The organism is Methylobacterium sp. R2-1 (assembly GCF_014191355.1).
In the GTDB taxonomy this organism is placed as follows: Bacteria; Pseudomonadota; Alphaproteobacteria; order Rhizobiales; family Beijerinckiaceae; genus Methylobacterium.
On the sequence record NZ_JACHWM010000002.1, the window covers coordinates 393,282 to 481,698 of the forward strand.

The window sequence follows — 88,417 nt, forward strand, 5'->3', positions numbered from 1 at the left end:
AATGGCGCGCGTATGAGGCGGCAGATGGCGACGACAGTTCGGCGACTCGCGCTCCCGCTCGCGCTGGGTACGAGCCTTTCCGTCTCGGGCTGTACCGGCTTCGGCTACATCTCGCAGACCTACGTCTCCCAGGTGCCGCAGGTCGTCACGATCGGCTGCAACGAGCCCTACGAGATCTACGACAACCGCCAGCGCCGCCGGGTTCTGGTGGTCTCGAACGCCCTGCGCGAGGTGACCGGCTGCGATGTCGGTGGGCTCGGCGCAGGCCGCCCTCCCGCCGAGACACGGGCCGCGCGCTTCCGCACCGCGGCGCGCACCTATCTCGACGAAACCGTCCGCGAGGATTGCAGGATTACCGGCGAGACGGTGTTCAGCGACCTGCAGACCGAGTTCGCCTACGCCTGCGACGCGCCGGTGGAGCCGCGCGGCACGGTGGTGCCCCGCCTGCCGGGACGGCGCACGCAGCGCTGATCGGGATCGGCGGCCAGGGCACTTGTTCAGGATTCCTGCGGACTGACGAAGGTCCGCTCCGTCGCGTCGCCCGCGGCGGCGAGCAGCGCCCGGGCGAAGGCCCGCGCCTCGACGCGGTCGAGGGTGATGACCGCGGTGACGGGGCGGCCGCCGAGATCGGGCAGGCCCAGCTCCAGGCGCACGCCCTCGCCCTCCGGCGTGGCGGACAGGCTCCATCCGCGCTCGCTGCCCGCACCGCTGCCCATTCCACCGCCCATTCCGCTGCCCTTGCCGGGCTCGCTCATCGATCGATCCTTTCCGTCCGTGGCGGAGCTGACATGGAGGGTTTTGCTCCCGCAGACCAGGGGCGCTCCGGTCGGAGCTTTCGTCGGCCTGCGCGCGTGACGAGCGATCGTCCTGCCCGGCGACGATGCCCGGCGAAGACGATTGACGCGGGCGGCCGGGGATGATGTCTGCGCGCCGACCGCCCGCCGGGCGCGACGTCACACGATACGCAAGGGATGACCCACATGTCCGAGATCTGGTTCCGCACCGGCGAGGCGACCGTGCTCGCGGCCGAAGGGCAGTTCACCGACGCGATGCCGGAGGTGCTGATCGGCTCCACCCGCGGCCCCGTGGGCCATGCCTTCGCCGGCATGCTCGGGCAGGTCCAGGGCCATACCCGCATGTTCGTGGTGCGCGACCTCAACCAGCTCGTGCGCCCCTCCACGATCATGACCACCAAGGTCACGATCCATACGGCCGAGTACGCCGAGCTTCTCGGCGGCGTGGTTCAGGCGGCCACGGGTGATGCGATCGTCGATTGCGTGATCGAGGGCATTCTGCCCAAGGACGGGCTCGACGAGCTGTGCATGATCATCACGATCTGGCTCGATGAGCGCTGCGCCAAGGACGAGAACCTCGACCGCAAGGATCTCTACCGCACCAACTACGAGGCGACGAAGCTCGCCATCGCCCGCGCGATGAAGGGCGAGCCGACGATCGACGAGCTGATCGCCAACCGCAAGACGGTCAAGCACTACGCGCTCGAAGACATCATCGAGTACTGAATATTCTCGGAGGATGGGGCGCGGCCCAGGCCGCGTCCCGTTCGAGGAGATGCTGGACCCGGATAATGTGGAAGCTTCATCCGGCTCCGGCTCTGCTTCTGGATCGCTTCGGCTTCGCCCCGCAATGACGGAGTGGATCTAGCGCCGCCGTCGCGAGCGTCCGCGAAGCGATCCTGCGGCGCGACGCCGACGGGATTGACCGAGCGAATGCAAGCTCAGAACTCGATCCCCTCCTGCGCCTTCACCCCCGCCGAGAAGTGGTGCTTCACGCTGCCCATCTCGGTGACGAGGTCGGCGGCCTCGATCAGCGCCGGCTTGGCGTTGCGGCCGGTCACGACGACGTGGAGGTCGGGACGCCGCGCGGCGAGGTCGGCGAGCACCGCGTCGAGATCGAGGTAGTCGTAGCGCAGGGCAATGTTCAGCTCGTCGAGAACGAGCAGGCGGATGCTGGCGTCCGCCATCAGCGCCCGCGCCGTCTCCCAGGCGTTGCGGCAGGCGGCGATGTCGCGGGCCTTGTCCTGCGTCTCCCAGGTGAAGCCTTCGCCGAGCGCGTGCCACGCGATCTGGTCGCCGAAGCTTTTGAGCGCGCGCGCCTCGCCGGTGTCCCAGGCGCCCTTGATGAACTGCACCACGCCGACCCGGTGCCCGCGCCCGAGCATGCGCAGCACCAGGCCGAGCGCGGCCGTCGTCTTGCCCTTGCCCGGGCCGGTATGGACGATGAGCAGGCCCTTCTCGATTTTTTTCGAGGCGACCTCGGCGTCCTGCACCGCCTTGCGCTTGGCCATCTTTTCGCGGTGACGCGCATCGTCTTCGGTCATCAAGGATTCTCGCGTGAGGGTTTGACCGTCAGCGGCAGGCCAGCAACCGTGAGCACGACGCGGTCGGCCTCACGCGCGAGCCGCTGGTGCAGCCGCCCGGCCGCATCGCGGAAGCGGCGGGCCAGCGCGTTGTCCGGCACGATGCCGAGGCCGACCTCGTTGGCGACGAGCACCAGCGGGCCCGGCGCCGCGGCGCAGGCTCGCGCCAGCGCCTCGGTGGCCGCGTCGAGATCGGCCTCGGCCAGCAGCAGGTTGGTGAGCCAGAGCGTGAGGCAATCGACCAGCACCGGCCCCGTCGCGGCGGCCACCGCCTCCGGCAGCGCCGTCGGCACGTCGAGGGTCCGCCAAGACTCCGAGCGCCGCGCCCTGTGCTCGTGGATGCGGGAGCGCATCTCTTCGTCCCAGGCCTGTGCGGTGGCGATGTAGAGCCAGGGGGCGGGACAGGCCTCGATCAGCCGCTCGGCATAGGCGCTCTTGCCCGAGCGCGCACCGCCGAGCACCAGGGTCATCCGAGGGGCGGCCTGAAGCATCTGCACCCTTTGCCTCACGCGCCGCCAGCGCGTCAAAGCGAGCCTGTTGACAATATGCTGTCAAATCGGCAGCATATTGTCATGAAACGGTCGGAACACGAGGCTGCGGACGCTGCGACGGCTCTGGTGCTGGAGATCTTCCGGTCCAGCGGCTTGCTGCTGGCCGCCGGCGATCGGCTAGTGGGCGATCTCGGCCTCACCAGCGCCCGCTGGCAGGTTCTAGGCGCCGTCGCGCTCGCCGCCCAGCCGCTGCCGGTCGCCCGCATCGCCCGCGACATGGGCATGACGCGCCAGGGCGTGCAGCGGACGGTCAATGAGTTGGCGAAAGCGGGCCTCGTGAGCTTCGCGGACAATCCCCACCACCTGCGCGCCCGCCTCGTTCTCCTCACGCCCGCCGGCCGGGATGCCTACGCGGCGGCGGCGGCGCGGCAGGCGCCCTGGGCGGCCGCACTCGCCCGCGATCTCGACCCTGCGGCGCTCGAGGCGGCCCGCGCCCTCGTGCGGACCATCGGCGAGCGGGCCGGCGAACGCCGGAGCGGCGAACAACCGGGAGACCACGATGCTGATCGGTGAACTCGCCCTCGTCGCGGCGGCGGCCTTTGCCGGCGCCGCGCTCTATGTCGGCTTCGTGGAGCATCCGGCCCGGCTCGTCCTCGACCCGGCTTCCCAATTGCAGCAATGGCGCCCGAGCTATCGCCGCGCGACCCGGATGCAGGGCGGCTTGGCGCTGGCCGCCACCGCCCTCGGTCTGCTCGCCTGGGCGCGTACCGGCGATCTAAGATGGGGGCTCGGGTCGGCGCTCGCGCTCGCCAACTGGCCCTACACTTTGCTTGCGATCATGCCGACCAACCGCGCCCTGCTCGCTGCATCGAGTACCGATCCGGTCGTGGCGCCGCTGATGCAACGCTGGATCCGGCTGCACGCGGTCCGCAGCGGGCTCGGTCTGGCGGCGGTGGCGGCCTTCCTCTGGGCGCTGCGGTGATTGCGGCCGGTGCGGGACACGTTGTGCGTCCGTCCGCATCAGGCTATGACCGCTCCGTGACGGTGCCCCGGCGACGGGGTGAAAAGGGAATGCGGTGAGAGGTTTTTTGAAAGCCTCGATTCCGCGGCTGCCCCCGCAACTGTAAGCGGTGAGTTCCTGCCACGAGCCACCGGGTGATCCGGGAAGGCGGCAGGCACGATACCAGCCGCGAGCCAGGAGACCTGCCGTCCGGCGATTTTTATGTCCTCGAACGCCGCCGGTGGGGCGGCCGGAGCCCGTGACCCGATGACGACTGCGACCCTTCAGACCCAGGCCACCACCCGTTCGGCCGACGGCGCCCGCGCCCTGCTCGTCGCCGCCTTCCTCGGCCTTGGTCTCGTCTTCGTGGCGGGCTTCGCTCCGGCCACCGTGCTGCACAACGCGGCGCACGATTTCCGCCACGCGCAGAACTTCCCCTGCCACTGATCCGCGCGGCTTCTAGCGGTTCCATGATCGCCCGGTTGCTGTCGGCGGCGCTCGTCGCCGGCTTCCTCGCGTCCGTCGTCGCGACGGGCCTTCAGCTCGCGCTGACCTCCCCGCTGATTCTCCAGGCGGAGACCTACGAGGGCGAGGGCGCGCATGCCGCCCTCGCACCTTTCCTTGATGCTGCCCCCGATGCCCCGTTCGCCGCCCTGATCGTCCCGGCCCACGCGCATGCGCACGGCGAGGGGGGGCACGACCACGGCAAGGCGGAGGAATGGCAGCCCGCGCCGGGCCTGCAGCGCATGGCCTTCACCGGCCTTGCCACCCTGGTCGGCGGCGTCGGCTACGCGCTGCTGCTCGCGGCGGTGATGCTGGCCCTGCGCCGCGAGCCGACGCCGCAGAGCGGGCTCGTCGTCGGCATCGCCGGCTTCCTCGCGGTGGCGCTCGCCCCCGCCATCGGCCTGCCGCCGGAACTGCCCGGCATGGGCGCCGCGCCGCTCGTGCTGCGCCAGTCCTGGTGGCTGATGACGGTGATCGCCACCGGGCTCGGCCTCTACCTGATCGCCGTGCGACGGGTGCCGCTGACGATCCTGGGGGGGCTCGTCCTGATCGTCGCGCCGCATCTTGCCGGGGCGCCGCAATCGGTCGACACCGTCTCCTCGCAGGTGCCCCCGGCCGCGGCCGCGCAGTTCGCCGCGCGCTCGCTCGCCATCGGCTTCGTGTTCTGGGCGGTGATCGGGCTGGCCTATGGCTGGGCCTGGGGGCTGTTCGGCCGCGAGGCGGGCACCCGTGCCAATGCCTGATCCCGACACCGCGATCCTGTCGGTCTGTACCACCTGCCGCGCGGCAGGCGATGCCTCCGAGCCGCGCGCCGGGGCCAAGCTCCTCGCCGCGCTGCATGCGGAAGCCGGGCGCGCGCCGGTGCCGGGCCTGACGATCGAGGGCGCCGAGTGCCTCTCGGTCTGCAAGCGGCCCTGCACCGTCGCAGTCGCCTCACCGAACCGCTGGACCTACGTCTACGGCGACTTCGACGCTCTGGAAGACGCCGAGACCTCCGCCCGCACCCTCCTGGCGGGCCTGCGCCGCTACCTCGAGACCCCCGACGGCGTCGTGCCCTGGCGCGAGCGGCCCGAGGCATTTCGCAAGGGCGTCGTCGCCCGCATCCCGCCGCTCAAGGCGGCCCCGAACCGGACGCCTTAGAGCCATGAGCCTCATCGAAAAAATTCCCTGCACCATCGTCACCGGCTTCCTCGGAGCCGGCAAGACGACGCTTGTGCGCCACACCGTCGAGAAGGCCCGCGGGCGTCGGCTCGCCATCATCGTCAACGAATTCGGTGATCTCGGCTTCGACGGCTCGTTCCTCGCCGCCTGCGGCATCGAGGGGTGCGACGAGGATTCGGTGGTGGAACTGCCGAACGGCTGCATCTGCTGCACGGTCGCCGACGACTTCGTGCCGGCGCTGACCAAGCTTCTCGACCGACCCGAGCCGCCGGAACACATCCTGATCGAGACCTCCGGCCTCGCCCTGCCCAAGCCCCTGGTCCAGGCTTTCCAGTGGCCGGCGATCCGCTCTCGGGTCACCGTGGACGGCGTGGTCGCGGTGGTGGACGGCCCGGCGGTCGCCGCCGGAATGTTCGCCGAGGACCCGGATGCGCTCGCCAACCAGCGCGCCGCGGACCAATCGGTCGATCACGACAATCCGCTGGAGGAGGTGTTCGAGGACCAGATCCTCTGCGCCGACCTCGTGGTGCTCAACAAATCCGACCTGCTCGACGAGGCGGGCCGAGACAAGGTCCGCGCCGAGATCGAGGCGCACCTGCCGCGCGCGGTCGAGATCGTCGCGACCGAGCACGGCCGCCTCGACCCGCTTGTGCTGCTCGGCATCGCGGCGGCGGCCGAGGACGATCTCGACGCCCGCCCCTCGCATCACGGTGAGGGCGAGGATCACGACCATGACGACTTCGAATCGGTCGCGATCCCGGTCGGCGTCGCCGGCAGTCCGGAAGACCTTGCCGCCCGCGTGGAGCGGGCTGCCGAGACCGAGGGCGTGCTGCGCATCAAGGGCTTTGCCGAGGTGAAGGGCAAGCCGATGCGCCTCGTGGTGCAGGGCGTGGGCCGGCGCGTCGCCTCCCACTACGACCGCCCGTGGAAGGGCTCGGAGTCCCGCGAGGGGCGCCTCGTCGTCATCGGCCTCAAGGGGTTCGATCAGGACGCGGTCGCCGCCGCTCTGCGCGGATGAGCCGAGGCGAGGCCGGAGGGTGGCTGCCGCGCGGGCTTCTGCTCGCGGCCATTCCCGTGCTCGCCCTCCTCGCCGGCTGTTCCGACACCCGGCGCGAGCTGCGGCAGGACGGAGAGGCGGCCGAGGCGGCAGCCCCCGCGCCGTTCGTGTCCGCGGCGCGTCAGGGAGGCGCGGCCAAGCTCGCCTATCGGCACGACCTTACCATCGGGCTCGCGCCCGACCGGGTTGCGCCGCACTTCACCGCCGTGCGCGACCGCTGCCTCAACGAGTCCGCGGGCTGCACGCTGCTCAACGCCTCGATCCGGGACGGCGGCGGCACGCGCCAGCCACAGGCGCGGATCGAGGTGCGGCTTCCGCACGCGTCGGTCGCCGGCTACGTCGCCTTCGTCACCGCGCCCCTGCCGGGCGAGGCGGCGGAGGACGTCGCGCTGATCGAGCAGGCGACCCGTGCCGAGGATCTCACCGCCGCCATCGCTGATACCGGCCGGCGTCTCGCACAGCTCAACGACTATCGCACCCGCCTGACCGCGCTCGCCGAGAAGCCGGACAACCGCGCCGAGGATCTGATCAAGATCGCGGGCGAGTTGGCCCAGGTCCAGAACCAGATCGAGGAGGCGGAAGGGGCGCGCCGCACCCTCGGCGAGCGGGTCGACACCGAGGTCGTCACCGTGGCCTTCCGCACCAGCCGGGCGCGGGCGGGTGCCTTCGCTCCGGTGCAGGAGGTGTGGTCCCGCAGCGGACCGATCCTCGGCGAGAGCGCGGCCTCCGCGCTGCGGTTCACTGTCGCGAGCCTGCCCTGGCTGCCGATCGTTCTTTTGGCCCTCTTGCTCCTGCGGCTGGTCTGGCGCATCCGGCGCAAGCGGGCGCAGCCGGCCCGCGTCCGCCTGGAGTCGTGAGGGCGCCCGCGCGATGCACCTGATCCGCCTCGATACGATCTCCCTCGACGAGGGCGAGGCGGCGGTCGATCTCGGCCAGACGCCGGGCGAGATCGTTTTCTTGTCATTTACGGACACCGACCTCGCGACCGTCGCGCGGGCACATGCGGACGAGCCCGGCCTGCCCTCCCTGCGGCTCGCCAAGCTGGCGCAACTGCGCCATCCGATGTCGGTCGATCTCTACGTCGAGGCGGTGATCGCCCGCGCCAAGGTCTGCGTGATCCGCTGCCTCGGCGGGCTCGATTACTGGCGCTACGGCATCGAGCGCGCGGCGGTGGCGGCACGGGCGCAGGGCGTCAAGCTCGCGGTTTTGCCCGGCGATGACCGTCCGGACCCGCGCCTCGACACCTTCTCGACCCTGCCGCCGGAGACCTGCACCCGCCTCGACGCCTATTTTCGCGCGGGGGGGCCGGAGAACCTCAAGAACCTGTTGCGCTGTCTCGCGATGGAGGCGGGCGCTGCCTTCGAACCGGAGCCCCCGAAGGCGCTGCCGCGCGGCTTCGCGTGGTGCCCCGGCTGCGGACCGCTCCCGATCGAGGCGGCGATGCAGGCCGCCGGGCCGGGGCCGCTGACGCTTCTGCTGGTCTATCGCTCCGCGGTGCTCTCAGGTGAGACAGCACCGGCCGTGCACCTCGCCGCCGCTCTCGCCGCGCGCGGCATCGGCTGCGTCACGCTCGCGGTGTCGAGCCTGAAGGACCCGGAGGCGGTCACCGTCTTGCGCGCGGCGCTCAGGCAGCGCCGGCCCGACATCGTGCTCGCGGCCACCGCCTTCTCCGCTCGTGACGATGCCGGCTTCGTGCTCGACGCCGCCGACTGCCCCGTGCTCCAGGCTTACACGATCGGCGCCCCGCGCGCCGCTTGGGCCGCTTCGGGCCGCGGCATGAACGCATCCGACCTCGCCATGCAGGTGGCGCTGCCGGAATTCGATGGACGGCTCTCGGGCTTCCCGATCTCCTTCAAGGAGGAGGCCGAGGCGGTCGAGGGTTTCTCGGAGCGTCGCGCTGTACCCGATCCCGTCGGCATCGCCGCGCTCGCTGAGCGTGCCGCCGCCTGGATCCGTCTGCGAGGAACGCCGCGCGGAAAACGCCGGCTGGCGATGGTGCTGTCCGATTATCCCGCCCGCGGTGGTCGCGCGGGCTACGCGGTCGGCCTCGACACGCCTTCGAGCGCCCGCGCCATCGCTGCCGATCTCGCTGCAGCGGGGTTTGCCGCGGGCGCACTGCCGGAGGCGGGCGCGCTGATGGCGGCGCTGACGGACGGCGAGCCGGGCTTTTCGGTATCGCTGGCCGACTACATGGCTTGGTTCGAGCGGCTGCCGGACGAGCGCCGGGCGGACCTGACGGAGCGCTGGGGCGCGCCGGAGGACGATCCGCTCTGCCGCAATGGGGGGTTCCGGTTCCGGATGGTGCACACCGGCGCCGCGCACGAGTCTGATGGCTGCGAAAATCTCACCCTCTTCCTGCAGCCCGACCGCGGCCGCACCGCCGACCGCAAGGCCGGCTACCACGACCCCGACGAGCCGCCGACCCACGCCTACCTCGCCTTCTACCTGGGCGTTCGAAAAAAATTCGACGCGCTGATCCATCTCGGCACCCACGGCACCACCGAGTGGCTGCCGGGCAAGGCGGTGGCGCTCTCAGCCCATTGCTGGCCGGCGCTGGCCGTCGGGGCGCTGCCGGTGGTCTATCCCTTCATCGTCGATGATCCCGGCGAGGCCGCACCGCTGAAGCGCCGGCTCGGCGGGATCGCGCTGGGCCATCTCACGCCCACTGTCGAGGCCGCCGGGCTGACGCCCGAGGCGGCGGCGCTCCGCGAACTCGTCGAGGAATACGCCGCCGCGAGCGTGCTCGATCCGCGCCGGGCCGGGCTGATCGCCACGGCGATCCTCGACGAGGCCGCTTCGGCCGGCCTGCTCGAAGGGGCGGGCGTCGATGGCGACACGCCGATGGCCGACGCGCTGACGGCACTCGACGCGCATCTGTGCGACCTCGGCGAGACCCCCTTTCGCGATGGCCTGCACGTGTTCGGCCGCGCCCCCGCCGATGCCCCTGAGCCGGTCCGCGCGAGTGCCGAGGCCGAGCGCGCCGCGCTGGTCGCCGCCCTCGACGGCCGCTTCATCGCTCCGGGCCCCGCCGGTTCGCCCTCGCGCGGGCGCCTGGACGTGATGCCGACCGGCCGCAACCTGACGACCCTCGACCCGCGCGCCCTGCCCACCCGCGCCGCGACGATGCTCGGAGCCAAGGCGGCGGAGGCGGTGGTGCGCCGCTACCTTCAGGACGAGGGCGAGTACCCGGCCCGCATCGTCATGGATCTCTGGGCTTCGCCGACGCTCCGCACCGGGGGCGAGGACGTAGCACACGCCCTTGCACTGATGGGCGTTCGCCCGGTCTGGGACCACGCCTCGACCCGCGTCACCGGCTTCGAGGTGCTGCCGCTGGCCCTCCTCGACCGGCCGCGTATCGATGTGACCTGCCGCGTCTCCGGCGCATTTCGCGATACGTTTCCCGAGACGCTGGCGCTGCTCGACCGCGCCGCCCGCGCCGTCGCCGCCCGCGAGGAGGAGGACGAGGAGAATCCGCTCGCCGCCGCCCGGCGCCGAGGCGAATCCGCCGCCCGCATCTACGGCGCGGCGCCCGGCCGCTACGGCGCGGGCGCGGCCGAGACCGCGCTCGACGGCGCCTGGGAGGGCCGGACCGACCTCGGCACCGCCTATCTCGCCGCTACGACCCATGCCTACGGCGACACGGAAGCGCCGGACGCGGATTTCGCTGCCCGCGTCGCCGCAGCGGACGCCTATGTCCACGCCTTCGATGTCGCCGAGCGCGACCTGCTGGACGGCGACGCGGCCGCCGACGCCATGGGCGGTTTCTTTGCCGCCGCATCCGGGAATGGAAGGACGCCTGCCCTCTACAGCCTCGACGTCTCGAACCCGGAGGCGCCGCGCACCCGCACCGCCCGCGAGGATGTCGCCCGGCTGATCCGTGGCCGGCTCGGCCATCCGCGCTGGATCGCGGCGCAACTGCGCCACGGCTACCGCGGCGCGCAGGAATTCGCGCAAGGGATCGACGCGGTGTTCGTGCTCGCCGCCGCGACGGACGCCGTGACGAGCGCCGATCTCGACCGGCTCTACGGCGCCTGGATTGCCGACCCCGAGACCTTCGAGGCCTTGAAGGCGGCCAATCCGGAGGTGACCCGCGCCATCCTCGAGCGCTTCGACGCGTTGCGTGCCCGCGGCCTGTGGCAGAGCCGGCGCAACGCCGCTCCTGCCGACGCCCTGCTGGCCGCCGAATGAGCCCCCGCCGCCTCCTGCCCGAGGGCGCCCGCCGCGGCTGGTGCCCCTCGCTCGCCCGGCCGATGCCGACCGGCGACGGGCTGCTCGCCCGCATCCACCCGCCGCTCGGGCGCCTGACGCCTTCGCAGTTGCGCGCGGTGGCGGACGGCGCGCGGGCTCACGGCAACGGCCATATCGACGTGACCGCCCGCGGCAACCTCCAGATTCGCGGCGTCAGCGAGGCGAGCGCGCCGCGTCTCGCCTGCGCCCTGGCGGAAGCGGGACTCGGCGATACCCGCGACGATGGCGGCCCGCAGCGCCTGACGCTGACGGCGCCGCTCGCCGGCCTCGATCCGGCGGAGCAGATCGACGTGCCGGCGCTCGCCCGTGCCGTGGAGATCGCCGGCCGCGCCGTGCCGCGCCTGCCGGCCAAGACGCTGGTGGCGATCGACGGTCGCGGAGCCCATGGCCTCGGCGCGGTCGAGGCCGACTTTTTTCTGTTTGCCGAGGGGCCCGGGCAGGTGGCCTTCGGGCTCACCGGTGAAAGCGGCCCGCTGCGCTGCGGCCTGCTGCCGGAGCGTCAGGCGGCCGGAGCGCTCGGCCTTGCGCTGATGGCCTTCGCCGAGATCGGCGGACGCCGGATGCGCGATCTCGATCCGCACCAGCGGGCCGTGATCGCGGCGGTGGCGGGCTTCTTTCCGTTCGAGCCGACGCCGCTCGCACCCGCTCCGGCCCCTGCCACCCCGGGGCTCACCGCCTTGAGCGGAGAGACCTCGGCGCTCCTCGTGCAGGCGCCATTCGGCCGCTGCACCGCGAGCCGGCTGGAGCAGATGGCCCACCTCGCCGAGGGTGCGGAAGTACGGTTGAGTGCGGAGCGCGGCTTCGCACTCGTCGCCTCCTCCCGTCGGGCCGCCGCACTTCAGGCGGAACTGGCGCGGGCCGGCTTCATCGTGGCGCCGGGCGATCCGCGCCGCAGGGTTGCCGCCTGCCCCGGCGCACCGGCCTGCCGCTCCGGCACCACGCCGGTGCCCGACCACGCCGCACAACTGGCGCAGGCGCTGGCCCCGTTGGCCGGGCTCGACGTCTCCGCTCGGATCACCGTGCACGTCTCGGGTTGCGCCAAGGGCTGCGCCCATCCGGGCCCCGCCGACCTCACCCTGGTCGGGCGCGAGGGCGCCTACGACGTGGTGCTCGCGGGCTCCCCCTCTGCCGAGCCGGCAACGCGTCTCGCTTTCGAGGCGGCGCTGGACCGGATAAGGAAGGCCGCAGCCGCCGGGCTTCCGGCGCTGGACCCCGTGTTTCAGGACGACGTGCCAGGATAACGTGCGATGAGTGCCCGCCACGACTACATCCGCGACGGCGGCGCGATCTACGCGCGCTCCTTCGCGATGATCCGCGCCGAATCCGATCTCGCCCGCTGGTCCGGCGCGGCCGAGCGCGTGGTCGTTCGGATGATCCATGCCTGCGGCATGACCGATCTGCCGAAGGACGTGGAGATGTCGCAAGACTTCGCCGTAGCCGGCGAAGCGGCGCTGAAGGCCGGCGCACCGATTTTGTGCGATGTGCGCATGGTCGCCGACGGCGTCACCCGCGCCCGGCTGCCGGCCAGGAACGAAGTGGTCTGCACCCTCGGCGACCCCCGCGTGCCGGCCCTCGCTGCCGAGATGGGCACCACCCGCTCTGCCGCCGCGATGGAATTGTGGCGGGAAAAGCTGCCCGGCAGCGTCGTCGCCGTCGGCAACGCGCCCACCGCCCTGTTCCGCCTGCTCGAACTGCTGGACGAGGGCGTTGCGCCCCCGGCGGCGGTGATCGGCATCCCCGTGGGCTTCGTCGGCGCGGCAGAATCCAAGGAGGCTCTGGCGCGGGATGGGCGTGTGCCCTTCGTCGTGGTCCATGGCCGCCGTGGCGGTAGCGCCATGACGGCGGCTGCCGTCAACGCGCTGGCAAACGAGATCGAGTGATGGAGGGGAGCGTGCGCATCGACGCCCCGGTCGAGACCACGGACGGCGCGGGCGAGACCCCCGTCGCGGCCAGAACCGGTACGCTCTACGGCGTCGGCATGGGGCCGGGCGATCCGGACTTCCTCACCGTGAAGGCGATGCGGGTGCTGGAGCACGCCCCCGTGCTCGTCCACTTCTGCAAGCGGGGCAAGCGCGGCAACGCCCGCACCATCGCCGACGCGGTGCTATGCGATCCGACCCGCGAGTTTCCGCTGGCCTATCCCTACACCACCGAGCTTCACCCCGATCATCCGGAATACGTCGCGGCGCTGGCCGGCTTCTACGACGAGGCGGCGGGACGGCTCGCCGACCATCTCGATGCGGGTCGCGACGTGGCGATCCTGTCGGAGGGCGACCCCTTCTTCTACGGCTCGTTCATGCATCTGTGGCGGCGCCTGAAGGATCGGTTCCCCGTCGAGGTGATTCCCGGCGTCACCGGCATGTCCGGCTGCTGGACGCGGGCCGGCACACCGATCACCTGGGGCGACGACGTGCTCACCATCCTGCCGGCGACGCTGCCGCGCGAAGCTCTGGTGGAGCGGCTGAAGGGCACGGATGCCGCCGTCATCATGAAGCTTGGGCGCCACCTGCCGAAGGTGCGCAGCGTGCTCGCCGAGACCGGCTTTCTCGCCCGCGCGGTCTATGTCGAGCGCGGCACCATGGCCGGCGAGCGGGTCGTGCCGCTGGCCGAGAAGGAGGACGATGGCGCGCCCTACTTCTCCATGGTGCTGGTGCCGGGCGAGGGCCGCCGCCCGTGAGCGAGTCAGGGAGCGTCACGATCATCGGCCTCGGGCCGGGTGATCCGCGCCTGCTCACCGAATCGGCCCGCGCCGCCCTCGACCGGGCGCAGGACCTGATCGGCTACATCCCCTACGTCGCCCGCGTGCCGGAGCGCGAGGGACTGATCCGCCACGCCAGCGACAACCGCGTCGAGGTCGACCGCGCCCGCCACGCGCTCGAACTCGCGATGTCCGGCCGGCACGTCGCCGTCGTGTCCGGCGGCGATCCCGGCGTGTTCGCCATGGCCGCGGCCTTGTTCGAGGCGGTGGAGCAGGGCCCGACGGCGTGGCGCGACCTCGACATCCGGGTCGAGCCCGGCATCACCGCGATGCTGGCCGCAGCGGCCCGCCTCGGCGCGCCGCTGGGGGGCGATTTCTGCGCGATCTCGCTCTCGGACAACCTCAAGCCCTGGGAGGTCGTGACTGCCCGGCTGGAGGCGGTGTTGCGGGCGGGCTTGAGCGTTGCCCTCTACAATCCGATCTCGTCCATGCGGCCGTGGCAGCTCGGCCGGGCGCTGGCGCTCGCCGCCGAGATCCTGCCCGCGACGACCCCCGTCATTTTCGCCCGCGCCGTGACCCGGCCGGATGAATCGCTGCGGGTGCTGACCCTGGACGAAGCCCGCACCGCGCCGGCCGATATGGCGACCATGATCATCATCGGCGCACCGACGACCCGGGTGATCGAGCGGGATGGAAGGCCGCCCTTCGTCTACACGCCGCGGAGTGTGCCGCTCTGAGGCGGATGCCTCCGCAGCGCGTTCCTTCAATCGAAGCGTGGGCCGATCCGAGGTTCAAGCCCCCCGCGACCGGCACGTCCCAAGCTTTAGAACACGTTGAAGAACCACAGCAGAAGAATGATCGGCAGAGGAATGCCGATCAGCCAGAGAAGTCCACCTTTGAGCATCGTTCTGTCTCCCGTGTGATGGAGGCGGTGACGTGCACTCCTTGGGTGATCTACCGATGAGGCCCGGTGAGCGTTCCTGTTCTGTGTAAAAATTCATAATTGGGCTCTCTGGGATGCGGATGTGTGCATCGCACGGGCTTGCATCGGGAGACCAAATTCCTGATAGACGGCTCTAATAGGAATTTATAGGTTGACATCGCGACGCTCCTCGTGTAGGTAAAGGGCACGCTCGAGAAGTGTGGATGGAGACATTGCGATGCCGGACCCCTCCGAGCCAAGCGGTGAACCGGCGCCGAGCGTCCCTTCGAGACCAAGCCCCAAGACAATCCGTAAGCGTGCGCCGGATGCCAAGCGGCTGCGGGCGCAGTTGCGCGCCCATATCGAGCGGCAGATCGCGCGCTTCGATGCCGCTCTCGATATCGAGGCGCCGCCCGCCGGGTTCGATTCCGGAAAGGTGCTGCGTGATCTCGGCGGCCTGAAGAATTTGCTCGACGACATGAAGGCGGCTGACCGGGCCGCGCGGGACGGAGGGACGGATGCCGCGGCTGGCCGAGCCTCCCTGTCCGCCGCCGATCTCGTGGCGATGCGCGCGGATATCGCGCGCCGCTATGCTGCATTCGCGGCGACGGAGCCAGACGACAGCGTTCTTGACCCGGCTCTCGCAGAACCATCTGCGCCTGCTTGAGGCCGACTGGCTTCACCGCGCGCGGCACGACCAGCTTCCGCCACCGGGAGATTGGACGACTTGGGCCGTAATCGGCGGGCGCGGCTCCGGAAAAATCCGGACCGGTGCCGAGTGGGTGCGCGGCCTCGCCCACGGCGATCCGGTCTTTTCGCAGGCGCCCGTCGAACGGATCGCGCACGTCGGCGAGACCTTCGCCGACGTGCGCGACGTGATGATCGAGGGCCCGTCCGGCCTCCTCGCCCTGCCGCGGCTCGGCGGCGCGCCGCCGGTCTGGCAACCGTCGCGGCGGCGGGTGGTGTTCGGCAACGGCGCGGTGGCGCTCGCCTTCTCGGCTGAGGAACCTGATTCTCTGCGCGGCCCGCAATTCGGCGCCGTGTGGTCCGACGAGGTCGCCAAGTGGCGCGAGGCCGAGGCCACCTACGACATGATCCAGTTCGGCCTGCGGCTCGGGCACCATCCGCGCGGCCTCGTTACAACGACGCCGCGCCCGGTGCCGTTGATCCGCCGACTGCTCGCCGATCCGCGCACGGTCGTGACGCGCTCGCGCACCGCCGACAACGCGGAAAACCTCGCGCCGAGTTTTTTGGAGGACGTGGTCGGCCGCTATGCCGGAACCCGCCTCGGGCGACAGGAACTCGACGGCGAATTGATCGAGGACCGGCCGGACGCGCTCTGGACCCGTAACGCCATCGAGCAAGCGCGCGTCCGCGAGGCGCCGCCGCTGCAGCGCATCGCCGTCGCGGTCGATCCGCCGGCCTCATCCCGTGTCGGAGCCGACGCCTGCGGCATCGTCGCGGCCGGGCTCGCGGCCGACGGAACCGCCTACGTGCTGGCCGATGCGACCCTGGAACAGGCCGTACCCGCGGTCTGGGCGCGGGCGGCGCTGGCTTTGTACCACCGCCTTGAGGCCGATGTACTGGTGGCCGAGGTCAACCAGGGTGGCGAGATGGTCATCGCGGTGTTGGCCGAGAGCGATCCGAGCGTGCCTGTCGCGACGGTGCGGGCAACGCGGGGCAAGCTGCTGCGGGCCGAGCCGGTTTCGCTGCTCTACGCCCAGAGACGCGTCCGCCATGTCGGTCCGTTGCCGGCGCTGGAGGACGAGATGTGCGTCTTCGGTCCCGGCGGTTTGCCAGGAGGAGGCTCGCCGGATCGTCTCGATGCGCTGGTCTGGGCGCTCACGCATCTGATGCTCGCGCCATCGTCGGAGCCGCGTATCCGCCGGCTCTGACGGCGCGCGCGGTTAATTTCACGTGAAACATTGCTGGCGAGGAGCGTGCCATGCCTGGATTCATCGCGCGGCTCGCAAAGGCTGCGGGGTTCGTGCCTGCCACGAAGGCGAGCGCGGCCTTCGCCCTCTACGGCGAGGGGCGAGCAGTCTGGACGTTACGGGACTACGCGGCGCTGGCACGCGAGGGTTTTCAGCGCAACGCCGTGGTCCACCGCTCGGTCCGGCTCGTCGCCGAAGCCGCGGCCTCACTGCCGCTGACGCTGGCCGGCGCCGAAGATGCACATCCGTTGCTGGCGTTGCTCACTCGGCCGAATCCGCGCGAAGGCGGGATGCGCTTCCTCGACAGCGTCTACGGACACCTTCTCGTCTCGGGCAACGCTTATCTCGAAGCCGTTGAAATCGATGGAATACCCCGAGAACTGTTCTCGCTGCGCCCCGACCGGATGCAGGTCGTGGCCGGTGCCGACGGCTGGCCGGCGGCTTACGAGTACGCCGTCGGTGGCAGGCGCATCCGCTACGAACAGGCCGGCCCCGTGCCGCCGATCCTGCACCTGACGCTGTTCAATCCGCTCGACGACCATTACGGCCTCTCGCCGATGGAGGCGGCCGCGGTGCCGCTCGACATCCACAACGCGGCCGGCGCCTGGAACAAGGCGCTCCTCGACAATGCAGCGCGCCCGTCCGGTGCCCTGGTCTTCGCGCCCTCGACCGGCGCCGCCTTGAGCGACACGCAGTTCACCCGTCTGAAGGCCGAGCTGGAGACGAGCTACCAGGGCAGCGCCAATGCCGGCCGTCCGCTTCTGCTCGACGGCGGACTCGACTGGCGCCCGCTCTCGCTCTCACCGAAGGAGATGGACTTCGTCGAAGCGAAGGCAGCGGCCGCCCGCGAGATCGCGCTGGCCTTCGGCGTGCCGCCGCTGCTGCTCGGCCTGCCCGGCGACAACACCCACGCGAACTACGCCGAGGCAAACCGGGCCTTCTACCGCCAGACGGTGATCCCGCTGGTGCGCCGCACCGCCGATTCCCTCGCCCGCTGGCTGGAGCCCGCCTTCGGCCCGGCCCGGCTGGAGCCGGATCTCGACGCTATCGAGGCCCTGGCGACCGAGCGCGAGTCGCTCTGGCGCCGGGTTCAGGGGGCGGACTTCTTGTCCGTGGCGGAGAAGCGCGAGGCCGTCGGCTACTCCCCCCAAGATCCGGGGTCCGGGGCCTGAGGCCCCGGCGGGATTCGGGCAGAGCCCGCTCTTCACTCCTCTCTTCGAGGTCTATCGATGGATGGCCATTTCACCGGCTACGCCAGCCTGTTCGGCGTGCCCGATCTCGGCCGCGACATTGTCGCGCCGGGCGCCTTCGCCGCGAGCCTCGCCCGGCGGGGCGCGCGGGGGGGGCGGATGCTGTGGCAGCACGACCCGGCCGAGCCGGTCGGCTCCTGGCTCTCGCTCAAGGAGGATGGCCGGGGCTTGCGCGTCGCCGGCCGGCTCAACCTCGCGGTCCAGCGCGCCCGCGAGATCGACGCGCTGATGCGGGAGGGCGCTCTCGACGGACTCTCCATCGGCTTTCGCGTGGTGCGGGCCTCGCCCGAGCGCGGCGGGCGTCGCCTGCTCGCCGTCGATCTCTGGGAGGTCTCGCTGGTGACCTTCCCGCTTCAGCCCGATGCGCGGGTGATCCGCGCCGCGGCCCGGCATCCCTTCGTCCCGCCGCACCTGCGCCTCGCTGTCCCGCCGCTCGCGGCGCGTGCCTGACCCCGTCTTCCTTCACCAACGAGGATGCCATGACCGACATGCGTTTCGAGACCAAGGCCCCTACCGGCCTTTCCGAGAACAAGGCGGCGATGTTCGGCACCGAGGCGGTGCTCGACGAGTTCGCCCGTGCCTTCGAGGCGTTCAAGGAGGCCAACGATCTGCGCCTCTCCGAGATCGAGACCCGGCTCACCGCGGACGTGGTGACCGAGAAGAAGCTCGCCCGCATCGATGCCGCCCTCGACCAGGCGAAGAACCGCCTCGACCGAATCAGCCTCGACCGGGCCCGGCCTCCGCTCGGCGGAGCGGACATCCCGCGCGACAGCTCCGCCACCGAGCACAAGGCCGCCTTCGATCTCTATGTCCGCGCCGGCGAGAGCGCCGGCCTCAAGCGGCTGGAGGAGAAGGCACTCTCCGCTGGCTCCGGGCCGGATGGCGGCTATCTCGTGCCGTCGACGATCGAGCGTGAGGTGTTGCGGCGCTTGGCCGAGATCTCGCCGATCCGCGCCATCGCCACCGTGCGAATCGTCTCTGGCGGGCAGTACAAGCGGGCGGTGTCGGTCAACGGTCCCGCCGCGGGCTGGGTCGCCGAGACGGCGCCCCGGCCGCAGACGGACGCGCCGAACCTGTCCGAACTCAGCTTCCCGGCGATGGAACTCTACGCCATGCCGGCGGCGACGCAGACACTGCTCGACGACGCGGTGCTCGACGTCGATGCGTGGCTCGCGGAGGAAGTCGAGACGGCCTTCGCCGAGCAGGAGAGCGTCGCCTTCGTCACCGGCAACGGCGTCGACCGACCGAAGGGCTTTCTCAGCTACGATACGGTGGCCAATGCGAGCTGGGGCTCGGGCAAGCTCGGCTTCGTCGCGACCGGTGCGGAGGGTGCCTTCCCTGCAAGCAACCCGACCGACGTTCTGTTCGATCTGATCTACGCGCTGCGTGCCGGCTATCGCCAGGGCGCGAGCTTCGTGATGAACCGGCGGGTGCAGAGCGCGATCCACAAGTTCAAAGATGCGGACGGCAACTACCTCTGGCAGCCGCCGCTGGCCGCCGATCGCGCCGCGACCCTGATGGGCTTCCCGCTCGTCGAGGCCGAGGCAATGCCCGACCTGTCGGCGGGCAGCCACTCCATCGCCTTCGGCGATTTCAAGCGCGGCTACCTCGTCGTGGATCGCGTCGGCTTAAGAACCCTGCGCGACCCGTACTCCGCCAAGCCCTACGTGCTGTTCTACACCACCAAGCGCGTCGGCGGCGGGGTGCAGGACTTCGACGCGATCAAGCTGCTTCGGTTCGCCTGAGCTGCTCTCAATACATCCGCCGCCGGGCAGGCCGGGCCATCCACTCGGTGCGCCCGGTCTGCGCCGCTGCCATGTCGGGGCTCATCGCCTCCATCTCGGCGGCGCGCGAGGAAATCCAGCTCGCGTGCTCGCCGGTGGGCGTCACGGCGGTGAAGCCACCGCAGGCGGTGCGTGCGCGCCGGTCCTGGCGCATGGCGCCGCTCGACCAACTCACCACGCCGACCATCTGGCCGCCGCGCAGGATCGGGCCGCCGGAATCGCCGAGGCACGCGCCGGCACCCGCGGTCTCGGCCATGCGCCGCGCATCCGTGACGACAGTGACGCGGTTGGCGACCTGCAGCGAGCCGATCGAGACGAGATGTGCGGTGCGCAGCGTCCGCGCGGTGTTGCGGCGGTTCTCGGCGAGCACGCCGAAGCCAGCGATGTCCACATTGTCGCCGGTGGTGATCGAACCGCCGCGGGGGTCGAGCGGGCGGAAGCCGAGTCCGACCGGCTGTTCCAGCTTGATCAGGGCGAGGTCGATGCCCGGCTGCTCCTCAGGCGTCGTGCCGGGGACGAATTCGGGATGCATCGAGACCGCGACGGCCCGCAGGCGGCGCTGGCGGAAATTCGGATCGACCACGACCACGTTGTAGCCGGCCTTGTGCATCACGCAGTGAGCCGCGGTGAGCACGATGTCCTGCGTGATCAGGGTGCCCGAGCAGATCTCGCCCTGCGTGCTCTCGATCCGAACCACCGAGGCGCGTAGGCCCCCCGGATCGCGGGAGGTGCGACCCTCGACCACGGCCTGGGCCGAGAGCGGGACGAGCCCCAGCAGGGCACCGAACAGGTACGCGCGAAGGGGGCTCGCAACCATCTCTTCCGTTCTCCAGGGCCTGGGCGCGTTCCGCGAGGGGCTGCGGTTGAGTCCCGGACCGGTTGAAGCGTATCCGAAGGCAATTCGGCGGCCAAGCTCCGGTTCCGCATCGGCGGCGCCGCGAGGATCACGATCGGTCAAGGACGTCACCAGCGCGCCGTACTCCCCCAGCCGGAGAGGGTCCGGTCGACCCACTCCCGTTGCGGTCCGAGCAGGATGCCCTGGGTCAGGCCACCGCACGCGTCCTTCACCCACGCGGCCACGGCCATCACCGCCGTGCCATCGAGGATCGGCCCGCCGGAATCGCCCTGGCAGCCCCCGGCCCCCGGTGCCTGCATCCAGACCAGGATGCGGCTCGGACCGTAGGGTTCGATCACGGTGAGGATCGCGCCGCGGTAGCGGCCGATCGAGCGCCGGTCGTTGCCCCGCGCCGCGCCGTAGCCGGCCAGCGTCAGGCTCTGGCCCGCCCGCGGCATCGCGGCGCTCAAACCGGCCGGCACGAACCGGGCGGGGAGGGGCTCGCGGGTGCGCAGCAGGGCGAGGTCGATGGAGCGGGTGCGGCCGCGGATGGCGTCGCCGTCATAGGCCGGATGCAGGCTGCGGGCGGCGACCTCGGCCAGCACCGGGCGGCCCTCCGCGTCGCGGTAATGGACACGGTTCTCGCCCACGCCCGCCACGCAATGGCCGGCGGTGAGCACCGCGTCCGGCGCGACGACGATCCCGGAACAGACCCCGCCGCCCGAGGTCAGAACCATCACCGCCGAAGCCGCGCCCGGTACCCCCGCGCCTTCGCGGCCGCCGACGATGGCCCCGGCCGGGGCGGCGGCGAGCAGGAGCGCGAGCGTCGCGGCCCGGAGGGCGGGGCGCGCCGCGCGGGCGGCGGACGGGTTCGGCACGCGCATCGGTTGCGGAAAAACGCTTTCAGGAGAGGCTGGCATGATTCCGATACGCGTCGAGGAGACCGGCGTCGAGCCGGTGAGCGTGGTCGAGATGCGCGGCTATCTCCGGCTCTCCTCCGACGAGACCGCCGAGGATGCCCTGATCGGCCGCCTGATCCCCGCGGCGCGGGCGGCGGTCGAGGCAGCCGCGCGCCGGCTGCTGCGGCCCGCCCGCTTCCGGGTGGTGCTGGCGGCCTGGCCCGGACTCGGTCTGCTGCCGCTGCCGCTGAGCCCGCTCGTCGCCGTGCTCCGCGCCGGGCGGGTCGATGCGGGCGGGACCGTCACCGAGATCGAGCCGGGGCTGGTCGAAGTCGGCGCCGGCTGCGGCGGGGAGGGGCCGCCGGTTCCCGAGCCGCTGGTTCAGACCCTGCGCCTGACGATCGCGGACTTGTTCGAGAACCGCGGCGATGCGGGCGCCGCAGGTCCGGCCTGGCCGCTGCCGCACGAGGCGGCGGGGCTCGCCGCTGCCTGCCGCCGGATGCGGCTCTGATCCCGATTCCTGGAGATCGACCATGACAAACAGGCCGCTCGGCGCGCGCCGCCGCCGCCTCGTGCTCGAAGTACCGGTGGACGAGCCCGACGGGTTCGGCGGTCGGCTCCGCCGCTACGTCGCCGGACCCGTGCTGTGGGGCTCGCTGGAATCGCTCGGCAGTGCCGCCGCGCCCCGCGGCGGGCGGAACGACCGGCCCGGCCTCTACCGCGTCGGCCTGCGCTACCGCCCCGGCGTCACCCCGGCCATGCGCCTTGCCGACGGGACGCGACGCTTCGCGATCCGCGCGGCCGACGACCCCGACGGGCGCCGCCGCGACCTCGTCTGCGAGGTGGAAGAGGTAATCGAGGAGTCTTCCCCGTGACGCGATCGAGCCCCCTGCTGGCCCTGCGCGCCGGCCTTCTCGCCCGCCTCGCCGGGGACGCGCCGCTCGCCGCGCTGATGGGCGGCCGGCTGCGGCTCTACGACGAGCCGCCGCGGGGCGCTGCGCCCGTCTACGCGCTGTTCGGACCGAGCGAGGTGAGCGACGATTCCGTCGACGGCGCCCGGCGCCACCGCCACGCCTTCGCCCTCACGGTCTTCGCCAAGCCGGGCTCGGCTCGCTCGGCCCTGGAGGTGGCCGAGCACATCGCTGCCCGCCTCGACGAGGCCGACCTCGCCTTGATCGGCCACGCCCTCATCCTTCTGCGCCTCAGGAGCCTCGCCGGCCTGCGCGACGAGCGCACCGGCGAGGCGCGCGCGACCCTCTCCTTCGAGGCGGTGACCGAGGTCGCCGCCTGACCTTTTTCGAGAACGCCGGAGCCGCGAGCATGAGCGCACAGAAGGGCAAGGACCTCCTGGTCCGGGTGAGCAGCGGAGCTGGCGGCTTCGCCGCGGTGGCGGGCCTGCGCGCCCGACAACTCGCCTTCAACGCCGAGACGGTGGACGTCACCAACGCCGATTCCGCCGGGCACTGGCGCGAGCTGCTGGCCGGCGCAGGCGTGCGCCGCGCCGCGGTGGCCGGATCGGGCGTCTTCCGCGACGAGGCGTCCGACGCGCGCCTGCGCCAGATGTTCTTCGACGGGGTGATCGACGCGTTTCAGATCGTGGTGCCGGATTTCGGCACGATCGAGGGGCTGTTCCAGATCAGCAGCCTCGAATATCGCGGCGAGCATGCGGGCGAGGTCACCTTCGACATCGCCCTCGATTCTGCCGGCGCCCTCAGCTTCGCGGAGGCATGACCATGGCCAACCGCCGACGCGGCGAGGTGCCGCTGACCTTAGGACAGGAGCGCTACACGCTCTGCCTCACCCTTGGAGCGCTGGCCGAACTGGAGGACGCGCTCGGCGCGGGCGACCTCGCCGGCCTCGCCGAGCGCTTCGCCGGCGGGCGGCTCGCCGCCCGCGACGTGATCGCACTGCTCGGCGCCACACTCCGCGGCGGCGGCCATGCCCTCGACGACGAGGCGGTCGCCCGCCTGCCGCTCTCCGGTGGCCTCGCGGCCGTGACCGCGGCACTCGGCGAGGCGCTGGTCGCGGCCTTCGGCGAGGCTTCGCCCGCGGACCCTTGAGACCTGCGGGGAGCGACGCGCCGGGGACGCCCGTCTCCGCCTTCCCGTGGGATGCGGTGCTGACGCTCGGTCTCGCGACCCTGCGCTGGCGCCCGCGCGACCTCTGGGCTGCCACACCCCGCGAACTCGCGGCTGCCGCGGGTCTGATCCGGCCGGCGCCCGACGCCCCGAGCCGGGCCGATCTCGACCGGCTGCTCGCCGCCTATCCCGATCCGGGGACTCCGCGATGACCGACAGCGACCGCAGCACGGCCGAACGGGCCAAGCAACTCGAAACCCTCGACCGGCTGGCCCAGCGCTTCGGCCAGAGCCTGTCCTCGGCCTTCGACCGCAACCTCAATGCCGGCCGCCAGCTCGACGGGGTGCTGGCCTCGCTGGCGAGCAAGCTCTCCAACGTCGCGTTCAAGGCGGCGCTCGCTCCCGTGAAGGCGGGCGTGACGAGCCTCGTCAACAGCCTGCTGAGCGCGGCATCCGAGGCCGGCAGCACGACGGCGCTCGCGAAGGGCGGCCTCGCCTCGGACGGGCGGATCGTGCCGTTCCGCCTTGGAGGGGTTCTTGGTGGCGGGCGCGTCCGCCCCTTCGCGGCCGGCGGGGTCGTCGCGGCGCCGACCTATTTTCCCCTTGCCGGTCCTGACGGCGGCACCGGCCTGATGGGCGAGGCCGGGCCGGAAGCGATCCTGCCGCTGAGGCGCGGCAGCGATGGTCGCCTCGGCGTCGCCGCGGGCGGAGCCGAGCGGCCGGTCGCGGTCACCGTCAACATCGCCACCCCGGACATCGAGGGGTTCCGCCGCTCCGAGGCCCAGGTCGCCGCCCGCCTTGCCCGCGCGGTCGCCCGTGGCCGACGCGCGTTGTGATCACTCGTAGAGTGATCACAACGCTTCCATTCCAGCCTCAAGCGCCGGCGGCCGCCTCCGCGGCCTTGGCTCTCGCTTCGCTCAATGCCTCGGCAGAGCCGAGGCCGCTCTGCGGGGCGCTCTTCGCGCCCGGACTTCGGAGTTTTCGCCATGGCATCCGACTTCCACGAGGTGCGCTTTCCCCTCGATGTGGCCTTGCGCGGCAGCGGCGGTCCGGTGCGGCGCACCGAGATCGTCACGCTGGCCTCGGGGCGCGAGCACCGCAACAGCCGCTGGGCGGATTCGCGCCGCCGCTACGATGCCGGATTCGGCATCCGCACCCTCGACGCGCTGCACGCGGCGCTCGGCTTCTTCGAGGAGCGGCGCGGGCGGCTCTACGGTTTCCGCTACCGCGACCGGGTCGATCATCGCTCCGGCCCGCCCTCGCGGCAGCCCGCGCCGACCGACCAGCGGATCGGCACCGGCGACGGCACGACCCGCGACTTCCCTCTCGTCAAAACCTACGGAGGCGGACCGGAGGCCTACCGCCGGAGCATCGCCAAGCCGGTGGCCGGCAGCGTGCGCGTGGCGGTGAACGGCGCCGAGGTGCCGGCCCAGAACGTCACCTGCGATCCCGCGACGGGGCAGGTCAGCTTCGCCGCCGACGCGGTGCCGCCGCCGGGCGCCGCCGTCACCGCCGGCTTCGAGTTCGACGTGCCGGTCCGCTTCGACACCGACGAACTCACCGTCGATCTCGCCGCCTTCACCGCCGGCGAGGTGCCGCGGATCCCGCTGATCGAAATTCTGCCTTGAGGGAAAGCCGATGCGCGCCGTCCCGCCCCGTCTCGCCGCCCGCCTGGAGGGCGGTGCGACGACGCTCTGCCGCTGCTGGGCTCTGGTCCGCCGCGACGGCCTCGTCCTCGGCTTCACCGACCACGACCGCGATCTCGTCCTCGGTGGTGTGACCTACGCCGCCCGCAGCAGGCTGGAGGCGGCCGAGGCGAGCGCGGAACTCGGCTTCGCCGTCGGCGGCGGCGAGGTGGCCGGCGCGCTGACCTCGGCCGGGATCACCGAGGCCGACGTGGCGGCGGGGCTCTACGACGGGGCCGGGGTCGAGATCTGGCTGGTCGATTGGGCCGAGCCCGAGGCCCGCCTGCTTCTCGACGTGGCGACGTTGGGCGAGATCCGCCGGGCGGGCGCCGCCTTCGTCGCCGAACTGCGCGGGCTGATGCACCGCCTCGACGCCGCCGTCGGGCGCAGCTTCCGCGCCGCCTGTGACGCGGAACTCGGCGATGCACGCTGCCGCGTCGATCTCGCGGACCCGCACTTCCGCGCCGCCGGCACGGTGCAGACCGTATCCGAGCCCGGCCGGCTCACCGTCGCACTGGCGGGGAGCTTCGCCGCGGACTGGTTCTCCGGCGGGCGCCTCACCTGGGATAGGGGCGCCAATGCCGGGCACGCCGCCGACCTGCGCTGCCATCGCCGCGACGGCGAGACGGTGGGCCTCGACCTGTGGGACCCGCCGCCGCGCCCGGTCGCGCCCGGCGACGCCTTCACCCTGACGGCTGGCTGCGACAAGAGCCTCGCCGCCTGCCGCGACAAGTTTGCCAACACCCTCAACTTCCAGGGTTTTCCGCACATGCCTGGCAACGATTTCGTGCTGCGTGCCGGCCCCGAGGCCGGAGCACGCCTCGACGGCTCCAGCCTGTTCCGGTGAGGCTGCCATGGATGATGCGTCGCCGCTGGCCGGGCGGATCGTGGCGGAGGCCCGCGCCTGGGCCGGGACGCCCTACCGGCACCAAGCCTCGCTGAAGGGCGTGGGCTGCGACTGCCTCGGCCTGCTGCGCGGGGTCTGGCGCGCGGTGCTCGGCCCCGAGCCGGAGGAGGCACCGCCCTACGCTGCCTCCTGGGCCGAATCCGCCCTTGACGGTGCCGACCCGTTGCTGGCGGCCGCGCGCCGGCACCTCGTGCCGATCGCCGAGCCACTGCCCGCCTACCGGCCCTGCGCGGGCGATGTCCTGCTCTTCGCTTTCCGTGCAAATTTGCCGGCAAAGCACTGCGCCATCGTCACCGGACCGGCGGCGATGATCCACGCCCATGACGGCGCGGCGGTGACCGAGGTCGCGCTCACGCCCTGGTGGCGGCGTCACCTCGCCCACGCGTTCCGTTTCCCCGATCCGCCCTGATCTCGCACCCGCCGGAGGCCCTGCCATGACGACGCTGGTCCTGCAAACCGCCGGCGAGGCGGTCGGCAACACGCTCGGCGGCCCCATCGGCGGGATGGTCGGGCGCGTGGCCGGCGCGGCCGGGGGCGCGGCGCTCGACGACGCCCTGTTCGGCGCCGGCACCAGCCCGCGCTTCGTCGAGGGGCCGCGGCTGAGCGAACTCGGCGGCCTCAACTCGACCGAGGGCGCACCGGTGCCGCGGGTCTACGGTCGCGCCCGCATCGGCGGCACCCTGATCTGGGCGACGCGCCCGCTCGAGGTCGCCAACACCACGGTGGAGCGGTCCGCCTCAGGCTCGAAGGGGGGATCCGGCGGGCAGAAGACCGTGCGCACCGCCTACAGCACCTTCATCGATCTCGCCGTCGGACTCTGCGCGGGCGAGATCGCCCTGGTGCGCCGGATCTGGACCGATGGCAGCGAACTCGACCTGACGACGCTCAATTGGCGCGTCCATACCGGCTCGGCGACGCAGGCGCCCGACCCGCTCATCGTCGCCAAGGAGGGCGCGGACAACGCGCCCGCCTATCGCGGTCTCGCCTACATCGTGTTCGAGCGGCTGCCGCTCGCCGCCTTCGGCAACCGCATCCCGCAATTCGCCTTCGAGGTGATCCGCCCCGTCGCGGGGCTGGCGGGCAAGGTTCGCGCGGTCTGCCTGATTCCCGGCTCGACCGAGTTCGGCCTCGACCCGCTCGCGGTCAGCGAGGATGCCGGGCTCGGCGCTACGAAGCCGGCAAACCGTTTCCAGTTCCAGGGCATGAGCGACGTCGTCGCCTCCCTCGACGCGCTCCAGGCCCTGTGCCCGCGGCTCAAGCGGGTCTCCGTAGTGACGAGCTGGTTCGGCGACGACCTGCGCGCCGGGCACTGCACCGTGACGCCGCGGGTCGATTCCGCGGCGAAGGCGACGACGGGTGAGCCCTGGAGTGTCGCCGGGCTGAACCGTGCCGCGGCGCGTACGGTCTCTCGCTCCGGCGACATCGCCGCCTATGGCGGCACGCCATCCGATGCCGGGCTCGGGCGGCTGGTGGCGGAGCTGAACCGCCGCGGCCTGGTGGTGGTGCTCTATCCCTTCGTGATGATGGACGTGCCGGCGGGCAACGCCCTGCCGGACCCGTACCGGCCCGGTGAGACGCCGGCAGCTTCTCAGCCGGCCTATCCCTGGCGCGGGCGCATCACCTGCGATCCCGCCTCTGACCGGCCCGGCAGCCCGGACGGCACCGGCGGGGCGGCCGATCAGGTCGCGGCCTTCTTCGAGGGCCCGCAGGGCTACCGGGCGATGATCCTGCACTATGCCGGCCTCGCCGCCGGCTGGGCGGCGGCGGGAGTGCCGCTCGCCGGCTTCATTCTCGGCAGTGAGTTCGTGGGCCTCACGCGGGTGCGCGGACCAGACGGTTCCTATCCGGCGGTCGAGGGGCTCCGGCGCCTCGCCGCCGAGGTTCGTGCCCGGCTTGGCAGCAATGTGAGCCTCGTCTACGCCGCCGACTGGACCGAGTACGGCGCCGATGTCCGCGAGGGCGGCGCCTCCCTACGCTTCCCCCTTGATCCGCTCTTCGCCGATCCGACCATCGATGCCGTCGGCATCGACTACTACCCGCCGATCTCGGACTGGCGCGACGGACCGGATCACCGCGACGCCGCGGATGCCGCGAGCCTCTACGACCGCGCCTATCTCAAAAACCGTCTCGGCGCGGGCGAGGCCTTCGACTGGTATTATGCCAGCCCCGAGGATCGGATCGCGCAACGCCGCACGCCGATCACCGACGGCGTCCACGGTAAGCCGTGGATCTACCGGGCCAAGGATCTCGTCGCGTGGTGGTCGAATCCGCATGTCGAGCGTAGCGGTGGCGTCGAGACCGGGCCGACCGCCTGGGTGCCGATGGGAAAGCCGATCTGGCTCACCGAGATCGGCATTCCGGCAGTCGATCGCGGCACCAACGGACCCAACGTCTTCCCCGATCCGAAATCGTCGGAGAACGCGCGCCCGCCCTTCGCCCGCGGCACCCGCGACGACCTCATCCAGGCTCGCGGCCTCGAGGCGATCCTGTCGCGCTTCGATGTTGAGGCGGATGGTTTCGAGCCGGCTCACAATCCGGTCTCGCCGCTCTACGGCGGCCGGATGATCCCGGCCGAAGACATCTGTCTCTGGGCATGGGACGCGCGACCCTTCCCGGCCTTCCCCGACTTCACCACCGTGTGGTCGGACGCCGCCAACTGGGCGCTCGGCCACTGGATCACCGGCCGGATCGAGGGGCTGGAACTCGACCGGCTGATCGCGGCGATCCTGGCCGATCTCGGCATCGACGCGCCCCTCGACATCGATGCCGCCGGCTTTCTCGACGGGGCCGTGCTCGACCGGCCGCTCTCCGCCCGCGAGGCGCTGGAGCCGTTGGCTCGCCTGTTCAACTTCGACGTCTCGGTCTCCGCGGGGACGCTGCGGGTTCGCGACGGGCGCAGGAGCGCGCCGGCCCGGCTCGAAGCGGGCGACCTCGTCCTCGGCGAGGGCGAGGCGGCGCCCCTGCGCCGGGTTCGGGCGCAGGAGAGCGAGCTGCCGCGCGCCGTCGCGATCGGCTTTTCCGACGGCGAGAGCCCGGATTACCGCCGCGCCACCGCGTCCGCCGCGCGCCCGGCCGGGGCGCGGCGGCAGGAGGTGCGCGTCGAGGCGGCGATCATCACCCGGCGCGACGCCGCGCAGGCGCTGGCGGAAGCCATCCTCGACGCGGCGCTCGCGGGCCGCGACACCGCGATCTTCGGAGTGAGCCCGCGCCGGATCGATCTGGAGCCCGGCGATCCCGTCGCCCTGCCGGGCGAGACCCGCGGAGCGCTCCACCGGATCATCCGCATCGACGACGCCCCGTCGGGGCGGCGGGTCGAGACCCGGGCCGTTCCGCTCCCCGGTCGCGATCCGGTGCCCGCCGCGCCGGTTGCGCGGGTCGGCCGGACGCCGCCGGCGGTCCCGGGGCCGGTCTTCGCCGTGCCGCTGGTCCTGCCGGTGGAGCGAGGCGATCCGGTGCCGCTCTCCTATCTCGCGGTTTCGGCCGATCCCTGGCCCGGCGCCGTCGCGGTCTGGCGCTCGGCCGGGGAGGGAGCGCCGTTCGGGACCCACCGCACCCTCGACCATCCGGCCTGCCTCGGCCGCACGCTGACCGCACTGCCGCCGGGCCCGCTCTGGCGCTTCGATCGCAATGCCAGTCTCGACGTCTCCCTGCGTCACGCGGAGGGCTTGAGCGCGGTCGGCGAAGCCGCGGCACTGGCGGGCGGCAACCTGTTCACCCTGATCGGTGGGGACGGGGCGGTCGAGATCCTGTCCGCGGCGAGAGCCGAACTGGTCGGGGGCGAGACGTGGCGGCTCTCGGGCCTGCTGCGGGGGCTGGCCGGCAGCGAGGCGGCCGCGGGCCGGCCGGCGGGCGCGGGCAGCCTGATCGTGCGCCTCGATGACGGCGCCGTCCGGCCGCTGATCGACCGGCTCGACGAGGCCGGCCGCCGCTTCCTCTACCGGGTCGGCCCGGCGGAACGCGATCCGGCCGACCCCGCCTTCGTCGGCTTCGCGGCGACGGCGGACCTGACCGCCTTCGTGCCCTTGAGCCCGGTCCACCTGCGCGGTCGGCGCGAGGCCGAGGGCATCCGCTTCCGTTGGACCCGGCGGGCGCGGCGCGATGCCGATGCCTGGGAGCCGACCGACGTGCCGCTCGACGAGGGAATGGAAGCCTATCGCCTCGACATCCTCGCCGAGGACGGGCGGATCCTGCGCAGCCTGAGCGCCGACACGACGAGCGCGCTCTACGCGAATGCCGACGAGATCGCCGATTTCGGCACCCGCCGCACCGAGATCGATGCCGCGGTGGCGCAGGTCGGCACGCTCGCCGGCCTCGGCCCGCCCGCCGGGCGCGGGTGACCCTGCGGACCGTCTGACATCCGACCCCTGACGGAGTGGCCCATGGCCGACACGACCCCGAGCCTCGCCCTGCCGCTGATCGCGGGGGGGCAGGCGCAGAAGCACGTCACCCATAACGAGGCGCTGGCGCTGCTCGACGCGCTGGTGCAACTCGCCGTCCTCGACAAGGACCGCACCGCGCCGCCCGCGAGCCCCGCGGAGGGAGACCGCTACCTGATCGCCTCGGGCAACCCGAGCGGCGCCTGGGCCGGATGGGCCGGCCGCATCGCCCGCTTTCAGGACGGCGCGTGGCTGTCCCTCATGCCGCGGGCGGGCTGGACTGCTTTTGTCGCCGACGAGGCCGAGCTCTATACCTTCACCGGTTCGGCCTGGAGGCCGTTCCGCGCGACGCTCACCGCCCTCGACGGGCTGACCCGCCTCGGGATCGGCACGGGAGCGGATGCGGACAATCCCTTCGCGGCCAAGCTCAACAAGGCGCTCTGGACCGCGCTGACGAGTGCGGAGGGCGGCAGCGGCGATCTGCGCTACACCCTCAACAAGCAGGGGGCCGGCAACGTTCTCTCCCTGCTGATGCAGACCGGGTTTTCGGCCCGCGCCGAGATCGGCCTCACCGGCGACGACGACCTTCGCGTGAAGGTTTCTCCGAACGGTGGCGACTGGTTCGAGGCGCTGCGGATCGACCGTGCGACGGGGAGGGTCGCCTTTCCCGATCGCGTCAGCGTCGCGGATGTGCCGGTGCTGACCGCGCAGGTGATCGCGGGCAACACTGGGTCAGGACCGGTGGCGGCCGGGGCGACGCGGTACTTCACCAACGCTCTTGTCGGCGGTCATCAGAGCGAGGTTTACGCCGCTGCCGGCCGGCGGGGACGGTTCCGGCATCTGCGCGTCGTGACGCAGGGCGCGCCGGGCAATGGCCAGAGCTGGACCTTCACGCTCCAGAAGCTGTTCACCGACACGGCCCTGACCTGCACCATCTCCGGAGCCGGCGCCAACCAAGCGGATGACCTCGTCAACAGCGCGGTCTTCGAGGGATCGGACCGCTGGTGCCTCAAGATCGTGTCGAGCAGCGGGGCCGCGGTCACGACAAACATCCTGTTCTCGCTGCTGTTCGAGGGCCTCGATTAGGCCGCCCGCCACGTCGTCACACCCCTGCGCCACCGGAGACTTGCGATGGACCTCAGCGCCGTCGGCCGCGCCGTGCTGATCGCCCGGGAGGCGCGGCGGCTGGAAGCCTATCGCGACAGCGTGGGCGTCTGGACCATCGGCGTCGGCCACACCGCCGCGGCCGGACCACCCGTGCCGCGGGCGGGCCTGCGCATCGGCGCGGAAGAGGCGGATGCGATCTTCGCCCGCGACGTGGGGGCATTCATCCGCACCGTCGCCGAGGCGATCCCCGAGCCGCTGCCGCAGCACGCCTTCGACGCGCTGGTCTCGCTCTGCTTCAACATCGGCCCGGCGGCCTTCAGGCGCTCCACGGTGCTGCGACGCCTGCGGGCCGGTGACCGGGCGGGGGCAGGCGAAGCGATCCTGATGTGGAACCGCCCGGCCGCGATCATCCCGCGCCGGCAGGGCGAGTTCGACCAGTTCCGCACGCCCTACGAGACCAGCTTGCCGCGGGCCCGGCGCGGCGATGCGCAGCCCGTCTCCACTTCCGCCGCCGCCCCGCCCTCACCGCCCATGGCCCGGTCGGGCTGGGGTGCCCGCCTGCGGGACTGGCTGCGCGCCGCCCTCTGAACGCTTCCCCCTCGCACTCGGATAAGGATCGCCGCCATGACGCCGACCGCCGTCTTCGCCCGAACCATCGCCAGGGTCTTCCTCGTCAGGCCCGTCCTGCCGCCCCTGCTCCTCCTCGGCTGCTGCGCGCCGGCGTACGCTACGCCGCTCCCCCCTGATGCCGCCGCGCTCGTCCTGCCCTGGGGCGATGCCGTGCTGGCGCTCTTCCAGGGCGTGACCGCCCTGCTGACGCCGGCGCTCGTCGCGGCCCTCGCGGCGGCGCTCGCCCGCCTCAGTGGCCCCTTGCGCCTCCTCGTCACCGACGCCCTGGTCGAGCGCCTCGTGCGCAACGCCACCGACTACGCCGTGAACGCGGTGGCCGGCGCCGTCCGCGGGCGCAGGCTGACCGTCTCCGTCGGCTCGGCAGTGATCGCGCGCGCCGTGCAGCGGGCCCTCGATCAGGCGCCGGCCTGGCTGCTCCGGGCGGCGGGCGGTGGCGAGGGGGTCGCGGAGAAGGTGTTCCGGTCCCTGCCGCTGGAGGCGGCGGCGACCACCGGCAACACCCTCGAACCGGCGCTGGAGCGCGCTCTGGGGCTCCGGCCCGCGGGAGGGGCCCGTGAGACGGCCTGAACCCTCCGGTATCGCGCAACACCGGAGACAGTGGTCCGGGCGTTGGTGCCGGGAGGTGAGTCATGGACAAGATCGCCGCGGAAGCCGCGCGCCTCCTCTTCGCCGACGGAGGCGCCGGCTGGATCGTCGCGGTGCTGCTGGGGCTGGCCTGCCTCCACCTCTACCGGGACGGCCTGCGCGCGTTGGAGGCGCGCATCGCCGAGACGGGCACCACCGCCGCGGCCTTTGAGCGCGCGTCGCAAACGAACGCGGCGGTGGCCGCCGCCCTGGAGAGCCGCACCCGCGTGTTGGAGGATCTGGTCCGGCTCACGGGCGAGACAGCCCGGGCGGTCGCGCGCAGCGACGAGCGCGCGCGGGAGCGGTTCGAGGATCTCCTGCGGCGCATCGGCGAGTTGCAGCACCGGCCGATCCTCTGACGAATGAGAGGGAATCTTCCATGCCTGATCCTGCTTGCGCCGCCGGCCCGGATCGGACCGCGCGGTGGGCCTCGCGCCGAACTCGGTCCCGCGCCGCCGTCGGCCGCCTGGAGGCGGCGCGCCGCGGCTTCGAGCGCTCGCTGATCACCCTGCGCCGGGCCGCCCTCGACGCCGTCGACAGCGGCGATCTGGCAAGCCTCACCTTACGTGTGTGCGGCGAGCGTCGCCTTCGCGCCAACGGAGAGGGAGCGGGGTGAGGCGGGGCCCGGCGCGATCCTGACGGGGGAACCGCGGGGCCGATCCCGCCTTGTCCCCGGCAACAGCACCGACCCGGACATGGCCCTCGACCGCAAGCCCGCTTCCACGACAGCGTTCACACCGAGCCCGACCGCGCTGACGAACATTCAGGGCGCATTCAGTGCGCTGGCGCGACAGTCACCCTCGATGCGCCAAGCTCTCGCCCTGCTGATCGTCGTCTCGACCGCCGCGGTTCTCGCGGCGGGGGCGGTCGGCCCGCTCGCCGAGGAGACCGGAGCCCTCGCGCCCGTGCCGGCGCAGAGGGAGCCGCTGAACCGCGGCGACGATTGCCTGTCGCCCGCCGACCTGCGCGAGGCGGTGGCCGAGAAGCGCGTCGTGCCGCCCATCGCCGCGATCCGCGCGGCGCGCCAGATCGTTCCCCGCGCCGAGATCCAGCGTGCCAGTCTGTGCCGGCACGAGGCGGGGCTCGTCTACCTGCTGACGGCCTTGCGCCGGGACGGGCAATTCATGCACGTCATGGTCGATGCCCAATCGGGACAGGTGAGCGGGCAATGGTAAGGCGGCCGTGGGCCGCCCGGGATGAGGAGTGACGACTGTGCGTCTGCTCGTGGTCGAGGATGACCGTGACATCAACCGACAGGTCGTCGCCGCGCTGGAAGAGGCCGGCTACGTCGCCGACAAGGCGTTCGACGGCGAGGAGGGCGGCTATCTCGGCGAGAACGAGCCCTACGACGCCATCATCCTCGATATGGGCCTGCCCAAGGCCGACGGCGTCACCGTGCTCCAAAACTGGCGCCGGGCCGGGGTGAAGACCCCCGTCATCATCCTCACCGCCCGTGACCGCTGGTCCGACAAGGTCGACGGCTTCGACGCGGGCGCCGACGACTACGTCACCAAGCCCTTCCACATGGAGGAACTGATGGCCCGCGTGCGTGCGATTCTTCGGCGCGCGGCCGGCCACGCCAGCAGTCAGATCGCCTGCGGCCCCGTTACCCTCGACACCCGCTCGGGCCGCGTCTTCGTCGACGGCGCCCCGATCAAGCTGACGAGCCACGAGTACCGGCTACTCTCCTACCTGATGCATCATACCGGCCGCGTCGTCTCCCGCGCCGAGCTGACCGAGCACCTCTACGACCAGGATTTCGATCGGGATTCCAACACCATCGAGGTGTTCGTCGGGCGGCTCAGGAAGAAGCTCGCCGTGGACCTGATCCAGACGGTGCGGGGCTTGGGATATCTGATCGATCCGAATCAGCCGCCCGGGCGGGGGTGAGGATTGCGGAGCCGGTGAACTCAGCGCTGGGCGCCTTGGCAGAGGCAAACGCCCATTCCCAGACGAAACCCCGCCGATGACCGACCGCCTCGCTTGGCTCCCCCTGCGCCGCCGCTCCATCGCGGTCCGGCTCGCGGTCTCCTCGTTCCTATCGAGCACCGCGATCCTCGTCATCGCGGCCTTTATCCTCACCACGCTCTACCGTGAGAACACCGAGCGCGCCTTCGACAGCCGTCTGCTCGTCTTCGCCAACAACCTCGCCACCGATCTCGTCTCGCCGAGCGAGCCCGAGACGCGCTCCTTCTCGCTGGGCGATCCGCGCTTCGACCTGCCGCTGTCGGGCTGGTACTGGCAGGTCGGACGACCGGACGCGAAGCCGCGCGACCTGCGCACCTCGCGCTCGCTCGTCGGCGTGCCGCTGAAAGGGCCCGATCAGGCCGGCACCGCCACCATCGGTCAGATCCGCCAGGGCTACAGCAAGGGCCAGGATGACCGGACCCTGCGCATCGTCGAGCGCGACGTCGATGTCGGCGCCGACGGGCGCTACACCGTGCGGGTGGCGGGGCCCGCCGATGAGATCGTCAACGACGTCGAGCGCTTCCGCTTCTCACTGTTCATGACCTTCGGCCTGCTCGGCTTCTCGCTTGCGGCCACCGCGCTGCTGCAGATCCGCTTCGGCCTCGCCCCCTTGCGCAAGCTGCGCACGGCGCTCGGCTCGATCCGCCGCGGCGAGGCCGACCGGATCGACGGCGAGTATCCCCGCGACATCGCTCCGCTCGCGGGTGAGATCAACCTGCTCATCGAGACCAACCGCGAGATCCTGGAGCGTGCCCGCACCCAGGTCGGCAATCTCGCCCATGCCCTGAAGACCCCGCTCTCGATCATCGTCAACGAGGCCGGCGGCAGCGACGCTCCGCCCGAACTGTCGGAGAAGATCCGCGAGCAGGCGGCGGTGATGCGCGATCAGGTGAACTACCACCTCGACCGCGCCCGCGCCGCGGCGCTCGCCGGCACGCTCGGCACCTCGACCGAGGTCGAGCCCGCGCTTGCCGGCCTCGTGAGGACGTTCGGAAAGATCTACCGCGACAAGGACATCGCCTACGAGGTCCACGTGCCGCCGGGTCTGCGCTTCCGCGGCGAGAAGCAGGATTTCGAGGAGATGATCGGCAACCTCGTCGACAACGCCTCGAAATGGGCAGCGGGCCGTGTCTCGATCTCCGCCGCACCCACCGGTGAGCACGATTATCCCCACCTGCTCGTGGCGGTGGAGGATGACGGGCCGGGCCTGCCGGAGGAGGATCGCGCCGCGGTGCTGAAGCGGGGCCGGCGCCTCGACGAGACCAAGCCCGGCTCCGGCCTCGGCCTGTCGATCGTGGCGGATCTGGCCGCACTCTACCGTGGCCGCTTCCGACTGGAGGCGGCGGCCCTCGGCGGCTTGCGGGCCGTGATCGAGGTGCCGGGCGACGCGCCTGTGGGGGCCGGACAACGCTGAGTAGCAGCGGCCGAGCGAAGGTTACGGACCAGGCCGCCTGTGCTATGGCCGTGCTTCACCCGCGCGTGACGACGTGTCACCCGGAAGCGATGTCGTGCAGGCCCTGCTCGGGCTCTACACGGGGCCGAGCTTAAATCTTTGGGTCTGATGACGGCGATCTGGTTTATCTTGGCGGCCATGACCGGCGCAGCCGTGTTCGCGTTGCTCTGGCCGATGTCGCGCCGCCGTCGGCAAGGGGCCAGGCCTGAGGCGGAGAGCAGCGACGGTCTCGCCACCGAGACCGGCTTCTACGAGGATCAGCTTGCCGAGATCGAGCGCGATCTCGGCCGCGGCCTCATCGCCCCGGCCGAAGCCGAGGCCGCGCGCGCCGAGGCCGCGCGCCGGCTGCTGCGGGCGAGCCGCGAGGAGCGGGCCGAGGCGTCAGGTGCCGCGCCGATCGCCGAGCCGCATCTGCGCCAGCGCCGGGCTGCCTCCGCCTTCGCGCTCTCCACCATCCCCCTCGTCGCCCTTGTCGTCTACGGCCTCTACGGCTCGCCGAACCTCCCCTCGCAGACCGACGCCGACCGTAAGGCGACGCGGGCCGGCGCGCAGGATCTGATGACTGCCATCGGCCAGATCGAGGCGCGTCTCGCCAACCACCCGGATGATGCCCGCGGCTGGAGCGTGCTCGGACCGGTCTACATGCGGCTCGGGCGGTTCGATGACGCGGCCCGCGCCTACGCCGCGCTCGTCCGCCTCAAGGGCGAGGACGCCCAAGCCCTGTCCGATTGGGGCGAGGCTCTGGTCGCGGCCGCCGACGGCACGGTGTCGCCGGAGGCGCGCAAGGTGCTGGGCCGGGCGCTCGCCGCCGAGCCGAAGGCGGCCAAGCCCCAGTTCTATCTCGCCCGCGGCGACGAGCAGTCCGGCGACGTGGCTGGCGCCGTGCGGCGGCTCGAGGCGATGGCGGCCTCCGCGCCCGCGGACGCGCCCTGGCTGCCGGCGGTGCGGGAGAACCTCGCCCGGCTGAAGGGCGAGACCGCCGCGCCGAAGGCCGAAGGAGGCGGGGAGGGGGAGAAATCCGACGCCCCGGTCGCCGGGCCCGGCAGCAACATCCAGGCCCTGCCGCCCTCCGAGCGGATCGACGCCATCCGCGGCATGGTCGAGGGGCTGGAGCGGCGCTTGGCTAAGCAGGGCGGCTCCGCCGACGAGTGGCTGCGCCTCGTGCGCTCCCACGCGGTGCTCGGCGAGCGCGACAAGGCGCTCGATGCCTTGGAACGGGCGCGTAAGGCATTCCGCGACGACGGCGAGGCGCTGACCCGCTTCGACGCACAGGCCCAAGAACTCGGTCTCGCCGGAGCCGGCGCGCCGCCGAGGACTGAGGCCGGTGAGCGGGCCGGTGAGCGGGCCGGCGAGCGGCCCGGCGAAAAGGCCGCCGTCGAGCCCGACGCCGCGGCCGCCGCGATCAAGGCGATGCCGCCGGCCGAGCGCGAGGCCACGATCCGCGCCATGGTCGCAAGTCTCGACCGGCGGCTCGCCGCCAAGGGTGGCAGCGCCGACGAGTGGATGCGGCTCGTGCGTTCCTACGGCGTCCTCGGGGATCGCGCGGCCGCCGCGCAGGCGCTCGACCGGGCCAAGATGGCGCTCGCCGCCAACCCGACCGCGGTGGAACGCCTCGATGCGTTGGGCAAGGAACTCGGCCTGAATCCTTCCCAGCCGTAGCACGACAGGACCGCGGCAAGACCGGAGCGGGCCGCGTCCCCTGACAATCGGTCCCGCCCGTCCAACCTTGACCCCGCGGGCGGTCGGGCCGAAACCGGTCCTTGATCAATCGCAGACGTCGGACCGCCTTCAGGCTTTCGTCAGCCTGAAGGAATGAGAAGAAGCCGACGAACCGGGACGGAACCGTTGTGACCCGCAAGAGCCGCCGCCTGATCCTCATCGCCGCCTGCGGCGCCGTGCTGGCGCTGGCGCTCGGGCTGATCCTGTCGGCGATGAGCGGCTCGATCGTGTTCTTCCGCTCGCCCGCCGAGGTGGCGGCGCAGGGCGTGGCGCCGGGCACCCGCTTCCGCCTCGGCGGCCTCGTCAAGGACGGTTCGGTGAAGCGCGGACCCGACCAGAACGTCGAGTTTTCGGTGACCGACACCAGCGCCACGGTGCCGGTGCAGTATCGCGGCCTATTGCCCGACCTGTTCCGCGAGGGCCAGGGCATCGTCGCCGAGGGCACACTCGATGCCGGCGGCGTGTTCCGGGCCGACACGGTGCTGGCCAAGCACGACGAGAACTACATGCCCCGCGAGGTCGCCGACGCCCTCAAGGCGCAGGGGCGCTGGCAGGAGGGCGGGGGAAAAGAGGCTCCGAAGGATGCGGCGAAGCCGGGCACGGCCGATGCCACCCTGGGTCAGCGCAGCGAGCGGTGAAAGCTTCCATGACCATCCGGACCGAAACCGCGCGAGGGGACTGCCGGTGATCGTCGAGATCGGCCATTACGCGCTGGCGCTCGCGCTGGCCCTGTCCCTGGTGCAGGCGGTGATGCCGGCCTGGGCCGCCCGCTCGGGCGACGCGGCCCTGCGCGAGGTGGCGGGCCCCGCCGCGCTCGGCACCTTCGCCTGCATCCTGTTCGCCTTCTGCGCGCTGACCTACGCGCACGTGACCTCAGACTTCTCGGTCCAGAACGTCGTTGAGAACTCGCACACCGCCAAGCCCCTGATCTACAAGATCTCCGGCGTCTGGGGGAACCACGAGGGCTCGATGCTCCTCTGGGTGCTGATCCTCGCCCTGTTCGGCGCCTGGGTCGCCGCCGCCAAGACCTCCGTGCCGCCGGTGCTGCGCACCAACACGCTGATGGTGCAGGCCAGCGTCACCTTCGTATTCGTGCTGTTCATCATCACGACCTCGAACCCGTTCGCCCGCGTCGCGCCGGCCCCCCTGGAGGGCAACGACCTCAACCCGCTGCTGCAGGATCTCGGCCTCGCGATCCATCCGCCGCTGCTCTATCTCGGCTATGTCGGCTTCTCGGTCACCTTCGCCTTCGCCGTCGCCGCCTTGATCGAGGGACGCATCGACGCGGTCTGGGCGCGGGCGGTGCGGCCCTGGGCCCTGATCGCCTGGAGCTTCCTGACGCTCGGCATCGCCATGGGCTCGTACTGGGCCTATTACGAACTCGGCTGGGGTGGCTGGTGGTTCTGGGATCCGGTCGAGAACGCCTCGCTGATGCCCTGGATCGCCGGAACGGCGCTGCTGCACTCCATCGTCGTCATGGAGAAGCGCGACGCGCTCAAGGTCTGGACGGTTTTGCTCGCCATCCTCACCTTCTCGCTCTCGCTGGTCGGCACCTTCATCGTCCGCTCGGGGCTGCTCACCTCGGTGCACAGCTTCGCCTCCGATCCGAGCCGCGGCGTGTTCATCCTGGCGATCCTCGCCCTGTTCATTGGCGGCGCGCTTAGCCTGTTCGCGTGGCGCGCCCCGAGCTTGCGCCAGGGCGGCCTGTTCGCGCCGATCTCCCGCGAGGGGGCGCTGGTGATGAACAACCTGTTCCTGGTCGCCGCCTGCGCCACGGTGTTCGTCGGCACGCTCTACCCGCTGCTTCTCGAGATGCTGACGGGCGAAAAAATCTCGGTCGGTCCGCCCTTCTTCAACTGGACCTTCATCCCGCTGGCGCTGCCGCTCCTCGTGATCGTGCCGTTCGGGCAGGCGCTCGCGTGGAAGCGGGGCGATGCCGCGGCGGCCGCGCAGCGCCTGTTGGCGGCCTTCGCGGTGGCGCTCGTCGTCGCGCTCGGCGCGGCGGCTCTGGCCTGGGGCGGCCCGGTCATGGCGCCGGTCGGCCTTGGCTTCGGTGCCTACCTCATCATCGGCTCCGCGCTCGAAATCTGGGCGCGTGCCCGCGGCTACGGCCAGAACCGGACGCACGACCTCGGCACGACGTGGCGCCGGGCGGTCGGCCTGCCGCGCTCGGCCTGGGGCACGGCTCTGGCCCATGCCGGCGTCGGCGTCGTCGTGCTCGGCATCGCCGGGCAGGGCTGGGCGACGGAGGGACTCGCGACGATCCGGCCGGGCGGTCAGGTCGCCTCCGGCCCCTACGTTGCCACCCTCGACCGGGTCGGTCCGACCAAGGGCGAGAATTACGAGGAGACGACCGCCTTCCTGACGCTGCGCAACCGCGCGGGCGACTATGTCGGCACGGTCGAGACCGGCAAGCGCTTCTATCCCTCCCGCCGGATGACGGTGACCGAATCCGGACTGAAGACGGTCGGCGTCAGCCAGATCTACGCCAGCCTCGGCGAGGTGCTGCCCGATGGCTCGATCGGCATGCGACTGTACTACAAGCCGCTGGTGCTGCTGATCTGGATCGGTTCGCTCATCATGGCGGCGGGCGGCGGCCTCTCGCTCACCGACCGGCGGATGCGCGTCGGCGCCCCGGTCAAGGCGCGCGCCAAGCTGTCCCCTTCCGCGGTGCCCGCCGAATGAAGCGCCTTCGCTCCACCCTCGTCGCGCTCGCTCTGACCCTCGCCGCTTCCGCGGCGCTCGCCGTGCAGCCGGACGAGGTGCTCAAGGACCCCGCCATGGAGGCGCGGGCGCGGCAGATCTCGGAAGGTCTGCGCTGCCTCGTCTGCCAGAACCAGTCGATCGACGATTCCGACGCGCCGCTCGCCAAGGACCTGCGTGTGCTGGTGCGCGAGCGGCTGAAGGAGGGCGACAGCAATGCCCAAGTCGTCGATTACGTCGTGGCCCGCTACGGCGAGTTCGTGCTGCTGCGCCCCGTCTTCGGCTGGCACACGCTGCTGCTCTGGATGAGCCCGCTGCTCGCGGTGGGCTTGGGCGCCTTCGGCATCTGGCGCCTGTCGCGCCGCCGCCCGCCGACACGGGCGGAAGGCCTGTCCGAGGCGGAGGCAGCGGAGGTCGAGACGCTGCTCAAGCGGCCGTAGAACGGGGCGCGCCCTGCTTTCGCCCGATCGTCCGGGCAGGGTCCGTTTGCATCGTCGTCACCTTTCGACACGCAGCGAGCCGCAACCCGAGCGCCATGCCGACCGCCGCCTCCATCAGACGTCTCGCTCTCACCACCGCGCTCGGCCTCGCGGCCGGTCTTGCGGCCAATCTCGCGGCTTTGAGCCCGGCCTGGGCCCACCCCCATGTCTGGATCACCGCCAAGGCCGAACTTGCCTACGAGGCGGGCCGCGTCACCGGCATCCGCCACGCCTGGACCTTCGACCCCGAATACACCGCCTTCCTGACCCAGGGGCTGGACGCGAACGGCGACGGCAAGGTCTCGCCCGATGAGCTTCAGGGCTCGGCGAAGGAGCAAGCCGCCAACCTCGCCGAGTTCGCCTACTTCACGAAGCTCAAGGTGGCCGGCAAGGAGCAGGCCTTCGCCGAGCCGCAGGAGGCGCGGATGGCCATGGAGGGCGGCAAGCTGACCTTGAGCTTCCTGCTGCCGCTGAAGACGCCCGCCGCCCAGGGCAGGGGCGTCGCGGCCATCGAAGTCTACGATCCGACCTACTTCATCGCCTTCAGCCTCGCGGACGGGGCCGACGCGGTGCGCCTCGCCGGCGCCGCCCCCGGCTGCAGCATGACGGTGACGCGGGCAAAGAACACCGAACCCAATGTGGCCTCCGCCGGCCAGTCGATGACGGAGGCGATGTTCGAGGCGCTCACCGCCGCCTCGAATTACGGCGAGCAATTCGCCAACCGGGCCATCGTCGCATGTCCCTGACCGCCGCGATCCGCCCCGCAGGTCTGGCAGGCAGCCGGTGGCCGCTGCGGCTGGCTCTCGCCGCCGGGGCGGTGCTGGCGGCTGGCGGCCTCCTCGCCGGCATCGCCTGGGTGCTCGGCCCCGTCGCTGCTCCGCCGCCGCGCTCGCCCTTCGGCATCGGTTTTCGCGAGGCCGCCCCGGCGGCGACGGGGCTCGGCGGCTGGCTGCTCGCGGTCCAGTCCAATTTCTCCAGCCACCTCCGCGCGGCCGTGACGGCGCTGAAGGCCGGCGGCCCCTGGATGCCGCTCATCGTGATGGGCTTCGCCTATGGCGTGTTCCACGCTGCCGGGCCCGGCCACGGCAAGGCGGTGATCGCCGGCTACATCGTCGCCGGCGAGCGCACGTTGCGGCGCGGCTTTGCCCTGAGCGCCGCCGCGGCCCTGCTCCAGGCTCTCGTGGCCATCGCCATCGTGCTGGTCGGCGTCCTCGTCCTCAACACGACCGCCGCCGGGATGACGCGGGCCGGCACCCTGATCGAGACCGTCAGCTTCGCTCTCGTGACCGGGCTCGGGGCCGCGGTGACGTGGCGCAAGGCCGGGCGACTCGCCGGCCTTGCCATCGATAGCTCGGCCGAGGCGTGCGGCCCCGGCTGCGGCCATACTCACCTGACCGATGCCGCCGCCCTCGACAGGCTCGGCGGCTGGCGCGAGCGGGCCGGCGTGGTGCTCGCTGCCGGCTCCCGCCCCTGCGCCGGGGCGGTGCTGATCCTCGTGTTCTGCGCCGCGCAGGGCCTGCTCGCCGCGGGTATCGCCGCGACCTTCGCCATGGCGCTCGGCACCGCGCTCACCACCGGGGCGCTCGCGAGCCTCGCGGTTTTCGCCAAGGCCCTGGCGCTGCGCCTCGCGGGCGGGCGCGGGCAGGCCGGAGCCCTCGCGGTCGGCGGGCTGGAGCTCCTGGCCGGCGCCTCCGTGCTGGTGCTCGGGCTCGCCATGCTGTCAGGGCTGGCGACCGGCCTGGGTGGCTAAACGCCCTCTCGCCAACTCCCTCGAACCCGAGGCAGGTTGGTCCCGGATCGGGAGGAGCCCTGCTTGAGCGAACACCACGCCCTCGACGCCTTCGCGCCCATCCTCAACTGGCGGCTCTTGAAGGGATCGCACACCTTCCCCGGACCGGACGGGGGCACCTGCATCAACGAGGCGGCTTTGGTCGCGGCGGGGCTGCCCTACCGGGCGATCACCGCGACCGAGGATTGCCCGCCCTGCTTCTCGCGCCCGCTCGCGGCCTACGCGCTCGGCCTCAACGACGCCATGCCGGAGGCCGAGCGGCAGGGGTTGATGGCCTTCGTGCTGCGGCTCTCCGGCTCGGCGGACGCGCCCGCAATCGAGGCCGCCCGCACCGCCTTCCTCGCGCTCGAGAGCGCCCGCCGTATCCTGCCGCCGCTCCTCGACGCGGCCGGGCTGCCGGCGCTCGCCGCCCGCTGCGAGATCGCGTCCGACGCACAGACGGCCATGGCCGCCCTGCGCAATGCCGAGATGCAGGGCGGCGCGCTCGCCCACGCCGCCGCCGGCCGCCATGCCTGGATCGTCGGCGCCCGCGCCTCCGCCGCGTCGCGCACCGCCACGGCGGCCTTGCGCGCTTTCGCCGACCCGCGCAGCGCCGCGGAGGTGGCGGAGGGGGCGGCTCCCTTCGCGGAAGGGACGTGGCGGACCGCGCTCGGCATCCTCGACGAGGCGCTCCGCATCGGCCGCCAGGCGCCGGCGATCGACCTGCTCTCCGCCCGCGAGCGCCTGGAGGCGGCCCGAGCCGGCGTTCAGCCGTAGGCGCGCGGTCGCGGCTCCTCCCTGAGATCGATGTCGAGCGCCTCGCAGTTGGCGAGCCAGCGCCCGGTCAGGTGGTAGAAGAAGGTGCAATGGCCGACGACTGCGATGGTCCGCTCCGGCCGCGCCCGCAGCCAATCGCGAAACCCCGAGACCCGCTGGTCGAATAGGGTCCGCGGCTCCACGTGCCAGCCGTCGGGCCCGGCCTCCCCTTGCGCGTACCACCACGTCTCGGGCAGGTGATCGATCCGAAAACCCGGGAACTCCCGCGCCAGCACCGAGGCCGCCCGGCCGATGTCGCAACTGCTCTCCTGACATTCCCGGTGGAGCACCTCGACCAGCAGGTCGGGGCGGGCCGGGTGATCGGAAAAAATCCCGGCGGTGGTCTGGAGCGCCCGGGTCAGCGGCGAGGTGACGACGAGTTCGAAGGGAATCTCGCGCAACGCCTCGCGGGCTGCCGCGACCTGAGCGTGGCCGCGCTCGGACAGGCGCGCATCGATATGGCCGGGATCGCGCCCCGTCGCCTCGTGATGCGCGTTGAAGGTCGATTCACCGTGGCGGATGCAGACGATGCGGGTGGAAGGCGGGGTCGAGCGGGACATGAGTCCGATGTAGGCGGTTCGCGCCGGCCGAACAGCGGGCCGCGACGCCGCGCCCGATCCCCGCACCGATCCGGACGAAGCGTCACTGTCAGCGACGAACTGCGCCGCTTTCCGGACATCGCCGGCCGGCCAGGTGCGGCGCGGGGCCGAAGGTGGGCGAAGCGTCCCGTGGCGGCGGAGCGTCCGCTGGAGGAGCCTTGGCAGGAACCGGCCGCCCGGCCGGGACCCGCCGACGGAGGCTCCCATGCTCTCGCTTCCCCTGTCCCCATTCCCACCGTCCTCCCATCCCCGATCGCCGCTCGCATGCCCGGCTCCGGGCCTGACGCGCAACCTGCTGCTCGGACCGCTGATCGCCCTCCTGCTCGCCCTCGTCGCCGGCATCGCGCCGGCAAGGGCACAGGAGACAAGGGCACAGGAGACAAGGGCACAGGAGACAAGGGCACAGGAGACAAGGGCGCAGGACGGCAGCGGAACCCTGCTGCTCCGCTCCGAGGGCGGCGCGCCCGTCGAGGCGCCCCGCCTCAAGGCGGACGCCGCGATCACCGTGAGCGGCCCGACCGCACGGGCGACGATCACCCAGGTCTTCCGCAACACCACGGCGGAATGGGTGGAGGGCACCTACCTGTTCCCGCTGCCGGAGGACGCGGCGGTGGATACGATGAAGCTCGTGGTCGGCGACCGGGTCATCGTCGCCGAGATCCGCGAGCGCGAGGCGGCGCGGCGCGTCTACGAGGCGGCGAAAGCCGAGGGCAAGGCCGCCGCGCTCACCGAGCAGCAGCGGCCGAACCTGTTCACCAACGCAGTCGCCAATATCGGCCCCGGCGAGACGGTTCTGGTGCAGCTCGAATACCAGCAGCCGGTGCGGCCGACCGCCGGCATCTACGCCTTGCGCCTGCCGACCGTCGCCGCCCCGCGCTACAGCCCCGCTCCGTCGGCGGTAACGTCCGTGGTGGAGGGCCCCTCCGCCGCCGATCCCGTCCCTGATCGCCAAAAGATCGCGGCCCCGGTGCTCGATCCGGCCCGCCGCGCGCCGGTCAACCCGCTGACGCTCACCATCGATCTCAAGGCCGGCTTCCCGCTGGGCCAGGTGCGCAGCGCCACCCACGCCATCCGCGTCGAGGAGCTATCGGGGAGCGAGCGCCGGATCACACTCGCCGACGGCGCCACCGCCGCCGACCGCGATTTCGAGCTGACCTGGACCGCCGCGCCCGGTGAGACGCCCTCGGTCGGCCTGTTCCGCGAACGGGTCGCGGGGGGCGAGGCGGTGCTCGCCGTGGTGACCCCGCCGGAGGCGGCGAGCCCGGCCGCGCCCGTGCCCCGCGACGTGGTGTTCGTGATCGACAATTCCGGCTCCATGGGCGGCGCCTCGATGCGTCAGGCCAAGGCGAGCCTGCTGATCGGCCTCGACCGGCTGCGCTCGGGCGACCGCTTCAACGTGATCCGCTTCGATCACAGCTTCGACACGCTGTTCCCCGACCTCGTGCCCGCCGTCGAGACCCATCTCGACCGGGCCAAGCGCTTCGTCGCCGGTCTGGAAGCGAGCGGCGGCACCGAGATGCTGGCGCCGCTGCGCGCCGCGCTGCGGGACGCGACGCCCGAGGAGACCGGCCGTCTGCGGCAGATCGTGTTCCTCACCGACGGCGCCATCGGCAACGAGGCGCAGATCTTTTCCGCCATCGCGGCGGAGCGCGGGCGCTCCCGGCTGTTCATGGTCGGCATCGGCTCGGCCCCGAACGGCTACCTGATGAGCCACGCCGCCGAATTTGGGCAGGGCAGCTTCACCCAGATCGGCACGCCCGATCAGGTGACCGAGCGGATGCGCGCGCTGCTGGTGAAACTGGAGAGCCCGGCCGTCACCGACCTGACCGCGACCTTCTCCGAGCCCGGCGTCGATGCTACGCCCACCCGCCTGCCCGATCTCTACCGCGGCGAGCCGCTCATCCTGCCGGCCCGGATGCGCGCGGTGCGGGGGACGCTCACCCTCACCGGCCGGATCGGCGGGACACCCTGGCAGGCGGTGCTGTCGCTCGACACGGCGGAGGCCGGCACCGGCATCGGCAAGCTCTGGGCGCGGGCGAAGATCGCCGAGGCCGAGACGGCGCGGCTAACCGGCCGGCTCTCGCCCGAAGCAAGCGATGCCGCGATCCTGCGGCTCGCCCTCGACCACGGGCTCACCACGCGCCTGACCTCGCTGGTGGCAGTGGACGCCACCCCGCGCCGGCCCGAGGGTGCGCGCCTCGTCAGCACCGACCTGCCGCTCAACCTGCCGGCCGGTTGGGATTTCGCGAGCGTGTTCGGCGAGGGCGAGGCGCAGCCGCTTCCCGCGCCGCCGCGCCAGCGCCGCGCTGCGACCCCGGCCACCCAGTTTGCCGCCGCCCAGCCGGTCGCGCTGCCGCAGACGGCGACGGATTTCGAGATCCGCGCCTGGCTCGGCGGAGTGCTGCTGGCGCTCGGCCTGTGTCTGTCCCTCCGCCGCCGCCGGGTCGCGGCGTGAGCGATATCGCAAACCCGGGTGCCGTCGCGCGGCGTCCCGACCGGCGGGGCATCAAAACCCTGCCGGCCCTCCTGCTCGTCGCGGCCGGGCTGGTTCTGCTCACGCAGGCCGCCTGGATTCCGGCCAAGGCCGCTCTGGCGCAGGTGCTTCTGGAGCGTGCCTTCGCCCTCACCCTCGCCGAGGGGACGGGCATGCGCCCCTGGCCCTGGGCCGATACGGTGCCGGTCGCCCGCATCGCCTTTCCGGGCCTCGGCGAGAGCTACGTGGTGCTTGCCGGATCGAGCGGGCAGGCGCTGGCCTTCGGGCCCGGCCATGTCGAGGGCACGCCGGAGGCGGGCGAGCCGGGCACAGCAGTCTACGCCGCCCACCGCGACACCCAGTTCCGCAGCCTCGGCCGGCTCGCCGCGGGCGATCCGATCGAGGTCGTGCGCCGCGATGGCCGAAGCGTCCGCTTCCGCGTCACCGGCCGCCGGGTTGCGCGCTGGGACGCTTCCGGCCTCGACCCGGATGCACCGGGCCGCCACCTTGTGCTAGTCACCTGCTGGCCGCTCCATGCGATCACACCGGGGCCGGAGCGTTTGCTGGTGGAGGCGGTGGCCGAACCTTGACGGTTCCCGCCCCGGTGCGGTTCTGTGCGGATCCGTCCGGAACCCGTACCATGCCGCCGATCGAGGCCGATTTTCCCGAGACCGAGCTGCCCGATGCGCAGAGCCGTCTCATCGCCGAGGCGGTGCGCGAGGCGCTGGCCCGCCGCCGGATGTCGCGGCAAGCGCTGGCGGACGCGGCCCGCATCAGCATCTCGACCCTGGAGAAGGCGCTGTCCGGACGCCGGCCCTTCACCCTGGCAACCACGCTACGCCTGGAGGAGGCGCTGGGCCTTCCCCTGAGGGTGCAAGCCACCGCGCCGCCGGTAGCGCTCACGGAAAAGGCGCGCCACGCGCCGGAGGAGTTCGGCTCCTATACCCGCGAGGCGGTGGCCTTCCTCGAAGGACGCTACCTGACCCTGCGCCCGTCCTTCGGGCAGGCGGGGGCGATCTTCGCCTACCGCACCGAGATCGCCTGGGATGCCGGGACCGCCCGGCTCGTCTTCCGGGAGGCCGAGCGACTCGATGCGCCGTTCGCGCAGTCCGGCACCGTCTCGGTGCCGAACCAGTCGGGCCAGATCTACCTCGTCACCAACTTCCAGGGGCAGTACCGCCTCGCCGTGCTCGGGCGGCCGACGATCCAGGGCGAGATGTTCGGCATCCTCACCACCCTGTTCTCCGGCCGCGGCACGCAGCTCACCCCCGCGGCCACCCCGCTCGCCCTGGTGCCGGAGCGCGGGGCGCTGGCCGAAGGCGCGCAGTACGGGCGCATCACCGCCGACATGGCCTGCGAGCCGGCCTATCGGCGCATCCTCGACCGGGTGCGCGAGGACGTGTTCGCGGTGTTTCCCGGCTGCGGCGAGGACTGATGCCCGTTCTCAGGCCGTGCTCGACAGCTTCATCAGCACGAGCCCGCTGACGATCAGCAGCGCCGCCAGGATACGGGTGGCGTTGATCGCCTCACCCAAAAAGGCGATGCCGACGATGAAGGCGCCGACGGCGCCGATGCCGGTCCAGATCGTGTAGGCGGTGCCGAGCGGCAGGCTGCGCATCGCCCAGGCGAGGCAGGCGAAGCTCAATCCCATGGTGACCAGGGTGATGGCGCTGGGCCAGAAGCGGGAAAACCCCTCCGACTGCTTCATCGCGAAGGCCCAGACGACTTCCAGCAAACCGGCGACGACGAGAACGATCCAGGCCACGGCAGCCTCATGCGCTTCATGAGCCGGGCCGTCCCGGACTTGGACCCCACCTCCTTGGACCCCACCTCGAGGAAGGGAAAGCGGGGGAGGACGTTGCCTCCGGCAGGATCAGCTAAAGTTCGAAGCGCGGGAGTCACGTGTGCCATCGCACAGCGGTAAGTGCGGTGCGTTACTCCAGCCGCACCACCACGCTGTCGCTCGCGCCCGCCGCATCCATCACCGAGATACGCGCAAAGCCCGCGCCCTCCGGGCTCCATTCCGATTGCCGGCGCATCGCCTCGGCCACCGGCAAGCCATCGACCATCCAGGTCAAGGGTGGCTGGCCGCCGAGCGCCTTGAGGGCGAGTCGGGCCTGCGCGCCCTCACTGAGGCCGAGATCGACCCGGGCGCCGTCCGGCGGATAAGCGATCTTGAGGGGCACGCCGAGCGTCGCCGCGAAGGTTTTCGGCGCGTCGCGGCGGATGTGGCGCAAGGGTGGGGGCAGGGCGGCGGTGGCGACGACGAGGGCGTCGCGGGGGCGAGGCAGGGCCTCCGGCTCGCCGCCAAACCGGGCGAAGGCGTCGAACAGGATCGGCGCGGCGTGGCTCCGCCCGACGAGGCCCGGCACCGAGGCGCCGTCGGGGCGGCCGATCCACACGGCGATCGTCACGCGGGCATCGAACCCCACCGCCCAGGCATCGCGATAGCCGTAGGAGGTGCCGGTCTTGAAGCTGATCCGGCCGGGCAGGGCGTTCTCCGGGGGCGGGGCGCCGCGCAGGATATCGGCGACGTACCAAGCCGCGACCGGATCGGCGATCCGTCGCTCCGGTTCGAGCGCGGCGGCAGGGCCGTCGAGACCCCGGGCCAGCGCCGGCACGCTTCCGGCTCGGGCGAGCCCGGCATAGAGCCGAGCCAAGTCAGTCAGGGTAATGCCGAGCCCGCCGAGCGCCACCGGCAGGCCGGGAGCGGTGTCGCGCGGCAGCAGGATCGTCGCGCCCGCGCCGCGCAGCCGCGCGACGAAGCGGGCGGCGCCGACCGCGTCGAGGAGATCGACCGCGGGCAGGTTCAGCGATTGCTGGAGCGCGACCCGCGCCGTCACCGTGCCGCGATACCCCATGTCGAAATTTTCCGGGGCGTAGCTCGCGGCGAAGCGGGCCGGGCGGTCGTCGAGGAGGGTTTCGGGATGGGCGAGCCCGTTCTCGAAGGCGAGCGCGTAGATGAAGGGTTTTAAAGCCGAGCCCGGCGAGCGCACGGCCCCCGTCGCATCGACCGCACCCGCGCGGGCGGCGTCGAGATAGCCGGCGCTGCCGACATGGGCGAGCACCGCGCCGGTGCGGTTGTCGATGGCGAGGATCGCGGCGGAGAGCGCCGGCCCGGCCGCCGCCGCGCGCTCGGCCGCCAGCGCCTCAAAGCTCGCCTGGAGCCGGGCGTCGAGCGTCAGGTGCTGCACCCGCGCCTCCGGGTCGGCGGCGTGGGCCTGCTCGGCGGCGTGGGCCGCAAGCATCGGGAATTGTTTTCGGAAAGAAGGTACCGGCTCGGCCTTGGCGGCGCGCGCCTCCTCGGCGGTCAGCACGCCGCGCGCGGCGGCGATGTCGAGCACCCGGTCGCGGGCGCGCCGGGCGTTCGCGGAGAACCGATCGGGCCGGCGCGCCTCCGGCGCCTGCGGCAGGGCGACGAGGAGCGCACTCTCGGCGAACGACAGGCGGGCCGGCTCGCGGCCGAAATAGGCGAGGCTCGCCGCCCGCAGCCCCTCGACCGGGCCGCCATAGGGGGCCAGCGCGAGGTAGAGGTCGAGCACGCCGGCCTTACCCAGCTTACGCTCCAGCTCGACCGCGCGGACCATCTGCCGAAGTTTGGCGAGGAGCGAGCGCTCGCTCCGCGGCTCGACGAGGCGGGCGACCTGCATCGACAGGGTCGAGCCGCCCGAGACGATTTTTCCGTGCGCCAGCCACTGCCACGCGGCGCGGACCGTCGCTGCCGGGTCGATGCCGGGATGGCTGTCGAAGCGGCGGTCCTCGTAGGCTTTCAGCATGGCGAGGGTGCGCGGATCGACTTCCGTCGCGGTCACGGGCAGGCGCCAGCGCCCGTCGGCCGTAGCGAAGGGGCGCAGGAGCTGTCCCTTCCGGTCGAGGATGACGGTCGAACGCAGGCTCGCCTGGGTCAGGTCGAGCGGGGGGAGGGTGGCGGCGTAGCGCCAGAGGGCGCCCGCCAGCAGAAACGCGATGGTGAGGGAGAGTGCGAGAACAGCGCCGACGCGTCTCCCCCTCCCCACACCCGGGGAAAGAGAATCTAGTTCGGCGGCCATGGCCCTACTTCGCCGAGGTGACCTCGACCGATCCGAACGCGGTGCGTCCGAACCGCTCGGGGCGGTACATGTCCTCTACGCTCGCGCCCGGATGCACGTAGGTGCCGGGCGAGACCACGCGCACGGTGTAGGCCGCCGAGAAGAATGCGGATTGCTCCGGCGTACGGTCGTAGGCGGCCACGAACCGGTCATCGCGGAATTCGGTATGGACCGGCGCCACCTCGGACTTGGCGAAGCTGAGGCCTGAGAGCGCGTCGGCGTCGAGGAGCTTCGGGTTGTCGATCTCGAGGCCTGCCGGCAGGCGATCAACCAGCAGCAGGCGTCCGGCGCTGGCCTTGGCTTCCGTCACCTTCAGCACCACGACGAGGCGGTCGTTCTGGCGCAGGGGCTTTCCCAGGTCCACCAGGCTGCCGTCGAGGCGGTAGAAGGCGCGCTCGACCGAAAAGCCCTGCGAGGCCGCCGGCTCCGGGGTGATCGGATTTCCCTGAACGCTGACCGCGACGGGCACCGCCTCGCGGCCGGCATTGACGATCCGCACCGGCCGCACCTCCAGGGCAGGTGCCCGGTAGAGCCGCGAGAGCGGACCCGTCTCGGTCTTGCCATCGATGGTCAGGGCGAGGCTGTCGGACTCCTTGGCGAGGCTCTGGGCCGCCAGCACCATCCAGGCATTCTCCTGCGTGCTGGTGGAGCGGCCGTCCGCCCGCTCCTGGCCGAGCACGGCGGCGACCGGCTGCAGCGTTCCTTGAGAAAACCCGGTCTCGGCCGAGAGCGCCAGCAGGGCGGCGCCGTCGCGCAGACGCGAGCCGTAATCGGCGCGGTATGCGCCCTTATCGCGCTCGGCCTGGAGCGCCTGCACGGCCGCCTCGAAGCCTTTTTGCGCGCGGCCTCGATCCCCCAAGAGGGCGAGTGCGGCGGCGAGCTGGCCGCGGCCCAAAGGGGTCGCGAAGTCGGCGAGCTTGGTGTCGGCGAGGTAGCGCAGGTCGCCCATCACCGGCCGGCCGTTGCGAGCGAGCACGTAGGCCGCGTAGGCGAGGTCCATGCCGCCGTTCTCGACGTTGGTGGTGTTGGCGACCGTGTTGCGCAGGCGGTCGAGCGCGCTGTTGAAGGCGGTCTGCGGCACGGCGAAGCCCCGCTCGCGGGCGCGGGTGAGGAAGTCGGTGACATAGGCGTCGAGCCACGTGTCGCCCGCGTTCTCTGTGGACCATGCACCGAAGGCGCCGCTCGAGCCCTGGCGCGCCAGCACCCGCTCGATCGCCCCCCGCACCCGCTCGTCGAGCCCACCGTCGAGGCCGAGCTTCTCGCCGGCCGCCAGCGCGTTGACGTAGAGCAGCGGCATCGCCCGGCTGACGATCTGCTCCGAGCAGCCGTAGGGGTAGCGGTCGAGGGATTGCAGCAGGGCGGCGACGTCGATGCCCCCGAGGCGGTTGGCCGAGACGGAGACCGCACCGGTGCCGGGTAGGATGTCGGCGAGCAGATCCGGCGTCAGGTCGAGGCCGGCGCCGGGCTCCAGCGGGCGCACATTGCGGCGGACCAGCGCGCCCGTGCCGGGACTGATCCCGAGCGCGAAGGACTGGCCGGCGCTGCCCTGAATGCCGGGGCCGGTCAGGCTCACGTCGAGCCGGGCGAGGCCGGGGCCGGCGGCGGTGATCGGGATTACGAGCTGCCCCTTGGCGCCGGCCTCCAGCCGCATCGTGGTGTGCACCGCCTCGCCCGCCACCACGACCGGGCCGGTGAGGTCGAGATCGACGGTGTAGTCGCCGGCAGCTCCCTCCACGTTGTCGAGGGCGACGTAGAAGCGTGAGCGGTCGCCGACATTGAGGAAGCGCGGCAGGGTGCCGGTGAGCACCACGGGGTCGCGCACGATCATGTCGGCCTGGGCCTGACCCACCCTGGTCTTGGTCCATGCGGTCGCCATCAGCCGGGCGGTGCCGTTGAAGGCCGGCAGTTCCAGCGGGATTTTGGCCGTGCCGTCCGGGCCGACGGTGACGACGCCCGAGTAGAGCGCGAGTGGCGCCTGGGTCGGGGGGGCGTCGGCGAGTTCGGTCGCGCCGCCGTCGCCGCCGGAGCGGATTGCACCGAGCGTGCCCTGCATGCCGTCGATCAGGTAGCCCCAGAGGTCGCGGATCTCGGGGCCGAGTGCCTTCTGGCCGAAGAAATAGGCGAAGGGGTTCGGCGCCTCGTAGCGGGTCAGGTTGAGAATGCCGACATCGACCGCGGCGAGCGTCACCCGCGCCTCCTCACCGGCAGCAAGGCCGGCGAGCTTCACCGGCACCGTGAGCGTGCCGCGGGGGCGCACCTTCTCCGGCGCCTCGATTGCCACGGAGAGGCCGCGCTTCTCCTTGTCCACCGAGAACCACGCCAGCCCGAGCGCCCGGCCCGGCATCCGCTTGGCGGCCTGGTCGAGCGGCCGGTAGACCGTGGCGACGAGGTAGGCGCCCGCGCCCCATTCCGCCTTGACCGGAATGTCGACGGTGGTGCCGCCCTCGGCGACCGTCACGTCGCGGATCTCGTGCACCCGGTCGCTGACGATGGCCAGCGTCGCCGTACCGGCGAATTTCGGCTGGAGCTGCGCCCGCAGCCGCTCGCCCGCGGCGTAGGCCGGCTTGTCGAGGGTGAGGTCGAGCAGATCGGGCACGTCGGCGCTCTCGGAGCCGCCCCAGCCGACGGTGAAGGAGACGCTCACTGCCGCCTGTGGCTGGCCTGGCACGCTCGCCTCCAGGCGGTACTGGCCGAATCCCACCGGCACGGCGATGCGCGCGGGCGCGTCGGCACCAATCGCCACCCGCCCGTCGGCGACGCGGCGGCTCGACTTCACCGGCTCGAAGCTCCAGCGCCCGTCGGCGCGGTACCATTGATAGGTCCGATCCACCTTCGAGAGCGTCCACGCCACGCCGTCCTGCGCGAGGCGGCGGCCGTCGGGCGCGGCCATGGCGACGTCGAAGGTCGCGGTCGCGTTCTCGGCAAGATCGCCGCCGAAGTTTTTGCGGATCGCCAGCACGGGCTGGGTCGGCAGGATCGGCAGCGTCACGCTGCGGCTCAGCGCCCGGCCACCCGGCTCGCCGACGGCAAGTGTGATTTTCGCCTCCAGCGCTCGGGGTGCGGCCACCTCCTGCACCGGCACCGTAATGCTGGTCTTCCCTTGCGCGTCGGTGGTCGCCTTGGCGTCGATCTCGGCGGTCGTCGCCTCCACTGCCTCGTCGTCGAGGCCGATCGAGAAGCCGTCCAGCCCCTTGATGCCGGGATTCGCCGCTGCCTGCACCGCGACCGAGCCCGAGACGTCGAGCCCCGAGCCGGGAGCGCCGTAGAGGTAGCGCGCGGCGACATCGATGACCGCCGGCTCGCCACGGGTCAGGGTCGATGTCCTCGGAGTGAGGGCCACTTCCAGTCGTTCGGGCACGTAATCCTCGACGAGCCAGCTCGCCTCGCCGACCGGCGGCGCCTTCGGATCGGTATAGGCGGAGACGCGCCACGTACCGTGCATCGCGCCGGCCATCAGCGGCAGGGCGAGCGAGCGTCCGCCGAGCCCCTCGTCGGCGACCGCCGCACGGCGGTACTCGACGCCGTCGGGCCGCTTCACCACCAGCGTCAGCGGCAGCCCATTGACGGCCGCTCCCTGCGGGTCGCGCAGCAGAGCCGTCAGCTGCACCGTCTCGCCGGAGCGGTAGACGCCGCGCTCGGGGAAGACGTAGGCCTCGGCTCCGCCGGGCGCCGGGCGGCCCTTCACCCCACGGTCCGACAGGTCGAAGGCGCCGAGCGCCAGATCGAGGAAGCCGTAATCGTCGCCGACCTGCGCCACCACGAGGCCGGGCGCCAGTCCGCCCTCACCGCGGGCGAGGCCGGGGGGGAAGGCGGCGTGGCCCTGACCGTCGGTCTTGGCGGTCGCGAGCACATCGTTGTTGCGGGCAATCAGCCGGATCTCGGCGCCGGATACGATTTTGGCGCTGGCGAGCGAGCGGGCGAAGACGTGGACGCCGTCGCGGCCCTTGAAGGCGGTGAGCCCGAGATCGGAGACGACGAACCACTGCGTCGCCTGGCTCTCGTAGCCGCCGTCCTCGTCCTCCAACGAGTCCGTGGTGCCGGTGGGTTTCGCCAGCATCAGGTAGAGGCCGGGCTCCAGCTTGCCGACGGCCTGGAGCACGGGGAAGGCGGTCACCGCCTCGCGGTTGGTCTCGGCCTTGGCCGTGTCGAGGGAGCCCTTCCAGACACGCTGGCCCTTCTGGTCGGCGATCGTCTTGGCCGTCGAGCCGCTGAGCTGGCTCAGGAACTCTTCCGAGCGAAGCGCCGGCAACAGGCCGCGGTCGCCGATGCGCAGCACTTCCACGTCGAGCTTGGCGGCGTTGACCGAGACCAGCGGCACACCGGCCTGACCGGTGCGCGGCAGAACGTAGTTGCGGCCGGTGAAGCGCACCTGGGGTGAGCGGTCGCGAACGTAGACCTCGTAATCGGCCGATTTCAGCAGGTTCTCGCCCACGGAGGAGGGCAGGCCCTGGCGCAGCACGAAGGCGTAGCGCTCGGAATGCTTCAACCCGTCGACGCAGACTTGCGAGCCCTCCGCCGTGACGGCAGCGTTGGTCGCGCCCGAGACGGCGACGTAGGGGCTGTAATCGGTCTTCGGGAGGAGGCTTTCGGAGAAGGTGAAGCAGACCCGCGGCGCAGCGGCGTCCGAGTCGACCTTGTAGTCGAGGATGCGGAAGCCGTGCTCGGCGCGCAGGCTCTCGTAAGCGGTCCGGATCTGCGGATCGTCCTTGATCGCGAGGCTCGCGCGGTAGGCCTCCAAGGCGGGCCGCCACTCGGCCTGGGCCGCCTGGATCTCGCCGAGCCGGGCCAGCGCCCGCGCCTCGTCCGCCGGATTCCTGGCGCGGAGATAACCCTGGTAGGCGGCGGCACTTGCGCGGCCCTTCAGCTTGAACCGGGCGGAATAATCGGCGCGTTCCTCGTCGTTGCCGGCGGCAATGGCCGCGCTGGCGTAGTCGAGCCAGTTGCGAACATCGTTCGGGTCGGCTGAGACGGCGGCGGCATAGGCGTTCAGCTCGGCATCCGGCTCGGCCCCCTCGCTCCGCGCGGCGGTCTCCGCCTCGCGGCGCCACTGCGCGGCCGTCTTGGCGCCGGGAGGCGCCTCGCTCTTGAGGGCGGTCTCGAGTCGGACGCCCGCGCTCGCCAGCGCCTCACGCACGAAGGGTTTCGCGATCGGCGCGGTCGCCGATCTCAGTGGCGCGGCTGGGGGCGCGGCCGGGCGCGGCGTCTGGGCCAGGGCCGAAACACCGAGCAGCGTCGCGCCGACCAAGGCCGCGCCGAGGCGCCCGAGACTTTTGCCTTGGGACATGCTCTCGTCTCCTCCGACCGGTGCGCCCGAAGCAGGGCGTCCGCGGCCGGCAAGCTATCACTTGCCGCGCCGGCCGCAACGCTTGCTCGGCGCAGCGGCACGCGGGAGGGCCGCCTCGTGGATCGGCACGCCGAGCCGGCCGCCGGTCCAGGCAGGGGGTTGCGGTCCGCCGCGACTTGTAGGCGGCCCATTCCCGCTGGCATCATGACCCGCATTTCGAATCGAATGGCGGCGATGACGGGACGGATGAACGCTTTTCGCACCGGCCTGCTGGCTCTCCTCGCTGCCGGACTTGCGACCGGAGCGCTCGCGCAAGGGCCCGTCCCACCGGCCCCGCAGGTCCGGCCGAAGCCCGCCGCCCCGGCCCCGCCTGCGCCCGATCCCGCCTTCGAGGCGGCCCGGACGGCCTTCGAGGCCCTGCCCGAGGCGGAGCGGCAGGGCCTGCAGGATGCCCTGGTCTGGACCGGGGACTATAACGGCGTGACGACCGGCGCCTTCGGCAAGCGCAGCTTCGAGGGTATCCAGACCTATCAGACCCGCACGGGCACCGCCCCGACCGGCCTGCTCACGCCGCCGGAGCGCGCGGCGCTCAAGCGCGCGGCGGAGGAGGCTCGACGGGCCGCGCGCTTCAAGGTCCAGCCCGATCCGGCGAGCGGCGTGGTGGTCGGCGTGCCGGAAGCGCTCCTGCCGAGAAAGAGCGCGATCCCCGGCGGCACCCGCTGGCAGAGTGCCGACGGGCGGGTGACCCTCGACACCAAATCATTCTCGCAAGGGGAGACCGGCCTCGACGCCCTGTTCGAGCGGGCCACCGCCGCGATGCCGGGCCGCAAGGTCACCTACAAGCTGAAGAAGCCGGACTTCATCGTCATCACCGCCGAGACCGCGGGCGGGCGCTCCTACATCCGCTACGCCGAGGGTCCTCAGGGCATCCGCGGCTTCACCTTCGCCTACGACAGGGCATTGGCGGACACGGTCGACCGTCTGGTCATCGCGGTGGCCAACACGTTCTCGCCCTTCCCCGAGGCGGCACCGGCCGCCGCCGCTCCGGCGACCGCCACCGGCCCGACCCCGCGCGCTCCCGCCCCCGGCATGGCGCCCGCGCCCGCCCTGCCGCCATTGCCCGGCGCGCAGGCCGAGGCGCGCCCGGCTGCAACCGGCCTGCTTCTCGGCGGCGGACGAGTCCTGACGGCGGCCTCCGCGCTCGAAGCCTGCGCCGCACCCCGCATCGGCGGTGCAGCGGCCCGGATCGAGCGGCGCGACGCAGCGGGCAGCCTCGCCTTGCTGTCTGCTGAAGGCTTGCCGGGCGGCGGTGCGCCGCCGCTGCGCACGGAACCGGTGAGCGAGGGAGAGGCCCTGCTCGTGCTCGGCGCTCAGGCCAAGGGACGCCCGAGCGTCGCTCCCGCCATCGGAGCGGCCGAGGGCGTCAACGCCCCGCTCCAGCCCGGAGCGGGCGGCGCACCGGTGCTCGACCGCTCCGGCCGGCTTGCCGGACTCGTCGCCCGGTTTCCCGCCGCACCCCGCCTGATCGCCGGGGTGATGCCGCCGACGCGCTACGCGGTCGTACCTGGGAAGGCCGTCGCAGACTTCCTGGCAGAGAGCGGCGTGCCGGCCGGGGCGGGTGCGCGTCCCGCCAGGGACGCCGCGACCACGCTGGGCAGGGCGGCGGCCCCCGTTCTCGGCGCGGTCGTGGCGATCACCTGCGCCCGGTGAGCGGCGGCGGCGAGCCTCAGATCCGGCCCGTCGCCAGCAGGATGATCAAGATGATGAGCAGGATGCCGCCGAGCCCGAAGCCGGGACCGCGGAAGCGCCCGCCGCCGTAGAAGTTGCCGCCGCCGAACAGCAGCAGGATCAGCAGGATGAGCAGAATGGTGGTGAGCATCGACGGCACGTCTCCGAATCGCTCAAACACCGACGCTTGAGCACCCACAGCAACGCTTCCTCGAGCGATTTCGTTGCCGGCTCAGTCTAGATCCTGCAGCGTCCCGCGGCTCACGCCCTCCAATCGGGCAGGGCGTCGGGGGATGAGCCGAGCCAGTCCGGAATCGGTAGGCCGCGCTCGCTCAGGAAGGCGGGGTTGAACAGCTTCGAGGCGTAGCGCGCGGCACCGTCGCAGAGGATCGTCACGATGGTGTGGCCGGGTCCGAGTTCCCGGGCGAGCCGGATCGCGCCCGCGACGTTGATGCCGGACGACCCGCCGAGCGACAGCCCTTCCTCGCGCATCAGGCCAAAGATGATGCCGAGCGCTTCGGTGTCCGGAATCCGGAACGAGAGATCGGGCGTGAAGCCTTCGAGGTTTCGCGTCACCCGTCCCTGACCGATGCCCTCGGTAATGGAGGAGCCTTCGGCCTTGAGCGTGCCGGTGCTGAAATAGGCGTGGAGCGCCGAGCCTTCGGGATCGGAGAGGGCGATCTTCACGCCCGGCTTGGCCGCTCGTAGCGCCTCGGCCACGCCCGCGAGCGTGCCGCCGGTGCCCGCCGCGCAGACGAAGCCGTCGACCGCGCCGCCGGTCTGCGCGAAGATCTCGGGGCCGGTCGCCTCGATATGAGCGCGGCGGTTGGCGGTGTTGTCGAACTGGTCTGCGAAGAAGGCGCCGGCCTTCTCCGTCTCGGCCAGCCGCTCGGCGAGCCGGCGGGCGGCGTGGACGTAGTTGTTCGGGTTGGCGAAGGGGACGGCGGGCACCTCGACGAGTCGGGCACCGGCCAAGCGCAGCGTCTCCTTCTTCTCCGCCGACTGCGTCTCGGGGATGACGATGACGGTGCGATAGCCGCGGACAGAAGCCACCAGCGCGAGCCCGATGCCGGTGTTGCCCGCCGTGCCCTCGACGATGGTGCCGCCGGGCCGGATCAGGCCGCGCGCCTCGGCGTCTCGGACGATCGAGAGGGCCGCCCGGTCCTTCACCGACAGGCCGGGATTGAGGAATTCGGCCTTGCCGAGGATCGTGCAGCCGGTCTCGTCAGAGGCCCGGCGCAGCCGGATCATGGGCGTGCCGCCGATGGCGGCAAGCACGTCGGGAGAGACGGCAGGGGATGCGGACATGCGGTGCGGCGGCCTTCCTGAGCGCCCGCGCGGGGCGGCGGATCAGGCAGGCTTAACCAACCGATTTTCAGGAATCCAGGTAGCCTGCCTCCCGCAGGGCGTCGGCGACCGCGGTAAAGAAGGGATCATCCGCCGCCTCATCCTCCGACGACAGACTTCTTCCCTCGGCAAGAGGCAAGGCGTCTTCCAGGGAGAAGTCCGGAAAGGCGTGCGGCTCTGCCGAGCTGCCGACCGATGCAGCGGTGGCGCCGAGCCCGAACAGGCCGGCGGCGGTGAGGAGGGTCTCGCTCAGGGAGATCATGGCCGGGTCTGTCTCGAAATGGGACGTCGCGAGCCTAATCCGTTAACCAAATCTTGGCAATATTGCGGGGACGAGCGGAAAACGGCGTATCGGTTTTCGGCCCATCGACGAATGTAGCCGCGCTGCAGCGTTCGGCGGTGCTGCGGTTCAGGGCTTGTTCAAGCGCGAGGGTACAGAGGCATCATCGCGTAACCTCTGTGATCTTCCTGCATCGGTTTTGGCGAACCGGGTCGCGCCGGCGCCGCAATCGGGCGGGATGAGCACTCCGTCAAGCTTCTCTCGCTAGACGCTGCCATCACGGCGACATTCCTCGCCGCCCTCGACGCCTGCCCGATTTTCCTCTCAGCCGCGAAGCCAATCCATGACGGTCGTCGTCCTCATCGCCTGCAACCTGCTGCTGGCGGGTCTGTTTTCCCTGGTCGCCGTCGCTCTCGACTGATCGCGCCGCTTCCTTACGCGAACCCGCATCCGGAATCTGAAGATCCTGGCCGCCCCAGAGCGGCCGGGAATTTTCGGCTTGGCGGTACCTTTGGGCGGCGGGATCGTCTTCGGACGGTCAGGAATTCGTCGTCTGATCCTGCGGCGTGTCCAGGCGGGCGATGAGCGTTTCGAGACGCTCGTTGACCGGTTCGGTTAGGCTGTCGGCGTAATGGCTGCGCAGGCTCTTGCCGAGGTGGCGGCGCACGCTCGGGCTCAGCGGTGGCGCGGCGGTCGCGCCGCGGGCGGGTTTGGTCTCGGCGACTGGCTTCGTCACGGATCGTCTCCCGTCCGGTGCCGGAACCGGCTGTAAGGCGACGATCTTGAGGCCCGAGGGTTAAGGCGAGTTTTATCGCGGCGGCCAAGAAACAATTAACCAAACGATTGACCGAACGATGAGCCCTCCGCACCCGAGGGCACGGAGGGCTTTCTTCTTCCCGAACGCGTTGCTGCGAGGACGGTTGCCGTCCTTACCGCGTCGACGGCAGGAGCAGGTCCGGCAGCCAGAGAGCGATGCCCGGCACCAGGCAGAGCAGGACGATCGCGATACCCATCAGGATCACGAAGGGCAGGGTGCCCCAGATGATGTCCTTGAGTGGGATGTCGGGGGCGATGTTCTTGATGACGAAGATGTTGAGGCCCACCGGCGGGTGGATCAGGCCCATCTCCATGGTGATCGTCATCACCACGCCGAACCAGACGAGGTCGAACCCGGCGTCCTTGAGCGGCGGCAGGATGATCGGCGCCGTCATCAGGATGATCGAGACCGGCGGCAGGAAGAAGCCGAGGACGATCACCAGCGACAGGATCGTGGCGAGCAGCAGCCAGGGCGAGAACTGCATCGCGACGATGGCCTGGGCTGCCGCTTGGCTGATGTGGAGGTAGCTCATCACGTAGGCGTAGAGGAGCGACATGCCGATGATCAGCATCAGCATGGTCGATTCCCGCAGCGTCGCCGTGAGGATCGGGTCGAGATCGCGGAAGCGCCAGACGCCGTAGATCACCGCGATCAAAGCGAGTGCCAGCAGGCCGCCGAGGCCGGCGGTCTCGGAGGGCGTGGCGTAGCCTCCGTAGAGCGCGACCATGACGCCGGTGAGCAGCACAACGAAGGGCAGCACCCGCGGCAGCGTCGAGAAGCGCTCGCGCATGCTGTAGACGTCTTCCTTGAGGATCGGGTGCTGCGCGCCCGTCCGCTCGTAGGCCAGCTTGGCCGCCGCGAACTCGGAGCGGAAGCGGAACACCGACCAGCTGGCGAACAGCGCGACCAGAAGGAAGCCCGGCCCGATCCCGGCGAGGAACAGCCGGCCGAGCGACTGCTCCGCGGCGACCGCGTAGAGGATCATGGTGATCGAGGGCGGCAGCAGGATGCCGAGCGTCCCGCCCGCGGCGATGATTCCGGCGGCGAAGCCCGGCGAGTAGCCGCGCTTGCGCATCTCCGGGATGCCGGCCGAGCCGATCGCCGAGCAGGTGGCGGGCGAGGAGCCGGCCATCGCCGCGAACAGGGCACAGGCGAATACGTTGGCGATGCCGAGGCCCCCGGGAATCCGGTGCATCCAGGCATGCATCGCCGAGTAGAGATCCTGGCCGGCCTTGCTCCGGCCGATCGCCGCGCCCTTCAGGATGAAGAGCGGGATCGAGAGCAGGGTGATCGAGGCCATCTCCTCGTAGACGTTCTGCGCCACCGTATCGAGCGAGGCGGCGGGCATGAACACGTACATGAAGGCCAGCGCCACGAAGCCGAGCGCGAAGGCGATGGGAATGCCTGAGAGCATCGCGCCGAGGGTCGCCCCGGCATAGAGGAAGCCGATCGCGGCGGTGCTCATGCCTTGCCTCCCGTCGTCGTGATCGGCCGAACCTGTGCCGAAGTGGGTTTGGCCGTTTGCCCCGTCGTTTGCCCCATGGGATCAGGCCCTTCGGGTGCCAGATCCGGGCGGTCGTGCATGTCCCGGTTGATGTCCGCGCCCAACCCGATCTTCGGCTTGGCCCAGCCGGCGGCACGGGGGCCGTAGAGGACCGCTTCCGCGATCTGCAGGACGAACTGGAAGGCGAGCAGGCTCATGCCCGCCGCCATCAGCACGTAGGGGATCCAGAGCGGCGGCCCCCAGGTCGATTGCGAGATCTGTCCGTCTTCCCAGGCCTCGTGGAACAGGCTCCAGCTCTTCCAGGCGAAGAAGGTCACGAAGGCCAGCCCGACGATGTCGACGAAGATCAGCCGCACCCGGTTGACGCCCGGCGGCAGCAGGCCGGTCAGCGCCTCGATGGCGACGTGGCCGCGCTTGGCCTGGACGCCCGCCGCCGACAGAAAGGTCGCGCCGACGATCAGGAACACGGCGGTCTCGTCCTGCCACTCGGTCGGCTCGTGGAAGACGTAGCGGGTCAGGACGGAGTAGCTAAGCACGAGGCAGGCGGCGACGAGGGCGAGCCCGCCGCAGACCAGAATGACGTGGTTGAGCTGGCGCGTGGTCCGGTCGATGACGCCGAGCAGGCCCGGAATCCGCGGCTCCTCGGGCTTCTTCGTCTCGGAGGCGGCCGAGGCCGCGTCGAAAGCGTGGCTCATCCGACCTTCTCCGCCAGCTTGAGGAGTTCGGCGCAGCTCGCGTTCTTGTTGGCGAAATCCTTCCAGGCGGTGTCGCGGGCGATGTCGCGCCACTTCCCCAGGGTCGGCTCGTCGAGCTGCACGACCTTGGCTCCGGCCTTGCCGAACACCTCCTCGACGCGGGTGTCGTCGGCCTTGGCGCCCTCCTGGCCGAAGCTCTCGAGCTCGGCGCCGACTGCCATGATCAGGTCCTGCTGGTCCTTGGGCAGGCCGGAGAACACGATCTTCGACATCATGATCGGCTCCAGCATGAACCAGTAGGAGCGCTCGCGACCCGAAGTCAGGGCCTTCGAGATCTCCTCCAGGCGGAACGAGATCAGGCTGGTGGAGGAGGTCAGAACCGCGTCGCAGGCGCCGGTCTGCATCGCGGCGTAGGATTCGTTCGAAGGCAGCGACAGCGTGGCGGCGCCGGCCTGCTTCATCATCAGGTCCATCTCGCGCGAGCCGCCGCGCACCTTCATCCCCTTGGCGTCGTCGGGCGTCAGCAGCGGGCGCTCGCGGCTCGCCACGCCGCCGGCCTGCCACACCCAGGAGACGAGGACGACGCCCTTGGCATCGAGGATCTCGGTGATCTTGCGGCCGACGGGCGCGTTTTTCCAGGCGAGCGCCTGGGCATAGGAGGGGACCAGCGCCGGCATCAGTCCGATGTTCAGCTCCGGCACCTCGCCGCCCGCGTAGGGCGAGGGATAGAGCGTCATGTCGAGTGCGCCCTTGCGGATCGCGCTGAACTGGGCGTTGGTCTTCATCAGTGAGGAGCCCGGATAGACCTGCACCTCCAGCGCGCCCTTCGAGCGTTCCTTGAGCGCCGCGGCGAACTTCCGGCACATCCGATCGCGGAAATCGCCCTCGTCGATCGATCCGCCGGGGAACTGGTGCGAGAGCTTCAGGGTCGTGGCGGCCTGGGCCGAGCCGGTGCCGAGCTTGAGCAGCGCGGGCGCGGCAAGTCCGGCCGCGAGGAGATGGCGGCGATTCAGAGTCATGGCGTTTCCTTCCGAATACCGCTTCCGCGGAATCCTGCCCGGCCCGTTGCTACGGGCTTTTTGCACTGCACAATATACGCGGCTGCGCAGCATTTAATACAAGATCGCCCCATCTTGCATATTTTGTCAACGCTCGTGAATATGCATCGGCAGGAAACGCCGATGACCCGACCGATGAACCAGACTCAGCGCCTCAGGCAGACGATCGAGGATGAGATCGTCGGGGGGCGCCTCGCCCTCGGGGCGCGCCTGGACGAGACCCAACTCGCCGAGCGCTTCGGCGTCTCGCGCACGCCGATCCGCGAGGCGTTGCTGCAACTGGCAGCGACCGGGCTCGTCGAGACCAAGCCGCGCCGCGGCATGGTGGTGAGCGCCCCCGAGCCGGGTCATCTCCTCGAGATGTTCGAGACGATGGCGGAGTTGGAGGCGGCCTGCGGCCGGCTCGCGGCGCGCCGCCTCACGCCGGAGCTCGAGGCGGAATTGACGAGCGCCCTCGCGGCCTGCGCCCGGGCCGCCGCGGCGGGCGATCCGGAAGCCTATTACGGCGAGAACTACGTCTTCCACACCGTGGTCTACCGTGCCTGCCGCAACGACTTCCTGTGTGGGCAGGCGCTGGCGCTGCACCGCCGTCTCTCACCCTACCGACGGCTGCAACTGCGCGCCCGCCATCGGGTGGCCCAATCGCTCGCCGAGCACGAGGCAGTCGTCGCCGCGATCCTGGCGGGGGACGGCGCCGCGGCGGCCGATCAACTTCGCCGCCACGTGCTGATCCAGGGCGACGGGTTTTCGGAACTGGTGGCGAACTTGCGGGCGCTGGACAACAGCGCGGCGTGACACGCCCGAGTGCCGGGGACGGTGCAGGGCGGTCCGTCGCAATCGGTGCCGCCCCTGCTCTGGCAGGGCCGGCGCGGAGACCGTAAACTCAAGCCTCACGGTCCGCGTAAAGGTTCCCTGTTGTTCCGCCGCCCCATTCCAGGTGCCCTTCCCGTCGCGTTGGCCCTGGCGACCCTGGCCGGATCGCCGCCCCTGGCGCAGCCCACCGGTCGGCCGGTCTACGAGGGCGCGGGCGGCGATCCGCGCATTTCGGTATCCCAGCCGGAATCGACGAGCCAGGCGTCGGGCGGCTACGTGCGCTCGATCGAGCCCTCGCTCGGACCCTTGGGCGATCCGCTCGGCCTGCGACCGCTGCTGAAGGAGCGCGGCATCGAGTACAGCCTCACCTACATCGCCGAGACGCTGGGTAATCCCGTCGGCGGCCTCCGTCAGGGGGCGATCGTCGAGGATCGGCTGAACCTGCGGCTCAACCTCGACCTGCATCGGCTCGCCGGCTGGGATGGCGCCACGATCCACGCCAACGCCTACTTCATCCACGGCACCGGCCTGTCGCGCTACGATGTCGGCAACCTGCTCGTGGCGAGTGTGATCGAGGCGTTGCCCGCCTCCCGCCTCTACGTGCTGTGGCTCGACCAGCAGCTCTTCGATGGCAAGTTCGGCATCAGGGTCGGCCAGCAGGCGGCCGACACCGAGTTCTTCGTCAGTCAGACCGCGACCCTGTTCGTGAACTCGACCTTCGGCTGGCCGGCGATCACCGGACTCGACCTGCCGAGCGGCGGCCCGGCCTACCCGCTCGCGACGCCCGCGATCCGTGCCAAATACGTGCCGGGCAACGGGTTCTCGCTGCAGACCGGGCTCTACGACGGCGATCCGGCCGGCGCCAACCGCCCCGGCGACGACCCGGAGGCACAGCGCCTCGACCGCACCGGCACCAACTTCCGGACACGCGACCCCGCCCTCGTCGTGGCGGAGGCGACCTACGCCTTCAACACCGAGAAAGATGCGACGTGCCTTCCCGGCGACATCACCCTCGGGGGCTGGCAGCATTTCGGCCGCTTCGAGTCCTTGCGCTTCGACCAGACCGGTCTGCCGCTCGCCGATCCGAACGCGACGGGCGTCGGCCGCCGCTTGCGCGGTAATGCCGGAATCTACGCGATCTACGATCAGACCCTCTACCGGGAACCCGACAAGGACGACGAGGGTCTCGGCTTCTTCGTACGTGCCGCATGGTCGCCGACCCGATCCAGCCTCGTCTCCACCTATCTCGATACCGGACTGGCCTATAAGGGCCTTTTCGAGGGCCGCGACGACGACACCGTCGGCCTCAGCCTCGCGCATGCCCGCCTCTCTGACGACGCGCGCCGGTCTGACATCGACACCATCGTCCTGACCGGCACGCCGATGCCGCGGCGGCGAGCCGAGACGGTGATCGAGGCGACCTATCAGGCGGTGGTGGTGCCGGGCTTCACGGTCCAACCCGATGCACAACTGATCCTGCATCCCGGCGGCGGCATCGCCAACCCGCGCGATCCGGAGGGCCGCCGCGTGCGCAACGCCGCGGTGCTGGGGGTGCGTGCCACGGTTCAGTATTGAGGCGGGCGCGGCCGGTTTCAGGCTGGCCGAACCCTCAGAACGAAGCGCGCACGCCCCCGAACACGCTACGGCCGTTGCCCGGAAAAAATGCCGCCGGTCCGCCCGCGACCGTCGCGGCGTTGGTCACCACCGCGATGTCGGAGACGTAGCGTTCGTCCGTCAGGTTGCGGGCATCCACGAACAGCGAGACGCCGTTGACGAAGTCGATGCCGGTCTGCAGGCCGAGCAGGGCGTAACCGGGCACCTTGAGGGTGTTGGCGTGATCGGCGAAGGCGCCCTGCGGCACCCAGTCAAGAGCGGGGGCGAGGTAGAAGCCGCTCGGATGCCGGTAGCCGAGCACCGTGCGCAGCACATCGACCGGCACGCCGGCGATGCGGTTGTTGCCGAAGACCGGGTCGCCGACGAAGCGGAAGTCGTTGTGGGTCCAGACCTGCGTCACGCTGAGCCGATCGCCGACGCCGGTGAGGTCGGTGGCGAGATCGAGAGTCACGGCGGCCTCGATGCCCTGGTGGCGGGTGCGCGAGGCGTTGAAGGTCGCCGCCGGGATGTTCAGGCCGGGATTGGGCGTGAAGTTGATCAGCGCATCGCGGATTTCCGCCCGGTAGAGCGTCACGTCCCAGGCGAGGCGGTCGATCCGGCCGCGCGAGCCGGCCTCGTAGGTCCAGGCGCGCTGGGCCGCGAGCGGCACGAAGGTGGTGCGCAGCAGGTTCGTCTGCGCGAGGTCGGAGAAGTCCGGCACGTCGCGCGAGCGGGTGACGTCGGCAAACACCTGGATCTCCGGCAGCGGCTGCCACAGGAGGCCGAGTTTCGGGTTGATGCCCTCGTAGGTGACGGTGGCGAAGCGGGCGGTGGGGTTCGCCGGCAGGCCCCCCTTGTCGCTGTAGGTACGGTTCGACGAGAACAGCTTGGCGCCCGTCATCAGCGCCACGTCCGGCAGGAACCAGAACCGGTTCTCGGCATAGGCCTCGTAGTTCGAGGCACTCTGGCGCGCGTTGAGCGTCTGGGCGCCGCGCAGGCCCGCGACGTTCACGAATTGCCGGGCGTCGTTGATGCCGGCAAACGCCCGCAGGCCGAGGATCAGGTCGTTGCGGTAGCCGCCGAGATCGAACGTGCCGGCCCAGCGCGGCGCGACGCCGTAGGTCCAGCCGTCCTGGTCGATCACCTGGAAGATCGGGTGATAGAGGTTCTTGTGAATCGCCCAGGAATCGATGTCGAGGCGCCCGACCTCCAGCTCGAACGACGTGCGGTTGGCGATGCGCTCCGTCGTCACCTTTCGTGACTGGTTGCCGCTGATCGCCGCCGGATTGGCGATGCGGGGATTGTTCAGCGCGTCGAACAGCGAGAGCGAGCCGGGCAGCTTCTGGTCGGTGTCGTAGAAGCCGAGGGTGAACCGCGTCTCGACGCCGGGCGCGAGCCGGTAGCCGAAATTGGCGTTCACGTTGCGCGTGCGCTGGGTCTCGTGATCGCGGAAGCCATCGGAATTGGTCGCCGTCCCCGAAATCAGAAAATCGGCCGGGCCGGAGATCCGCGAGACCTGAAAGTGCTCGCGGACCGTGTTGAAGCTGCCGCCGTCGATCCGAACGATGTTCGGCGCCAGCGCCGTGTAGGCGGTCGGCGTCACGAAGTTCACCGCGCCGCCGAGCGTCGTCGTGCCGAAGGTCAGCGCGTTGCCGCCCTTGTAGACCTCGACCGAGCGCAGGGAGAGCGGATCGATCTGGTAGAAATCGCCGCTGCCGTCGGCGAGGTTGAGCGGAATGCCGTCCTGCAACAGCTCGATGCCGCGGACATGGAAGCCGCGGGCGATGCCGGAGCCGCGGATCGAGAGGCGCATCTCCTGGCCGTAGCGCTCCTGCACGAACACGCCGGGCACGTCTTTCAACACGTCGCGCACGGTGTTGGCGTAGCGGTTCTGGAACGTCGTGGCGTCCACGAAGGCGACCGAGCCGACGGTGGCGTTCACCGCCGCCCGCTGCGCGGCCACGCTCGGCACGGTGAGAGAGCCGGCCGTCTCGCTCGGGCCCGAGGGGCGGCCGGTGCCGGAGACGCTGATCTCAGAGAGGGTGGTCGCGCTCTCCGGCGAGGCGAGGGGCTCTGCAAGGGCCGGGGCGGCGAGGCCGAGGCCGGCTGCGAGCAGCGTCGATGACAGGGCGGCACGCGGCACGGCCCATAGACGGAAAGGCATGAGGAAACGTCCGTTGTCTGAAGGATCGGGAGAGGCGATCGATCAAACGACGGGCGGCGCGCGCGGGCTCGGGCGCACTCCGGGCAGCGCGCGGGGCAGGGCCAGGATCTCAGGCCGCCCCACGACCGGGGCGATCCGCTCCGGCGGCCAGGCGACGATGGCGTGACAGGGCTCCGGGACGTCGAGGCTCGGCAGGGCGTGCGCGGCCTGGCAGCAGGGCAGGTGCGCCGGATGCGGCTTTTCGGGGCCGTCGGCCTCCCCGGCATCGGGGGCGCAAAGGATGTGGACGAGGCCGCCGTCGGGGCCGACGGTTCCGGCGAGCGCGGCCGCGCCGAGGACGACCTGCAGGGCGAGCGCGTAGAGCGCGGCCACGGCGATGACCGCGCGGCACACGGACCATCCCGGCAGGCGCCCTCGCATGGCCGCCAGCTACGGCCAAGGTTGCGCTGACGTCAATGGAAGCGGAATCAGGACAGACCGGTTTTCCGCCCCTGGCCGGACGGAGGATGGGTGCCGTGCCGTCACAGGGTCCGAGAGGCTCAGGTGTTGCGGCCGTCGGCGACCAGTTTGTGCAGTTGTTTCAGGGCGAGCGCGTGCCCGGCATTCAAGTCGAGCGGTCCGGCGAAGCCGCCATTGCGGTCCATCATGTAGACCATCAGCGTGTGTTCCAGGGTGTAGTCGCCGCCGGGCAGCGGCACCCGCTTCACGAAGGCGCGATAGTCGCGGGTCACCCCCTCGATCTGCTGCGGCGTGCCGGTCAACCCGGTGATCCGGTCGGTGAACGAGGCCATGTACTCGCGCATCACGCCTTGCGTGTCCCGCTCGGGATCGAGGGTGATGTAGTAGGCCTGGAGGTCGCCGCCTTCAGCCGCGAATTCATCGAGCAGGGTGCCGAGATCGGCCAGCGTCGTCGGGCAGACGTTCGGGCACTGGGTGAAGCCGAAGAAGACGAGGAAGGGCTTGCCCTTCAGCGCCTGCGAATCGACGGTGCCGCCCTTCGATGACTCGAGCCGGAACGGACCGCCGACCACCGACAGGGTGGAGGGCCTGTCCCTCCGCGGCAGATAGGCGATCGTCGCCGCCACGATCCCGACGAGGGCCAGCGCGAAGGCCATCAGGATCAGCGTGCTCCCCCGCCGGGAGGCGGGGGTGAGGGGGTGGGGCTCAGATCGGGTCTCGGGTCCGGGCTCAGTGGCCATGGTCATGCCCCGTATGATCGTGTCTGGAATGGTCGTGCGTGCCGCCTGCCGCCTCCGGCGCCTTGGCCGCGAGGCTCTCCACGGCGAACTCCACCGGGACGCTGCCCGCCCGCTCGAAGGTCAGAGTCCCCTTCACCCTCTCGCCCTTCTTCAGCGGAGCCTTCAGGTCCAAGAACATCAGGTGGTGGCCGCTGGGAGCGAGCGTCACGGTCTGGCCGGGCGGGATCTCCAGGCCGTTGGCGAGCGGCGCCATCTTCATCACGCCGCCCTCCATCGACATCGTGTGCAACTCCCCGCGCCCGGCCGCCTCGATCGTGCCGCCGTTGAGCCGATCGGTTTCCGTCCCTGTATTCGTGACCGTGAGGTAGCCGCCCGCGACCTTGGCCCCGCCCGGCGTGGCGCGTGACCAGGGATGGCCGATCTTGAGCGGGCCGGCGGCGTAGTCGTGGGCGTGGGCCGGGCTGGACGCGGCAAGGTTCGTCACGGCAAGGCCGAGGCCGAGGAGGGCGGCCGGGAAAGCGTGAAGGCGCATGATCGTGTCTCCGTTCGCAGAGAAGGGAAAGGGCGCGCGGACCTCGAGCCTCGAATTCCGCACGCAGCGGTTCTCCATCGAGGCTGCTGCCCGCGCGACGGGGTCGCCGGTCAAAGCGGTCCGGTCAGGACCCGTGGTCAGTGATGGTGCGGGGGGCCGCCGGCCTCGGGCGCGGCGCTGCCGGGTCCTTGCGCGCCGATCGGTGCCACGGTGAAGGTCACCGGCACCGTCCCGGCCCGTTCGAAGGTCAGCGTGCCCGCGACGGTCTCGCCCGCCTTCAGCCCGTCCTTCAGGTCGAGGAACATCAGGTGGTAGCCGCCGGGCTTGAGCGCGACGGTTTCCCCCGGCGCGAGGGCGAGGCCGCCCTCGACGGGGGCCATCTTCATCACGCCGCCCTCCGTCGTCATCGAGTGGATCTCGGCCCGTCCCGCCTGGGGGATCGCGGCGGCGGTCAGCCGGTCTGGCTCGGTGCCGGCGTTGCGCAGCGTCACGTAGCCGCCGGCGACCTTCGCCCCGCCCGGCGTCGCCCGCAGCCAGGGCACCTCGATCACGATCGCCCCGGCCTTCGCGGCGGGCGCGGCCGGAGCCTGCGCCGCCTGCGTCGCGGCGCCAGGGGCGGCGACGATCCGAACCGCCGGCGCCGGCGCCTTCAGTGCCCGCGCCGGTTCACCCTCGGCCGGAACCTCGCTCCAGCGGTAGCTGCCCTCGGTGCAATCCTGCTCGACGGGGAAGTAGATCGTCGCGCCGGGCGCGAAGGCATCGGAAATCCGGGCGAAGAAGGTGAACTCGTCAACCTGCTCGTCGGGCAGGCTGCCGCCGCTCCAGGTGATCCGGGTGACGCCCTCCGAGACCTGCCCGTGGAAGGACGGGTAGGCGCGGGCATAGGCCGACTTGACCGTGCTGATCGTCCAGCCGGGTTTCGGCATCGGCTTGGCACCGGTGACGCCCTCGGGGATGGTGACGCTGACGCGGGTGGTCGGTCGGCCGTCGCAGCCGTGCATGATCTGGACGACGCCGCGATAGGCGGCGTTGGGCGCGGCCTCCTTGCGTTCCAGCACGGCGTGGGCCGAGGCGGAGGAGATGAGCGCGGAGCTGATCAGGACGAGCGACAGGGCGGCGCGAAGAGGGGCGCGAGGGCAAGAGCGGGGCATGGGCGGTTCCGGTTATCTGACGTCGAAGGATCGCGGGGATCGGGCGAGTCAGGCAGCCGGCGGCGCCCGGGCATGGGCGAGGGTGAAGGGGGGTGGCCGGGCGGCCCGGCGCTGGGCGCCGAACCAGTCGGCGCACACAGCCTCCCGCTCGAGCCAGGCGATCTCGGTCGAAAGGGGAGGGGGGAGCGCGGCGGCCGGCGCGTGATGTGCGGCCGTACAGCAGCCTGTACGATGGGAAACCGGGGCCGGATGCTCATCCTTGGCCGCAAACTCGACGGAGACCGCCCCACCCGTGACGGCGGCGTTCGCGATCGACAGGCAGAGGAAGTCGGGAGCGCCCGCGACGGGAAGGGCCGCGATGCCGCCGAGAAGGGCCTGGAGCACCAACGCGTAGAGCGCGGCCACGGCGGTCAGCCCACGCAGGACGCGCGGCGCTCCTCCGGTCCGGTCGCGGCGTGGGCTCGGCATGGGCACGAGCCTTACGCCGCTTCGGGCCGCTCCGGTAGAGGGCCGGGCCGGCGCCATTCCGCCGCTCTTCGCCGTCCTGTCGGACCCCGCGCGAGACCTCTGCCGGAGCATCCCCGGATCTCACGGCGTGTGCCGCCACACCCGGACGCCACAATATGGCCCGGAACGGCATGGCTTCTTAACCACGAGACCGCAACAACCGCGGCACGAGGACTTGGCCGAGACTTGGCTTCGACACCCTGGTTTTTACACTCGGGCGTTTGAGCCGGGACCCTTGGCCGGATCCACCGACCGCACCCTCCATCCAGAGCCCGGATCGATGCTGCAGACCGCGCGCCAACCCCGTTTCCGTCCCCTTGGCCGCCCTTTGGCTGCCGGGCTCCTGGGGGCGACGCTGCTCGCCGGCCCGGCGCTCGCGCGCGATGCCGGCTTCGCCCAGGCCGAATGGGCGCAGGACTACTCCTCGCCCACCACCATGCAGGTGCACCGCTCCTCGACGCCGATCCTCTCGCCCGACACCATCGCGGCGACCGAGGCGATGGTCGAGAAGTACCGCGCCATCGTCTCGCGCGGCGGCTGGCAGAACGTGTCCGGCGCGGCGGGCCTGCGGGTCGGCTCCCGTGGTCCGGCGGTGGCGGCGGTGCGCCAGCGCCTGATCGTCACCGGCGATCTCGACGCCACGGCCGGCGGCGCCGGCGTCTACGATTCCTACGTCGCGGCCGGCGTGAAGCGCTTCCAGGCCCGCCACGGCCTGTCGCAAACCGGCCAGATGAGCCCGGCGACGCAGGCGGCGATGAACGTGCCCGCCGACGTGCGCCTGCGCCAGCTCGAGACCAACGTGATCCGCCTGCGCTCCTATTCGGGCGATCTCGGCCGGCGCTTCGTCATCACCAACATCCCCGCCGCCCTGGTGCAGACGGTGGAGAACGGCCAGGTCGTGACGCTGCACGCCGCGGGCGTCGGCAAGATCGACCGCCAGTCGCCGATCATGAATGCCAAGGCGGTCGAGATCAATTTCAACCCGACCTGGACGGTCCCGGCCTCGATCGTGAGGAAGGACCTGATCCCGAAGATGCAGAAGGACCCGAACTACCTCACGGACAACAAGATCCGCATCCTTTCAGGGGGGCAGGAGATCTCACCGCGCTCCGTGAATTGGAACTCGGACGAGGGTACCCGCTACACCTACCGCCAGGATTCGGGCGCCGACTTCAACTCGATGGGCGTCGTGCGCATCAACATCCCGAACCCGCACGGGGTGTTCATGCACGACACCAATTCCCGCGGCGTGTTCGGCGACGACTTCCGCTTCATCTCCTCGGGCTGCGTGCGCGTGCAGAACGTGCGCGAGTACATCACGTGGCTGCTGAAGGACACGCCCGGCTGGGATCGCGCCCATGTCGAGCAGGCGGTGGAGAGCGGCCAGCGCATCGACGCGCGGCTCACCCAGCCCGTGCCGGTCTACTGGACCTACATCACCGCCTGGGCGACCCCGGACGGAACGGTGCAGTTCCGCGACGACATCTACAAGCGCGACGGCGTGAACGTGCCCTCCACCATCGAGGCCCCGACCCCGGTCGCCAGCGCCGCCTCGACCCAGCCCGAGGTGTTCGAGCCGGGCGACGAGGAGAACTGAGGATCGCTCTCAGCCCCAGTCCGGCCGGCGTGATCGGTCGGGGCGAGCCGGAATGAACACAACCCCGGACCGGATTCGACATCCGGTCCGGGGTTGTGTTCATTTTAGCGGGACCGGTTCGTGCATCGCGCCGGTCCGGCAGGATCACGACCTGCCGAAATTTTATCGCGAAATTTTTGCCGTCGGAGCGGCGTGAGCGGATTAAAGGGGGCGGGCAGACGTCAACGGTTTATGGTGCTCGATAGAACGCGCTCGAAACGCTCCGATATCGTCGATCTGCTGGTGCCCCTGCGGCGCTACGCACGGTCGCTGACGCGGGATTCGCTCAAGGCGGATGACCTCGTCCACGATACCATGGTCCGCGCCCTCGAATCGCGCGCGAACCTGAGGCCCGACACGAACCTGCGCACCTGGATGATGACGGTGCTGCACAACGTCTTCATCGACGAGCAGCGCCGCAAGCGGGTCGAGGCGCGCCATGCCGACGTGCTGGTACAACTCTCCGAGGAGATGGCCCCCCCGGCCCAGGAAGGGCAGGTGCGGCTGATGCAGATCCGCAAGGCCTTCGAGAGTCTGCCCGAGGAGCAGCGCGCCGCGCTTCACCTCGTGACCCTGGAGGGGATGGCCTATGCCGACGCGGCGGCCGTGCTGGGCATCCCGATCGGCACCCTGATGTCGCGGCTCGGGCGCGGCCGGGCCGCCCTGCGCGCCTTCGAGGAAGGCAGCCATAAGGGCAAGGCGAGTTCTTCCGACGAAGGCCCCGAGCGTGGCCGTGCACATCTGCGTGTCGTCGGGGGGAATTGATGACCCTGACGAACCGTTAATACAGCAACACCGGTAAGCGACGGGGCTGGACGGTGAGCAAGCAGGGCAGTCGGAGTGGGCTGATGGTTGATCCAGTCACGGAAACCGATCTCATCGCGTATGTCGATGGCGAACTCGACCCGATGCGTCGCGTCGAGGTCGAGGCGCATCTCGCGCGCAATCCCCAGGACGCGCTGCAGGTCATGGCCGACCTGCGCGACCGCGACGCCTTGCGTGAAGCCTTCTTGTCCGTGCCGAGCTTGCCGCCGGAGCGGCTGCGCGCGAGCGCGCGCCGGATCGACCGCGCCTTTGCGTGGCAGCGGGTCCGTTCCCGCATGCGCCGGGCGGCGGCCGTCGTGGTGCTGGTCGGAGCCGGCTGGCTCGCCCATACCGAGAGCGGCAGCTTCGGCGTGCCCGGCTCCTTCGCCTCGCCGATCGACCCGTCCTTGGCCGAGGAGGCGAAGCAGGCCCGTGAGGCAGTCCAGATCCGCGCCCGCGTGACGAGCCAGTTCTCCGTCGCCTCGGCCTACGATCCTGCCGCCCTCGAAGCCGCGACCGGTGTCGATCTGCCGCCGCTGCCGAAGGGCTGGGTCGTCCGGGACGTGCAGATCTTCCCAAGCCGAAACGGCACCGGGATCGAGGTGTCGATCCAGTCGGCCGAGATCGGTGAACTCGCCCTGTTCGCCAAGCACAGCAGTGGAACGCTGCCGGCCGAAGGAGCGGAGCCGGTGGCCCGGTCGAGCGACGGGACGACCGCCTATTGGCGCAACGGCAACACTGCCTACGCGTTGAGCGGCTCGCGCAACGATCCGGCCCTGCACGCCGCTGCTGCCCGCCTCGCCGCGATTCGGGAGTAGGGCCCGTCCGGCGATGGCGGATGCCGGATCGTCGGGTTCATCGTTTCAAAAGGGGGCCGCGTCTGTCGTCCCTGATTGCGCTTGGCCGAAACACGCGGCCTTGGCAGCGATTCGTGGCTGGTCGAAAAGGTCATCGTCAGCTGCCAAGCGGCCCGAATTGTGCGGTCGCGCGGCTGCACTCGATCTTCGCGGTTCGTCGAAGAAGCCGGTCCGTTGCGAGCGGCCTTGTCCGTCGCGACCGTTTCAGGTCTTGCTGGAGCGCGATCGAGGACGAGGGCCGCGTGAGCTGGGAAGCCGGTGAGCCGTGAGTGGGCGCCTTCTCCCGATAAGCCGAAGGCGGATGAGCCATCCGAGTGATAGGCTGGAGCCGGGATGACAGCGGCTGATCGAGTCAGGATCCAGGTTCCTGATCGAGTGTGCCGTCTGGAAGGCTGGGTGCCGTCTTCAGGAGAGTGTCGGTGCACCTCCAAGAGGTGCGAGTGCAAGGCCCGCGGTCAAGGCCTGTTTCCATTCCGAGATGCCGGTGCCGCTGGGGTTTCGTGTTGGGCACCGACAGCAAAGCGTGGCAGGATTCCGCAGCGTGTGAGATCGACGTCGCCTTCAGGCATGACGCGCTCATTCTTCTCTTGATTAAAAAATGTTCTCTAGGTAACAAATGCGCATCAGGTTAGTGTATGGCGCAATTAATACCAGTTGTTACGGGTATTGTTTGTATTCTGATGTTTGACAATGATATCTACTTGATTGATTTGTTTTGAGTGGGTTTTTCTGAATTCCTAATCCGCGCGGCATGTCTTCTGGGCCGAGCCTATGAACGGTTTAAGCCGATGCCCTCAGTTTCGTGTGGTATAGACAGGACCGTCACCAGCTGTTCCCAGAAAATGGATATAGACTGCCCCATGACGGCAGATCCATCCGCCTCGGCCGGCTCCTCGCGCTTGGGTTGTGGTGGAAGGATTGCTCCCGGCGAGCGTAATGGCTACTGCTTCGCTTGTTGCGGTGCGGTCGAGAGGCGAGATGTGAAGTCTGGCAATCCGTGCAGAGGCCGTTCAGAAGCCGGGAACAGGCATTCCCCGCGCTCCCTGCTGTCCCGCGCTGCAGCAACGTGCAGGGAGTGATAAGATCCCTTCCCGTGCTTGGCCGGATTGATGTTGCATCGGCCCATCGGTTGCCCGACCCGAGCGGGAAATCGACCAGGATCCTACCTGAAAATCGTGGATCAATCCACGCGCGAGGTTTCTGACGGTGTTCAGGCGCAGCTTGCAATTGCTCTCGAAGCAGGTCGGCCTCGGGAAGATCCCGCGCGGGCCCCGGCTGCGAGCGTCCGGAGGACTGACAGGCCAGGGCGGCTTCGATCCCGTCTTCTATCGGCGATACTATCCGGACCTCGCCGTTCTGGGTGAAGACGGGAAGGCCCTCAGGGAGCACTATGTCAGGCACGGCCGAAAGGAGGGTCGGGCTCGGAATGCGGCCGCACTGATCGCTGCGCTGGAGCGTGACCGAGGTCCGCTGCCAAAGGACTTTATTCCTGAACATTACCGGGCGCTCTACGACGATCTGGCCAGCCTGTCCGAGCCGTGGGAGCTCAGCGAACATTATCTGCGCTTCGGCCGATCCGAGGGGCGTGCATACCGGGCGGACCTATCGGTCCTCGATCAGGAATATGAGCGCCTGCTCGCGCCCGGTGCCGCGTCGGGTGGGCGCCGCCCCGCCGAGAGCTTCGTTCACCTGCTGGTCGCCGCGCGGGTCCTCCCAGGGCGATGGCTCGACCTTTTCGTGCTCCACGAATTCGCCCTGCTGAACGAGGGATGGCTGACGCACACGCCCACCTCGCGCATGGAGGGGCTTGTCGCCTTCCTGACCGAGGGCGTGGACCGCCTTGCTCCGATCTCTCTGAGCTTGCGCTTCGACCCCGCCTTTTATCGCTCGAACAATCCGGACGCTCCTGTCGGCGCCAGTGATGCCGACCTTTACCGCCACTGGCTCGGTCAGGGCATCCAGAATGGGGAGCCCGGCACCGAGGCCGCGGCGCTGGTCCAGCTTCTCGGGGAGGAGCGTTTTCCCGAGAGCTTCGACGAGGCGGCCTACCGCTCGCTGCTGCCCGAGGGGGTCGCCTCGCCACAAGCAGGGCGGCTGAACGCCCTCCGGCATTTCATCACGACGGGCTTCCAGCTCTGGGAGCTGGAGCCCGTGCGGCAGGTCTGCTCGGCCCAGTTCCTTGAGCGGATCGGCGAGTACCATCTCGTCCGTGGCAACGCCATCGCGGCCAAGGAAGCCTTTGACCGGTCGCTGAAAGCAGGCCTCATCTCCGGCCGCCTCCATCATCGGCGCGGCGACGCGTTGCGCGCCCTCAGCCGCACCAACGATGCTGCGCGCGCCTTCGCGAATGCGGCGGATGTCCCGGGCGCCGTCGTGTGGAGCCATATCCACGCGATCGACGGTCTGCTCGCACAGCCAAGCGGTGTTGCGGAGGCCCTCGACCGTGTCCAGCGCTCGGCCGAGGAATGGCACGCCAACGCGCACTGGCGCTCGGCCGCGCATCGCGCCCTGGTGGCCTCCTTCGCTCTCACGAGTGAGAAGGCGCGGGCGGACTACGCCGCCGGCCGGCGCCAGGAGGCGGATGATCGCCTCACTGCCTGCCTCGACCAGATCAGCAGCCTGATCGAGGCGGTCGATCCGCTGCCGGCACCACTTGCGGCTCCGGCGAACGGACATCTCGTCATCGTCGCCAACCGCGATCTTCCCCAATGCGACCATTACCGTGTCGTGCAGAAGATCCAGCAGCTCGAGCATGGCGGCTGGACGGTCGAGGTCTTCACGCAGGATGAGGCGGCCGATTGCCGGCCGACCCTCGACAGAGCCGCGGCGGTGATCTTCTACCGCGTGGCGGCCTTTCCCGGCGTCCTGCACGCGATCCTCTACGCCCGCGCGCTCGGCCTGCCGACGATCTACGAGATCGACGACATCGTCTTCGATGCCGCCATGTTCCCGGATCCCCTGGAAAGCTTCGAGGGCCAGATCACACCCAAGCAATACGTCGATCTGCAGTACGGCGTGCCGCTGTTCCGCTACGCCATGCAAGCCTGCGACATCGGCCTCGCCTCCACGCCGGCGCTGGCCGAGCGGATGCGTCCGCTCGTCCGCTCGGGCGTCTGCCACATCCTGCGCAACGGTCTCGACACGCGCAATCTCCCTTTCCTGAAGCGCCCGCGCGCGCCCTTCTCGGACAAGACCCTGACCATCTTCTATGGATCGGGTACGCGCGCGCACAACAAGGATTTCAACGACCTCGCCGCGCCCGCGCTCCTCACGGTGATGGAGCGGAATCCGCATGTCCGCCTCGTGATCGCCGGCTATCTGCGCCTCGGCGACGGATTCCGGCGGTTCGCGCACCGGGTCCGCCAACTCGGCTTCACCGACGACGTGGCGGCCTATTGGGAGGCGCTTTCGGGGGCGGACATCAACCTGGCGGTTCTCGCGCCCGGCCCCTTCGCCGACGCCAAGAGCGAGATCAAGTGGCTGGAAGCCGCCATGTGCGGCATCCCCTCGATCGTCAGCGCAACGCGCACCTACCGGGAGATTCTCCTCGACCGGCAGGATGCCCTGCTGGCCGAGACGGTTCAGGATTGGACGAAGGCCCTCACCACGCTGATCGGCGACCCCGCCCTGCGCCGAAAGATCGGGGATCAAGCGCGGGAGAAGGCGGTGGCGTCCTACGGTCTGGATGCCGCCGTCGAGGTTCTGAACGGGATTTTCGCCGCCCCACCCCAACAGACCAGGCGGCAGGCCGCATCACGCCTTCCGGCCGATACGACGCCACCCCCCCCGGGAATGGTTGCCGAGGGCTGGGCCGATCTCACCGGCGCGGATGCGCCGCCGCTGACAGAGGCGGCAGGATCCGTCGTACGGACGCGCCGGGGAGGCAAGCCGCGCATCCTGGTGATCAACGTCTACTTCCCGCCCCAGACAGTGGGGGGCGCCACACGGGTCGTGCGCGACAATATCGATCACATCCTCGATCAGGCCGCGGACCGGTTCGAACTCGCCGTGGCCGCATCTGACATGGAGGCCGAGCCCCCCTATCAGACCCGCATCGACGCCTATCGCGGCATCCCCGTCTTCCGCATCGCCACACCGCGCGAACGGAACATGGACTGGCGTCCGTTCAACCCGAGCGTGCGATTGCCATTCGAGGCCCTGCTCGACCGCTTCGAGCCCGACCTCGTCCATGTCCACTGCGTGCAGCAACTGACCGCCAGTGTGGTCGAGGCGGTGCGTGCCAGGGGGATTCCCTACGTCGTCACCGTCCACGATGCGTGGTGGATCTCGGACTTCCAGTTCCTCATCGACGAGGACGGGCTGGTGCAGATGCCCTCGCCCGACATCCTCGCCGACGCGTCGAGCCGCTCCGTTACCCCGACCGGCTCCATCGCGCGCCGGCGCGGGCTGGCGCGGATGCTCAACGCGGCAGCGACCATCGCGGCGGTGTCGGAGCCCTTCGCCGACATCTATCGCAAGGCAGGTTTTCCTCAGACGATCGCGATCCCGAACGGCGTTCCGCGTCTGACGCCGGTCGCGCGACGGAAGAGTTCGACGGACCGCGTCCGCCTCGGCCATATCGGCGGCCGCACGGCGCACAAGGGCGCCACCCTGGTCGAGGCGATCCTGCGGGCCGGCCGGTTCGAGAACCTGAGCCTGACCCTCGTCGATCACGCCCGGGCAACGGATTACGTGAGCGACGAGACCTGGGGCGCCACCTCCGTCCGGATCGTCGGCAAGGTGCCGCAGGAGCAGATCGGCCAGCTCTACGCCGAAATGGACGTGCTGCTCGCTCCTTCTCTCTGGCCCGAGAGTTTCGGACTGGTGACGCGGGAGGCGCACGCGGCGGGGCTTTGGGTCGTGGCAAGCCAGCTCGGCGCGATCGGTGAAGACATCGACGAGGGCGTCAACGGCTTCCGGGTCGATGTCCGGTCCCCGGATGGGCTGCGCGCGGTCTTCCAGCGCATCAATGCCGATCCCGGGCGGTTCCGTACGAGCCCGCCGCAGCCCTCCCATCCGCCCCGAACCGCGGCGGATCAGGGCGAGGATCTGATCGCACTCTACGATCGACTGCTCGCCCCGTGAGATAAGACAGACGCCGCTCTCGGCGCGCTTCGCGCCTCAAGGACGGCCGCTCGGCTACTCTGCGAGACGGCAGCGGTGTTTTGACCCGGTCGTTCCCCTCGGGCCTGCCGGGAGGGCGACGCCGGGCGGTGACGAGGGGAGCGAGGTGGTGCTAGGCGGTGGCGGTCCTGTCCCGTCCTCGGCGCTCAAAGAAAGGCCCATCGTTCAGGTCGCAGGTCGCAAAGCTTGCCATTGCCGCTTTCACGGGACCGCACTTCCCGGCATCGAGTCCGTCAGGAGGCGGTCAGGTCCGGGCACTCACCGGATCGTGCCATGGACGGTGGTCTCGCAACACGCGTGAGCCAGCTATTGGGCCGCGCGGCATGATGATTGGGATCCAATCCGTCGGTATCAGGTTTGCTCCCGATCCAAAGCGTGGACGGCCTGTGGGCCCTGTTCGCAGCGATGGGCGGTGCCGGATGGCGTATGCGGCGGACAAACCCACCTCCTGGCATTCCTGACCTGCTCTGCAGGACGCGAGCCTGTCCTCCGGAGAGCTGTCTTTCTTAGGGTAGACCAGAACGCTGGTGGGGTATGCCCTGCATGCAGTTTGGTATAATGACAATCCGACATATGACCGGCATTATATCACCGGATTTCCAGGGCCGGCAGACTTAGACAAGAACGAGTTCGCTATGCAGAGCTTCATCGTCCTAAGGATCGCGCGGGCATGACCATGGATGCCAGCCGCTTGGCGGCCGCGGTTACGGATGCCTACGCCGCGGAAGCCAAGCCGCCGCTCACGCAGGAATTGATCGCTCAGGTTCGCGATGTCGTGGCGAAAGCCTTCGCATCTGATCCCGGTGAATCGTCGGGCGGCGATCGCCTGGAACTGCTGAATGCCGCGCTCGACGCGTTCGAAACGGAACTCGATGCCGTCGTCGGTCCTCGAGTCGCCTCGCTGGACGAGGCATCGGGGGCGGTCGCGATGCGGCCGCGCTCCGAGGCGGGGCAACCGCTGCGCGCCTTCGGCGGCCAGTAACCGCCCGCTCCCCGGCATCTTCCCGTCCCTTCGTCCCCATAAGCTGGAACACAGGTCGCGTCATGAGTGAGGCAATAGGGACTGTCCGGCGCTTCGCGCATCCGGGCCGTGGCCGTAATGTCACCCGCGCCGTGCCGAAGGGCCGTCAGGTCGATCCCCACGCCAAGGTCGAGATCGAGGAGCTGCTCGGCGCCCGCTCGCGCCAGCGCGACCTGCTGATCGAGCACCTGCACCTGATCCAGGACACCTACGGCCAGATCAGCGCCGACCATCTCGCGGCGTTGGCCGACGAGATGAGTCTCGCCTTCGCCGAGGTGTTCGAGACCGCGACCTTCTACGCGCATTTCGACGTGGTGAAGGAGGGCGAGGCCGACATCCCGCGCCTGACGGTCCGGGTCTGCGACAGCATCACCTGCGCGATGTTCGGCGCCGACGAGTTGCTCGAAACGTTGCAGCGCGAACTCGCCTCGGACGCGGTCCGCGTCGTGCGCGCGCCCTGTGTCGGCCTGTGCGACCACGCCCCGGCGGTCGAGGTCGGGCACAACTTCCTGCACCGGGCCGATCTCGCCTCCGTGCGCGCGGCGGTCGAGGCTGAGGACACCCACGCCCACATCCCCGACTACGTCGATTACGAGGCCTACCGGGCCGGCGGCGGCTACGCGACCCTGGAGCGGCTGCGCTCTGGCGAACTGCCGGTCGATGACGTGCTGAAGGTTCTGGACGACGGCGGCCTGCGGGGCTTGGGCGGCGCCGGCTTCCCAACCGGCCGCAAATGGCGCTCCGTGCGCGGCGAGCCCGGCCCCCGGCTGATGGCGGTCAACGGCGACGAGGGCGAGCCCGGGACCTTCAAGGACCAGCTCTACCTCAACACCGACCCGCACCGCTTCCTCGAAGGCATGCTGATCGGCGCCCACGTCGTCGAGGCGGCGGACGTCTACATCTACCTGCGCGACGAGTACCCGATCTCTCGCGAAATCCTGGCCCGCGAGATTGCCAAGCTGCCCGAGGGCGGCACCCGCATCCACCTGCGCCGCGGCGCGGGCGCCTATATCTGCGGCGAGGAATCCTCGCTGATCGAGTCGCTGGAGGGCAAGCGCGGCCTGCCGCGGCACAAGCCACCGTTCCCGTTCCAGGTCGGCCTGTTCAACCGTCCGACGCTGATCAACAACGTCGAGACGCTGTTCTGGGTGCGCGACCTGATCGAGCGCGGCGCCGAGTGGTGGAAGAGCCACGGCCGCAACGGCCGCGTGGGCCTGCGCTCCTACTCGGTGTCGGGCCGCGTCAAGGAGCCCGGCGTCAAGCTCGCTCCGGCCGGCCTCACCATCCAGGAGCTGATCGACGAGTATTGCGGCGGCATGAGCGAGGGGCACAGCTTCGCGGCCTACCTGCCGGGCGGCGCCTCGGGCGGCATCCTGCCGGCCTCGATGAACGACATCCCGCTCGATTTCGGCACGCTGGAAAAATACGGCTGCTTCATCGGCTCCGCCGCGGTCGTGATCCTGTCCGACCGGGACGATGTGCGCGGTGCCGCGTTGAACCTGATGAAGTTCTTCGAGGACGAGTCCTGCGGGCAGTGCACGCCCTGCCGCTCGGGCACCCAGAAGGCCCGCATGCTGATGGAGAACGGTGTGTGGGACACCGAACTCCTCGGCGAGCTGTCGCAGTGCATGCGTGACGCCTCGATCTGCGGCCTGGGTCAGGCAGCCTCGAACCCCGTCAGCACCGTGATCAAGTACTTCCCCGACCTCTTCCCGGAGCCGCGGGCCGTGGCGGCCGAATGACGCCGCGGACGACGATGACTCCTTCCCCGATGCCAGAGCCTGGAGCGGACGCATGAGCAACGGCCCCGAACCGCACGGCAACAAGATCGAACAGCCCGAAATCCGTGCCAACGAACGCCAGGATGCCGGCGGTCCGGTGGCTGGTGGGCAGCCGGTCTCCGGCGGCGCCTACTCGCAGGGCGCCAAGTCCGGTGGCCAAGCCGCGCCCGATCCCTCGGGCACCTACGGCCTCAAGGACCGCCCGACCGCGCCCGCGACCATCACCTTCGAGTTCGACGGTCAGCAGGTCGAGGCGCAGCCCGGCGAGACGATCTGGGCGGTCGCCAAGCGCCTCGGCACGCATATCCCGCATCTCTGCCACAAGCCCGAGCCCGGCTACCGCCCGGACGGCAATTGCCGCGCCTGCATGGTCGAGATCGAGGGCGAGCGCGTGCTCGCCGCCTCGTGCAAGCGCACGCCCGCCATCGGCATGAAGGTGAAATCGGCCACCGAGCGCGCCACCAAGGCCCGCGCCATGGTGCTGGAACTGCTCGTGGCCGATCAGCCGGAGCGCGCGACCTCGCACGACCCGTCCTCGCATTTCTGGGTGCAGGCCGACGTCCTCGACGTGACCGAGAGCCGCTTCCCCGCCGCCGAGCGCTGGGCCGGGGACATCAGCCACCCCGCCATGAGCGTCAACCTCGACGCCTGCATCCAGTGCAATCTCTGCGTCCGCGCCTGCCGTGAAGTGCAGGTCAACGACGTGATCGGCATGGCCTATCGTGCCGCCGGCTCCAAGGTCGTGTTCGACTTCGACGACCCGATGGGCGCCTCGACCTGCGTCGCCTGCGGCGAGTGCGTCCAGGCCTGCCCGACCGGCGCGCTGATGCCGTCCGCCTATCTCGACGCCAACCAGACCCGGACGGTCTATCCCGATCGCGAGGTGAAGTCGCTCTGCCCTTATTGCGGCGTCGGCTGTCAGGTCTCCTACAAGGTCAAGGACGAGCGGATCGTCTATGCCGAGGGCGTGAACGGCCCGGCCAATCAGAACCGGCTCTGCGTGAAGGGCCGCTTCGGCTTCGACTACGTCCACCACCCCCATCGCCTGACGGTGCCGCTGATCCGCCTGGAGAACGTGCCCAAGGACGCCAACGATCAGGTCGATCCCGCCAATCCCTGGACCCACTTCCGTGAGGCGACCTGGGAGGAGGCGCTCGATCGCGCGGCCGGCGGCCTCAAGCAGATCCGTGACACCAACGGCCGCAAGGCACTGGCCGGCTTCGGCTCGGCCAAGGGCTCGAACGAGGAGGCCTACCTCTTCCAGAAGCTCGTCCGCCTCGGCTTCGGCACCAACAACGTCGATCACTGCACGCGCCTGTGCCACGCCTCGTCGGTGGCCGCGCTGATGGAGGGTCTGAACTCCGGCGCCGTCACCGCCCCCTTCGCGGCGGCGCTCGATGCCGAGGTCATCGTCGTCATCGGCGCCAACCCGACCGTGAATCACCCGGTCGCGGCGACCTTCCTCAAGAACGCGGTGAAGCAGCGCGGCGCCAAGCTGATCATCATGGATCCGCGGCGCCAGACGCTGTCGCGCCACGCCTATCGGCACCTCGCCTTCCGCCCCGGCTCGGACGTGGCGATGCTCAACGCGATGCTCAACGTGATCATCACGGAGGGGCTCTACGACGAGCAGTACATCGCCGGCTACACCGAGAACTTCGAGGCGCTGCGGGAGAAGATCGTCGACTTCACGCCCGAAAAGATGGCCTCGGTCTGCGGCATCGACGCCGAGACCCTGCGCGAGGTCGCCCGGCTCTACGCCCAGGCCAAGTCCTCGCTCATCTTCTGGGGCATGGGCGTGAGCCAGCACGTCCACGGCACCGACAACTCGCGCTGCCTGATCGCGCTCGCTCTCATCACCGGCCAGATCGGCCGGCCTGGCACGGGTCTGCACCCTCTGCGCGGCCAGAACAACGTCCAGGGCGCCTCCGACGCCGGCCTGATCCCGATGGTCTATCCGGACTATCAGTCGGTCGAGAAGGACGCGGTCCGCGAGCTGTTCGAGGCGTTCTGGGGCCAGTCCCTCGATCCGCAGCGGGGCCTCACCGTGGTCGAGATCATGCGCGCGATCCACGCGGGCGAGATCAAGGGCATGTTCGTCGAGGGCGAGAACCCGGCGATGTCCGATCCCGACCTCAACCACGCCCGCCATGCGCTGGCGATGCTCGACCATCTCGTGGTGCAGGACCTGTTCCTGACCGAGACCGCCTTCCACGCCGACGTGGTGCTGCCGGCCTCAGCCTTCGCCGAGAAGGCCGGCACCTTCACCAACACCGACCGCCGCGTGCAGATCGCTCAGCCGGTCGTCGCGCCGCCCGGCGACGCGCGCCAGGATTGGTGGATCATCCAGGAGCTGGCCCGGCGCCTCGGCCTCGACTGGAACTACGGCGGCCCGGCCGACATCTTCGCCGAGATGGCGCAGGTGATGCCGTCCCTGAACAACATCACCTGGGAGCGTCTGGAGCGCGAGGGAGCGGTGACCTATCCGGTCGATGCCCCGGATCAGCCCGGCAACGAGATCATCTTCTACGCCGGCTTCCCGACCGAGAGCGGACGCGCCAAGATCGTGCCCGCGGCGATCGTGCCGCCGGACGAGGTGCCGGATGAAGAGTTCCCGATGGTGCTCTCGACCGGCCGCGTGCTCGAACACTGGCATACCGGATCGATGACCCGGCGCGCCGGCGTGCTCGACGCGCTGGAGCCCGAGGCGGTCGCCTTCTTGGCGCCGAAGGAGCTCTACCGTCTCGGTCTTCGGCCGGGCGGATCGATGCGGCTGGAAACGCGGCGCGGCGCCGTCGAGCTGAAGGTCCGGTCCGACCGCGACGTGCCGGCGGGCATGATCTTCATGCCCTTCTGCTACGCCGAGGCCGCCGCCAACCTGCTGACCAACCCGGCCCTCGACCCGCTCGGAAAGATCCCCGAGTTCAAGTTCTGCGCGGCGCGCGTCGCGCCCGTGGAAGCCGCACCGATGGCCGCGGAGTAACCACTTCTTATCACGACTGGCGGCGCGTTCAGGCGCGCCGCCAAGCCACCCGAGCACATGCAACCCGCTGGGCGGGCGGCACGGGTCACGAAGCGGCCTCGTGCCCGACCTTCGCGTCCGAGCCCTGCAGGGGTTGTGCAGCGGTTTGCGGATGCGGCGGCCGGTGGTGTGGTACACGGTGTCGGCGACCGCCGCGTTGACGCCGATGATGCCGAGTTCGCCCGGCCCCTTCACCCCGAGCGGGTTCACGGTTCCGTCGGTGTCAGGCACCAGCAGCGCCTCGACCGCCTCGGTGTCCATAGCAGCGGGGACGAGATACTCGGCGAGATCGGCATTGCGATAGGCAACGCCGTCGAGGACCGTCTCTTCCATGAGCGCCGATCCCAGACCCAGATCATCCCGCCGAGGAGTTGGCTGCGCGCCGTCAGCGGGTTGAGGATGCGGCCGGCCGCGAAGGCTCCGGTCAGCCGCGCCACCCGGATCTCACCAGTCTCGGCGTGGACATGCGCTTCCGCGAACTGCGTCCCGAACGCCCATTTGAGCGCGTCGCCTCCCGCGCCAGCCGCCTCGCGCAGCTGCTCGCAGCCGAGCGCCAGCGCACTCATCAGGCTCGTCGTAGTGCTCGATCCGCCCGAGAGGCCGCCCGCCGGCAGGGCGGTGTCGCCGAGCTGCACCCTCAGCCGTTCCACCGGCACGCCGAGCCCCTCGGCCGCCCCCATCGCCAGCAATGTGGTGATGCCGTTGCCGATCCCGACCCAAGCGGGATATGCGAGGAGTTGGCGTAACCGCCCGCCATCAGATGCGGGACGGGAGCGATCGCACACGCGAACTCGCGATGCGTGAAGATCCCGAGCAGGTCCGGCACGGCCTTGGCCGCGGCGAGATCGAAGCCGCGGATCCGCGCGCGCGATCGTGCCGGTGACGAGGGCGGCGTGCGCGGTCCCGTGCTCGCGCCGACCGGATGCATAGATCGCCGTTCCGGTAACCTTGGCTCGCCCCTCGATCCGGGCACGCGGATGCCCCAAGACCTTGTCCGAGGCCCCGTCCATAGTTCGTTTCAGGGCTGTGTCGGCCTGATCCATCGCGAGCATCTCCCGCACCGGAGGCTTTCTCAGCGATGCCGAACCCGGCCCGGAAAGCGGCGTGCTTCTTGATCGCTTGGCAAGGACGGCCGGACCTGCCGGTCTCCGCACGGCGTCGAAACGACGCTGACCGGCCTCACCGCTCAGCGCGGATATGGATTGGTCGCGCCGAGCAGCGCATCCGGCGGCAACGCATCGATTGCGGGGGGAGTTTGGCGACCCCGGCAGGGCTCGAACCTGCGACCTGCCGCTTAGAAGGCGGCTGCTCTATCCAGCTGAGCTACGGAGTCTGGTGCCAGGAGGGCCAAAAGCCACGGGACCGTGCCGGGGTCAAGCCTCGGCACCGCCTCGCTCATTCCCTCCCGGCGAAGGCCCGAAAGATCAAGCTCTTAGCTGCCCCGAGGACGCAATGCCCGCCATCTTCGACCCGTGGCCGGCGACCGCAGAGGGCTTCGTTCGGGCTCACCGTGAGGCGCCGCGCGACAACGGCCTGCGGCTGGTCGTGAGGCGATAGAGCAGCATGCCGACGAGCATCGCGGCAACGAACAGAAGGATCGAAGGCAGCCCGAGCACGAGGCCGGCGAGAGCGGGGCCGGGACAGAAGCCCGCGAGTCCCCAGCCGATGCCGAACAGCGCGGCGCCACCGAGGAGCCGAGCGTCGGGCCTCGGATTCGTTGGGACCTCGAAGCGGGGGGCGAGCAAGGGTCGTCTCATCCGTGCCTTGAGCCCGTAGCCGAGTGCCGACACTCCGACCGCTCCGCCGAGGACGAAGGCGAGGCTCGGGTCCCACGCCCCCGCGAAATCGAGAAAGCCGAGCACCCTCTCGGGATCCATCATGCCCGAGACAGCGAGGCCGAAGCCGAACAGCAGGCCGCTGATAAGGACGGCCGCGAGGTGGGAGAAGTTCATCGCACGACTCCGTGCCGGACCAGGAACACGGTGACGATGGCGGTCGCCATGAAGGTGACGACCGCCGCGATCGAGCGGGGCGAGAGCCGCGCCAGACCGCAGACCCCGTGTCCGCTCGTACAGCCGGACCCGAGCTGCGTGCCGTAGCCGACGAGAAGGCCCGCAGCGGCGATCAGCGGCCAGGATGCCTCGATCCGCACTTCCGGCCAGGATCCGACCGCCAGCCGGTACAGAACCGGTCCGAGCAGCAGGCCGACCAGAAAAGCTACCCGCCAAACGGCGTCGCGACCGGCGGGACTGAGCAATCCGCCGGCGATGCCGCTGATGCCGGCGATGCGGCCGCTGGCCAGGAGCAGGAGTGCTGCGGAGGCGCCGATCAGCGCGCCGCCTCCGAGAGGAGCGAGAAAAGCCGTCATTTCGAACCTCCGATCCTTTCGCCCCGATTGCGTAAGTGAGAGGAGCCTGATGCGACCACCTTCTCGTCAGGTACCGTGCTGCACGACCACGAGACAAACATCGATCGACCGGACGGGCCCGCGGCGCAACGGTGTGAGATCTCGGCAGCGCCGCTGGCCTGCTTGCGCGACGTCGCCGGTCCGGTGCTCAACGGCAATGTCGGCATGACCGCCCGCGCTTCGCGGCGATGTGTGTCGTCTCGAAGCCGAGCGAGGCCGTTGCAGTTGACCATCGCGCGACGACGCGTGACAGCACCCTGACCGCAGATAGTCCCTCAGGCGTCGCCAGCGGCCTCGTGGCCGCCTTCCTCGCGCTTTCCCTGATTTTTCGATTGACGTGCCGGGCGCGGCTGCCTATACCCAATTTCACCGACGGGGCGCCGCGGCTCACCAGTGGGTGGAGCGGGGTTCTCGGGGGTCTTCGGGCTTGTGGGTGGAGCGGAGCTGATCCGGGCGACTGG

82 protein-coding genes, 1 tRNA gene, 1 pseudogene and 1 riboswitch are annotated in these 88,417 nt (G+C 70.7%); of the genes and pseudogenes, 58 read left to right on the plus strand and 26 right to left on the minus strand.

The genetic code is table 11. From position 1 onward, the window contains the following. The first annotated feature begins 24 nt into the window (after positions 1-24). Positions 25-471, plus strand: a complete 447-nt coding sequence (locus FHU13_RS04420) for a hypothetical protein (RefSeq protein WP_183434625.1) — start codon at positions 25-27, stop codon at positions 469-471. Between the two features lie 26 nt (positions 472-497). On the opposite strand, the gene FHU13_RS04425 is transcribed toward FHU13_RS04420, so the two are convergent. Continuing rightward, positions 498-755 carry a hypothetical protein gene (locus tag FHU13_RS04425; RefSeq protein ID WP_183434626.1) on the minus strand — a complete coding sequence of 86 codons (258 nt, stop codon included), beginning with the start codon at positions 753-755 and terminating at the stop codon, positions 498-500. Between the two features lie 225 nt (positions 756-980). On the opposite strand from FHU13_RS04425, the gene fae reads away from it, so the two are divergent. Beyond that, positions 981-1,520 (plus strand): formaldehyde-activating enzyme, encoded by a 540-nt coding sequence (gene fae, locus FHU13_RS04430; protein WP_026105577.1) that lies wholly within the window; start codon positions 981-983, stop codon positions 1,518-1,520. A gap of 215 nt (positions 1,521-1,735) precedes the next feature. On the opposite strand, the gene cobO is transcribed toward fae, so the two are convergent. Both cobO and cobU read right to left on the minus strand, forming a co-directional pair. Further along, positions 1,736-2,338: a cob(I)yrinic acid a,c-diamide adenosyltransferase gene (cobO, locus tag FHU13_RS04435; RefSeq protein ID WP_183434627.1), complete on the minus strand. Its 603-nt coding sequence runs from the start codon at positions 2,336-2,338 to the stop codon at positions 1,736-1,738. Further along, complete coding sequence (gene cobU / locus FHU13_RS04440) at positions 2,338-2,868, minus strand: bifunctional adenosylcobinamide kinase/adenosylcobinamide-phosphate guanylyltransferase (RefSeq protein WP_183434726.1); 531 nt, start codon at positions 2,866-2,868, stop codon at positions 2,338-2,340. Before cobU ends, cobO begins: the two co-directional genes overlap by 1 nt. Before the next feature lie 81 nt (positions 2,869-2,949). Here cobU and FHU13_RS04445 point away from each other — a divergent pair, with 81 nt between their 5' ends. The 17 genes from FHU13_RS04445 to FHU13_RS04525 all read left to right on the plus strand — a co-directional run bounded on the left by FHU13_RS04445 (position 2,950) and on the right by FHU13_RS04525 (position 19,387). After that, entirely contained in the window at positions 2,950-3,441 is a 492-nt protein-coding gene (locus tag FHU13_RS04445) for a MarR family winged helix-turn-helix transcriptional regulator (RefSeq protein WP_183434628.1), read from the plus strand. Next, the gene (locus FHU13_RS04450) at positions 3,428-3,850 is read left to right on the plus strand and encodes a DUF1772 domain-containing protein (RefSeq protein ID WP_183434629.1); all 423 of its coding nucleotides are present in this window, start codon (positions 3,428-3,430) and stop codon (positions 3,848-3,850) included. The genes FHU13_RS04445 and FHU13_RS04450 overlap by 14 nt, the downstream gene beginning before the upstream one ends. 43 nt (positions 3,851-3,893) lie before the next feature. Beyond that, positions 3,894-4,094, plus strand: a riboswitch (cobalamin riboswitch). Positions 4,095-4,135: 41 nt separating this feature from the next. Next, on the plus strand, positions 4,136-4,315 hold the full coding sequence (locus FHU13_RS04455; RefSeq protein ID WP_183434630.1) for a CbtB-domain containing protein: 180 nt from the start codon (positions 4,136-4,138) through the stop codon (positions 4,313-4,315). 23 nt (positions 4,316-4,338) lie between these two features. Beyond that, positions 4,339-5,115 (plus strand): CbtA family protein, encoded by a 777-nt coding sequence (locus FHU13_RS04460; RefSeq protein WP_183434631.1) that lies wholly within the window; start codon positions 4,339-4,341, stop codon positions 5,113-5,115. Beyond that, positions 5,108-5,512, plus strand: coding sequence for a DUF1636 domain-containing protein (locus tag FHU13_RS04465; protein WP_183434632.1), 405 nt, complete (start codon positions 5,108-5,110; stop codon positions 5,510-5,512). Before FHU13_RS04460 ends, FHU13_RS04465 begins: the two co-directional genes overlap by 8 nt. A 4-nt stretch (positions 5,513-5,516) precedes the next feature. Beyond that, the gene (gene cobW, locus FHU13_RS04470; protein ID WP_183434633.1) at positions 5,517-6,551 is read left to right on the plus strand and encodes a cobalamin biosynthesis protein CobW; all 1,035 of its coding nucleotides are present in this window, start codon (positions 5,517-5,519) and stop codon (positions 6,549-6,551) included. After that, positions 6,548-7,447: a DUF4349 domain-containing protein gene (locus tag FHU13_RS04475; protein ID WP_183434634.1), complete on the plus strand. Its 900-nt coding sequence runs from the start codon at positions 6,548-6,550 to the stop codon at positions 7,445-7,447. Before cobW ends, FHU13_RS04475 begins: the two co-directional genes overlap by 4 nt. Before the next feature lie 13 nt (positions 7,448-7,460). Beyond that, on the plus strand, positions 7,461-10,778 hold the full coding sequence (cobN, locus tag FHU13_RS04480) for a cobaltochelatase subunit CobN (RefSeq protein ID WP_183434635.1): 3,318 nt from the start codon (positions 7,461-7,463) through the stop codon (positions 10,776-10,778). Further along, on the plus strand, positions 10,775-12,079 hold the full coding sequence (cobG, locus tag FHU13_RS04485) for a precorrin-3B synthase (RefSeq protein WP_183434636.1): 1,305 nt from the start codon (positions 10,775-10,777) through the stop codon (positions 12,077-12,079). Before cobN ends, cobG begins: the two co-directional genes overlap by 4 nt. A gap of 6 nt (positions 12,080-12,085) precedes the next feature. Further along, positions 12,086-12,718, plus strand: a complete 633-nt coding sequence (locus FHU13_RS04490; RefSeq protein ID WP_183434637.1) for a precorrin-8X methylmutase — start codon at positions 12,086-12,088, stop codon at positions 12,716-12,718. Continuing rightward, on the plus strand, positions 12,718-13,515 hold the full coding sequence (locus FHU13_RS04495) for a precorrin-2 C(20)-methyltransferase (protein ID WP_183434638.1): 798 nt from the start codon (positions 12,718-12,720) through the stop codon (positions 13,513-13,515). The genes FHU13_RS04490 and FHU13_RS04495 overlap by 1 nt, the downstream gene beginning before the upstream one ends. Next, positions 13,512-14,273 (plus strand): precorrin-3B C(17)-methyltransferase, encoded by a 762-nt coding sequence (gene cobJ, locus FHU13_RS04500; protein WP_183434639.1) that lies wholly within the window; start codon positions 13,512-13,514, stop codon positions 14,271-14,273. Before FHU13_RS04495 ends, cobJ begins: the two co-directional genes overlap by 4 nt. A 423-nt stretch (positions 14,274-14,696) precedes the next feature. Then, entirely contained in the window at positions 14,697-15,125 is a 429-nt protein-coding gene (locus FHU13_RS04505; protein WP_183434640.1) for a hypothetical protein, read from the plus strand. Next, positions 15,088-16,353 (plus strand): DNA-packaging protein, encoded by a 1,266-nt coding sequence (locus FHU13_RS04510; RefSeq protein ID WP_183434641.1) that lies wholly within the window; start codon positions 15,088-15,090, stop codon positions 16,351-16,353. The genes FHU13_RS04505 and FHU13_RS04510 overlap by 38 nt, the downstream gene beginning before the upstream one ends. 50 nt (positions 16,354-16,403) lie before the next feature. Further along, entirely contained in the window at positions 16,404-17,564 is a 1,161-nt protein-coding gene (locus FHU13_RS04515) for a phage portal protein (protein WP_183434642.1), read from the plus strand. Between the two features lie 57 nt (positions 17,565-17,621). Then, a complete protein-coding gene (locus FHU13_RS04520) occupies positions 17,622-18,092 on the plus strand; it encodes an HK97 family phage prohead protease (RefSeq protein ID WP_183434643.1) in 471 nt (156 codons plus the stop codon). 29 nt (positions 18,093-18,121) lie between these two features. Next, complete coding sequence (locus FHU13_RS04525; RefSeq protein ID WP_183434644.1) at positions 18,122-19,387, plus strand: phage major capsid protein; 1,266 nt, start codon at positions 18,122-18,124, stop codon at positions 19,385-19,387. Between the two features lie 7 nt (positions 19,388-19,394). On the opposite strand, the gene FHU13_RS04530 is transcribed toward FHU13_RS04525, so the two are convergent. Both FHU13_RS04530 and FHU13_RS04535 read right to left on the minus strand, forming a co-directional pair. Continuing rightward, positions 19,395-20,243, minus strand: a complete 849-nt coding sequence (locus tag FHU13_RS04530; RefSeq protein ID WP_183434645.1) for a S1 family peptidase — start codon at positions 20,241-20,243, stop codon at positions 19,395-19,397. 146 nt (positions 20,244-20,389) lie between these two features. Continuing rightward, entirely contained in the window at positions 20,390-21,145 is a 756-nt protein-coding gene (locus FHU13_RS04535) for a trypsin-like serine protease (protein ID WP_183434646.1), read from the minus strand. A gap of 34 nt (positions 21,146-21,179) precedes the next feature. On the opposite strand from FHU13_RS04535, the gene FHU13_RS04540 reads away from it, so the two are divergent. The 26 genes and pseudogenes from FHU13_RS04540 to FHU13_RS04665 all read left to right on the plus strand — a co-directional run bounded on the left by FHU13_RS04540 (position 21,180) and on the right by FHU13_RS04665 (position 43,433). Then, positions 21,180-21,671 carry a hypothetical protein gene (locus FHU13_RS04540; protein ID WP_183434647.1) on the plus strand — a complete coding sequence of 164 codons (492 nt, stop codon included), beginning with the start codon at positions 21,180-21,182 and terminating at the stop codon, positions 21,669-21,671. Between the two features lie 22 nt (positions 21,672-21,693). Next, the gene (locus FHU13_RS04545; protein WP_183434648.1) at positions 21,694-22,035 is read left to right on the plus strand and encodes a head-tail adaptor protein; all 342 of its coding nucleotides are present in this window, start codon (positions 21,694-21,696) and stop codon (positions 22,033-22,035) included. Further along, positions 22,032-22,451, plus strand: a complete 420-nt coding sequence (locus FHU13_RS04550; protein ID WP_183434649.1) for a DUF3168 domain-containing protein — start codon at positions 22,032-22,034, stop codon at positions 22,449-22,451. The genes FHU13_RS04545 and FHU13_RS04550 overlap by 4 nt, the downstream gene beginning before the upstream one ends. Positions 22,452-22,480: 29 nt before the next feature. Then, positions 22,481-22,891, plus strand: a complete 411-nt coding sequence (locus FHU13_RS04555; RefSeq protein ID WP_183434650.1) for a phage major tail protein, TP901-1 family — start codon at positions 22,481-22,483, stop codon at positions 22,889-22,891. A gap of 2 nt (positions 22,892-22,893) precedes the next feature. After that, positions 22,894-23,220, plus strand: a complete 327-nt coding sequence (locus tag FHU13_RS04560; RefSeq protein WP_183434651.1) for a gene transfer agent family protein — start codon at positions 22,894-22,896, stop codon at positions 23,218-23,220. Further along, positions 23,217-23,450 carry a phage tail assembly chaperone gene (locus FHU13_RS04565; RefSeq protein ID WP_183434652.1) on the plus strand — a complete coding sequence of 78 codons (234 nt, stop codon included), beginning with the start codon at positions 23,217-23,219 and terminating at the stop codon, positions 23,448-23,450. Before FHU13_RS04560 ends, FHU13_RS04565 begins: the two co-directional genes overlap by 4 nt. Next, positions 23,447-24,073, plus strand: coding sequence for a phage tail tape measure protein (locus FHU13_RS04570; RefSeq protein WP_183434653.1), 627 nt, complete (start codon positions 23,447-23,449; stop codon positions 24,071-24,073). The genes FHU13_RS04565 and FHU13_RS04570 overlap by 4 nt, the downstream gene beginning before the upstream one ends. Before the next feature lie 150 nt (positions 24,074-24,223). After that, positions 24,224-24,865 (plus strand): DUF2460 domain-containing protein, encoded by a 642-nt coding sequence (locus FHU13_RS04575; RefSeq protein ID WP_183434654.1) that lies wholly within the window; start codon positions 24,224-24,226, stop codon positions 24,863-24,865. Positions 24,866-24,875: 10 nt separating this feature from the next. Continuing rightward, the gene (locus tag FHU13_RS04580; RefSeq protein WP_183434655.1) at positions 24,876-25,769 is read left to right on the plus strand and encodes a DUF2163 domain-containing protein; all 894 of its coding nucleotides are present in this window, start codon (positions 24,876-24,878) and stop codon (positions 25,767-25,769) included. Positions 25,770-25,776: 7 nt separating this feature from the next. Then, the gene (locus FHU13_RS04585; protein WP_183434656.1) at positions 25,777-26,238 is read left to right on the plus strand and encodes an NlpC/P60 family protein; all 462 of its coding nucleotides are present in this window, start codon (positions 25,777-25,779) and stop codon (positions 26,236-26,238) included. 25 nt (positions 26,239-26,263) lie between these two features. Continuing rightward, positions 26,264-30,183 (plus strand): annotated as a pseudogene (locus tag FHU13_RS04590) (glycoside hydrolase/phage tail family protein). Positions 30,184-30,208: 25 nt separating this feature from the next. Continuing rightward, positions 30,209-31,291 carry a DUF2793 domain-containing protein gene (locus FHU13_RS04595; protein WP_183434658.1) on the plus strand — a complete coding sequence of 361 codons (1,083 nt, stop codon included), beginning with the start codon at positions 30,209-30,211 and terminating at the stop codon, positions 31,289-31,291. Positions 31,292-31,336: 45 nt separating this feature from the next. Then, positions 31,337-31,900: a lysozyme gene (locus tag FHU13_RS04600; protein WP_183434659.1), complete on the plus strand. Its 564-nt coding sequence runs from the start codon at positions 31,337-31,339 to the stop codon at positions 31,898-31,900. Between the two features lie 36 nt (positions 31,901-31,936). Next, the gene (locus FHU13_RS04605) at positions 31,937-32,509 is read left to right on the plus strand and encodes a hypothetical protein (RefSeq protein WP_183434660.1); all 573 of its coding nucleotides are present in this window, start codon (positions 31,937-31,939) and stop codon (positions 32,507-32,509) included. A gap of 62 nt (positions 32,510-32,571) precedes the next feature. Further along, positions 32,572-32,925, plus strand: a complete 354-nt coding sequence (locus FHU13_RS04610) for a hypothetical protein (protein WP_183434661.1) — start codon at positions 32,572-32,574, stop codon at positions 32,923-32,925. Between the two features lie 20 nt (positions 32,926-32,945). After that, positions 32,946-33,182: a hypothetical protein gene (locus FHU13_RS04615; RefSeq protein ID WP_183434662.1), complete on the plus strand. Its 237-nt coding sequence runs from the start codon at positions 32,946-32,948 to the stop codon at positions 33,180-33,182. 187 nt (positions 33,183-33,369) lie between these two features. Then, entirely contained in the window at positions 33,370-33,741 is a 372-nt protein-coding gene (locus tag FHU13_RS04620; protein WP_246714487.1) for a PepSY domain-containing protein, read from the plus strand. Positions 33,742-33,778: 37 nt separating this feature from the next. Continuing rightward, a complete protein-coding gene (locus FHU13_RS04625; RefSeq protein WP_026105562.1) occupies positions 33,779-34,456 on the plus strand; it encodes a response regulator transcription factor in 678 nt (225 codons plus the stop codon). Positions 34,457-34,532: 76 nt separating this feature from the next. Next, positions 34,533-35,948: an ATP-binding protein gene (locus tag FHU13_RS04630; RefSeq protein WP_183434663.1), complete on the plus strand. Its 1,416-nt coding sequence runs from the start codon at positions 34,533-34,535 to the stop codon at positions 35,946-35,948. A gap of 147 nt (positions 35,949-36,095) precedes the next feature. Further along, positions 36,096-37,646 (plus strand): c-type cytochrome biogenesis protein CcmI, encoded by a 1,551-nt coding sequence (gene ccmI, locus FHU13_RS04635; RefSeq protein ID WP_183434728.1) that lies wholly within the window; start codon positions 36,096-36,098, stop codon positions 37,644-37,646. Between the two features lie 188 nt (positions 37,647-37,834). After that, the gene (gene ccmE / locus FHU13_RS04640; protein ID WP_183434664.1) at positions 37,835-38,344 is read left to right on the plus strand and encodes a cytochrome c maturation protein CcmE; all 510 of its coding nucleotides are present in this window, start codon (positions 37,835-37,837) and stop codon (positions 38,342-38,344) included. A gap of 46 nt (positions 38,345-38,390) precedes the next feature. Then, entirely contained in the window at positions 38,391-40,391 is a 2,001-nt protein-coding gene (locus FHU13_RS04645; protein WP_183434665.1) for a heme lyase CcmF/NrfE family subunit, read from the plus strand. Further along, a complete protein-coding gene (locus FHU13_RS04650; RefSeq protein ID WP_183434666.1) occupies positions 40,388-40,849 on the plus strand; it encodes a cytochrome c-type biogenesis protein CcmH in 462 nt (153 codons plus the stop codon). The genes FHU13_RS04645 and FHU13_RS04650 overlap by 4 nt, the downstream gene beginning before the upstream one ends. Positions 40,850-40,944: 95 nt before the next feature. Further along, positions 40,945-41,634, plus strand: coding sequence for a DUF1007 family protein (locus FHU13_RS04655; RefSeq protein WP_183434667.1), 690 nt, complete (start codon positions 40,945-40,947; stop codon positions 41,632-41,634). Next, entirely contained in the window at positions 41,625-42,638 is a 1,014-nt protein-coding gene (locus FHU13_RS04660) for a nickel/cobalt transporter (RefSeq protein ID WP_183434668.1), read from the plus strand. Before FHU13_RS04655 ends, FHU13_RS04660 begins: the two co-directional genes overlap by 10 nt. 63 nt (positions 42,639-42,701) lie before the next feature. Continuing rightward, entirely contained in the window at positions 42,702-43,433 is a 732-nt protein-coding gene (locus FHU13_RS04665; protein WP_183434669.1) for a hypothetical protein, read from the plus strand. Here FHU13_RS04665 and FHU13_RS04670 read toward each other — a convergent pair. Further along, positions 43,424-44,032 carry a histidine phosphatase family protein gene (locus tag FHU13_RS04670; protein ID WP_183434670.1) on the minus strand — a complete coding sequence of 203 codons (609 nt, stop codon included), beginning with the start codon at positions 44,030-44,032 and terminating at the stop codon, positions 43,424-43,426. The genes FHU13_RS04665 and FHU13_RS04670 overlap by 10 nt on opposite strands. Before the next feature lie 244 nt (positions 44,033-44,276). On the opposite strand from FHU13_RS04670, the gene FHU13_RS04675 reads away from it, so the two are divergent. Genes FHU13_RS04675 through FHU13_RS04685 form a run of 3 tightly spaced genes read left to right on the plus strand, consistent with a single transcriptional unit; the run spans position 44,277 to position 47,979 of the window. Next, a complete protein-coding gene (locus FHU13_RS04675; RefSeq protein ID WP_183434671.1) occupies positions 44,277-46,526 on the plus strand; it encodes a marine proteobacterial sortase target protein in 2,250 nt (749 codons plus the stop codon). Continuing rightward, positions 46,523-47,134 carry a class GN sortase gene (locus FHU13_RS04680; protein WP_183434672.1) on the plus strand — a complete coding sequence of 204 codons (612 nt, stop codon included), beginning with the start codon at positions 46,523-46,525 and terminating at the stop codon, positions 47,132-47,134. The genes FHU13_RS04675 and FHU13_RS04680 overlap by 4 nt, the downstream gene beginning before the upstream one ends. A 50-nt stretch (positions 47,135-47,184) precedes the next feature. Then, on the plus strand, positions 47,185-47,979 hold the full coding sequence (locus tag FHU13_RS04685) for a helix-turn-helix transcriptional regulator (RefSeq protein WP_183434673.1): 795 nt from the start codon (positions 47,185-47,187) through the stop codon (positions 47,977-47,979). A 9-nt stretch (positions 47,980-47,988) separates the two neighbouring features. Here FHU13_RS04685 and sugE read toward each other — a convergent pair whose 3' ends face one another. The 3 genes from sugE to FHU13_RS04700 form a co-directional block, all read right to left on the minus strand. Next, positions 47,989-48,309, minus strand: coding sequence for a quaternary ammonium compound efflux SMR transporter SugE (sugE, locus tag FHU13_RS04690; protein ID WP_183434674.1), 321 nt, complete (start codon positions 48,307-48,309; stop codon positions 47,989-47,991). A 169-nt stretch (positions 48,310-48,478) separates the two neighbouring features. Next, a complete protein-coding gene (gene pbpC, locus FHU13_RS04695) occupies positions 48,479-50,593 on the minus strand; it encodes a penicillin-binding protein 1C (RefSeq protein ID WP_183434675.1) in 2,115 nt (704 codons plus the stop codon). 4 nt (positions 50,594-50,597) lie between these two features. Further along, a complete protein-coding gene (locus FHU13_RS04700; protein WP_183434676.1) occupies positions 50,598-55,916 on the minus strand; it encodes an alpha-2-macroglobulin family protein in 5,319 nt (1,772 codons plus the stop codon). Between the two features lie 246 nt (positions 55,917-56,162). Between FHU13_RS04700 and FHU13_RS04705 the strand changes: the two genes are divergently transcribed. Then, complete coding sequence (locus FHU13_RS04705; RefSeq protein ID WP_183434677.1) at positions 56,163-57,626, plus strand: serine protease; 1,464 nt, start codon at positions 56,163-56,165, stop codon at positions 57,624-57,626. A gap of 16 nt (positions 57,627-57,642) precedes the next feature. Here the strand turns inward: FHU13_RS04705 and FHU13_RS04710 are convergent, their stop codons facing one another. The 7 genes from FHU13_RS04710 to dctP form a co-directional block, all read right to left on the minus strand. Next, positions 57,643-57,795 (minus strand): DUF3309 family protein, encoded by a 153-nt coding sequence (locus tag FHU13_RS04710; RefSeq protein ID WP_183434678.1) that lies wholly within the window; start codon positions 57,793-57,795, stop codon positions 57,643-57,645. A 110-nt stretch (positions 57,796-57,905) separates the two neighbouring features. After that, positions 57,906-58,952 carry a cysteine synthase A gene (locus FHU13_RS04715; protein WP_183434679.1) on the minus strand — a complete coding sequence of 349 codons (1,047 nt, stop codon included), beginning with the start codon at positions 58,950-58,952 and terminating at the stop codon, positions 57,906-57,908. A 67-nt stretch (positions 58,953-59,019) separates the two neighbouring features. Further along, positions 59,020-59,253 carry a hypothetical protein gene (locus FHU13_RS04720; protein WP_183434680.1) on the minus strand — a complete coding sequence of 78 codons (234 nt, stop codon included), beginning with the start codon at positions 59,251-59,253 and terminating at the stop codon, positions 59,020-59,022. A gap of 556 nt (positions 59,254-59,809) precedes the next feature. Next, positions 59,810-60,007 carry a hypothetical protein gene (locus tag FHU13_RS04725; RefSeq protein WP_183434681.1) on the minus strand — a complete coding sequence of 66 codons (198 nt, stop codon included), beginning with the start codon at positions 60,005-60,007 and terminating at the stop codon, positions 59,810-59,812. 193 nt (positions 60,008-60,200) lie between these two features. Beyond that, positions 60,201-61,553: a TRAP transporter large permease gene (locus FHU13_RS04730; protein ID WP_183434682.1), complete on the minus strand. Its 1,353-nt coding sequence runs from the start codon at positions 61,551-61,553 to the stop codon at positions 60,201-60,203. Next, positions 61,550-62,287 (minus strand): TRAP transporter small permease, encoded by a 738-nt coding sequence (locus FHU13_RS04735; protein ID WP_183434683.1) that lies wholly within the window; start codon positions 62,285-62,287, stop codon positions 61,550-61,552. The genes FHU13_RS04730 and FHU13_RS04735 overlap by 4 nt, the downstream gene beginning before the upstream one ends. Then, positions 62,284-63,306 (minus strand): TRAP transporter substrate-binding protein DctP, encoded by a 1,023-nt coding sequence (gene dctP, locus FHU13_RS04740; RefSeq protein WP_183434684.1) that lies wholly within the window; start codon positions 63,304-63,306, stop codon positions 62,284-62,286. Before dctP ends, FHU13_RS04735 begins: the two co-directional genes overlap by 4 nt. A gap of 162 nt (positions 63,307-63,468) precedes the next feature. Between dctP and FHU13_RS04745 the strand changes: the two genes are divergently transcribed. Further along, a complete protein-coding gene (locus FHU13_RS04745; RefSeq protein ID WP_246714470.1) occupies positions 63,469-64,140 on the plus strand; it encodes a GntR family transcriptional regulator in 672 nt (223 codons plus the stop codon). Between the two features lie 120 nt (positions 64,141-64,260). Continuing rightward, entirely contained in the window at positions 64,261-65,733 is a 1,473-nt protein-coding gene (locus tag FHU13_RS04750) for a carbohydrate porin (RefSeq protein ID WP_183434685.1), read from the plus strand. Positions 65,734-65,767: 34 nt separating this feature from the next. Here FHU13_RS04750 and FHU13_RS04755 read toward each other — a convergent pair whose 3' ends face one another. The 6 genes from FHU13_RS04755 to FHU13_RS04780 form a co-directional block, all read right to left on the minus strand. After that, positions 65,768-67,915 carry a TonB-dependent receptor gene (locus tag FHU13_RS04755; protein WP_183434686.1) on the minus strand — a complete coding sequence of 716 codons (2,148 nt, stop codon included), beginning with the start codon at positions 67,913-67,915 and terminating at the stop codon, positions 65,768-65,770. Positions 67,916-67,957: 42 nt separating this feature from the next. Next, on the minus strand, positions 67,958-68,308 hold the full coding sequence (locus FHU13_RS04760; protein ID WP_183434687.1) for a hypothetical protein: 351 nt from the start codon (positions 68,306-68,308) through the stop codon (positions 67,958-67,960). A gap of 146 nt (positions 68,309-68,454) precedes the next feature. Beyond that, positions 68,455-69,114: an SCO family protein gene (locus FHU13_RS04765; RefSeq protein WP_183434730.1), complete on the minus strand. Its 660-nt coding sequence runs from the start codon at positions 69,112-69,114 to the stop codon at positions 68,455-68,457. After that, complete coding sequence (locus FHU13_RS04770; protein WP_183434688.1) at positions 69,104-69,646, minus strand: copper chaperone PCu(A)C; 543 nt, start codon at positions 69,644-69,646, stop codon at positions 69,104-69,106. Before FHU13_RS04770 ends, FHU13_RS04765 begins: the two co-directional genes overlap by 11 nt. A 137-nt stretch (positions 69,647-69,783) precedes the next feature. After that, a complete protein-coding gene (locus tag FHU13_RS04775) occupies positions 69,784-70,797 on the minus strand; it encodes a DUF1775 domain-containing protein (RefSeq protein ID WP_183434689.1) in 1,014 nt (337 codons plus the stop codon). 48 nt (positions 70,798-70,845) lie between these two features. Beyond that, positions 70,846-71,265: a hypothetical protein gene (locus FHU13_RS04780; RefSeq protein ID WP_183434690.1), complete on the minus strand. Its 420-nt coding sequence runs from the start codon at positions 71,263-71,265 to the stop codon at positions 70,846-70,848. 319 nt (positions 71,266-71,584) lie between these two features. On the opposite strand from FHU13_RS04780, the gene FHU13_RS04785 reads away from it, so the two are divergent. The 7 genes from FHU13_RS04785 (at position 71,585) to fdhF (ending at position 85,510) form a co-directional block, all read left to right on the plus strand. Continuing rightward, positions 71,585-72,901, plus strand: a complete 1,317-nt coding sequence (locus FHU13_RS04785) for a murein L,D-transpeptidase (protein ID WP_183434691.1) — start codon at positions 71,585-71,587, stop codon at positions 72,899-72,901. Between the two features lie 231 nt (positions 72,902-73,132). Further along, positions 73,133-73,705: a sigma-70 family RNA polymerase sigma factor gene (locus tag FHU13_RS04790; protein ID WP_183434692.1), complete on the plus strand. Its 573-nt coding sequence runs from the start codon at positions 73,133-73,135 to the stop codon at positions 73,703-73,705. An 83-nt stretch (positions 73,706-73,788) separates the two neighbouring features. Beyond that, the gene (locus FHU13_RS04795; protein ID WP_183434693.1) at positions 73,789-74,562 is read left to right on the plus strand and encodes an anti-sigma factor family protein; all 774 of its coding nucleotides are present in this window, start codon (positions 73,789-73,791) and stop codon (positions 74,560-74,562) included. 1,245 nt (positions 74,563-75,807) lie between these two features. Continuing rightward, complete coding sequence (locus tag FHU13_RS04800) at positions 75,808-79,686, plus strand: glycosyltransferase (RefSeq protein ID WP_183434694.1); 3,879 nt, start codon at positions 75,808-75,810, stop codon at positions 79,684-79,686. Positions 79,687-80,395: 709 nt separating this feature from the next. Continuing rightward, a complete protein-coding gene (locus FHU13_RS04805) occupies positions 80,396-80,707 on the plus strand; it encodes a hypothetical protein (protein ID WP_183434695.1) in 312 nt (103 codons plus the stop codon). A 62-nt stretch (positions 80,708-80,769) separates the two neighbouring features. Next, positions 80,770-82,488: an NAD(P)H-dependent oxidoreductase subunit E gene (locus FHU13_RS04810; protein ID WP_183434696.1), complete on the plus strand. Its 1,719-nt coding sequence runs from the start codon at positions 80,770-80,772 to the stop codon at positions 82,486-82,488. A 52-nt stretch (positions 82,489-82,540) separates the two neighbouring features. Then, positions 82,541-85,510 carry a formate dehydrogenase subunit alpha gene (gene fdhF / locus FHU13_RS04815; RefSeq protein WP_183434697.1) on the plus strand — a complete coding sequence of 990 codons (2,970 nt, stop codon included), beginning with the start codon at positions 82,541-82,543 and terminating at the stop codon, positions 85,508-85,510. A 245-nt stretch (positions 85,511-85,755) separates the two neighbouring features. On the opposite strand, the gene FHU13_RS27535 is transcribed toward fdhF, so the two are convergent. The 4 genes from FHU13_RS27535 to FHU13_RS04835 all read right to left on the minus strand — a co-directional run bounded on the left by FHU13_RS27535 (position 85,756) and on the right by FHU13_RS04835 (position 87,917). Beyond that, positions 85,756-86,334, minus strand: coding sequence for a molybdopterin cofactor-binding domain-containing protein (locus FHU13_RS27535; RefSeq protein ID WP_312889547.1), 579 nt, complete (start codon positions 86,332-86,334; stop codon positions 85,756-85,758). Positions 86,335-86,805: 471 nt separating this feature from the next. Continuing rightward, positions 86,806-86,882 (minus strand) — tRNA-Arg (locus FHU13_RS04825). Positions 86,883-87,054: 172 nt separating this feature from the next. Beyond that, the gene (locus tag FHU13_RS04830; RefSeq protein WP_183434698.1) at positions 87,055-87,501 is read right to left on the minus strand and encodes a YeeE/YedE family protein; all 447 of its coding nucleotides are present in this window, start codon (positions 87,499-87,501) and stop codon (positions 87,055-87,057) included. Then, positions 87,498-87,917: a YeeE/YedE family protein gene (locus tag FHU13_RS04835; protein ID WP_183434699.1), complete on the minus strand. Its 420-nt coding sequence runs from the start codon at positions 87,915-87,917 to the stop codon at positions 87,498-87,500. Before FHU13_RS04835 ends, FHU13_RS04830 begins: the two co-directional genes overlap by 4 nt. Positions 87,918-88,417 lie beyond the last annotated feature (500 nt).

Excerpts from the sequence above, each read along its gene's own strand:
- FHU13_RS04420 (WP_183434625.1), top strand. The coding sequence starts at position 25 with ATGGCGACGACAGTTCGGCGACTCGCGCTCCCGCTCGCGCTGGGTACG.
- FHU13_RS04425 (WP_183434626.1), bottom strand. The coding sequence starts at position 755 with ATGAGCGAGCCCGGCAAGGGCAGCGGAATGGGCGGTGGAATGGGCAGC.
- fae (WP_026105577.1), top strand. The coding sequence starts at position 981 with ATGTCCGAGATCTGGTTCCGCACCGGCGAGGCGACCGTGCTCGCGGCC.
- cobO (WP_183434627.1), bottom strand. The coding sequence starts at position 2,338 with ATGACCGAAGACGATGCGCGTCACCGCGAAAAGATGGCCAAGCGCAAG.
- cobU (WP_183434726.1), bottom strand. The coding sequence starts at position 2,868 with ATGCTTCAGGCCGCCCCTCGGATGACCCTGGTGCTCGGCGGTGCGCGC.
- FHU13_RS04445 (WP_183434628.1), top strand. The coding sequence starts at position 2,950 with ATGAAACGGTCGGAACACGAGGCTGCGGACGCTGCGACGGCTCTGGTG.
- FHU13_RS04450 (WP_183434629.1), top strand. The coding sequence starts at position 3,428 with ATGCTGATCGGTGAACTCGCCCTCGTCGCGGCGGCGGCCTTTGCCGGC.
- FHU13_RS04455 (WP_183434630.1), top strand. The coding sequence starts at position 4,136 with ATGACGACTGCGACCCTTCAGACCCAGGCCACCACCCGTTCGGCCGAC.
- FHU13_RS04460 (WP_183434631.1), top strand. The coding sequence starts at position 4,339 with ATGATCGCCCGGTTGCTGTCGGCGGCGCTCGTCGCCGGCTTCCTCGCG.
- FHU13_RS04465 (WP_183434632.1), top strand. The coding sequence starts at position 5,108 with ATGCCTGATCCCGACACCGCGATCCTGTCGGTCTGTACCACCTGCCGC.
- cobW (WP_183434633.1), top strand. The coding sequence starts at position 5,517 with ATGAGCCTCATCGAAAAAATTCCCTGCACCATCGTCACCGGCTTCCTC.
- FHU13_RS04475 (WP_183434634.1), top strand. The coding sequence starts at position 6,548 with ATGAGCCGAGGCGAGGCCGGAGGGTGGCTGCCGCGCGGGCTTCTGCTC.
- cobN (WP_183434635.1), top strand. The coding sequence starts at position 7,461 with ATGCACCTGATCCGCCTCGATACGATCTCCCTCGACGAGGGCGAGGCG.
- cobG (WP_183434636.1), top strand. The coding sequence starts at position 10,775 with ATGAGCCCCCGCCGCCTCCTGCCCGAGGGCGCCCGCCGCGGCTGGTGC.
- FHU13_RS04490 (WP_183434637.1), top strand. The coding sequence starts at position 12,086 with ATGAGTGCCCGCCACGACTACATCCGCGACGGCGGCGCGATCTACGCG.
- FHU13_RS04495 (WP_183434638.1), top strand. The coding sequence starts at position 12,718 with ATGGAGGGGAGCGTGCGCATCGACGCCCCGGTCGAGACCACGGACGGC.
- FHU13_RS04505 (WP_183434640.1), top strand. The coding sequence starts at position 14,697 with ATGCCGGACCCCTCCGAGCCAAGCGGTGAACCGGCGCCGAGCGTCCCT.
- FHU13_RS04515 (WP_183434642.1), top strand. The coding sequence starts at position 16,404 with ATGCCTGGATTCATCGCGCGGCTCGCAAAGGCTGCGGGGTTCGTGCCT.
- FHU13_RS04520 (WP_183434643.1), top strand. The coding sequence starts at position 17,622 with ATGGATGGCCATTTCACCGGCTACGCCAGCCTGTTCGGCGTGCCCGAT.
- FHU13_RS04525 (WP_183434644.1), top strand. The coding sequence starts at position 18,122 with ATGACCGACATGCGTTTCGAGACCAAGGCCCCTACCGGCCTTTCCGAG.
- FHU13_RS04530 (WP_183434645.1), bottom strand. The coding sequence starts at position 20,243 with ATGGTTGCGAGCCCCCTTCGCGCGTACCTGTTCGGTGCCCTGCTGGGG.
- FHU13_RS04535 (WP_183434646.1), bottom strand. The coding sequence starts at position 21,145 with ATGCGCGTGCCGAACCCGTCCGCCGCCCGCGCGGCGCGCCCCGCCCTC.
- FHU13_RS04540 (WP_183434647.1), top strand. The coding sequence starts at position 21,180 with ATGATTCCGATACGCGTCGAGGAGACCGGCGTCGAGCCGGTGAGCGTG.
- FHU13_RS04545 (WP_183434648.1), top strand. The coding sequence starts at position 21,694 with ATGACAAACAGGCCGCTCGGCGCGCGCCGCCGCCGCCTCGTGCTCGAA.
- FHU13_RS04555 (WP_183434650.1), top strand. The coding sequence starts at position 22,481 with ATGAGCGCACAGAAGGGCAAGGACCTCCTGGTCCGGGTGAGCAGCGGA.
- FHU13_RS04560 (WP_183434651.1), top strand. The coding sequence starts at position 22,894 with ATGGCCAACCGCCGACGCGGCGAGGTGCCGCTGACCTTAGGACAGGAG.
- FHU13_RS04570 (WP_183434653.1), top strand. The coding sequence starts at position 23,447 with ATGACCGACAGCGACCGCAGCACGGCCGAACGGGCCAAGCAACTCGAA.
- FHU13_RS04575 (WP_183434654.1), top strand. The coding sequence starts at position 24,224 with ATGGCATCCGACTTCCACGAGGTGCGCTTTCCCCTCGATGTGGCCTTG.
- FHU13_RS04580 (WP_183434655.1), top strand. The coding sequence starts at position 24,876 with ATGCGCGCCGTCCCGCCCCGTCTCGCCGCCCGCCTGGAGGGCGGTGCG.
- FHU13_RS04585 (WP_183434656.1), top strand. The coding sequence starts at position 25,777 with ATGGATGATGCGTCGCCGCTGGCCGGGCGGATCGTGGCGGAGGCCCGC.
- FHU13_RS04595 (WP_183434658.1), top strand. The coding sequence starts at position 30,209 with ATGGCCGACACGACCCCGAGCCTCGCCCTGCCGCTGATCGCGGGGGGG.
- FHU13_RS04600 (WP_183434659.1), top strand. The coding sequence starts at position 31,337 with ATGGACCTCAGCGCCGTCGGCCGCGCCGTGCTGATCGCCCGGGAGGCG.
- FHU13_RS04605 (WP_183434660.1), top strand. The coding sequence starts at position 31,937 with ATGACGCCGACCGCCGTCTTCGCCCGAACCATCGCCAGGGTCTTCCTC.
- FHU13_RS04610 (WP_183434661.1), top strand. The coding sequence starts at position 32,572 with ATGGACAAGATCGCCGCGGAAGCCGCGCGCCTCCTCTTCGCCGACGGA.
- FHU13_RS04615 (WP_183434662.1), top strand. The coding sequence starts at position 32,946 with ATGCCTGATCCTGCTTGCGCCGCCGGCCCGGATCGGACCGCGCGGTGG.
- FHU13_RS04620 (WP_246714487.1), top strand. The coding sequence starts at position 33,370 with ATGCGCCAAGCTCTCGCCCTGCTGATCGTCGTCTCGACCGCCGCGGTT.
- FHU13_RS04630 (WP_183434663.1), top strand. The coding sequence starts at position 34,533 with ATGACCGACCGCCTCGCTTGGCTCCCCCTGCGCCGCCGCTCCATCGCG.
- ccmI (WP_183434728.1), top strand. The coding sequence starts at position 36,096 with ATGACGGCGATCTGGTTTATCTTGGCGGCCATGACCGGCGCAGCCGTG.
- FHU13_RS04650 (WP_183434666.1), top strand. The coding sequence starts at position 40,388 with ATGAAGCGCCTTCGCTCCACCCTCGTCGCGCTCGCTCTGACCCTCGCC.
- FHU13_RS04655 (WP_183434667.1), top strand. The coding sequence starts at position 40,945 with ATGCCGACCGCCGCCTCCATCAGACGTCTCGCTCTCACCACCGCGCTC.
- FHU13_RS04660 (WP_183434668.1), top strand. The coding sequence starts at position 41,625 with ATGTCCCTGACCGCCGCGATCCGCCCCGCAGGTCTGGCAGGCAGCCGG.
- FHU13_RS04670 (WP_183434670.1), bottom strand. The coding sequence starts at position 44,032 with ATGTCCCGCTCGACCCCGCCTTCCACCCGCATCGTCTGCATCCGCCAC.
- FHU13_RS04675 (WP_183434671.1), top strand. The coding sequence starts at position 44,277 with ATGCTCTCGCTTCCCCTGTCCCCATTCCCACCGTCCTCCCATCCCCGA.
- FHU13_RS04685 (WP_183434673.1), top strand. The coding sequence starts at position 47,185 with ATGCCGCCGATCGAGGCCGATTTTCCCGAGACCGAGCTGCCCGATGCG.
- pbpC (WP_183434675.1), bottom strand. The coding sequence starts at position 50,593 with ATGGCCGCCGAACTAGATTCTCTTTCCCCGGGTGTGGGGAGGGGGAGA.
- FHU13_RS04700 (WP_183434676.1), bottom strand. The coding sequence starts at position 55,916 with ATGTCCCAAGGCAAAAGTCTCGGGCGCCTCGGCGCGGCCTTGGTCGGC.
- FHU13_RS04705 (WP_183434677.1), top strand. The coding sequence starts at position 56,163 with ATGAACGCTTTTCGCACCGGCCTGCTGGCTCTCCTCGCTGCCGGACTT.
- FHU13_RS04710 (WP_183434678.1), bottom strand. The coding sequence starts at position 57,795 with ATGCTCACCACCATTCTGCTCATCCTGCTGATCCTGCTGCTGTTCGGC.
- FHU13_RS04715 (WP_183434679.1), bottom strand. The coding sequence starts at position 58,952 with ATGTCCGCATCCCCTGCCGTCTCTCCCGACGTGCTTGCCGCCATCGGC.
- FHU13_RS04720 (WP_183434680.1), bottom strand. The coding sequence starts at position 59,253 with ATGATCTCCCTGAGCGAGACCCTCCTCACCGCCGCCGGCCTGTTCGGG.
- FHU13_RS04730 (WP_183434682.1), bottom strand. The coding sequence starts at position 61,553 with ATGAGCACCGCCGCGATCGGCTTCCTCTATGCCGGGGCGACCCTCGGC.
- FHU13_RS04735 (WP_183434683.1), bottom strand. The coding sequence starts at position 62,287 with ATGAGCCACGCTTTCGACGCGGCCTCGGCCGCCTCCGAGACGAAGAAG.
- dctP (WP_183434684.1), bottom strand. The coding sequence starts at position 63,306 with ATGACTCTGAATCGCCGCCATCTCCTCGCGGCCGGACTTGCCGCGCCC.
- FHU13_RS04745 (WP_246714470.1), top strand. The coding sequence starts at position 63,469 with ATGACCCGACCGATGAACCAGACTCAGCGCCTCAGGCAGACGATCGAG.
- FHU13_RS04755 (WP_183434686.1), bottom strand. The coding sequence starts at position 67,915 with ATGCCTTTCCGTCTATGGGCCGTGCCGCGTGCCGCCCTGTCATCGACG.
- FHU13_RS04765 (WP_183434730.1), bottom strand. The coding sequence starts at position 69,114 with ATGGCCACTGAGCCCGGACCCGAGACCCGATCTGAGCCCCACCCCCTC.
- FHU13_RS04770 (WP_183434688.1), bottom strand. The coding sequence starts at position 69,646 with ATGCGCCTTCACGCTTTCCCGGCCGCCCTCCTCGGCCTCGGCCTTGCC.
- FHU13_RS04775 (WP_183434689.1), bottom strand. The coding sequence starts at position 70,797 with ATGCCCCGCTCTTGCCCTCGCGCCCCTCTTCGCGCCGCCCTGTCGCTC.
- FHU13_RS04780 (WP_183434690.1), bottom strand. The coding sequence starts at position 71,265 with ATGCCGAGCCCACGCCGCGACCGGACCGGAGGAGCGCCGCGCGTCCTG.
- FHU13_RS04785 (WP_183434691.1), top strand. The coding sequence starts at position 71,585 with ATGCTGCAGACCGCGCGCCAACCCCGTTTCCGTCCCCTTGGCCGCCCT.
- FHU13_RS04790 (WP_183434692.1), top strand. The coding sequence starts at position 73,133 with ATGGTGCTCGATAGAACGCGCTCGAAACGCTCCGATATCGTCGATCTG.
- FHU13_RS04795 (WP_183434693.1), top strand. The coding sequence starts at position 73,789 with ATGGTTGATCCAGTCACGGAAACCGATCTCATCGCGTATGTCGATGGC.
- FHU13_RS04805 (WP_183434695.1), top strand. The coding sequence starts at position 80,396 with ATGACCATGGATGCCAGCCGCTTGGCGGCCGCGGTTACGGATGCCTAC.
- FHU13_RS04810 (WP_183434696.1), top strand. The coding sequence starts at position 80,770 with ATGAGTGAGGCAATAGGGACTGTCCGGCGCTTCGCGCATCCGGGCCGT.
- fdhF (WP_183434697.1), top strand. The coding sequence starts at position 82,541 with ATGAGCAACGGCCCCGAACCGCACGGCAACAAGATCGAACAGCCCGAA.
- FHU13_RS04830 (WP_183434698.1), bottom strand. The coding sequence starts at position 87,501 with ATGAACTTCTCCCACCTCGCGGCCGTCCTTATCAGCGGCCTGCTGTTC.
- FHU13_RS04835 (WP_183434699.1), bottom strand. The coding sequence starts at position 87,917 with ATGACGGCTTTTCTCGCTCCTCTCGGAGGCGGCGCGCTGATCGGCGCC.